The organism is Aeromonas sp. R6-2 (assembly GCF_040908155.1).
GTDB lineage: Bacteria > Pseudomonadota > Gammaproteobacteria > Enterobacterales > Aeromonadaceae > Aeromonas > Aeromonas schubertii.
This window is the reverse complement of the sequence record NZ_JBFODE010000056.1, coordinates 1-109,358: the sequence shown is the minus strand read 5'-3', so window position 1 is coordinate 109,358 and position 109,358 is coordinate 1. Positions and strand designations below refer to the sequence as shown.

Genomic DNA, 109,358 nt, shown 5'->3' with positions numbered 1-109,358 from the left:
GGTGGTGAACAAGTGGGACGGCCTGGATCAGAAGGTCAAAGACGACGTGAAGAGCGAGCTGGACCGCCGTCTGGGCTTTATCGACTTCGCCCGCGCCATTGCGGTAGGTCGCCCAGACGGACTGACGCTGGATCACCCCGTCGCTGGCCACGCTGAGCTCACCGGTCAGACCGGGCATGCTCATGGTGGGCATGGCCCTCAACTGTTGCAACTTGCCGGTCAACGAGAAGGCGTCGTAGCCCATGGCAAACAGGCGCAGGGCATCCCCCTGCAGCTGCGGCCACAGTTGTTGAACCTGTGCCTTCAGCTCATCGTGATAGCCGAGCATGATGGGCATGTCCGAGATATGCAGCCCGTTGAGCTCCGGCAGTACTTCGCGCGACTGGCTGTCGTAGCCCCGTGCCGCGGTGAAGGTGGCCAGCCCGCCATTGGCCTGGCTCACATTGAAGTCGATATAAGGTTTGATAGTGCGGGTCTCGGTGGGGTTCCCCACGATATAGGCCGCATCGATGCCGTTGAAGGTATTGTGCTGGGGCTCAGCCGTACCATCCAGGGGGGCCACCTGCTGTACACGGCCTGCGGCACTGCCACTCAGGGCGTTGCGCACCATGCCCTGGATCTCCTGCCGGCCGCCATAGGTGGCGACGATGGCACGTCCCTGGCTGGCCTCTTGCCACGCCTTCTCGAAGCTCTGAACGCTGGCATAACCGATGCGGTCCTGCGCCGCCAACACCAGGGGCTGACGATATCCTTGCTGGTGCAGGTAGCGGGCGGCCTGCGCCGCATCGGCGCTGGCCGAGAGGGAGAAGAAGTAGAGTCGCTCGCCGGTGACCGGTTTGTCGAGTTCGTTGAGCGCCAGTACAGGCACTGTGGGTTTGAGGGCCAGCAGCTCCTGGACTCTCTCTTTGAGCAGTGGGCCGATGATCATATCGGCCCCTTCGGCTACGGCTTGCTGATAGAGGGGGGCGATTCCCTTGCTCTGGGTGTCGTAGAACTTCACCTTGAGCTCGCTGCCGCTTTGCTTGTAAGACATCAGAATGCCGTACTGGATAGCCTGCCCTTGCGAGGCGAGATTACCCGAGAGGGGCAGCAGTACGGCGGCCTGCAAGGGGACGCTCAACTCTGTGCTCAGCAGTTGCCCGAGCCCGGCCGGCATGTCGGTCAGTGCCGGGTGTTGCGGGAAACTGCGCTTCCAGATGTGAAGCTGACGGGTGAGCTGATCGGGCTGGGCGCCGTATTGATTGACCAGGGCAGCCAGTTGCAACCAGCCTGTGGTTGCGTCGGGGGCCGGGGCCTCTTGCAGGGATTGCAGAGTGGCCGGAGTCATGCCTTGCAGCAGGGTCCAGATCTGGCGGTGATTCTCGCTCAGGGCCGCACCCTGCAGCACCGGGTCCATGGCAATGAGGCTCTTGGCGGCGCCAAAGCGATCGTTGTTGTCGAGCTGGAGGTTGGCCCGCTGCAGGTACCACTGCTTGTCGGTCTCCTGGTCGAGGACGGTGGCGGGTTTCTGCTCCAGCAGTGCCAGTGCGCCCTTGCTGTTGCCCTGAGCCAGCACGATCTGGGCCTCCAGCAGTTGCAGCTCAGCCAACTGCTCGGCACTCTTGGCCTGTTTGCGCAACTGTTGCAGCAAGGCTGCGGCAGGACCTGTCTTACCGACGGCCAGATAGCTGCGAGCCGCCAGGATCTGCCAGCTGAAGGCCTCGGCAGGCTTATTCTCGTCGACCCGATCCAGATACCAATCCGCTTCCTGGGTGATCTTGGCAAAGGGAGAGGGGGGGCCTTGGTGGGCGCCATCCTGACCCGGGCCAGAGGCGCAGGAAGCAAGCAGCAGAGCGGCAACCAGGATGCCGGCGAGTCGTGATACACTTAGCTGTTTTGTAAACCGGTTCAAGTTCATTCCCCGACCAGTGTTGAAAATTCCCCATAGTGTAAACGGGGCATAATGGCGACACAATTGTGTCGGGGCGCGCGGAGACTTCATGAACGTAATCCCCACTCTATATATTGTTCCCACTCCCATCGGAAACCTGGCGGACATCACCCAGCGTGCCCTCGACACCCTGCGCAGCGTCGATCTGGTGGCGGCCGAAGATACCCGCCACACCGGCATTCTGCTCAGCCACTACCAGATTTCGGTGCCTACCTTTGCCCTTCACGATCACAACGAGCAGCAGAAGGCCGAGGTGTTGATTGCGCGCATCAAGGAGGGCAAGAGCGTGGCCCTGGTCTCCGACGCCGGCACGCCGCTCATCAGCGACCCCGGTTATCACCTGGTGACCCGCTGTCGTGAGGCAGGAGTCAAGGTCGTGCCCTTGCCCGGCCCCTGCGCCGCCATCACGGCCCTCTCTGCCGCCGGCTTGCCGACCGATCGCTTCACCTTCGAAGGCTTCTTGCCGGCCAAGGCCAAAGGGCGGGACGACAAGTTGCAGGATCTGGCCGATGAGACAAGGACCATGGTCTTTTACGAGTCTCCACGACGGGTGCTGGAGACTATCGAGGCGATCGCCCGCATTCTGGGTGAGCGTCAGGTGGTGCTGGCACGGGAGTTGACCAAGACTTTCGAAACCATCCATGGTTTGCCCGCTTCCGAGCTGCTCGCCTGGCTGGGTGAAGATGAGCATCGTACCCGTGGCGAGATGGTATTGATGGTCGCCGGGGCACGCAAGGATCCCGAGGATCTGCCTGCCGAGGCGATTCGCACCCTGGGGTTGCTGGTGGCCGAGCTTCCGCTCAAGAAGGCGGCGGCCCTGTGTGCCGAGATTCATGGGGTGAAGAAAAATGCCCTCTACAAATACGGCCTCGAACACCTCAGCGGTGAATAATCGGGATTTAACGGTTTACCCGCCCTCTTCCCTGAGGCTATAATCCGCGCCCGGAGTTGGCCGGGCAATCGCTGCTTCGTCGTTGTGTCCCTCGGGACAGACGGGCGGAGGGGAGGAAAGTCCGGGCTTCACAGGGCAGGGTGCCAGGTAACGCCTGGGAGGCGCGAGCCTACGACCAGTGCAACAGAGAGCAGACCGCCGATGGCCCGCAAGGGATCAGGTAAGGGTGAAAGGGTGCGGTAAGAGCGCACCGCGCGACTGGCAACAGTTCGTGGCACGGTAAACTCCACCCGAAGCAAGACCAAATAGGCCCCCTTTGGCGCGGCCCGCGTTGGGGGCGGGTAGGTTGCTGGAGCCTGCGAGTGATTGCAGGCCTAGAGGAATGGTTGCCACCGGGGAAACCCGGTACAGAACCCGGCTTACAGGCCAACTCCGACCCTATTTCAGAACCCCGCACCCGGTGCGGGGTTCTCCGTTTTACCGCCCCGCAAGACAGAGAGTCGGGCTGATGGCTTGCGGATCGGAGTGACTCGGCAATCAGTGACGCGCACTTTTCATCCAGTGGCCTGGCAATATCTTCTGTAAAATCAGCGCTCTTTATTTATTTCCTCGAATTACCCCCTCTTTTGGCTCCTATTGTGGCCCCTGCTTGCTTGAAAAGGATCTGTCCCCTCCTTAAACTTTACAGTGGAGAAAAGTGGATCAAAGTGGTTTTTCGATCCAGGGATAGGGCAAGCAAGGGATAATATAAGCGGGTGTTGCGTGGTGCTCATGCCATCAGCCTCGATACCAAGGGGCGGCTGGCTATACCGACCAGATTTCGTGATTGGCTTCGTGATGAGTGCGAGGGCCAGCTGGTTTGCACCATCGATCTGACCCATCCCTGCCTGCTGCTCTATCCACTGCCCGAGTGGGAAGAGATTGAACGCAAGTTGCGCACTCTCTCCAACATGAATCCCATGGAGCGGCGGGTGCAGCGCCTTCTGCTCGGCCATGCCAGCGAGTGTGAGCTGGATGGCAATGGACGTTTGCTGCTGAGTGCACCTTTGCGTACCCATGCCGGGCTGGACAAGCGGGTGATGCTGATAGGGCAGCTCAACAAGTTCGAGTTATGGGACGAAGAGCGCTGGCTCAAGCAAGTGGACGATGACATTCGGGACCTGCCGCAGGATGACTGGTCTGGCTCCGATCGACTACAGGACTTCTCTTTATAAATGACGCAAGGCTTTGAACACATCACGGTACTGCTCGACGAAGCGGTGGAAGGGCTGGCCATCAAGCCGGATGGCATCTACGTGGACGGCACCTTCGGTCGCGGCGGTCACTCCCGCCTGATCCTGCAGCAACTGGGTCCCGATGGGCGTCTTATCGCCATCGACAGGGATCCCCAGGCCATTGCCGAGGCGTCTACTATCGATGATCCCCGCTTCGAGATCGTCCACGGCCCCTTCTCCGGGGTGGCTGGCTATATTGCCGAGCGTGGGCTGACCGGCAAGATCGATGGTTTCTTGATGGATCTTGGGGTGTCATCACCCCAGCTGGATGATGCGGATCGCGGTTTCAGCTTTATGAAAGACGGTCCTCTCGACATGCGGATGGACCCGACCAGCGGTCAGAGTGCGGCCGAGTGGCTGGCCCACGCGGATATTGACGACATCGCCTGGGTCCTCAAGACCTTCGGAGAGGAGCGCTTTGCCAAGAAGATAGCGCGCGCCATCGTCCACGATCGGGACGAGACGCCCTTCACCCGTACCCGCCAGCTGGCCGAGATGATTGCCCGGGTCAATCCGAGCAAGGAGAAGGGCAAGCATGCCGCCACCCGCAGCTTCCAGGCGATCCGCATCTATATCAACAGCGAACTCGACGAGATCGAGTGCGCCCTCAATGCCTCCCTCTCCATTCTCAAACCGGGCGGGCGTTTGTCTGTGATAAGCTTCCACTCCCTCGAGGACCGCCTGGTCAAGCACTTCATTCGCAAGCATGAGAAGGGGCCCGAGATCCCCCGTGGTCTGCCCCTGACCGAGGCCCAGCTCAAGGGCGATCGTAAATTAAGAGGGGTCGGCAAGGCGCTCAAGCCCTCCGATGACGAGGTCAACCAAAACAGTCGCTCCCGCAGCTCGGTGCTGCGAGTAGCCGAGCGGTTGCCGGAGTAGCCATGGCCGAGGAGCGCATCAACCTCTCTCGCGAGATCCTCTCCGACCTGGGGCGCCACAAGATCCAGCTCTTCCTGATCCTGGCGGTCCTGGTGACCGCCTTTGCCAGCATTTTGGTCACCAACATGACCCGTAGTACCACCTCCCGTTACAACGAGCTGATGGCCGAGCGTGACTCCCTCGAGATCGAGTGGCGTCACCTGCTCCTCGAGCAGAGCACCCTGGCAGAACACTCGCGGGTGGCGGCCCTGGCGATGGAGAAGCTGCAGATGGCGCGTCCCATCGTCACCACCGAGAAGGTGATCATAGAGCCATGAGCCGCAAACCGACCCCCAAGGCGGCCAAAAACGCCAAGCAGACGACCACGGTCCATCCGTGGCGCTTCCGTACCCTGATCGTCTTCATCGGCATCGCGTTTGTTGGCCTGGTGCTGCGCCTGGCCTGGATCCAGGTCATCGATCCGGATCGCCTGCGTCAGGAGGGGGACATGCGCTCCCTGCGTACCACAGAGACCCAGGCCGTGCGTGGCATGATCACCGATCGCAACGGGGAACAACTGGCGGTTTCTGTGCCGGTAGAGGCGGTGTGGGCCGACCCCAAGACGGTTCACGAATCCGGTGCCGTCAACAATGAACGCGCCTGGCAGGCGCTCTCCGAAGTGCTCAAAGTGGATCTCAAGAGTCTCAAGCACAAGGTGGCCAATCCCAAGAAGCGCTTCGTCTATCTGCAGCGTCAGGTAACGCCGGCGGTGGCCGAGTACATCAAGGGGCTCAAGCTCGGGGGCGTCTATCTTCGTCCCGAGTCGCGCCGCTTCTACCCGACCGGTGAGATCAGCGCCCACCTGGTGGGGGTGACCAACATCGACGGCCGCGGGATCGAAGGGATCGAGCGCAGCTATGACGACTGGTTGACCGCCACCCCGGGGGAGATGCGGGTACGCAAGGACCGGCATGGTCGGGTCATCGAGCATCTGGGGGTGGTCAAAGAGGGCAAAGATGCCAACGATCTGCACCTGAGCATCGATCAGCGGGTACAGTCCATCGCCTATCGGGCTCTCAAGAAGGCGACCGACGAGAATATGGCGACCTCCGGCTCCATGGTGATGCTGGATATCAAGACCGGTGAGGTGCTCGCCATGGTCAACACCCCCTCCTACAACCCCAACAACCGGGGTCAGTATCAGAGCTTCCGGGTGCGCAACCGGGTGGTGACCGATACCTATGAGCCGGGCTCCACCGTCAAGCCGTTGATCCTGCTCAGTGCCCTTCACGCCGGAGTGACCAGCTGGGATGACTTCATCGATTCCAAGCCTCTGTTTATCGGTGCCAAGCAGATCAAGGACGTGAGTATCCATCACGCCAACAACCTCCACGATATCCTGCGCTACTCCTCCAACATCGGCATGTCGCGTATCGCCCTGCGCATGCAGGCCCAGGACATGATCAACACCCTCAGTCTGCTTGGCTTCGGCATCGAGTCCGGTAGCGGCCTCATGGGAGAGAGCGGTGGCATGCTGCCCCAGCGTCGCCGCTGGTCCGATATCGAGCGTGCCACCCTGTCGTTTGGCTATGGCCTGCGAGTGACCCCGATGCAGCTGGTCTCGGCCTACTCCACCCTGGCCAACGGCGGCTGCCGGGTGCCCATCTCGGTCACCCGCCTCGACAAGGCTCCCACCTGCGAGCAGGTGATCAATCCCAAGGATGCCAAGGCGATGCTCGGTGCCCTCGAGTACGTGGTTGACAGCGCGATCCCCAAGGCCAAGGTTCCTGGCTATCGCATCGGTGGCAAGAGTGGTACCGCCAAGGTGGCGGTGGCCGGAGGCTACGGCAAGGATTACATGGCCTGGTTTGCCGGCTTTGCACCGGCCAGCGATCCCCGCTTCGCCATGGTCGTGGTCATCAACGAACCCAAGGGCAAGGCCTATTACGGGGGTGCCGTCGCGACGCCGCCGTTCGCCGAGGCCATGGGCGGTGTGCTGCAACTGTTCAACATCAGACCGGACGCCAACACGGCGCCCCAGGTCGGCAAACTCGCCCGTCAGGAGGCTCCCCTTGTTCCCCGCACTTGATCAACTGCTGCAACCCTTCGGCGTGAGTGCCCCTGCGCTCGCGCTGACCGGCCTAACCCTCGACAGCCGCGAAGCCGCTGAGGGGTGCCTGTTTGTGGCGGTCAAGGGTCATCAGGTGGATGGACGGCGCTTCATCGAACAGGCGGTGGCCAAGGGAGCCGCTGCCGTGTTGTTTGAGGCCGACGGGAGCTATGTTGCCCCCGATGTGGGCGTGCCCTGCGTGGGGCTTCACGACCTCCCGCTTCATCTTTCTGCATTGGCCGGTCGCTTCTATGGTGAGCCGGCGAGCCAGCTGCAACTGGTGGGGGTGACCGGGACCAACGGCAAGAGCACCACGGCGCTGCTGGTGGCCAATTGGCGCACCCTGCTGGGGGGGCGTGCCGGCGTCATGGGCACCGTGGGTAATGGTCTGTTTGGGGAGCTGGTCGAGGCGGCCAATACCACCGGCAGCGCCATCGAGGTACAGGGTTCCCTGCGCGTCTTGCGTGAGCAGGGCGCCGATCTCGTCGCCATGGAGGTCTCCAGCCATGGTCTGGTGCAACACAGGGTGGCGGGTCTGCGCTTCGCCGCGGCCGCCTACACCAACCTGAGCCGGGATCATCTGGACTACCACGGCACCATGGACGCCTATGGGGCGGCCAAAGAACGGCTGCTGGATCGGGTCGATGAGTCCTGTTCCGTCATCAATGGGGACGACGAGGTGGGGCGCCAGTGGCTGGCGCGTCGACCCGCCGCCGTCGCTTACAGCCTGGAGGGTGGGGTGGCCGGCCATCCGGGGCCGCAGATCATTGCCTCGGACCTCGAATTTCATCAGCAGGGTTTTCGTGCCCGGATTAACTCCCCGTGGGGGAATGGTGTATTATCCGCCCCCTTGCTGGGCCGCTTCAACGTGGCCAATGCGCTGGCTGCCATGGGAGTCATGCTGGTGCTGGGTTATGAGTTCCATGCCCTGCTCGAGAGTGCACCCCGTCTACAGCCTGTCACCGGCCGCATGGAGTGCTTTGGCGGCCAGGGTAAACCCCTCGCCGTGGTCGACTATGCCCACACGCCGGATGCCCTGGAGAAGGCGCTGGCGGCCCTGCGAGTGCACTGTCATGGACGTCTCTGGTGCCTGATTGGCTGTGGCGGGGACAGGGACCGGGGCAAGCGGCCCATGATGGCGGCCATGGCCGAGCGTCATGCGGACCGGGTGATCCTGACCGACGATAACCCCCGCACCGAGGATCCGCGTCAGATCATGGCAGACATGGTTGCCGGTTTGCAGCAGCCCGACGCGGTTCAAGTGGAGCACGATCGGGTGGCCGCCATTCGCTTGGCCCTGACTCAGGCGGGTCCGCAAGATATCGTCCTGGTGGCCGGAAAGGGGCACGAGGATTACCAGATCATTGGCAAGGACAAGCGCCACTACAGCGATCGTGAGACGGTCGCTGCCGTGCTGCAAACACTACCGGAGTCATTCAGATGATGACCCTTCAACTCACCGACATCGCCAACGCCATCGAGGCGCGCCTGGTCGGGGAGGATTGCACCATTACCGCCGTCAGCACCGATACCCGTCAGCTGGCGCCCGGTTCCCTGTTCGTCGCCCTGCGTGGCGAGCGTTTCGATGCCCACGACTTCTGTGACCAGGCCCTCGCCGCCGGCGCCAGCGCCTTGCTGGTGGAGCGCGAGCTGCCCCTGGCCATTCCGCAACTTATTGTGAGCGATACCCTGCGTGGCCTCGGTCGTCTCGGTCGTCTGGTGCGCCAGCGAGTCAATCCCAAGGTACTCGCCATCACCGGCAGCTGTGGCAAGACCACGGTCAAGGAGATGGCCTCGGCCATCCTCTCCCACGAAGGGAGGGTGCTGGCCACCGCCGGCAACTTCAATAACGAGGTGGGCGTTCCCCTGACCCTGCTGCGTCTTGAACCCGAGCACAATTTCGCCGTGATGGAGCTTGGCGCCAATCACAAGGGGGAGATCGCCTGGACCACCTCCCTGGCCCTGCCCGATGCCGCCATCATCAACAACGTGGCGGCGGCCCATCTGGAGGGATTTGGCTCCCTCGAGGGGATCTACCACGCCAAGAGCGAGATCTTCGAGGGACTGGGCGAGGGGGGCACCGCCATCGTCAACGCCGACAACGAATTCTGGCCCAAGTGGCGGGAGCGGGGGATCCGCTGCGCCTTCTCCATCGAAGACCAGACCCAACCGTTCCACGCCCGCGATATCCGTATCAACGCAGCCGGCTGCGCCGAGTTTGTCATGGTCACCCCCGAGGGCGAAGTGGCGCTGACGCTGGCCATTCCGGGTCGTCACAATATCGCCAATGCCCTCTCGGCGGCGGCAGGATGTCAGGCGCTCGGCGCCTCTCTGGCCTCCATCAAGGCGGGACTGGAGAGGATGGCGCCGGTCAAGGGACGCTTCTGCGTCCAACGCTGGGGTGGCCTCACCCTGATCGACGACACCTACAACGCCAGCGTGGAGTCTGTACTGGCGGGGATCGATGCCCTGCGCGAGATGGCCGGTTACCGGGTACTGGTGTTTGGCGACATGCGGGAGCTGGGCGCCGAGTCGGCCGAGCAGCACGCTCGCGTCGGCCGTCATGCTCGCGAGTGCAGTCTCGACGCCGTGCTCACGGTCGGAGAAGAGAGTCGCCATACCGCAGATGCCGCGGGTGGTCGTCATTTTGATAACAAGGCATCACTCTATGAAGTGCTGGCAACCATGATTGAAACCCATACAGAGATAGCGGTACTGGTGAAGGGGGCCCGTGGCTCCCGGATGGAAGAGATCGTCGAGATGGTCAAGCACCATCAGGAGCAGGCATCATGCTAGTCTGGCTGGCGGAACTGCTCACCCCGCATTTCACCTTCTTCAACGTCTTCTCCTACCTGACGTTTCGTTCCATCCTGTCGATCCTGACCGGACTGTTCGTCGCTCTCTGGATGGGACCGCGCCTGATCCGTCGCCTGCAGATCCTCAAGTTTGGCCAGGTGATCCGCAACGATGGCCCCGAATCCCACCTGAGCAAGCGGGGCACCCCCACCATGGGCGGGCTGATGATCCTCGCCTCCATCTTTATCTCCGTGCTGCTCTGGTGCCGCCTCGACAACCCCTATGTCTGGCTGGTGCTGTTCGTGCTTGGTGCCTATGGCGCCATCGGTTTCGCCGATGACTACCTCAAGGTGGTGCGCAAGAACACCGATGGCCTCATCGCCCGCTGGAAGTATTTCTGGCAGTCGGCCGTGGCCCTGGTGGTCGCCTTCTACCTCTATGGAACCGCTACCCACGACGGTCAGACCCAGCTGGTGGTGCCCTTCCTCAAGGAGGTGATGCCCCAGCTCGGGCTGCTGTTCATCGTGCTGGCTTACTTCGTCATCGTCGGCACCTCCAATGCGGTCAACCTGACCGATGGTCTCGACGGGCTCGCCATCATGCCCACCGTCATGGTCGCCGCCGGCTTCGCCCTGATCGCCTGGGCCACCGGCAACGTCAACTTCGCCAGCTATCTGCACATTCCCTACGTGCCCTACACCTCCGAGCTGGTGGTGGTGTGCACCGCCATCATAGGCGCAGGTCTGGGATTCCTCTGGTTTAACACCTACCCGGCCCAGGTCTTTATGGGAGACGTTGGCTCCCTGGCGCTCGGCGGCGCGCTCGGCACCATTGCCGTGCTGGTGCGTCAGGAGTTTCTGCTGGTCATCATGGGCGGCGTCTTCGTGATGGAGACCCTGTCGGTGATCCTGCAGGTGGGCTCCTACAAGCTGCGCGGTGTGCGAATCTTCCGGATGGCTCCTATTCACCACCACTACGAGAAGAAGGGCTGGCCGGAGCCGCGCGTCATCGTGCGCTTCTGGATCATCACCCTCGTACTGGTACTGCTGGGTCTGGCGACCCTGAAGGTGAGGTAAGCCCATGGTCATCATCATCGGACTCGGCAAGACGGGCCTCTCCTGTGTGGAGTACTTCCTCGCCAAGGGCGTGACCCCTCTGGTGATGGATACCCGGGCCAATCCGCCCGGCCGTGATCAACTGCCTCCCGAGGTGGAGTTGGTTCAGGGACTGGATGGGGAGCGCCTGAACCAGGCGCACCTCATCGTCGCGAGCCCCGGCATCGCCCTGGCGACTCCCGAGCTCAAGGCCGCCGCCGAACGCGGCGTCGAGATCGTCGGCGACATCGAGCTGTTCGTGCGCGAGGCCAAGGCCCCCATCGTGGCCATCACTGGCTCCAACGGCAAGAGTACTGTTACCACCCTGGTCGGTGAGATGATCCAGGAAGCAGGCCTTCGGGTTGGCGTGGGGGGCAACATCGGGGTTCCTGCACTGGCGCTCCTCAACGCGCCCGCCGATCTCTATGTGCTGGAGCTCTCCAGCTTCCAGCTCGAGACCACTCACAGCCTGCAAGCGGCCGCTTCGGTGGTGCTCAACCTCTCGGAAGATCACATGGATCGCTACGAGGGGATGGCCGATTACCGCGCCGCCAAACAGAAGATCCATCAGCACTCTCGCCACATCCTGGTCAATCGGGACGATCCCCAGACCCTGCCCGATGTGGGGAGCGTCTGGAGCAGCTTTGGCCTTGACTGTAACGCCTACGGTCGCTGCGAGATCGACGGCAGTCCCTGGCTTACCCTGCACGGGGAGCCGCTGCTGGCGGTCGATGAGATGAAGATAGTGGGTGCCCATAACCAGGCCAATGCCCTGGCCGCCATGGCCCTGTGCGATGCGGTCGGCATCCCGCGTGAACCCCAGCTCACCGTGTTGCGTCGCTTCGAGGGCCTGGCCCATCGCGCCCGCTTCGTGCGCGAGGTGGGGGGCGTGCGCTGGATCAACGACTCCAAGGCGACCAATGTGGGCGCCACCCTGGCTGCCGTGGCCGGGGTGCGCGAGGCAGTGAAGGGGCGCTTGATCCTGTTGGCCGGTGGTCAGGGCAAGGGGCAGGACTTTAGTCCGCTGCAGGCCCTGCTCGGCAGCCAGATCGACAAGATGTACTGCTTCGGTCAGGATGGCGCCCTGCTGGCAGCCCTCGGTGAGCCGACCGAGCAGGTGGCTGACATGGGGCAGGCCGTTACCCGTGCCGCCGCCGAGGCTCGCCCCGGTGACTGGGTACTGCTGGCGCCAGCCTGTGCCAGCCAGGATCAGTTCAAATCCTTCGAGGAGCGGGGTGACCGCTTCACCGCACAGGTGATGAGCCTATGAAGGGGATGCTGCGATCGGTCGCCGTCTGGGTGTGGGGGGTGTTGATGCCCCAGCGTCCCGGTGCGCTTTATGATCGCCAGTTGGTGACCCTTGCCTTCTCCCTGATGATGGTGGGGCTGGTGATCGTCGCCTCTGCCTCTATTCCCGAGGGGATCTCCCTGGCGGGGGATCCCTTCCTGTTTGTGAAGCGTCATGGCACCTTCCTGGTGATGGCCGTCGGTATCGCCTGGTTTGTGCTGCAGGTGCCCATGATGCGCTGGCAGCAGTACAACGGCTCCATGCTGTTGCTCGCCATCATCATGCTGGTTCTGGTGCTGGTTGCCGGTCGCAGCGTCAACGGTTCGGTACGCTGGCTGCCGCTGGGTCCCTTCAACCTGCAGCCGGCCGAGTTTGCCAAGCTGGCCCTGTTTGTCTACTTGGCCGGCTATCTGGTGCGCCGCCAGCACGAGGTGCGCGAGCGGCTGATCGGCTTTATGAAGCCCCTGGCGGTGCTCTTCGTGCTCGCTATCTTGTTGTTGCTGCAGCCCGACCTGGGCTCTGTGGTGGTGATGTTTGTCACGACCCTCGGCATGTTGTTCCTGGCCGGGGCTCGTCTGATGCAGTTTATTGGCCTGATCCTGGCCGGTGTGGGGGCCGTGGTGACCCTGATCATCGCCGAGCCCTACCGGATGCGACGGGTCACCTCCTTCCTCGACCCCTGGGCCGATCCCTTTGGCAGCGGTTATCAGTTGACCCAGTCCCTGATGGCATTCGGCCGTGGCAGCTGGCTGGGGGAGGGGCTCGGTAACTCGATCCAGAAGCTTGAGTACCTGCCCGAGGCACATACCGACTTCGTCTTCGCCATCCTGGGTGAGGAGCTTGGCTATCTCGGTGTGCTGGCGGTGCTGGCCCTGCAGTTTTTCATGGCGGCCAAGGCGTTGCGTCTCGGTCACGCCTGCCTCCAGGCCCAGCGCCTCTACGAGGGCTACCTCGCTATCGGCATCGGCATCTGGTTCAGTTTTCAAACCTTCGTCAACGTGGGGGCAGCCAGCGGCATGATGCCCACCAAGGGATTGACCCTGCCCCTGGTGAGCTATGGCGGCTCCAGTCTCATCATCATGTCGGTGGCGGTGAGTATGTTGATTCGTATCGATTTTGAGTTGCGCCAGGCGAGTGCCCAGGCGCGCGTGCGGGAGGCGTAGTGAGCAAGACTCTGTTGGTGATGGCAGGTGGTACCGGGGGCCATGTGTTTCCCGGTCTGGCCGTGGCCGATCGGTTGAAGGCGCAGGGCTGGACCATCCACTGGCTCGGCACCGCCGACCGGATGGAGGCGGAGTTGGTGCCGGCCCACGGCTATCCCATCTCCTTTATCGATATCCAGGGGGTGCGCGGCAATGGCCTCAAGCGCCTGCTCGAGGCCCCCTATCGTATCGTCAAGTCGATCCTGCAGGCTCGCCAGGTGCTCAAGACCATCCGCCCCGATGTGGTGCTGGGCATGGGAGGCTTTGCCTCCGGCCCCGGTGGCGTGGCGGCCTGGCTCTCCGGCATTCCGCTGCTGCTGCACGAGCAGAATGCCTCTGCCGGCATGACCAACAAGCTGCTGGCACGCATCGCCAAGCGGGTATTGATGGCCTTTCCCGGCGCCTTTGCCCCGAGCCGCCGTACCGCCGTGGTGGGTAACCCGGTGCGTCCCGAGGTGGTTGCTCTGCCCGCTCCCGATGAGAGAATGGGGGGCGGTGAGCGCCCGCTTCGCCTGCTGATCATAGGTGGCAGCCTGGGAGCCCGGGTCCTGAATGAACAGGTCCCCCTGGCGGTGGCCGCGGCAGGCATCCCTGTCGAGGTGCGCCATCAGACCGGCAAGGGCAACCAGGAGGCCGTGGCCATGGCCTATGGCAAGCTGGGTCTCGAGGCCGAGGTGAGTGACTTTATCAAGGAGATGGCCGGGGCCTATGCCTGGGCCGATCTGGTGGTGTGCCGTGCCGGCGCACTGACCGTTTCCGAGGTGGCTGCCGCCGGCGTGGCCGCCATTTTTGTGCCGCTACCCCATGCGGTAGACGATCACCAGACCCGCAACGCCCTGACCCTGGTCGACGGCGGTGCGGCCGAGTTCCTGCCCCAGTCCGATCTGACACCGGCCTCTCTGGCTGCCCGTCTGGTCTGGCTGGCCGGTCGCAGGGATACATTGTTGAAGATGGCCCAGGCGGCTCGTCGCATCGCGATCACCGATGCGGCCGAGCGTGTTGCGGATGAATGCAAACGTCTGGCCGAGTGAGAGAGAGCTATGACCAAGGTTGAACTGGCAAAACTGCGTACCATGATTCCCCAGATGCGCCGCGTGCGTCGCATCCACTTTATCGGCATCGGTGGTGCCGGCATGGGGGGGATCGCCGAGGTCCTGGCCAACGAAGGATATCAGGTGAGCGGCTCGGATCTGGCACGTAACGCCGTGACCGAGCGTCTCGAGGCCCTGGGGGCCGAGATCTGCCTCGGCCACAGTGCCGAGCATGTGCAAGGGGCGAGCGTGGTCGTGGTCTCCACCGCCATCCGCCAGGATAACCCTGAGCTGCTGGCCGCCCGCGAGCTGCGCATCCCTGTGGTGCGCCGTGCCGAGATGCTGGCCGAGCTGATGCGTTTTCGTCACGGCATCGCCATCGCAGGCACCCATGGCAAGACCACCACCACCAGTCTGGTGGCGAGTATCTATGCCGAGGCTGAGCGGGATCCGACCTTTGTCATCGGTGGTCTGCTCAACAGTGCCGGCACCAATGCGCGTCTGGGCAGCAGCCGTTACCTTATCGCCGAGGCGGACGAGAGCGATGCCTCCTTCCTGCATCTGCAGCCGATGGTCTCTATCGTGACCAATATCGAGGCGGATCATATGGATACCTATGGCGGTGACTTCTCCCGCCTCAAGGCCACCTTCATCGAGTTTCTGCACAACCTCCCCTTCTATGGGTTGGCAGTGGTTTGCGTGGACGATCCTGTGATCCGTGGTCTGTTGTCCGACATTGGGCGCCCCACCATCACCTATGGCCTCTCTGATGATGCCGATGTGCAGGTGCTCGACTTCGTCCAGACCACCCACCACAGCTGCTTCAAGGTCCGCCGCAAGGAAGGGGGAGAGCTGGCGGTGAAGCTCAACCTGCCGGGTATTCACAATGCCCTGAATGCCGCCGCCGCCATCGCGGTCGCGACCGAAGATGGCATCGCCGATGAGGCTATCGTTCGTGCCCTCGAGAAGTTTGAAGGGGTAGGCCGCCGTTTCCAGCAGTTTGGCGAGTTTGAGACCGGCCGTGGCAAGGCGATGCTGGTGGATGACTACGGCCATCATCCGAGCGAGGTGAAGGTGACCATCAACGCCGCCCGTGCCGGTTGGCCCGAGAAGCGCCTGGTGATGGTGTTCCAACCTCACCGCTACACCCGGACCCGTGATCTCTACGAGGATTTTGCCGAGGTGCTCTCCAAGGTGGATGTGCTGGTGATGCTCGAAGTGTATGCTGCCGGTGAAGATCCCATTCCCGGTGCCGATGGGCGGGCACTGTGCCGCTCTATCCGCTCCCGTGGCAATCTCGAACCCATCTTCGTGGCGACGCCGGATGACGTGCCGGCGGTGCTGGCAGACATAGTGGGTGAGGGGGATCTGGTGCTGACCCAGGGGGCCGGCAACGTTGGCGCCCTCAGCCGACGCCTCGCCGAGATGAAATTGGACATAAACCGCATGAAATCGGACGTTTGAGTCCCTCATGGGGGTTTTGCCCCCCATGTCGGGGCCTATATAATGGCGAGTCCGGCGCTGGCGCCGGCGAGACAAGGGGTTGAACGGGGAGCGCAGGTTGGAGGCAAGGGCACAGCCGCGCACCAAAGGAGGCTTCCTCGCAGGGATCATCTTCTTCCTGCTGGTGATATGGGGCCTCTACCGGTGTGCATTGAATGTCAGCGACTGGCTGACGGATGCGAATCGGTTGCCCATGAGTGAGCTGTTGCTGCAGGGGCAACACGACTATGTGAAGCCCGAAGAGGTGCGAATCGCCGTGCTTGACGGTGCCGAGTCACGCAACTTCTTCGAGCTGGATGTGAATGCGGTCCAGGCGCGCCTGAATGCCCTGCCATGGGTGGCTCAGGTGTCGGTCCGCAAGAAGTGGCCGAACAAGATCAAGGTGTTCCTGACCGAGCAGACGGTGGCATCGCGCTGGAATGGCAACCGCTTCCTGAGCAAGGACGGGGTGATCTTCAAGGCGCCCGACCGGGTCAAGTTTCCTCTGGTTTCCCTGTCGGGGCCGGATGATCAGGCCAAGCGGGTGCTCGAGGCCTACTACGGGTATCAGGCGGTGTTGACACCGAAAGGGTTCAGGATCGCCAAGGTCAATCTCACGGCTCGTCATGCCTGGGAGTTGACCCTGGAAGGGGGCATCCAGCTGTTTCTCGGGCGCTCGGATGAGCTCTCGCGACTGCAGCGGTTTGTCGATGTCTTTCCGGATATCCAGCCCCGTGAGCTGATCGCTTACGTGGACCTGAGATACGACACCGGATTGGCGGTTGGATGGAAGAAGAACGAAGAGAAAGTGAATGACCAAAGCCGCAGATAGAAACCTGATTGTCGGACTGGACATCGGCACCAACAAGGTGGCGGTTCTGGTGGGTGAGGTATTGCCGGACGGTGAACTGAACGTCATCGGCATGGGCAGCCACACCTCGCGCGGCATGGACAAGGGGGGCGTCAATGACCTCGACTCCGTGGTCAAGTCGTTGCGTCGTGCCGTCGAAGAGGCCGAAATGATGGCCGACTGCCAGATCAGCTCCGTCTATCTGGGGCTCTCGGGCAAGCATATCGACTGTCGCAACGAGACCGGCATGGTGCCCATCTCCGACGAGGAGGTGACCCAGGAGGATGTGGACAACGTGATCCACACCGCCAAGTCGGTGCGTCTCTCCGACGAGCTGCGCGTGCTGCACGTGTTGCCCCAGGAGTTCGCCATCGACTACCAGGAGGGGATCAAGAATCCGGTTGGCCTCTCCGGCGTGCGGATGGCGGCCAAGGTGCATATCGTCACCTGCCATAACGACATGGCGCGCAATATCGAGAAATGTGTGGAGAAGGTGGGTCTGCGGGTTGATCAGCTGATCTTCTCTGCCCTGGCGTCCAGCTACGCCGTCCTCACCGAGGACGAGAAGGAGCTCGGCGTCTGCGTGGTGGATATCGGCGGTGGCACCATGGACATGTCGCTGTTTACCGGCGGAGCCCTGCGTCACACCAAGGTGATTCCTTACGCCGGCAGCACGGTCACCAGCGATATCGCCTACGCCTTTGGCACGCCGCCGCTGGATGCCGAGGCGATCAAGGTGCGTTATGGCTGCGCCCTGGGGCGTCTGGTCAGCAAGGAGGACACCATAGAGGTGCCGAGCGTGGGGGGACGTCCCGCCCGCAGCCTGCAGCGTCAGACCCTGGCCGAGGTGATCGAGCCGCGCTACACCGAACTGCTCTCCATGGTCCATGACGAGCTGGTGAAGGTGCAAAACGAATTGAAGCAGCAGGGGGTCAAGCATCAGCTGGCCGCCGGCGTGGTGCTCACCGGCGGTGCCGCCCAGATCGAGGGCATCGTCGAGTGTGCAGAACAGGTATTTCAGTGCCAGGTGCGAGTGGGGGAACCCCTCAACGTGCGTGGCCTGAGTGATTACGTGCAGGCGCCGGTCTATTCCACGGCCGTGGGCCTGCTGCAGTATGGCCGCACGCATCAGAGCAGCGGTCCGAGCAAGGAATATGCCGCCAAGGCGAGTGTCGGTGGGCTGGTCAAACGGGTCAGCAACTGGTTGCGTGGCGAGTTTTAAGAATTTTGCTGAAGTCAGCAAATAAAGCGGAGAGACATTATGTTTGAATTCATGGATAGCCATACGGACGAAGCCGTCATCAAGGTGGTGGGGGTAGGTGGTGGCGGTGGCAACGCCGTCGAGCACATGGTCCGTCAAAACATCGAGGGCGTGGAGTTCATCACGGTGAATACCGATGCCCAGGCCCTGCGCAACTCCAGCGCCAACACCACCCTGCAGATCGGTGGTGGCATCACCAAGGGTCTCGGCGCCGGCGCCAACCCGGAAGTGGGCCGTGACGCCGCCATGGAGGATCGTGAGAGCCTGCGTGAACTGCTGGCTGGTTCCGACATGGTCTTCATCGCCGCCGGTATGGGCGGTGGTACCGGTACCGGTGCCGCCCCGATCGTGGCCGAAGTGGCTCGCGAGATGGGTATCCTGACCGTGGCCGTGGTGACCAAGCCCTTCTCCTTCGAAGGGAAGAAGCGCATGGGCTTCGCCCAGCACGGTATCGAGGAGCTCTCCAAGAATGTGGACTCCCTGATCACCATCCCCAATGACAAGCTGCTCAAGGTGCTGGGTCGTGGCATCTCTCTGCTGGACGCCTTCAAGGCGGCCAACGATGTGCTGCTGGGGGCCGTGCAGGGCATTGCCGAGCTGATTACCCGTCCCGGCCTCATCAACGTCGACTTTGCGGACGTACGTACCGTAATGCGCGAGATGGGCACCGCCATGATGGGAACCGGCTCTGCCTCCGGTGACGACCGTGCCGAAGAGGCGGCCGAGAAGGCTATCTCCAGCCCGCTGCTGGAAGACGTGGATCTGGCCGGTGCCCGTGGCATCCTGGTCAACATCACCGCCGGCCTCGACATGACCATCGAAGAGTTCGAAACCGTGGGTAACGCGGTCAAGGCTTTCGCCTCCGAGAATGCCACCGTGGTGGTGGGTACCGTTATCGACCCGGAGATGCAGGACGAACTGCGTGTGACCGTGGTGGCCACCGGTATCGGTGCCGAGCGCAAGCCGGACATCACTCTGGTCAAGAACAACCAGGTTCAGGAGCGTCCGGTTCGTCAGCCGTTGGGTGAGATGATGCCCGGCCGTGTGATGGAAGAGGCCCCGGCCAAGGTGGTGAATGCCGAGCCTCAGGCCCGTCGCGAGCCCGATTATCTGGACATCCCGGCCTTCCTGCGCAAGCAAGCGGACTGAGGTCATCCGACCTCGGTTTGTTTGTTGTTTAAGGATTGTGCTAAGATGGGCAGCCACGGCTTTTTAGCCATGAATTTTGCTGTTGAGCGGATGCACCCATGATTAGACAAAGAACCTTGAAAACGAGTGTCCAGGCCACAGGCGTTGGTCTGCATTCTGGCCGGAAAGTCACCATGACGTTCCGTCCGGCTCCTGTTAACACAGGGATCGTTTACTTGCGTACCGATCTCAATCCTGTGGTGGAGTTGCCTGCCAACGCGGATCAGGTGCGTGACACCCTGCTCTGTACCGCCCTGGTCAACGACCAGGGGGTGCGTGTTTCGACCATCGAGCATCTCTCTGCCGCCTTGGCAGGTATGGGGATCGATAACCTCTATGTCGAGGTGGATGCACCGGAAGTGCCGGTGATGGATGGCAGTGCCCATCCCTTCATCTACCTGCTGCAGGAGGTCGGGGTTCGGGAACAGAATGCGCCCAAGCAGTTTGTGCGTATAAAGCAGAGCGTTCGGGTCGAAGACGGTGACAAGTGGGCGGAATTCCACCCCTATCACAACGGCTTCAAGATGGATCTCGAGATCGATTTCCAGCACCCCGTGTTTGCCGGCCGCAACCAGCGTTGCGTACTGGACTTCTCCGGTGCCTCCTTCGTCAAGGAGATCAGCCGCGCTCGTACCTTCGGTTTCATGCGCGACATCGAGTATCTGCGTTCCCAGAATCTGGCCCTCGGTGGCAGTCTGGAGAATGCGGTGGTACTCGATGACTACCGGGTCCTGAACGAAGAGGGGTTGCGTTACGAAGATGAGTTCGTCAAGCACAAGATGCTCGATGCCATCGGTGATCTCTACATGTGCAACCGCAGCATCATCGGCGAGTTCCGGGCCTTCAAGACCGGCCACGCGCTGAACAACAAGTTGCTGCGTGCCCTGCTCGCCAACCAGGAAGCCTGGGAACTGGTGACCTTCGAGGATGAGCAGGCCAAGGCCCCTATCGCCTACTACGACCACTCGCTGGTCCTGGCCTGATAGGATGAATGACAGGGCGTCGGTCTCCTCTCCGCACCGACGCCCCGTTTTTCTTACCCCCCTGATTAACACCGCCTCTCCCGGCCTGTTTTTCCAACGACCGAGCAGACAGTGATTATCCTATGAGTCTTACCCTGATCCTCAACGGCAAGCGGCGTCGCCGGCTTCATATCCCGCGTTGGCACCTGCTGGGTATCGGAACCCTGCTCCTCTGCCTGACGGGCAGTGGCGGATGGCTGACCTGGAGTCACTGGCAGAGCAAGATCGCCTCCCTCGAGATGGCCCTGGATCTGGCCCAGCAACAGAGCGAAGCCACGGCCGAAGAGGCCTCCCGGCAGCAGCTAGCCATGCTGGCTGCCCAGGTGGGCACCATGCAGGCCCAACTGGGTCGTCTTAATGCCCTCGGCGAGCGGCTTACCGAAGAGGCCGAGCTCGATCCCGACGAATTCAATTTCAGTGAGGCTCCCCCCATGGGAGGGCCTTCTTATGATCCCGATCTGGAAGTGGGACTCAATGAGCTGCAAGAATCCATGAAAAACCTCAGTTATCAGCTGGGAAATCGCGAAGAGCAGCTCGCAGTCCTTGAATCCTTCGTGATGAATCACAATATAGTGGACAAGGGACTCATCGACGGAACGCCGGTGGCGGGTCGCCGTGCATGGGTCTCTTCCGGTTTTGGCGGCCGGGTCGACCCGTTCAACGGCCGCGCCAAGATGCACAAGGGGATCGATTTTCGCGGCAAGACCGGCACGCCGATCCTCGCCTCTGGCCCCGGTGTGGTGAGCTGGTCGGGTCGTCACCCCGAGTTTGGCATCATGATCGAGATCAGCCACGGCAATGGCCTGGTTACCCGCTATGCGCACAACTCCAAGGCCCTGGTGCAAGTGGGCACCCTGGTCGACAAGGGGCAGAAGATTGCCCTGATGGGACGTACCGGGCGTGCCACCGGTGTGCACCTGCATTATGAAGTCTTGAAAGATGGTCGTCAGGTCAACCCCTCCCGTTATATGACGGTCAAACGGGGTTAATGGTTTTCTTTTTTGTTCCCCTCCGGGGCGCGTTTATCATCAGAAACAGTTGGTACACATGATCAGCACACTGCTTACCAAGATTATCGGCAGCCGTAACGACAGAACTCTCAAGGCGTTACGCAAGATCGTCAAACAAATCAATGCGATGGAGCCGCAGTTTGAGGCTCTCTCCGATGCCGAACTGCAGGCCAAGACCGCCGAGTATCGTCAGCGTCTCGAGCAGGGTGAGACCCTGGAGCAGTTGTTGCCCGAGGCCTTTGCTACCGTGCGTGAGGCCTCCAAGCGGGTATTTGGCATGCGTCACTTCGACGTGCAGCTGATCGGTGGCATGGTGCTCGACTCCAACCGTATCGCCGAGATGAAGACGGGTGAAGGTAAGACCCTGACCGCTACCCTGCCGGCCTACTTGAATGCCCTGACCGGTCGCGGTGTTCACGTGGTGACCGTGAACGACTACCTGGCCAAGCGTGACGCCGAGGCCAACCGCCCCCTGTTTGCCTTCCTCGGCATGACGGTCGACTGTAACGTGCCTGGTATGGGCCCGGCCGAGAAGCGCGCCGCCTATGCTGCCGACATCACTTACGGTACCAACAACGAATTCGGTTTCGATTACCTGCGTGACAACATGGCTTTCTCGCCGGATCAGCGGGTTCAGCGTCCCCTCCACTACGCCCTGGTGGATGAGGTGGATTCGGTGCTCATCGATGAGGCACGTACTCCGCTTATCATCTCCGGTCCGGCCGAAGACAGCTCCGAGCTCTATATCCGTGTCAACACGCTGATCCCGAATCTGGTCAAGCAGGATAAAGAGGATACCGAGGAGTACACGGGTGACGGCCACTACACGGTAGATGAGAAGAATCGTCAGGCTCTGCTGACCGAGAACGGTCAGATCTTTGTCGAAGAGTTGCTCAAGAAAGAGGGGCTCCTCGATGAGCACGATTCGCTCTTCTCCGCCAGCAACATCAGCCTGTTGCACCATGTTAACGCGGCCCTGCGTGCTCACACCCTGTTCGAGCGCAACGTGGACTACATAGTGCAAAATGGCGAGATCATCATAGTCGACGAGCACACCGGTCGTACCATGCCGGGTCGCCGTTGGTCCGATGGTCTGCACCAGGCGGTGGAAGCCAAGGAAGGGGTCAAGATCCAGAACGAAAACCAGACCCTGGCCTCTATCACCTTCCAGAACTACTTCCGTATTTATGACAAGCTGGCGGGCATGACGGGTACCGCCGATACTGAGGCGTTTGAATTTCGCCAGATTTATGGCCTGGATACTGTGGTTATCCCGACCAATCGCCCCATGGTGCGTAAAGACATGGGTGATCTGGTCTATCTCACGGCCAAGGAGAAATACGCCGCCATCGTGCAGGATATCCGCGAGTGTGTGCAGCGCGGTCAGCCGGTGCTGGTGGGTACTGTCTCTATCGAAAACTCAGAGCTTATCTCCAACATTCTGAAAAATGAGGGGATCGCTCACCAGGTGCTGAACGCCAAGTTCCACGCCATGGAAGCCGAAATTGTGGCCCAGGCAGGCAAGCCGGGTGCTGTCACCATCGCCACCAACATGGCCGGTCGTGGTACCGATATCGTACTGGGCGGTAACTGGCAATCTGAGCTGGCCAAACTGGAAAACCCGAGCGATGAACAGGTTGCTGCGCTCAAGGCCGAGTGGCAGCAGAGCCATGATGCGGTGATCGCCTCCGGTGGCCTGCATATCATAGGTACCGAGCGTCACGAGTCCCGTCGTATCGACAACCAGCTGCGTGGTCGTTCCGGCCGTCAGGGGGATCCGGGCTCTTCCCGTTTCTACCTCTCCATGGAAGACAGCCTGATGCGCATCTTCGCCTCCGATCGGGTGAGCGGGATGATGAAGAAGCTGGGGATGGAAGAGGGCGAGGCTATCGAGCACCCCTGGGTCACCAAGGCCATCGAAAATGCCCAACGCAAGGTGGAAGGACGCAACTTCGATATCCGCAAGAGCCTGCTCGAGTTTGACGACGTGGCCAACGACCAGCGTAAGGTGGTCTATGAGCAGCGTAACGAGTTGCTCGATACCGACGATATCTCCGAGACCATTCATGTTATCCGCGACGATGTCTACAGCAGCGTGATCGACGAGTACATCCCGCCCCAGTCCCTCGAGGAGATGTGGGATGTGCCGGGTCTGGAGGCCCGTCTCAAGGGTGACTTCTCCCTCGACCTGCCGATTGCCAAGTGGCTGGAAGAGGACGACAAGCTCTATGAAGAGAAGCTGCGCGAGCGGATCCTGGCCGAGGCAGCCCAGATCTATGCCCACAAGGAGGAGCGTGTCGGCAAGGAGGTGCTGCGCAACTTCGAGAAGGCGGTGATGATGCAAACGCTGGATGGTCTCTGGAAGGAGCATCTGGCGGCGATGGACTACCTGCGTCAGGGAATCCACCTGCGTGGCTACGCCCAGAAGAACCCCAAGCAGGAGTACAAGCGCGAGTCCTTCGAGCTCTTCACCCAGATGCTCGAGACCTTGAAGCGTGACGTCATCAGCATCCTGAGCCGGGTGCAGGTGCAGGAGCGGGATGTGGAGACCATGGAGGAGCAGCAGCGTCAGCGTGCCGAGTCTGCCCCCCGTACATACTCCCACGCCGATGCCGAGAATCCGTTGGCCGAACCGCAGCAGGAAGGGAGCACCACCTTCGTGCGCGATGAGCAGAAGGTGGGGCGTAACGACCCCTGCCCCTGCGGTTCAGGGAAGAAGTTCAAGCATTGCCACGGTCAGCTGAGCTGAGCCCTGGCCGAGTGAAACGAGGCGGGCCCGGGGCCCGCCTCGTTGCGTTGAGGAGATAGGCAATGGAAGAGAAAAAACGGGTCTGGGTGGCAGTCGGTGTCATCGAGAACGAACGGGGCGATATTCTGCTGGCCAAGCGCTCTGCCGATCGCCATCAGGGGGATCGCTGGGAATTTCCCGGTGGCAAGGTGGAGAGTGGGGAAGATCTGCTGACGGCCCTGGATCGGGAGCTGTGGGAAGAGATCGGCATTAGGGTGCTCGACTGTATCCCTTTTATGGAGCTCTGCCACGACTACCCGGAGAAGTCGGTGCTGCTCGACATCTGGAAGGTAACCCGCTTTGAAGGCGAGCCTTATGGTCGGGAAGGGCAGGAGTGCTGCTGGGTGCCTCTTGCCCGGTTACACGAGTATCACTTCCCCGATGCCAATGCGCCCATCGTCTCCAGGCTACAACAGGGGCTACACCGGCGATAAGAGAAAGGGTCCGTAAGGACCCTTTCTTCATTCAGTGCCACTCATCGTCGCCGAAGTCTGGCTGAGGATCCTCAGGCTCGGCTGGAATCCGTTTCTCTTCGTTGGCCCATTCGCCCAGATCGATCAGCTGACAGCGTTTGCTGCAAAAGGGGCGATAGGGGCTTTCGGGAGTCCACTCAACATCGGCCTGGCAGGTGGGGCATTTAACCTTGGTCACCATGATGGCTCCTTAGCAGCAGGCAAGCTGGAAGGTGACATCGCCGATAGCACTGTCGCTGGCCGGCAGGAAGCGGAGCGCAAAGCGGTTCTTGTGGCCGCTCAGGGTCGGGTAGCACTCCTGGCTGTGCTCGAGTCGAATACGGATCAGTTCGGCCCCTTCGGCCACATCCTGATAGAAGCCGTTGATGGCTACCTTGTCGGTAAAGGCGCCGGATTCACGCCACAGACGCAGCAGCATGCGAATGGCGTCGATCATCAGGGTGATATCGGCCAGCCACCCCCTCATCTGCGGAAGACGCCGGGCGTGAGGCTGTGCCAGCCAGTGGTGCAACTGGGGGACGTCGAAGGCGCACAGACCACCCGGGATGGAAAAGCGCTGGCGAATGGAGCCGAGTAGTCGATCCTCTTTCAGCCTGGCGCCCGGGCGAGGGGAGCTGAGCAGTTGACGGGAGAGGCTCACGATGTCGGTCTGCATATGGTCGATCTGCTCGAGATCGGCCTCTGGCAGGGCCGCCCATCGGTTCAGTCGTTGCCCGAGGCGCTCCAGATCCTTGATGAGATCGGCGCGCAGGTCCCCCCGTTCCAGCAGCTCTTGCAGGTCAAAGATGGCCTTGAAACAGGCGATGTGGCCCCAGGGAAGCTCTTGCTCCAGGTTGTCACCGATCTGGGAAAACAGGGACTCCAGACGCAGGTAGGTCCGGCTTTTTTCATTGAGAGGAAAATCGTAAATCATGCCTGCTCCTGGCCTCTTCTAAAACCGCGCTAGTGTACCTATTGAGTGTGGCCTTGTTGAGTGGCAAATGTCAGATATTGCTGGTGTAACCCTAAAATCTCGCTCTCCAGCTCAGCCTCTGAGCGATCCTGATTGACGATCACATCGTCGGCAACGGCAAGGCGTTCGTTGCGAGTCGCCTGGGAGGCGATGATGGCCTGTGCTTGCTCCGGGGTGACTCGGTCACGTCGACAAGTCCGCTCAACCTGGACCTCTTCGTCCACGTCGATGACCAGTACCCGCTGACCCAGGCCGGTGAGGCGGTTTTCTACCAAGAGGGGAACCACCAGCAGGCAGTAGGGGGAGTCGGCTTGCTGGCATTGACGTACCATCTCTTCACGGATGAGGGGATGAAGCAGGGCATTCAGCCATGCCTTTTCTGCCGGATGTGCGAAGATGCGCTCGCGCAGGGCTCGCCGATCCAGTGCCCCCCGGGGATCCAGAATGTGTGACCCGAAGTGTTCCCGAATCCGGGTGAGGGCCGGGCTCCCGGGCTCGACGACCTGACGGGCGATGAGATCAGCATCGACAATCCGAATACCGAGAGCGGCGAAGCGGTTGGCTACCGTGGTCTTGCCACTGCCGATCCCGCCGGTGAGGGTGACGATATACATAGTGGCCTCGTTACAGCACGGTGGAGAGGTACCAGCGGGTGATCCCGTCACCCCAGAGCAGGGCTATCCACCCGGCCATGGCGAGGTAGGGGCCAAAGGGGATGGGATTACCCTGCTGGTGGCGGCGAAGCAGAATCAGCGTGATACCAACCATGGCTCCGACCAGTGCCGAGAGCAGCAGGATCAGGGGCAGTGCCTGCCAGCCGAGCCAGGCGCCAAGGGCGGCAAGCAGTTTGAAGTCCCCATACCCCATCCCCTCTTTGCCGGTCAGCAGCTTGAAGGCCCAATAGAGGCTCCACAGGGTCAGGTATCCGACCATGGCGCCGATCACCGCATCGGAGAGGGGGACAAAGCCATCGACAAGGCTGACCAGCACTCCTCCCCAGAGCAGGGGCAGGGTGATCTGGTCGGGCAGTAGCATGCGATCCAGATCGATCAGGGTCAGGGGGATAAGCGACCAGGTGAGCAGAAGCCCTGCCAGGGTGGGCCAACCGGCGGGAAGTTGCCAGGCCACCACCAGGGAGAGCAGAGCCGTGACCAACTCAACCAGCGGGTAGCGAGCCGAAATAGGTGCCTTACAGGCACTGCAACGGCCGCGTAACCAGAGCCAGCTCAGCAGGGGAATATTCTCGGCGGCCGTGATGCCGTGACCGCAGGCAGGGCAGCGGGAGCGCGGGACCATCAGATTGAAGGGGGCGGTCTCCGTTGCTTCATCCGGGGTGAAGTAGTCCCGATACTCCTCGCGCCACTGGCGCTCCAGCATGATGGGAAGGCGATGGATCACCACATTGAGGAAGCTGCCGACACAGAGGGCAAAGAGCGCCACCAGAAGATAGTAGAGCCAGGGCATGGCCTGGCTGAGTTGAAGCAACAGGGTCATAGGATTCGATAGCAGATGGTCGGGATCAGCCCACCACATCCCCCAGCTTGAAGATGGGCAGGTACATGGCGATGACCATGCCCCCTACCAGTACCCCCAATACCACCATGATGAGGGGTTCGAGCAGGCTGGTCAGGCCATCGACGAGGTCATCCACCTCCTGTTCGAAGATGGTGGCGACCTTGGAGAGCATATCATCGATGGCCCCCGATTCCTCGCCGATCATCACCATCTGGATCACCATATCGGGGAAGAGATCGACCGTGCGCATGGCGACGTTGACCTGCATGCCGGCGATCACTTCGTTGCGAATGGCCATGATGGCGGTGCGATAGACATAGTTGCCCGAGGCCCCGGCCGAGGAGATCAGTGCGTCAACCAGCGGAATACCGGCGGCAAAGGTGGTGGCCAGGGTGCGGGCAAAACGGGCCATGGCCGCCTTGTGCAGTATCATGCCGACCACGGGGAGCTCGAGCACAAACTTGTCGGTTCGGTCTCGTACCTTCTCGGAGGCACGCCATGCCCGCACATAGAGGAAAATAACCAGGGCGGTACCGCCGAAGAAGACATACCACCAGTCTTGCATGAAGCGTGAGATGCCGATGACAAACTGGGTGAAGGCGGGGAGTTCGGCCCCGAAGCTCTTGAAGATATCCTCGAACTGGGGGATGACGAACAACAACAGGATAGAGGTCACGACGATGGCCACTATGATGACCATGGTGGGGTAGAACATGGCCTTCTTGATCTTCGACTTGAGTGCTTCGGTCTTCTCCCGATAGGTGGCGATGCGATCGAAAATGGTCTCGAGAGCTCCCGATTGTTCGCCGGCTTCCACCAGGTCGCAGTAGAGCTGATCGAACTGGCGCGGGTGTTGGCGCAGGGCTTCGGAGAGGGGGGTGCCCGTCTCCACATTGGCGGCGATCTCGCCGACGAGCTCGCGCATGGTTGCCTTCTCGTGGCTGCGGGCGATGACCTGAAGGGTCTGTACCAGAGGCACGCCGGCCGAGAGCATGGTGGTGATCTGGCGGGTGATGACGGCGATATCCATGGTATTGATCTTGGCCGCGCCCTTGGAGAAGAGCCCCTGGGACTTCTTGCTCACCTTGGAGACGGTCACCCCCTGCTTGCGCAGCTCAGCCTTGACGGTATTGACCGAGTCGGCCTGCATCTCGCCGGAGACTTTCTGTCCCTTGCGGTTCACGCCACTCCAGCGAAAGGCGGAGATCTTGGGCGATTTATTTTTCTGAGCCAGCGTTGCCATCCTTGCACTCCGTCTCTCGATCAGTTGGTGGTGACCCGATTCACCTCGGCCAGGCTGGTGACCCCAAGGCGCGCCTTCTCAAGCCCGGATTGACGCAGGGTGCGCATCCCCTCCTTCTGGGCCTGGGCGGAAATCAGCAAGGAGTTGCCTCCCTGCATGATGATGCGGGCGATATGTTCCGACATGGACATCATCTCATAGAGGCCGACACGCCCCTTATAGCCCCCCGAACACTCCTTGCACCCCACCGCATGGTAGAGCTGGATCCCCGCCTCGACCTGTTGTTGGCTGTAGCCGAGTTTGAGCAGCTCCGCCTCGGGGATCGCCTCGGGCGTCTTGCAGTGAGGGCAGAGTTTGCGTGCCAGCCGTTGGGCCATGATGAGGGTCACCGAGGAGGCGATGTTAAACGCCGGCACTCCCATGTTCATCATCCGGGTGAGGGTCTCGGCGGCGGAGTTGGTGTGCAGGGTGGAGAGAACCAGGTGGCCGGTCTGGGCCGCCTTGATGGCGATCTCGGCGGTTTCCAGATCCCGGATCTCGCCGACCATCACCACATCCGGGTCTTGGCGCAGGAAGGCGCGCAGGGCGCTGGCAAAGGTCAGCCCCGCCTTGGGGTTAACCTGTACCTGATTGACGCCGGGCAAGTTAATCTCGACCGGGTCTTCGGCGGTAGAGATATTGCGCTCTATGGTGTTGAGAATGTTGAGGCCCGTATAGAGGGAGACCGTCTTGCCCGAGCCGGTGGGGCCGGTCACCAGTATCATCCCCTGAGGCTTGGAGAGGGCATCCAGATAGAGGGCCTTCTGTTTGTCGTCAAAGCCGAGCTGCTCTATGTTGAGGCGTGCCGCCGAGGAGTCGAGCAGGCGGATAACTACCTTCTCTCCCCACATGGTGGGCAGGGTGTTGACCCGCATGTCCATCGCCTTGTTGCGCGACAGCTTGAGCTTGATGCGTCCATCCTGGGGCAGGCGGCGCTCGGCGATGTCGAGGCGGGCCATCACCTTGAGACGGGCCGAGAAGCGGTTGGCCAGGTTGACCGGCGGTGTGGCCACCTCATGGAGTATGCCGTCGATACGAAAACGGATGCGGTACTTGGTCTCGTAGGGCTCGAAGTGCAGGTCGGATGCTCCCCGCTTGATGGCGTCCATCATGATCTTGTTGATGTATTTGACGATGGGGGCATCATCGTCGGCGGTGCTGACCGTCTCATCGAGCCGACTCTGCTCGTCGGCCACCTCGAGATCCGAGATCTCCGCCTCGTCGATGTTCTCCATGCCGAGGGCATCGCTGTCGCTCTCCAGCAGCTTGCCGATGGCGTGGACCAGCTTCTCCTCTTCGACCAGCAACGCCTCGGTGTGGAGTCCGAAGTTAAAGCCAAACTCCTCCAGTGCCGACACATTGGTCGGGTCTGACATGGCGATATAGAGGGTATGGCCCTGAGTGTAGATGGGGAGGGCGTGATGCTTTTCGATCAGCTTCTGGTTGATGTATTTCTGCGGGATCTCGGCTACATCGAAGGCATCCAGATCCAGCAGAGGTACACCATACTCCTGCTCACAAAAATCGGCGAGTTCCTTGCTGCCGAGAATCTCGTTTTCAATGAGGAAGGTGACAAACGGTTTGCGCTGGGCCTTGGCCTGACTCACGAAGCGTTGTGAGTCCTGCTCACTGATAAGGGAGGAAGCGGCCAGGCTAATGGCCAGGCCGCTATGGGGGCTAGAGGTCATGCGTTAGCAAAAGCCTGCGCTGGTGCAAGTTGAACCGGAAGCTGGGGCGGTCCATATGATCTGCCCATTCGCTCCAGCACCAGTCATTATGTAAGTATTTGACGTTGAACCAAATGTAGTTGCATCTCCAACTGCTGTAATTGTCGCTGCTGAGGCAGTATTACCCGACACGTTAACTGAAGTCACAAGGCCTGTTGCTCCAGCAGCGGGCGGTACTCCATTGGCGCCATTTGTACATGTTTGTAACGAGCCAAGAGTTTGAAAGCAAACCTCTAGAGCAGTTTTAAAAGCGCCAGTTGCAGAGACGACTTCTGTAAATTTAGCCTTTTTGGTGTAGGTTTGATACGCAGGCAGCGCAATGGCAGCCAATATGGCGACGATCGCAACCACGATCATCAGTTCGATAAGGGTAAAACCCGTCTGTTTCTTCATAGCAAAGTTCCTTTCTGCGTTGTACCCGAGAAGCTGGGAGCACTGATGAGTGCTCAATCACTATCCTGTCCGACTCCTTATCCCTAGACAACACCTCCCGTCACATATTTTAACAAGAATGTATCGAAAGCCTCTTTTGAAACAATAGGCTAGCTCTGATCCCCGGTCCAAGGCTCCGGCTACTCAGGGGGTCGACATCTGGAGCTTCACCTAATAGAAAAGGCGCCAGAGGCGCCTTTTGCAAGTTCGGCAAGGGGGGCTCATGCAATAAAACGCATGGAGAGGTCGAGGGCCCGCACGTGCTTGGTCAGTGCGCCGACCGAGATAAAATCGACGCCAGTGGCAGCGTAGTCGGCCAGGGTCTCCAGGGTGACGTTGCCGGAGACCTCCAGTTTGGCACGACCTGCGTTGAGGGCGACGGCATCACGCATCATGGGCACGTCGAAGTTGTCGAGCATCACGATATCGGCAGCGGCGTCCAGCGCCTGCTCCAGCTCAGCCAGACTCTCCACCTCCACCTCCACCGGCTTGCCGGGGTTGAGGCGACGCGCCTCGGTAATGGCCTCGGCGATACCACCACAGGCCAGGATATGATTCTCCTTGATAAGGTAGGCGTCATAGAGACCGATACGGTGGTTCTTGCCGCCACCACAGGTGACCGCATATTTCTGGGCGGTGCGTAGTCCCGGAATCGTCTTGCGGGTATCGAGCAGACGACAGTGAGTGCCGGCGAGTTCTGCCACATAGCGGGCGGTGAGGGTAGCGACGCCGGAGAGAGTCTGCACAAAGTTAAGGGCGTTGCGCTCACCGGTGAGCAGCACGCGGGCCGGGCCGGTCAGGCGAAACAACTCCTGATTGGGGGCCAGGCGGTCGCCATCGGCCACAGACCAGACGATCTCTACCTCACCGCCTAGTTGGGCAAACACCTCCTCCACCCAGGCTTTACCGCAGAAAATCCCCGCCTCACGGGTGATGATACGCGCGGTAGCGTGTCGGTCGGTCGGGATGAGCTGAGCCGTGATATCGGCACCGGCATCCGGTTGACCATCGGTAGTGAGGGCACCGCCGAGATCTTCGAGCAGTGCGGTGCGTACGGCGCGGGTGATGTCCTGTTGTAGCATGCCTTCTATTCCTGCAGGGGGCGAAGCAGCAGTTGCCGCTCCTTCTGTATGAGTTCGAGCCTGGCCAGCGCATTCATGCCGACCAGCACCTGCTGGCCGTCTTGCGCCGGGTTGATAAAGACCGCCAGATCGTACAGGGTCAGGGGGCCCATCTCCAGTGAATCGATGTGCCCCGTGCCGACCAGCACGGTACCGGCAGCGGTTGAGACCCTGGTTTGCCCGGTGGGGTGTATGCCGAGGCGATCGGCCACCGACTGAGGCAGGCTGATCAGGGTCGCGCCGGTGTCGAGCAGCAGTTGCACCGGTTGGCCGTTAATGGCACCCTCCAGCCGATAGTGGCCGCTGGCGTCCCGGGGCAGGAGCAGTGCACCATCGGCGCTGACGCCGGGACGGCTGCGCTCGCTGAAATAGAGGGTGAGCAGGCCCAGTAGGGCCAGCCAGGCCAGCAACCAGAACCAGCGGGCCGTCTTGGGGGCGATGCTGCTCATAGGCGGGTTCGCGACAGGAAAATGATGACTCAGCCTAACACATTTTTTTCCATCGATTCAGATGGTTGGTGCGAACAAGCCCGGCCGGTCCCGTCACCACATCACAATGTGCGCCCGGTGGCAGAGGATATCTCCCTGTTGGTGGTGCACAACATCAGCCTGCCTCCCGGTGAGTTTGGGGGGCCCTGGATCGATGATCTCTTCCTCGGTCGGCTCGACCCTGACGCTCACCCTTATTTTGCTACCATCCACCATCTGAAGGTGTCGGCCCACTGTCTGATCCGCCGTGATGGCGAGCTGGTGCAATATGTTCCGTTTCATCTGCGGGCCTGGCATGCCGGCGTCTCCTCCTTTGCGGGGAGAGAGGGGTGCAATGACTTTTCCATCGGCATCGAGTTGGAGGGGACGGATGAGGTGCCATACACCAGGGTTCAATATGAAACCCTGGCAGAGCTGACCCGGGCCCTGATGGCCCGTTATCCGGCCATTACCCAGGAGCGCTTGACCGGCCACTGCGATATCGCTCCCGGGCGCAAGAGCGATCCCGGATCTGCCTTTGACTGGGTCCGTTATCGTCTCGGGGTTAATGGCGATTAAACTAAATTTTAATATTTCAAATCAAAGACTTGTCGCGTATGGCAGGCCTTTTTTGTTTGTTGCAATAATGTGTTTTGTGAGCGAGCTCATGATTATTGGTCTTACCAATTTCTTTGATGCACATCATGAAGAGGCCTAAATACCTCCCCTTGGGTACTCCGCTTTCTTGATGTGGATCATCATTTCGTTGGACTTTCCTCGCCTCCTCTGCTAATTTTCGCCCCATCCATGAAATTGGTAATACCAATTTAACAAAGTCTCTCCCATGCCCTATCGCAAGATTACCCAGCCCAAGTTGGCCGATGCCATCGTGGCCGAGCTGGAAAACATGATTCTGGAAGGCAGCCTGCAGCCGGGTCAGAAGTTGCCCCCCGAGCGCGAGCTGGCCATCCAGTTTCAGGTATCGCGCCCCTCATTGCGGGAGGCGATTCAGCGCCTGGAGGCGCGCGGGCTGCTCTATCGGCGCCAGGGTGGGGGAACCTATGTGCAAAATGCCCTGAGCAAGGGGATGGCCGATCCCCTGTTTGAGCTGCTCTCCAGTCATCCGGAGGCCCAGTATGATTTGCTGGAATTCCGTCACGCGCTGGAGGGGATCTGCGCCTACTATGCCGCACTGCGTGGCACTGAGGGCGACTTCGAGCGGATTCGAGCCGCCCAGGCCGCCATCGAGGAGGCCGGCAAGCTCGGTCTGGCCGAAGAGTCGGTGGCCGTGACCGGCTTCTACCTGGCGGTGGCCGAGGCCTCTCACAACGTGGTGCTGCTGCACCTGTTGCGCGCCATGGGGTCGATGCTTGAACAAAACATTCTGCAAAATAATGAGATTTTGAATCGCCGTCCGGGAGTGGTAGTCAAGATCCGTCGCCATCGTGCGAATCTGATCGAGGCTATTCTTTCGGGGGCTCCGGAGCGGGCCAGGAGTGCTTGTCATGAGCACCTGGCCTTTATCGAGGACACCTTGTTGGACATGCAGCGGGAAGAGAGCAGGATCCAGCGCTCCATGCGCCGGATCCGTCAGCAGTAATCCCCATCCAACAAGGCTTAATTGTCGAATTTTCGCGCATCTTAATCGCCGTGCAATAACAATAGGAACCAGCCATGTCTGATATCCTGAAGAACGATGTGGACCCGATAGAAACGCTGGAGTGGCTCGCCTCTCTGGAATCCCTGCTGCGTGAAGAGGGTCCGGAACGCGCCCAATTCATCCTGGAACAGCTGGCCGAGAAGGCCCGCGCCAGCGGTGTGGACGTGGCTGCCAAGGCCAATCGCGACTACATCAACACCATTCCGTCCAGCGACGAGCCGGACTACCCGGGTGACCTGGAGATGGAGCGCCGCATTCGCGCCATCATCCGCTGGAACGCCATGATGATCGTGCTGCGCGCTTCCAAGAAAGATCTGGACCTGGGTGGGCACATGTCCTCCTTCGCTTCTTCTGCGACCATCTACGATGTCTGCTTCAACCACTTCTTCCGTGCTCGCAACGAGAAGGATGGCGGCGATCTGGTCTACTTCCAGGGGCACATCTCCCCGGGCATCTATGCCCGCGCCTTCGCCGAAGGTCGTCTGACCGAAGAGCAGCTGGACAACTTCCGTCAGGAAGTGGATGGCAAGGGCCTGCCCTCCTACCCGCACCCGAAATTGATGCCGGACTTCTGGCAGTTCCCGACCGTTTCCATGGGCCTGGGCCCCATCGCCGCCATCTATCAGGCTCGCTTCCTGAAGTACCTGACCGATCGTGGTATCAAGGATTGCTCCGAGCAGACCGTTTACGCCTTCCTGGGTGACGGCGAGATGGACGAGCCGGAAGCCAAGGGTGCCCTGACCGTCGCAGTGCGTGAAAAACTCGACAACCTGGTGTTCGTGGTCAACTGCAACCTGCAGCGTCTGGATGGCCCGGTGGTCGGCAACGGCAAGGTCATCAACGAGCTGGAAGGCCTGTTCGCCGGCGCTGGCTGGGACGTCACCAAGGTCATCTGGGGTCGCAAGTGGGATGAGCTGCTGAAGAAAGACACTTCCGGCAAGCTGATCCAGCTGATGAACGAGACCGTGGACGGTGACTACCAGACCATGAAGTCCCGCGACGGTGGCTACATCCGCGAGCACTTCTTCAACCGTTACCCGGAAACTGCCGCGCTGGTCAAAGACATGACCGATGAGGAGATCTTCTCCCTGAACCGCGGTGGTCACGATCCTCGTAAGCTGTTTGCCGCCTTCAACAAGGCGACCCAGACCAAGGGCAAGCCGACCGTTATCCTGGCCAAGACCATCAAGGGTTATGGCATGGGCGAAGCGGCCGAAGGCAAGAACATCGCTCACCAGGTCAAGAAGATGGAGCTGGACTCCGTGCGTCACCTGCGTGACCGCTTCAACCTGCCGGTGGCCGACGAGCAGCTGGCCGATCTGCCTTATCTGAAGATCGAAGCCGGTTCTGCCGAGCACAAATACCTGCACGACCGTCGCACCGCTCTGAAAGGCTATGTGCCGACCCGTCTGCGCGAAAGCACCACCAAGCTGGAAATTCCCGCGCTGGATGCCTTCGGCCCGCTGCTGGGTGAACAGGCGCGCGAAATCTCTACCACCATGGCGTTCGTGCGTTCCCTGAACGTGATGTTGAAAGACAAGTCGATCGGCAAGCGCATTGTCCCGATCCTGGCTGACGAAGCCCGTACCTTCGGTATGGAAGGCCTGTTCCGTCAGATCGGTATCTACAGCCCGCACGGTCAGCAGTACACCCCGCAAGACCGTGACATCGTCTCCTACTACAAGGAAGACAAGCAGGGTCAGGTTCTGCAAGACGGTATCAACGAGCTGGGCGCCATGTCCTCCTGGCTGGCTGCTGCCACCTCTTACAGCACCAACGACTGCCCGATGATCCCGTTCTACATCTACTACTCCATGTTCGGCTTCCAGCGGATCGGCGACATGGCGTGGGCAGCCGGTGATCAACAAGCCCGTGGCTTCCTGCTGGGCGCGACCTCCGGTCGTACTACCCTGAACGGCGAAGGTCTGCAGCACGAAGATGGTCACAGCCACATCCTGGCCAACACCATCCCGAACTGCATCTCCTACGACCCGTCTTACGCCTATGAAGTGGCGGTGATCGTACAGGACGGCCTGCGCCGCATGTACGGTGAGAACCCGGAGAACGTGTTCTACTACATCACCACTCTCAATGAAAATTATGCGATGCCGGCCATGCCGGAAGGCGCTGAAGAGGGTATCCGCAAGGGTATCTACAAGCTGGAAACCGTGGCCGGCACCAAGGCCAAGGTACAGCTGCTGGGTTGTGGCTCCATCCTGGGGCACGTTCGCAAGGCGGCCCAGATCCTGGCGAGCGAATACGGCATCGGTTCCGATGTGTTCAGCGTGACCTCCTTCAACGAACTGGCCCGTGACGGTCAGGACGCAGACCGCTGGAACATGCTGCACCCGACAGCCGACGCTCGCGTGCCTTACATCGCTCAGGTGCTGGGTACCGAGGCCACCATCGCCGCGACCGACTACATGAAGTCCTTCGCCGATCAGGTGCGTGCCTTCGTGCCGACCGAGCACTACCGCGTGCTGGGCACCGATGGTTACGGCCGTTCCGACAGCCGTGCCAACCTGCGCCGTCACTTCGAAGTGAACGAGTTCTATGTGGTAGTTGCTGCCCTGACCGAACTGGCCAAGCGCGGCGAGGTGGACAAGCAGGTTGTGGCCGAGGCCATTGCCAAGTACGGCATCGACGCCGACAAGGTCAACCCGCTGTACGCCTAAGAGGGTCAAGAGCCGCGCCAGAGATGGCGCGGCCTTGCAAAGGTTAACGCGAGATACGCATGACTGTGATTGTCATGCGGGTCTGCGCAAGAGGATAAAGCACAATGTCCAAACAGATTATGGTTCCGGATATCGGCGCCGATGAAGTTGAAGTCACGGAAATCATGGTGGCCGTGGGTGACAAGGTCGAACTCGACCAGTCCATCATCGCGGTAGAGGGTGACAAGGCCTCCATGGAAGTGCCGGCTCCGGCCGCTGGTATCGTCAAAGAGATCCTGATCAAGGTGGGTGACAAGGTTGCCACCGGTTCCCAGATCATGATCTTCGAAGCCGAGGGTGCTGCCGCGCCGGCACCGGCCCAGGCCGCTGCACCGGTTGCCGCCGCGCCGGCTGCTGCTCCGACCGCTGCCGCTCGCCAGGACGTCAACGTACCGGACATCGGCGGTGACGAAGTCGAAGTCACCGAGATCATGGTAGCCGTGGGTGACATGGTCGAGGCCGATCAGTCCATCATCGCCGTAGAGGGTGACAAGGCTTCCATGGAAGTACCGGCTCCGTTCGCGGGCCGTGTGGTCGAGATCAAGGTTGCTGCTGGCGCCAAGGTCTCTACCGGCTCCCTGGTGATGGTCTTCGAAGTGGCGGGCGCTGCACCTGCCGCTGCTGCCGCGCCGGCTCCGGTTGCTGCACCTGCTGCCCCGGTTGTTGCCGCCGCCAAGGATGTCAACGTGCCGGATATCGGTGGCGATGAAGTCAGCGTGACCGAGATCATGGTGGCCGTGGGTGACAAGGTCGAGGCCGAGCAGTCCCTGATCACGGTGGAAGGCGACAAGGCCTCCATGGAAGTGCCGGCCCCGTTCGCCGGTGTGGTCAAGGAGATCAAGGTGAAGGCGGGTGACAAGGTCTCCACCGGATCGCTCATCATGGTGTTCGAAGTGGCTGGTGCTGCTCCGGTTGCCGCCCCGGTTGTTGCTGCCGCAGCTCCTGTTGCTGCTGCTCCGGTTGCTGCCGCCCCTGCGCCGGTTGCCCAGGCTGCTGCCGCCTCCGACTTCGTAGCCAACGACGCCTACGTGCACGCCTCCCCGGCGGTACGCCGCCTGGCGCGCGAGTTCGGCGTTAACCTTGCCAAGGTCAAGGGTTCCGGTCGCAAGGGCCGCATCGTCAAAGAAGACGTGCAGGCTTATGTGAAGGACGCCATCAAGCGTGCCGAGTCTGCACCGGCTGCAGGCCAAGGCACTGGTAACGGCATGAGCGTGCTGCCGTGGCCGAAGGTTGACTTTGCCAAGTTCGGTGACGTGGAAGAGGTCGAACTGACCCGCATCCAGAAGATCTCCGGTCCGAACCTGCATCGCAACTGGGCCATGATCCCCCATGTCACCCAGTTCGACGAGGCCGACACCACCGAGCTGGAAGCGTTCCGTAAAGAGCAGAACATTCTGGCCGAGAAGCAGAAGCTGGACGTGAAGATCACCCCGTTGGTGTTCATCCTGAAAGCCGCCGCCAAGGCCCTGGAAGCCCATCCGCGCTTCTGCAGCTCCCTGTCCGAAGACGGCAGCAAGCTCATCATGAAGAAGTACATCCACATCGGTGTGGCGGTGGATACCCCTAACGGTCTGGTGGTTCCGGTCGTGCGCGACGTCAACAAGAAGGGCATCATCGAGCTGTCTCGCGATCTGGCCGAGATCTCCAAGAAGGCTCGTGCCGGCAAGCTGACCGCAGCCGACATGCAGGGCGGTTGCTTCACCATCTCCAGCCTGGGTGGCATCGGTGGTACCAGCTTTACCCCGATCGTCAACGCGCCGGAAGTGGCCATCCTCGGCGTCTCCAAGTCAGACTTCAAACCGAAGTGGAACGGCAAGGAGTTCGTGCCGCGCCTGATGCTGCCGCTGGCCCTGAGCTATGACCACCGTGTCATCGACGGCGCCGACGGTGCTCGCTTCATCACCACCATGAATGGTGTCCTGTCCGACATTCGTCGACTGGTCCTGTAAGTGAGAGGGCGGGCCCATAGCCCGCCCTTTTTGCTTCTCAATTCGTTAACAGGATTGTAAACTTGCCCCGGTTTTTTTAAGCGCTGACAGCCCACCAATATGGCATTTCATACTGCGCTGTCCGGGGATATAAGAACGACAAAGAGGTCATGATGAGTAAAGAAATCAAAACCCAGGTCGTGGTTCTGGGTGCTGGCCCTGCCGGTTATTCTGCTGCCTTCCGTGCAGCCGACCTGGGCCTCGATACCATTATCGTCGAGCGTTACTCCACCCTGGGTGGCGTCTGCCTGAACGTGGGTTGCATCCCCTCCAAGGCCCTGCTGCACGTGGCCAAGGTGATCGAAGAGGCCAAGGCCCTGGCCGAGCACGGCATCGTCTTCGGCGAACCGAAGACCGACATCACCAAGATCCGCCTGTGGAAAGAGAAGGTGATCAACCAGCTGACCGGCGGTCTGGCCGGCATGGCCAAGATGCGTAAGGTTCAGGTGGTGAATGGTCTGGGCAAGTTCACCGGTCCGAACACCCTCGAGGTAGAAGGCGCGGACGGCAAGACCACCGTCACCTTCGACAACGCCATCATCGCCGCCGGCTCCCGTCCGGTGAAGCTGCCCTTCATCCCGCACGACGATCCGCGCGTATGGGACTCCACCGACGCGCTGGAGCTGACCACTGTACCGGGCAAGCTGCTGGTGCTGGGTGGCGGCATCATCGGTCTGGAGATGGGTACCGTGTACTCCTCCCTGGGCTCCGAGATCGACGTGGTCGAGTTCGCCGATCAGCTGGTTCCGGCCGCTGACAAGGACATCGTCCGTGTCTACACCAAGCGTGTGGCCAAGAAGTTCAACATCATGCTGGAGACCAAGGTCACCGCCGTTGAAGCCCGCGAAGACGGTCTGTATGTCTCCTTCGAAGGCAAGCAGGCTCCGGCCGAGCCGGTTCGCTACGACAACGTGCTGGTCGCCGTTGGCCGTGTGCCGAATGGCAAGCTGCTGGATGCCGAGAAGGCCGGTGTCGCCGTCAACGAGCGTGGCTTCATCGAAGTGGACAAGCAGCTGCGTACCAACGTGCCGCACATCCACGCCATCGGTGACATCGTGGGTCAGCCCATGCTGGCGCACAAGGGTGTGCACGAAGGTCACGTGGCCGCCGAAGTCATCGCCGGCAAGAAGCACTACTTCGATCCGAAAGTGATCCCGTCCATCGCCTACACCGAGCCGGAGATGGCCTGGGTCGGTCTGACCGAGAAGGAAGCCAAGGAGAAGGGGATCACCTTCGAAGTGGCCAGTTTCCCGTGGGCTGCCTCCGGTCGCGCCATTGCCTCCGACTGCTCCGACGGCATGACCAAGCTGATCTTCGAGAAAGAGACCGGCCGCGTCATCGGTGGTGCCATCGTGGGCACCAACGGCGGCGAGCTGCTGGGTGAAATCGGTCTGGCCATCGAGATGGGTGCCGACGCCGAAGACATCGCCCTGACCATCCACGCTCACCCGACTCTGCACGAGTCCGTGGGCCTGGCTGCCGAAGTGTTCGAAGGCTCCATCACCGACCTGCCGAACGCCAAGGCCAAGAAGAAAAAATAAGTATAGTGAAGTGAGAAGGCGCCTTGGGGCGCCTTTTTGTTTGCAGGTGCGGGTGGGAGGGTGAGGATCTGACATACTAGAGGGTATCACCTATACACAGGAGTCTTGCCGATGAAGTGTCCCTCCCTGCCGGTCAACGAGGTGCTGCGCCTCGAGACCCTGCGTTCCCTGGCGATTCTCGATACCGCCTCCGAAGAGCGTTTCGATCGCCTGACCCGCATGGCGCGTCGCATGTTCGGCGTCCCCATCGCTCTGGTCAGCCTGGTGGATGCCGAGCGGCAGTGGTTCAAGTCTTGCCAGGGGCTTGATGCCAGTGAAACGGGACGGGATATCTCCTTCTGTGGTCATGCCATTCTGGGAACCGAGACCTTTGTGGTTCGCGATGCGGCGCTCGACGCCCGGTTCGCGGACAATCCCCTGGTGACCGGCGAGCCCCATATCCGTTTCTATGCAGGCTGTCCGCTTCGGATTTCCAATGGCTGTGCGCTGGGTACCCTCTGCATCATCGATCGTGAACCCAGGCATATGGACGATGAGGAGCTGACTCTGTTTGAGGATCTGGCTGCCATGGTCGTGCGTGAGCTGGAGGCCCTGCAGCTGTCGACCCTGGATGAGCTGACCCAGATCTCCAACCGCCGTGGCTTCACCATGTTGGCCGGGAAAAGCCTGCAGCAGGCTCACCGGCTTGGGCAGACGGTCAGTCTGGTCTATCTGGATATGGATGGCTTCAAGCAGATCAACGACACCTTTGGGCACGATGAGGGAGATCAGGCTTTGCGAGATTTTTCCAACCTGATCAATCACTCATTTCGGGATGCCGATGTTTACGCCCGCCTGGGAGGGGACGAGTTTGCGGTCTTGTTGGCCGGTGCCAATCAGGCTCAGGCGGCCGCTGCGATCGCCCGTTTCCACAAGGATCTTGCCCGTCACAATGGTTCCGGAAAACGAGGCTATCAACTCGCCTGCAGTGAGGGGATTGTCACTTATGATCCTTCGACTCCCCCTGATCTGGATGGGCTTCTCAAACAGGCGGACAGCCTGATGTATGAGCGCAAGGTGGCGAAGCGTGCGGCGAAGGAGCCGGTGCGCTAGGCCCAGAGAGCCAGGGAGGAGAGAGATGGAAGAGCCCGCCATGTCACCCGATGAACCACTGCGGCTGGAGACCCTGCGGCGCATCGGATTGCTCGATACCCCAGCAGAAGAGCGATTCGATCGCTTTACCCGTCTGGCTCGACGCATCTTTGGTGTGCCCATCGCCCTTATCTCGCTGATCGATCGGGAGCGCCAATGGTTCAAGTCAGCCTGGGGTATCAATATTGCGGAGACCCCGCGACGGGTCTCTTTCTGCGCTCATGCCATCCTGCAGTCAGAGCTGATGGTGGTGGAGGATACCCATCAGGATGTTCGTTTTTGGGATAATCCACTGGTGGTGGGCTCGCCCCACATCCGTTTCTATGCCGCCTATCCACTGAAAGCCAGCAATGGTTGCCGGCTGGGGACTATTTGCATTCTTGACCGCCAGCCCCGCCAATTCCACGAGCCTGAGAGGGCCTTGCTCAGGGAGCTGGGGCAGATCGTGGTCCATGAGATGGAGGCAGGGCAGTGGGCGACCCTGGACGAGCTGACCCAGATCTCCAATCGCAGGGGATTCATGATGTTGGCCGAGAAGAGCTTCCGTCTGGCGCAGCGTCAAGGGTATCCGGTGACTCTGCTCTATTTCGATCTGGACGGGTTCAAGCAGATCAATGATCACCTTGGACACAGGGTCGGTGACAGGGCGCTGCGCCGCTTTGCCGCCCTGATGGTTGAGACCTTTCGCGACGCCGACGTGTGCGCCAGGCTGGGGGGAGATGAGTTCGTTGCCTTGCTACCCTATACCGATAGTGCTCAGGCAGAGCTGGCCCTGCAGCGTTTTCGGCAGGTAATCGACGAGGAGAACCGCGAGCAGTCCGACTATCGACTCGACTTCTCTGTCGGAGCCGTCACCCATACGCCACAGGCGCCACTGGGCGATCTCGAGTCACTGCTGCATCATGCCGATACCCTGATGTATCGGCAGAAAAGGAGCCACTAGCAGCGCCCCTTCTTCGCCTGCCCTGGGGGGCAAAACGAGCCACCACTGTTGCCATCGCTGATGCGGATGTGGGTATCATCGAGCCGGATGTCGGCATCACGGATGCGCACCGCTCCTTGCTGGCTACAGGCCGATAGCAGCAGCGCCAGCATTATTACACCAAGACTCTTTCTCATCGTTCCTCCTGACAGAGGCGACGAGTATGGCTGCTTCGTGGCGGCTTTCCAGATGTTGTGGGTGACCCAGCGCCAGGAGTTGACCGGAGAAGGGGGGGTCGGCACAAGAAGGGGAGCGCGTGGCTCCCCTTTTCACATCACAGACGAAAGTGTCCGACCAATTGGTCCAATTGCTGCGACAACCGCTGCAGTCCCTGGCTGGAACGGGTCAACTGCTCTGCCAGATCGGCGGTCTCCATGGTCAGGTGATTGATCTCCTCGACGTTGCGATTGAGCTCGCCCACCACGCTCGATTGCTCTTCCGTTGCGGTGGCAACCTGAATGTTCATGTCGCTGATCTGGGCGATATGGGTTGTGATGAGGCCCAGGGCGCCGTTGGCCTCGTCAGCCTGGGTGACCACACCAAGGCTCTGCTCGCGGCCGCCACGCATCGCCTCGACGGCGCGACTCGATTGCTGTTGCAGGCGATTGATCATCCCCTGGATCTCCTCGGTCGAGGCGGCCGATCGACTGGCGAGATTGCGCACCTCGTCGGCCACGACGGCAAAACCGCGTCCCTGCTCGCCGGCCCGGGCGGCTTCGATGGCGGCATTGAGCGCCAGCAGGTTGGTCTGCTCCGAGATGCCGCGGATGGTATCGAGGATGCTACCGATGGAGTCGGTCTGGTTGGCCAGAGACTCAATCACCTCACTCACCTGTTCGATCTCCCCAGAGAGGGAGACGATGCTGGCCCGGGCGGTACCCACCAGTTGGGCCCCGATACCGGATTGGTCGTTGGCCAGGCGAGCCACCTCGGCGGCCTGGGAAGCATTGCCGGCAATCTCGTTGACCGTCGCACCCATCTCGTGGATGGCGGTGGCGACCTGCACGGTGCGATCCCGCTGGGCGGTGCAGTTGCTCTGGGTCAGGTGTGCCTTGCTTGCGACCTCGTTGGCGGTGAGGGCAAGCTGCCGTGAGTTTTCGGCGACCTCTGTGATGGAGGCATGGATCTTGGCCACGAAGTTGTTAAAGCCCTTGGCCACTTCGGCCAGCTCGTCGCCGCCATCGACCCTGAGCCTGTGGGTCAGATCCCCATCCCCGCTGCCCAGTTCACGGAACAGCCGAGCCAGCTGGTTGAGTGGGCGGCTTACCGAGCCGGCCAGCAACATGCCAAGCAGCCCCATACCGGCGGCGATGGCGAGAGTGATGAGCAGGATCCGGGTGCGAGCCTGATTCAGGCCGGCAAAGATCTCCTCCTTGGGTACCTGGGCGACCAGATACCAGTCGAGCAGGGGAATATAGCTGGAGGCCAAAACCCGCTCTTCCCCCTGGGCGCTGGATTCGATCAGTGCGAACTCTTGCTTGCCAAGAAGACGCTGTGCATCAGCTCCCGCCAGCTGAGTCAGGGTATCCCGATCGATACGGGCAGCATCCGGATGAAGTTTCACCTTGCCCTGACCATCGACCATGAAGACAAACCCGCTCTGCCCGATGCGAAAGCCCGAGAGCATCGCGGCCATGCTGTCGAGAGACTTGGCCAGTCCTGCCAGCCCGCGACCATTGAGCTGCTGATAGTTCACAAACAGTTTCACTTCACCGGTGGACTCGCGGAAGATGCTGAGCATCAGATCCTGTGAGCCTCGGGTATAGGCATAGAACCAGCCGTCCTGCTCCGGGGTGAGGTTACGCAAGAAGCCATCCTGGTTGTAGTAGGCCGCGCTCTGGCGATCGGCGAAGGAGGCGGTCACCAGGCCATACTGATTGGCCACGTCCCTGAGCTGATCGATCACGATAGGCTCCTGCTCCTTGGGCATACCGCGAGAGACCCAGTCGAGCAGGAAGCGGTCGCTGGCGAGTTGCCGTGCCGCTCCGGCGACAGGATTGAGCTCGGCCTCTATCGACTTGCCGATACGTTGGGTCAGGTTGGGCAGCTCGTGGGCAAAGAGCTGCTCTTCAATGAGCTGCTGTGCCGAGCGTTGGCTGAAGTAACCCACCAGCATGCAGGAGAGCACGACGGCCAATAACAGGGTTGAAACAATTTTTTGCTTCAGGGTGAGATGGTTAAACATGCTTAGATCCAATGGAGCGGAATCGCCGACGAAGAGTGTAGCGGCAGGGATTTTTATTACCTAAGGCCGAGCGAGTCGATATTGCAGCGATACGTTTGCGTTCACACTCCGGTTTGCGTCAGGGGGGTCTCCCTTTATAGTATTCCTCGCCCCTTTTCTGCTCTGGATGGATGTCTCTATGAGTCTCTTTTGGCGAGGGTTTGCCCTGGTCGCCCTCACACTTGCTTCATTTGTCTCCCACGCCGCCGATCGCCCCAAGATTGCATTGGTGCTCAGTGGTGGCGGTGCCAAAGGATCGGCTCATATCGGCGTGCTCAAGGTGCTCGAAGAGAAACGCATACCGGTCGATATCGTGGTCGGCACCAGCATGGGCTCCTACGTGGCAGGACTCTATGCCATGGGGCTATCGGCCGAGGAGGTGGAGCAGACCACCCTCAATATCGACTGGAACAAGGGCTATAACGACAGGGTCAGCCGGGATGCTCTCTCCCTGCGCCAGAAGCAGCAGGACGAACTCTATCAGTTGCGCACTGACATAGGGATCAGTGGAGGCTCGCTCAAATCGCCGGATGGCTTCTTTCAGGGCCAATCCATGGCTGCCCTGTTGCGCGATGCCACCTCCAACCTGCCGGTACAGAAGAGCTTCAACGATCTCCCCATTCCTTACCGTGCCGTCGCTACCGACATGGAGACGGTGACCCCCTTCGTGCTGGACCACGGCAGCCTGGCCAAGGCGATGCAGGCCTCCATGTCGATCCAGGGGATCCTCAAGCCGGTGGAGTGGGAGGGGCGGATCCTGGCCGACGGGGGGGCGGTCAACAATATGCCGGTGGATGTGGCCAAGAGTATGGGGGCCGATATTGTTATTGCCGTAGACATAGGAGCCAGGCTAAGGGACAAGAGCGAGTTGACCTCGGGTCTGGCCATGCTGGATCAGATGACCACCTACATGACCCAGGTTGGAACAGAGCGGCAGAAGGCACTCCTCGGGGAACGCGATATCCTGATTACCCCCGCATTCGGCAATATGGGGATTGCCGATTTCGCCCGCATGCCGGATGGCATCCACTATGGGGAAGAGGCGGCAAAACGGGTTGCGCTGCGCCTCGATGCGCTCTCTTTGTCCCCTGCCCGCTACAAGGCCTATCGGGATCAGAAGCTGAGCCGGCGCGCGCAAAACAGCGCCCTGCCCGCCTACTACATCGACAGGGTCGATATCGTCAACCAATCCTCCCTGGCCGATGAGACCATTCGTGCGGCGATGCAGGTCAAGCCTCACAAGGTGCAGACTCGTGAGAGCCTTGAGGCTGGGGTACGCCGTCTCTATGCCCTCGAGTCCTTCGATCGGGTTACCTATCAGATCGAGGAACGGGGAAATGAAAATGTGCTGGTGGTCGACGCCCATGAGAAGAACTGGGGACCGGGCTACCTCAACTTCCAGTTCGGTTTCACCGACGATTTTGAGAGTACCTCCAACTACAACGTGGGGGCGGCCTATACCCGCACCAATATCAACGAGTGGGGCGGGGAGTGGCACAGTGAGGCATCGCTCGGCACCTGGAAGCACCTCAAGACCGAGTTCTACAGCCCGCTTGAACCCTCTCAGACTTACTTCGGTCAGGTGAGCCTGGCCTATGACAAGGAGACCCGTCGCCTCTATTTGACCGACGAGGGGGGGCTGCGCCGTGGCCGCGAAGGCGGCAGCAGCCAGACCTACTATTTCGATAGCCAGTACGCCTTCTGGTCCGCTGAGGGGGCGGTCGGCTGGAATATTCACCCCTGGCAACGGGTCAGTCTCGGTGTCGCGGCCATGAAGGGCGATATCGGCATTGACAGCATAGGGATAAGCGATCTCTCGTCCAGCGCCTGGGGTCCCTTCCTGCGCCTCGAACACGACACCCTGGACAGCCGTTACTTCCCATACAATGGCCTCCTCTTCCAGGGGCAGATCGGCTATATGCACATCAATCAGGACGATGGTGAGGGGGGGCAGAGCCACTCCCGTGGCAGCAGCTATGACGTCACCCTGATTAAACCCTGGTCCTGGGAGAGGCACAGTCTCAACCTGATGCTGGGTGCCGGTGGTACCCAAAGTGGCGAGGATTTGCCCCTGTTTGCCCAGGATCTCGGAGGCATGTTCACTCTGTCGGGCTTCAAGCCCCACGAGCTGTCGGGACGATATAGCCTGTTTGGCGGCCTGCGATATATCTATCGACTGGCGGACAACGACTTCGGCCCCTTCCGCCTGCCGCTCTATGTGGGGGGCTCACTCGAGCAGGGCGGAGTATGGGATCAGGGGCACGACATTCGCTTCGAGACCTCCTACACGGCGGGCTCGCTCTATATTGGCAGCGAGACCTTCCTCGGCCCCATCTTCTTCGGTGTGGGGGCCGCAGAGGGGGGGAGTCAGTCCATCTATCTGCAGCTGGGGAGCACCTTCCGTTGATGACAACTTATTAACGTTTCCGGCTATGGACACAGCGATGCTTTTATAACTGGCTGTTAATTAAATAAATGTGATTTTTTGACCGGCCAGCCGGTTCTGAGTGGATTTTAATTAGTCGTTAAAACTTATATAGTGGGGGGCACCCTACGGGTGTCCCGCAAGGACGATCGCCGCCGCGGCGACCCATAAGACCAAAGAGGAATTAGTCGTGCTTGAAACCTACCGTAAACACGTCGAAGAACGTGCTGCCGAGGGAGTGGTTCCCAAACCTCTGGACGCTGAGCAAGTCGCCGCCCTGGTCGAGCTGCTCAAGAATCCTCCCGCCGGTGAAGAGAGCTTTCTGAAAGAGTTATTGTCCGATCGCGTTCCCCCCGGTGTTGATGAAGCGGCCTATGTGAAGGCCGGTTTCCTCACCGCCGTGGCCAAGGGTGAGGCCAGCTCCCCCATCCTGAGCCGCGAAGAGGCGGTCACCCTGCTTGGCACCATGCAAGGTGGCTACAACATCCAGCCGCTCATCGACCTGCTGGACGACGCCGCCCTGGCCCCGCTGGCTGCCAAGGCCCTCTCCCACACTCTGCTGATGTTCGACTCCTTCCACGATGTGGAAGAGAAGGCCAAGGCTGGCAACGCCTTCGCCAGGCAGGTGATGCAATCCTGGGCCGATGCCGAGTGGTTCCTCTCCCGCCCGGCTCTGGCCGAGAAGCTGACCGTCACCGTGTTCAAGGTGCCGGGCGAAACCAACACCGACGACCTGTCGCCGGCCCCGGACGCCTGGTCCCGTCCCGATATTCCGCTGCACGCCCTGGCCATGCTGAAGATGGCCCGCCCCGGTATCACCCCGGACAAGGACGGCACCATAGGCCCCATCAAGACCATCGAGACGCTGAAAGAGAAGGGTTTCCCGCTGGCCTATGTGGGCGACGTGGTGGGTACCGGCTCCTCCCGTAAATCCGCCACCAACTCGGTGCTGTGGTTCATGGGCGACGACATCCCCAACGTGCCCAACAAGCGTGCCGGCGGCATCTGTCTCGGTGGCAAGATCGCCCCCATCTTCTTCAACACCATGGAAGATGCCGGTGCCCTGCCCATCGAGGTGGATGTCTCTGCACTTGCGATGGGCGATGTCATCGACATCTACCCGTTCGCCGGCAAGATCTGCAAGCACGGCACCGACGAGGTGCTGGCCCGGTTCGAACTGAAAACCGACGTGCTGATCGACGAAGTGCGCGCCGGTGGCCGGATTCCGCTGATCATCGGCCGCGGCCTGACCGACAAGGCCCGTGAGGCGCTTGGTCTGCCCCATTCCGAGGTGTTCCGCCGTCCGCAGCCGGTGGCCGACACCGGCAAGGGCTTCACCCTGGCCCAGAAGATGGTGGGCAAGGCCTGTGGCGTGCAGGGCATCCGCCCGGGCACCTACTGCGAGCCCAAGATGACCACGGTCGGCTCCCAGGACACCACTGGCCCCATGACCCGCGACGAGCTCAAAGATCTGGCCTGCCTCGGCTTCTCCGCCGACCTGACCATGCAGTCCTTCTGCCACACCGCCGCCTATCCCAAGCCGGTCGATGTGCAGACCCACCACACCCTGCCGGACTTCATCATGAACCGCGGCGGTGTGAGCTTGCGTCCGGGTGACGGCGTCATCCACTCCTGGCTGAACCGCATGCTGCTGCCGGATACCGTGGGTACCGGTGGTGACTCTCACACTCGCTTCCCCATCGGGATCTCCTTCCCGGCGGGCTCCGGTCTGGTGGCCTTCGCCGCCGCCACCGGCGTGATGCCGCTGGACATGCCGGAATCCGTGCTGGTGCGCTTCAAGGGCGAACTGCAACCGGGCATCACCTTGCGTGATCTGGTTCATGCCATTCCCTACGCCGCCATCCAGAAGGGGCTGCTGACCGTCGAGAAGGCGGGCAAGAAGAACATCTTCTCCGGCCGCATTCTCGAGATCGAAGGTCTGCCAACCCTCAAGGTGGAGCAGGCCTTCGAGCTGGCCGACGCCAGCGCCGAGCGCTCCGCCGCCGGTTGCACCATCAAGCTGGATAAAGAGCCGATCATCGAGTATCTGAAGTCCAATATTGTGATGCTCAAGTGGATGCTCAGTGAAGGCTACGGCGACGTGCGCACCATCACCCGTCGTATCAAGGGGATGGAAGAGTGGCTGGCCAACCCGACCCTGATGGAGGCGGACCAGGATGCCGAGTACGCCGAGATCATCGAAATCGATCTGGCCACCATCAAGGAGCCTATCCTGTGCGCGCCGAACGATCCGGACGATGCCCGTCTGCTGAGCAGTGTGGCTGGCGACAAGATCGACGAGGTGTTCATCGGCTCCTGCATGACCAACATCGGCCACTTCCGTGCCGCCGGCAAGCTGCTGGGCAAGTTCAGTGGCCAGCTGCCGACCCGTATGTGGATCGCCCCGCCGACCAAGATGGACAAGGACCAGCTGACCGAAGAGGGCTACTACGGCATCTTCGGCCGAGTCGGTGCCCGCATCGAGATCCCGGGCTGTTCCCTGTGCATGGGTAACCAGGCACGTGTGGCTGACGAGGCAACCGTAGTCTCCACCTCTACCCGCAACTTCCCGAACCGTCTGGGCAAGGGGGCCAACGTCTACCTGGCCTCTGCCGAACTGGCTGCGGTTGCCGCCATCCTCGGCAAGATCCCGACCGTGGAAGAGTACCTGCACTACGCCAAGGAGCTGGACGCCACCGCGGCCGACACCTACCGCTACCTGAATTTCAACGAGATCGCCACCTACACCAAGAAGGCGGACTCTGTGATTCTGCAGCAGGCGGTATAAGCATCCGAGTAATGAGAGAGCGGCCCGCGGGCCGCTCTTTTCGTTGAGGGTGATAGATCATCAGAAAGGGGAGCCATTGGCTCCCCTTGTCATGGTGAAGATCATCAGATGCGGAACATGCCGACCTGGCTGTTGAGCTCCCCGGAGATGTTCTTGAGCTGGTTGGCAATCTGGTTGGAGCTCTCGGCCTGCTCGGCCAGCTCGTCCGACACATCCTTGACCGCCTGGATATTGCGGCTCACCTCGTCGGTGACGGCCCGCTGCTCCTCTGCGGCGCTGGAGATCTGAGTGGCCATGTCGGAGATCTGACCGATGGATTCGACGATCTGCTCCAGAGCCTGGGTGGCATTGCTGGCGTCGTCCACGCTGTTTTGGGCCAGCAGCTTGCTCTCCTGCATGGTGCCCACGGCCCCCTGGGTGTTGCGTTGCAGGGTCTCGATCATGCTGCGGATCTCGACGGTCGAGCTGTGGGTCCGCTGGGAGAGAACCCGCACCTCGTCGGCCACCACCGCAAAGCCACGGCCCTGCTCGCCGGCCCGGGCCGCCTCGATGGCGGCATTGAGGGCCAGCAGGTTGGTCTGCTCGGCGATACCCTGAATAGTCGAGAGAATGGTGTTGATCTCCTGCGCGTTCTTCTCGAGCTCCTGGATGATGCCTGAGGCGTGCTCTACCTGAGAGGCCAGGTCTGTGATGGAGCGCTGGTTGCGGGCGATCACCTGCTTGCCCTCTTCACAGCTGCCGGCAGAGGCGCGTGCCGCCTCGGCGGTCTGCTCCGCATTGCTGGCCACCTCGACGGCGGTGGCTGACATCTCGTGCACTGCGGTGGCGATCTGGGAGATCTCGTTTTGCTGGCGTGAGAGACCCTGGTTGCTCTGCTGCGCCATCTGGTGGGAGGAGATGGCCTGTTGGTTGAGCTGCACCGAGGAGTTGGAGATGTCTTTGACCATCTCGTGGATACGGGTGATGAAGGTGTTGACGTGACGAGCCACCACACCGACCTCGTCGTCTCGCTCGATCTTGACGCGACGGGTCAGATCTCCGTTGCCACGGGAGAGATCGGCGATGGCCTCACCCAGGGTCTTGAGAGGCATCAGGGAGCCGCTGATGGCCAGGTAAGAGATGCCGGCGACGATGAGGATGGTGAGCAGTCCCTGCCAGATGGCGGAGGTGATCATCCGGGTGACCGCCTGATAGGCGATATCCTGATCGATGACGATGCCGTAGTACCAGGTGGTGTTGGGAATGGCGGTGAGGTCGAACACGCTCGGCTTGCCGGCCACCTCCAGCTCTGAGATGGTGCCGTCATGGCCCAGCTCCTTGATCTTGGCGGCGGTCAGCTCAGGAAAGATATCGGTGCTCGGCTTCATGCTGAGACTCTTGTCCGGATGGGCGATGATGGTGCCGTTGCTGTCGAGCAGCATGACATAGGTGCCTTCCAGATCGATGGCGAGGATATCGCGGATCAGGGAGTCGATGGCGATGTCCCCGGCGATGACGCCCTTGGTATTACCCCGTTGGAAAGGTTCGGCGATGGTGATGACCAGGTTGCCGGTTGAGGCATCGGCATAGGGAGAGGTAATAGCCAGCTTGCCGGCGGCCATGGCGTCCTTGTACCAGGGGCGCTGACGGGGATCATAGCCGGGGGGGAGATCCGTGGCCTTACTCTGGATCATCTTGCCATCTTCGGTGCCTGCATAGACCAGGTCGAACCCGCCTGCCTTCTCGGCCTGGGAGAGGTAGGTGATAGGCTCATCCTGCTGGGTGAAGGCCTCCTTGACGGAGGTGACCATGCCGATGCGGGCATCGAGCCAGCGAGAGATGCCCTGAACGTTGGAGATGGACGCGATATCGACCGAGTTCCAGACCAGTTTGCGGGTCTCTTCGCGCAGCTGCGAGGTGTTGTACCACACCTGCAACCCTGTGATAACCAGGATGATGAGGCCTATGGCCAGCACCAGTTTGTTCTTGATGGAAAGGTTCATGGTGTATGTCCTTATAACCTTACGAGCATGTCGATGATTATTATGGTGTAGAGCCGGCTGTCGGGCTTCTCCAATAATATCGACTGATCCCTCATATTCCTGATAGTTCAGGCACTCTTAACCTATAGCTTAATTAGCGCTGGGCAGGGTGGCGCGTTCCGGGTGGTTGGTAAAGATTCCATCGACCCCTATTTCTGCCAGCCATTGCCACTCTTCCGGCCTGTCCACCGTGTAGACCAACACCTTGAGTCCTCTGGTGTGGGCATCGTTCACCAGCTCACCATCGATGAAGTCCACATCACAGTTGATAGACCAGCACCCCATCTCGGCGGCGAAGCGGGCCAGATGGCGGGGCACGCCGGCAATGAGCGCCCCGAGGCGCACCTCGGGGCGCAGACGCTGGAAATGTAGCAGCTCCCTGTGGTCGAAGGAGGAGACCAGCCACCGTTGCGGGCTCACCTTCAATTCGATCTCGGCCCGTCGCATCAGCTCGGCGACCGGCTGGGCCGTGTCAGGGCCCTTGAGTTCGATATGGAGATCGCAGCGGCCCGCCACCAGAGTCATCACCTGCCACAGGGTGGGGATGGGCTCCCCATCGCCTGCATCGAGCCCCGCCAGGTACTCCCGGCTCTGCCGGGTGAGTACCCCGTGGCCATTGGTGCAGCGTTCCAGCCGGCGATCGTGAAAGACCCAGAGCTCTCCGTCGGCGTATTGCACGTCGAGCTCGATGGCGGCGACCCCTTGCTCCAGCGCCAGGTGGAATGCCTTGAGGGTATTTTCCGGTGCCAGGCCACTGGCACCGCGGTGGGCAATCAACAGCATCTTGTTACTCCTTACGCCCTGGAGAGGCGGATGTCGATCTGCTGGTGGGGCAGGGCCAGCCCCAGCTCCTTGAGCCTGCCCAGCACCCGGTTGTGCAGCTCGTGGGTGATGGGCATACGGTGATCCATGTTGTTGACGTAGACCCGCAGCTCATAGATAAGGGCCGAGTCGGTCAGCTCTACCAGAAAGGCTTCCGGTGTCGGGGTATCGAGCACCAGACTGCACTGGAGGATGGACTCCTCCAGCAGCCGCTGGATCTGGACTGGATCGGCATGCAGGGCGATACGGATGCGGATCTTGACCCGGGTGATGGCGTCCGACAGGGACCAGTTGATGAACTGCTCCGTGATGAAGGCCTTGTTGGGCATGATGATCTCCTTGCGGTCCCAGTCGACGATGGTGGTTGCCCGGGTCTTGATGCGGGATACGGTGCCGGTGAGATCGCGAATGGTGACCGTATCGCCAATACGGATCGGCTTTTCGAACAGGATGATGAGACCCGAGACGAAGTTGGCGAAGATCTCCTGCAACCCGAAGCCGAGGCCGACCGAGAGGGCCGCCACCAGCCACTGGGTCTTGGACCAGTCGATGCCGAGCAGGGAGAAACAGGAGAGGGCCCCCACCACGATCACCATATATTTGGCCATGGTGGTGATGGCAAAACCGGTTCCCGGTGTCAGGTTCAGATGCTGAAGCAAAGAGAGCTCCAGCAGGCTGGGCAGGTTGCGTGCGGTGACGACCGTGATGATGAGGACGAACAGGGTCAGGGCGAGATCCTTGATCGTGACCCCCTCCAGTTGGGCAATGCCTCCGACCGTGCTGCTTACCTGCCACAGCTCTATGTTGCCCAGGAAGCTGAAGGCCCCCATCAGATCAGACCACAAGAACATCAGCAGGGCCGTGTAACCCAGCATCAACAGGGTGCGAATGAGGCGCAGGGAGTGGGCACTCAGGGTATCGAGGTCCAGCTCCATCTCTTCGTTCGGCTCGCTGCTCTCCAGCAGCCCCTCCTCTTGCTCCCGCTGGGCCAGGATCTCGGCCCGGCGAGCCTTGGCCCGCTCAAACTGGAGGCGGCGCCGCTGGATCAGCATCCAGCGCCTGGCCAGATAATAGATGAGCATGAAGAGCAGGGCGCAGAGCAAGGAGACTTCCAGCTGGCGCAGCAGGGTGCGGGCGGTAAAGAAGTAGCCGAACAGGGCCCCACCCACCGCCAGCAGGGGGGCCAGCATCAGGCTGTTCCAGACGAAGTGGTGCAGCAGGTGCGGCTTGCTCATGTCACTCTGACCCCAGGTGAGGGGGAGTCGCTCCCGATTGAGGCGATAGAAGAAGAGCAGCAGCCACAGAGAACCGATGATAAAGGCGAGACGGCCCAGAGTGTCATAGAGGGCATGCCCCTGATAGGCATCTCCTATACCCTGAATAAAGAAGCTGGGGATGAGGATCAGCATCAGCACCCTGAAGTGCCCCCAGATCCGGGCCACCCGGTCGGGCTGCCAGCCGAAGTGCAGTGCCAGCAGCCCCCGATCCAGACAGAGATGCCGGGTGAAGAGGAGGGCAAACAGCAGGAACCAGAGCTCCCCCAGGCTGCTTATCACCGCATTGGCAAAGGGATACTCCCAGGCGCCCTGATAGAGGTAACGCAGCAAGAACACCATGGCTGGCAGAGGAAGGGAGGCGAGCAGGGCACGCAGCAGCAAGCGGCTGCTGAGGCTGAACTTGTCCTGGGTCACCTTGCCGATCCGCGGTGCTATGGCCTGGTTGACACGGAGCAGAGCCCGGCCGAGACGCCACCAGAGATAGGCCAGGATCAGCAGGGCACTGAAGACGGTGACCCGGGTCGAAAGAGGGGGGACCTGCAGGGCTTCTATCAACTGCCGCCACTGGCCCGGTTTGAGGGCCAGCCCCAGAGCCGCAGGGGTGTCCAGCAGTAACTCACCGCTCACGGGGCGGGTATCGGGCAGCCAAAACAGATGGTTGCTGCCCTGATCCCGTATCTCGGCAATCTTGCTGTTTTGCCGGCTATAGAGCAGCTTGAGCCGGGTCTGATCTTGCAGCAGGCTGTCGCTGGCATCGAGCAGTCGGGTCAGGAGCTGTCGACGGGCCTTGAGCAGGCTGTCGAGTACCAGCTGCTGGGGACGATCCAGGGTCTCTCCCTGCTCGACCCGGCTGCGGGCCTGGGCCAGATCCCCCAGTTCGGCCAGCTCGTTGTCATACTGACGCTTGGCGACCCGGGTCTTGACGATCAGGCTCTCCAGCTTCGGCAGGGGGTAAGGGGCCGGTAGCTCGGAGAGCTTGCCGCGCAGATCTTCCCCATAGGCATCACTGACCTGCAGCCACTCCATCTGTTCGCGCAGGGCACTGCCGAGTTCGCTCAGCTCCTGCAGGCGCTTGTCGACCCGGCTCTGCTCCTGGCGGACCCTGTCGATGGACTCCTCGATAGTCTCGAGCTGCAGGGAGAGAGAGCTGTTGTACTGCTGCTGCTCCTGCAAGAGGGGCTGATCCCCCTTGAGCTGTTTGCGCAGCCGTTCGCTCTCGGCCAGGATGCGCTCGCTCTTCTCCCGTCGCAGCTGATCCTGGCGGCTGACCAGGGTACTTTGCCACTCATCCTCATCGGTGATGGCGAGATTGACCTCCTGCAGTCTCAACTTGGCGAGGTCGATGCGCTGGGGGGCGGAGAGCTGGTCCAGCTCCAGCATGGCGATGCGCTCTCCGAGGCTCTGTTCGCGCACCTGCAACAGCAGGCGATTGGCCTCTGCGAGGCGGCCCGATTCGCCACCCAGTTGCAGCTTGTCGGCCTGCTGGCGGACCTGGATGAGCTGGCGACGCAGGGCGTCGACCCGCTGGTGATAGTCAAGACCGCCACTCTCTATCTGGGAGAGCTCATCGAGCAGACCCTGACGCTGGCGTCTTAGCTCCAGCTGACGGCGTGCCGTCTTGCTCATCTCCAGACCCAGATTCGAGTCATTCAACTGCTCGGTGGGGAGGCGCCGTGGTGGCTGCCAGCCCTGCACCTGAGCCTTGAGCTGCGAAGAGGTCTGGTGGTAGTTGATGAGCTCGGTCTGGTATTTCTCGGCCAGCTCCCGGTAGTGACTCGCCTCCCGCGCCGCCTGCAGCGCCTGTTGCAGCGGCTCGCGCAGTTTTTGGTTCTCCGGGGTGTCGGCCGAAGGGATGGCGGCCAGTTGTTGCTCTATCTGGATGAGCTGCTCCTCCCCATGTACAAGAGGCGCAAGGAAGAGGGCGAGCAACAGCAGGAGTCTTCTCATGGGGCGAGATCCGGGGGAGAACAGGATCCCTAGCCTAAGGCAGCCAGCGAGGTGGGTAAAGGCGCGAGCGGGCAGATGCGCGACTAAAAATCGTTTATGATTCAGCCCCCTGCCTTTTTGAGTCTTGGTTGATGAGCCTATCAGATCTGGGAACGGCCCCCCTCACGCGCCTCTTCTGGCGCTATGTGACACCGACGGTCGCGGCCATGCTGGTTACCGGCATCTATGTGACCATAGACGGCATCTTCGTCGGCCATATTCTGGGTGAAGAGGGGTTGGCGGGGATCATGCTGGCCTATCCCATCTGCGCCGTGCTCTATGCCGCCGGCGCCCTCATCGGCATGGGGGCCTCATCCCTCGCCTCCTTCCACCTGGGCAAGGGGGAGGGGGGCGTGGCCCGCCATATAGTGGGCAACGCCCTCCTGATGGTTGTGCTGGCCTCCGTGCTGCTCGGCGGCATCGGTCTTATCCAGGGGGAGGTGCTGCTGCGCTGGATGGGCGCCGAGGGGGTCATCTTCGAGGCGGGTATCGACTATCTGCACTGGTATGCCGGTCTCGGCTTCTTCGCCGTGCTCTCCATGGCCTTTACCTCCCTGCTGCGCAACGATGGCCGACCGGGTCTCACTACCCTGATCCTGGTGACGGGAGGCGTGCTCAATGTGTTTCTGGACTGGCTCTTCATGGTGGTGCTGCCCTGGGGACTGGCCGGCGCCGCCATCGCTACCATGCTCTCCCAGGCGGTGACCGGTGTCTGGGCCCTGAGCCACTTCTTTACGTCCCGCAGTGGTCTGCGGATCGGGCGGGATACCCTGAAACCCGATGGGCGATTGATGCTGCAGACCCTGCGTCTCGGTTTCTCCAGCTTCCTGATGTACCTCTATCTCTCTGTGGTACTGACACTGCACAACAAGGCGCTGCTCTGGGTAGGGAGCGCATTGCATGTGGCCGCCTATGGGGTCATCAGTTACACAGAGGCATTTTTCTATCTCATCTTCGAGGGGATCGCCATGGGGATCCAGCCCATCGCCAGCTTCAATGCCGGTGCCGGACACAGGGAGCGGGTGCTGCGCATCCGTAATCTGGCGCTCGCGGTGACCCTGCTGGTGGCGCTGGCCGGAGTGGTGCCGCTCTATCTCTGGCCTGAGGGGGCGGTCTGGCTCTTTGCCGGGGATAACGGAGCCCTGCTGCCGGTGGCGGTCTCCGGCATCTGGCTCTATTTCTGGGGGCTTCCCATGGAGGGGGTGTTGCTGGTGGGGGCCACCTACTTTCAGGCCATCAACCGGCCACGGGTAGCGACCCTGTTGACCGGTGGAAAGTTACTGCTCATCGGCGGCCTGCTGTTCGGCCTTGGTGCCCTCTTCGGTGTCTCCGGTGTCTGGCTGGCGCTCCCCTCCTGCAGCGTCTTGCTGACCCTGGTCATGGTGCTGGCCATGAGACGGGAGCGCCGGGGGGACTACTCCTGAGGCTCGACGCTGCGGTAGATCCGCTCCATCTGGGCGCTGACCTCCTGGCGTAGCAGCTCCAGCTCCAGCATCTCGCGCAGTACCTGATATTGGGTCGGATTGAGGAGCTGGTGTCCCTGCTCCAGCACCTCCTGGGTATAGACGCGCTGGCTCTCGAGCCAGCTGGCCGCATCCCCCGGCTCACTCTGATTGAGGTGGCGGTGAGCCTCCATCATCAGTCGGGTCATGGCATGCCGCTGAGTGGGCTCGAGAGGGGTGCTGCGCTCGGCGAGGCGCCCCTGCAGCTCCATCAGACGATAGGGATCGCCGCTGTAGAGCTCCTGCTCAAGCTGCTCACGGGCCTCGGTACCGGTCAGGGCGGCGATCTCCTGCCAGATCTGCTGGCTGCGCACCTCATATTGCTGAGGGGTGTCGAAGCCGAGGCGATAGAGCTCCTTGAGCAGATCGCTCACCTGGGGCCGTATTCCTTGTGCCAGATTGAGTCGCTCGAACAGTCGGGGTAACTGGCTACCTTGCTCGGCCTCGTAGAGCTTCTCCAGCAGCAGGCTGCCATCACTGCTCTGACTCCACTCGCTGACCGCCTGCTCCAGTTCTGCCGTCGGCGGCTCTGGCTGGGTCGCCGCGGGTTCGCTGCGCAGTGGCGGTGATGGGCGCCCGGAGGCGACCTGCTGTGGTGGGCAGGAGGGGGCCGGGGTTGCCTCGAACGATGAGGGAGGGGCACTCTGCTTGGCTTGGGGGCGCATCAGGAGCCATCCGTTGGTCCCCAGAGAGAGCAGTAACAGGAGAGTGAGTAGACGGCGGGACATGGCGGCTCCGTGATGAGGGGGATCGGGCCATCTTAACGGGAATCGGCCATCAACGGGGCCCCTTTTTGTTACCGCCTGTTGCCGTGGTCCGCGCCGCTCATGGCATGTTCACGCTTTTTATATAGAATCGACGGGTTATCTATTTCAGGAGTCAGTCTATGCAGGATATGCCCGCCCTGGTGGCGCCGCGCCAGTTTGGTATGGGTCGTGGTTGGTATTGGACCCGCCACGGTTTCGATCTCTTCAACCGGGGGCGCGGCGTCAGCGTGGCCATGGTGCTCTGCTGGCTGGTGGCCGGCGTCTTGCTGGAGAGCTTGCCGGCCGGCGGACTCATCTCCAATCTGCTCTATATGGTCTGGATGGCGGGGTGGATGGTGGCGGCGCACCACGCCCAGGTGCGGCAACAGATCGACTTTGGCGATCTCTTCGCCGGATTCCGTCGCCAGCTGACCCCGCTGGTGCTGGGGGGGCTGGTGATGAGTACTCTGGTGCTGTTGATCGTCCAGCTGGTGATGACCCTGCTCTCCCACTGGGGGGTTGCCGACCTGTTGGGACAGGATCCTGCCACCCTGGCGGCGACCCCGGAAGAGGCCAGGGCCGTGCTGCTTGCGATGCTGGCCGGACTGGTGCTGGTGGTGCCCGTGCTGATGGCGGTTACCTTTGCCCCGGCACTCATCTTCTTTCACCGGGTGCCCGTCTTGCTGGCCCTGCGCCTGAGCTTCCTCGGCTGTCTGCGCAACATGTGGCCCTTCCTCACCTGGAGTGTGCTGGCCTTCCTGTTGCTTCTGCTGGGGGGCATGCTCCTGCTGGTGGGGCTCTTGGTGGTGATGCCGGCCCTGAACTACTCCATCTATGTGGCCTATCGGGATATCTACCTCTCCGGGGAGGAGACGGAGCCCGAGATAGCCGCCGTGACAACCAACCATTTCGATGCATAAGAGAGCAAGCCACCCCAGGGTGGCTTTCTTGTTATTCGGCCTCCTGCCAGAGGGGATCCTCCCTCATTCGCGCGACCAGAAAGTCGAGGAAGCTGCGCAGCAGGGGAGACATCTGCTTGCGGGTGGCGTAGACCCCATAGACACCAAGTTGCCGCGGCTCGTACCCGGTGAGCAGAGGGATCAACTCGCCCCGTTCGATCAGCGGGGTGGCAGAGGCGAGGGGCTGCATGCTGATGCCGGTGCCGAGCCGGGTGGCGCGTAGCAACAGGTTGGAGATGTTACCGCTCAGGTTGCCGCTGACGGGGACCGATTCGGGGCCCTCGGGCCCCTCGAAGTGCCACAGACTCTTGCCGAAATAGGCATAGGTGAGGCAGTTGTGCAGGGCGAGATCCTGCACCTTCTGTGGGGTGCCGTGGGCGGCGAGATAGGCGGGGCTGGCGCAGATCACCGAGCGACAGCCACCGAGGCGACGCGCCACCAGGTTGGGATCGAGATCATTGGTGATACGCAAGGCCAGATCGATGCGCTCCTCCACCAGGTTGACGGTACGATCCACCAGCAGGATGTCGATGGCAGTCCCCGGCCAGCGGGCGAGATAGTCGTGGCTGGCGGGAATGAGAAAGGCGTCGGCCAGGGAGTAACTGCAGGTGACCCTCAGCTGTCCCTTGGGGGCGGCATCCTGGCGTATCGCCAGCTGGGCCATCTCGTCGCCGATGGCCAGCATGGCCCGCGCGTGGGAGAGGGCCTCTTCACCCGCACTGGTGAGACTCTGACGACGGGTGGTGCGATGCAGCAGTCGAGCCCCCATCCACTGCTCCAGCTCGGCCAGATAGCGGGAGACCATGGCGCGGGAGATGTCGAGTCGCTCGGCGGCAGCGCTGAGACTGCCTCTCTCGACGACGGTCACGAAGACCCTGAGTGCGGTGAGTCGATCCATTTATTTGCTCGATATGTGCAACAGTGATGTCGCTATTATGCGGTATTTTTAACCATTTTAATGAAATAGAGTGCTCTCCATCGCAACAACACTGCTTTTGAGGAGCACAATATGAAAACAGGTATCACCCCTCTGGCTTTGGCCACCGCATTGACCGCCACCGCTGCCGGTGCCGCCCCCCTGTCGATTGAAGTCTACAACCCGGGTGAAAATGCCATCTTTCCGGTCTCTTCCGAGCTGGTGCTTGGCGAGAAGGAAGCCATTCTGATCGACGCCCAGTTCGACGTGAAGAACGGCCAGGCGCTGGTCGACATGATCAAGCGCAGTGGCAAGACCCTCACCACCATCTACATCAGTGGCGGGGATCCTGACTTCTACTTCGGCCTCGAACCCATCGTTGCAGCCTTCCCCAACGCCAGGGTGGTCGCCAGCCAGCATGTGGTCGACCACATCAAGCAGACCAAGGATGCCAAGCTCGCCTATTGGGGTCCCATTCTGGGTGAAGGTGCTCCCAAGAGTCTGACCGTGCCCCAGGTGATGAATGCCTCTCATCTGACCCTCGAGGGAGAGACCATAGAGGTGAAGGGAATGAATACCCCGAGCGCCTTCCTCTGGGCCCCCTCGGTCAAGACCGCCTTCGGCGGGGTGGCCATCTACAGCGGCGTACATGTGTGGATGGCCGACAGTCAGACCCAGGCTGCGCGCGGTCAGTGGGTAGAGACCCTGAACCAGTTGGTGGCGCTCCAGCCCGAGCGTGTCATTCCTGGCCACTATCTGGGCGAGATGCCCAAGGGCGTCGACGCCGTCACCTTCACCCGCGACTACGTCCAGCGTTTCGAGGCCGAGCTTGCCAGGAGCAAGGACTCCGCCACCCTGATCGAGGCGATGAAACAGGCCTACCCGGCATTGCCGGTGGACGATGGCCTGGCCATCGGTGCCAAGGTCGCGACCGGCGAGATGAAGTGGTAAGGCAGAGCGGGGGCCGGGCGATCGGCCCCGCGAGGTAATGTAATGATTCAAGACACCCTGCATTATGTTTATGACCCTCTGTGCGGCTGGTGCTATGGCGCGGCCCCGCTGCTGAAGGTGGCCGCGACCCTGCCGGGTTTGCGTCTGCAATTGCACGGGGGCGGACTCTGGCTGGAGGAGCGTCGCCGGCCCATGGGGCGGGCCTTGCACGATTATGTGCGTCCCCATGACGAGCGGATCGCCGCCCTCACCGGTCAATCCTTCGGGGCTCGCTATTTCGACGAGCTACTGCTCGATGAGCAGGGCGTACTCGACTCGGAGCCTCCCCTGCGTGCCATCCTGGCGGTGACTGCGCTGGGGGGGCATCCCCTGACCCTGCTACGGCGCATTCAGGAGTGCCATTACCGGGACGGCCTCAGGGTTGGGCAGTTTTCCCTGTTGGCGAGCCTGGCGGCCGAGCAGGGCATCGAGTCCGGGGCATTTCGGGCGGCGTTTGATGCGGCCCCTCTGGTCGAGCATCTGCGAGATAGCCAGTGGTGGCTACGACGCATCGGTGGACAGGGGTATCCCACCCTGGCGCTGCAGCAGGGGGAGCGGTTGGAGCGGATCCAGATCGCCGGCATGCTGGGACACCCCGAAGCCCTGCTCGAATGGCTGGTGGTTGAGAGAAAGAAGAGACCCTGGCACGAGTGATAGCACTGTTATTAGTGCCACTTGAATCAAGGGGTTGGCCTTGGGGGTCGATATGAGATCGGAGGTGGGGAGTTCCTTGCGTTTTTACCCATCCAGCTATGCTCAATATGACCCCCTCCGGGTCCCCCTGTGGCGACCGGAGAGCCGATCAATTTCAAGGATGCTCCTTTATGTTTACAAACATGTCCATCGGTCAGAAGCTGAGTGCCGGGTTTACTTTTTTGGCCGTGTTGGTGCTTGGATTGGCCTGGTTTTCGACACTGCAGCTCTCCCGTTTTAACGATCAGACCACAGAGATCACCGACAACCTGATCCCCTCGATTCGTTTGGCCAGTCAGATGCAGCTGGCGCTGACCGATGCGCGCCGCGCCGAGTTGAGTCAGGCGGTGGCCGTGCTGAATCAGGATAGTGAAGAGTTTGACCGTTACACCCAGAGCTTTGCCAAGGCCAGATCCTCATTCGATGAGGCTTCCCAGAGCTATGGGCGACTTCCCTTCGACCCTTCAGGTCAGGAGGAGCAGACCTTTAATGCCCTTAATGAGACGGCCAAGCGCTACTTTGGCTATCACGAAACCTTGGTGGATGCCTTGCAGCGAAAAGATCTCGAGAAGGCCAGAAGCCTGCGCAAGAACGAAACATTGACAACGTTGGCCGAAGCCGCCACTCACGCCACGCGACTGCGGGAGATCAACGATCAACGTGCCAGTGTCATGAATCAGGAGATCGATCATTCCTATAGTAGTTCGCGCAATATCAACATCGTCATCGGCTTGCTGACGGTTGCCTTTGTGGTCGTGATCGCCTGGTTGCTGACGGCCCAGATCCGTAACCCCGTTATGGCGCTGCTGGAGCAGACACGCAAGGTGGCGGCCGGGGACCTCACTGTGCGGGTCGACAGTAGCCAGTTCAATAACGACGAGCTTGGCAAACTGGCGAAAGGGTTTGGCGAGATGCAGCAGAACCTGCGTCAGCTGGTCAGTGAAGTGTCCGGGGCCGTGGTGCAGATGAGCTCGGCCGTAGAGGAGATGAGCGCCGTCTCCAGCCAGTCAGCGGGCAATATGAATACCCAGCAGCACGAGCTCAATTCGCTGGCTACCGCCATGAACGAGATGCAGGCCACGGTGCAGGAGGTGTCCCGCAATACCAGCGAGGCAGCCAGTGCTGCCGGTCAGGCGAGCAAGCGCGCCGAACAGGGAGCCAAGACGGTGCAGGAGTCGATTCGTCGCATCGAGCAGGTGGCGGGGGCCATCGAGAGCACGGCCGCCGTCATTCGTCAGTTGGGTGATGACAGCCGCAATATCGGCGTGGTGCTCGAGGTGATCCGTGGCATTGCCGAGCAGACCAATCTGCTGGCCCTCAATGCCGCCATCGAGGCAGCCCGGGCCGGTGAGCAGGGACGTGGTTTCGCCGTGGTAGCCGACGAGGTGCGAACCCTGGCCAAGCGAACCCAGGATTCGACCACCCAGATCAACAGCATCATCGCCGAGTTGCAGCAGCGTGCCGAGCAGGCGGGAGCCACCATGCAGCAGAGTCAGGAGATGATGAGCTCGACTGTCGAGACGGCGCGGGATGCGGGGAGCTCCATCTCGGAGATAAGCGGTGCGGTGAGCAGTATCTCCAGTATGAATATTCAGATCGCCACGGCGACCGAGGAGCAGGGGGCCGTGACCGAAGAGCTCAACCGCAACGTGGTTAACATCAGCCACGCCTCGGAGGAGGTGACCGCCGGGGCCAATCAGATGGCGCAGGCATGCGGCGAGCTCAACCATCTGGCCACCCAGTTGCAGGAGATGGTGCGACGCTTTCGCACCTGAACATGACAGAGGGCGCCGTTGGCGCCCTCTTCACACTACAGCTTGAACTGGATAACGGTGGGTGGATTGCGCAGGCGCCAGATCTCCTGCTCGATGGAGGTGGCCCGCCGGTTGGCGCGATCCAGCTGGCTGCGGTAGTAGCTGCGATCCGAGCTCTCCTTGCTGTTGCGCAGCTGCATCTCCAGGGTACCTATGCTGGTGTTGAGAGTGCTCAGCTCCTGCTGCAGTTCACCGATGCGCTTCTCTACCAGGTATTCGTCCCGGCCACGCTGGTACTGCTTCATAAAGCTGGCGTCATTGGGACAAACCCCCTGATACTCATCACCATTACGCCCCTTGCGGTAGGCCAGCTCGGGAATGCAGTAGAGCTCCAGTCCCTTCTGATAACCCTTCTCCCACTCGGCCCTGTCTGGCTGGATCCCGTATTCGGCACAGCTTTGACCATACTGGCTTACCACATCGCGAGGACGCCCCCGCTCTCCATCCTGATAACCGAGGTGATGCCAGTTGACGGTTCGGCACTCCTCTTCGGAGAGGGCGCTACAACCACCGAGGATCAGGGGAAGAGAGAGCAGCAGCAGGCGTGCATTCATAAGAGAGTCTCGTCAGGAAAGAGAGGCCGATTCTATGCCGAAGCGAAGGCGCACTCAATTATCGGGACTTTGCAGCCGGGCCGCCAGGATCTAGAATGTCGCCTCCTTTAACATGAGCGAAACATAATAATGAAAGTTCTGACTGTCGACTACCGCGCCCCGGATGCGGCGGCCCGTTTCACCGAATCCCTGCGCACCACGGGTTTTGGTGTGCTGACCAACCATCCCATCCCCCGTGAGCTGGTTCAGGCAATCTATGACAACTGGCAGCAATTTTTTAACAGCGAGCGCAAGCACGACTTCCACTTCAACCGTGAGACTCAGGATGGTTACTTCCCCCCTTCCGTCTCCGAGGTGGCCAAGGGTCATACCAAGAAAGATATCAAGGAGTACTTCCATATCTATCCCTGGGGACAGATCCCGGAGGAGCTGAGCGCCCAGGCAATGGAGTACTACCGACTCGCCAACGAGCTGGCGGCCGAGCTGCTCTCCTGGGTCGAGCAACACACTCCCGCCGATATCGCGGCGCACTACAGTTGCCCCCTCTCCTCCATGATCGAGGGTAGCCAGAAGACCTTGCTGCGGGTGCTCCACTACCCGCCCCTGAATGGTACCGAAGAGGCCGGGGCCATTCGTGCCGCCGCCCACGAGGACATCAACCTGCTCACCATACTGCCGGCAGCCAGCGAGCCGGGCCTGCAGGTGATGGGGGCCGACGGAGAGTGGATGGATGTGCCCTGTGACTTTGGCACCCTTATCATCAACATAGGTGACATGTTGCAAGAGGCCTCTCAGGGCTATTACCCCTCAACCACCCACAGGGTGATCAACCCCACCGGTGGCAGCCTTAACAAGGCGCGAATCTCCCTGCCGCTGTTCCTCCATCCCCGTCCCGATGTGGTGCTCTCCGAGCGTCACACCGCCGACTCCTACCTGATGGAGCGACTGCGCGAGCTCGGGGTGATCTGAGGTCTGCGATCGGCCTGATAGCACAACCAATTTAGTTTCAGCCACCGGTTGGTGAGTCGTGCTAAAAATGGCGCGAATTGGTGGAATATCGTGGTAGTGATTGCCGGTTGTCACCGGTAACGTATGAACCGTGTGCGGGCCATCAGGGCCCGCCTTCTTTTTGACCGGAGTTCATACGATGCAGTCTCAATGGTCCTCTCGCCTCGGCCATATCCTCGCCTCTGTCGGCACCGCCGTCGGTCTCGGCGCCATCTGGAAGTTTCCCTATGTGACCGCGGCCAACGGTGGTGGTGCCTTTTTGCTGGTGTTTCTGCTCTTTAGCCTGACGCTGGGGGTCGCGGTACTGATGGCCGAGACCCTGCTCGGCAGCCTGACCCGCCAGGGGGTGGTGGGCGCCTTCGCCCGGCTGGCCGGAGGTCACTGGCGGCTGCTGGGCTGGATGGGGATCCTCTGCGGCTTTCTCATCTACAGCTTCTACAGCGTGGTGGGGGGCTGGACCCTGGGCTATGTGGCCATGGCGGCGAGCGGCAAGCTGGCCCATGGGGATGGCACGGCCTTAACGGCCCTGTTTAACGGTTATGTGAGCCACCCCTGGTGGCCCCTGGTGACCCATATGCTGTTTGCCGGCATCACCTGGTGGCTGTTGCGCGGTGATATCCAAAAGGGAGTGGAGCGTTCCCTGCGCTGGATGATGCCAGCCCTGTTTGTGATGATGTTGCTGCTGGTGGGCGTTGGTCTGAGTCTGCCTGGCGCCTCTGCCGGTGTGCGTCACTTCCTCGAGCCCGACTTCTCCAAACTCGGGGTGGATGGCGTGTTGGACGCCATGGGGCTCGCCTTCTTCTCGCTCTCCATCGGTCTTGGCATCCACACCACCTACGGGGCCTATCTGCCGGATACCGCCGGGGTGGGGCGCTCCAGCCTCTGGGTCGTGATACTGGCGAGCCTCATCGCCGTGCTGGCGGGTCTGATGATCTTCCCGGCCCTGGCGGCCACGGGTATCGATCCCGCGGCGGGCCCCGGCCTTACCTTCATGACCATGCCTGCCATGTTCCAGCATATTCCACTGGGACAACCCCTGGCCGTCATCTTCTTCGTCCTGCTGGCCATGGCAGCTCTCTCCTCTTCCATCTCGCTGCTCGAGCACCTGGTGCGCTTCTGTTGTGAGCAGTGGGGGATGGCGCGGGGACGGGCCTCGGCCCTGGTCACCCTGGCCATCATGGGAACCGGCATTCCGGTGAGCCTCTCGTTCGGGCCCCTCTCGGGCGTTACCCTGTTTGGCAAGGGGATCTTCGATCTGCTGGACTTCGTCACCTCCAACCTGATGATGCCTCTGTTCGGGTTGGGTCTGACCCTGCTGCTGGGGTGGCGACTCGGGCGTCAGGCTCTGCCCGGCCAGTTAGCCCCCCACTGGCGGGTGGCCCTGCTCGGCTGCTGGCGCTGGCTCGCCCCCTTGCTCATCGGTGGCATCCTGGTGCGCGGCGTAGTCTGAGTCGGCGGGCCAGCGGCAGTCAGACTGACGCTGGCTCTGCGCTCCCCGCAGCTCGCCCCCTTGCCACTCGAGGTGCAGGGTGCCGAGGCGGCCGAGGCGGCGCAACTCAAACTCGTAGTCGTGGCAGGGAGCGGCGCTGAGTCTGCCGCCGGCTGGTGGTGTATCGAGCCGGTACTCATAGGTCAGCTCAGGGCCGTCGCTTAAGCGAACCCGAACGCCCTGGCTCTCCAGCTCGGTCAGATGCCGGCGCAGGGAGAGGGGGGCATCGATGGCCTTCTGGTAGTGGAGGGCGTTGAGGCTCGCCAACTGCTCCTCCAGGCGCTGCAGCTCCCCCTCCAGCGTGGTGAGAGCCGAGCCCAGCTGGTGCTGATGCGGGGTGGCACAGGCGCTCAGCAGTAGCGCCAGCAGGGAGATGGCAAGAGGGCGAAGGCCTGACATGGCGGGGCTCCTGAGTGGGGGAGTTCCATTGTACCGACCCGCCTGATGAAGAGAAGCCGGGTCTCAGGGGGAGAGATGTTCGTCCAGATGGCGATGGATCTGTCCCAGCAGTGCGCCGTAACGCTCACCGTAGTGAGTCTGGAATCCGGCATCGCGATCCAGGCGCTGAGTGAGGCTCTCAACCAGCGATGCCACCTGGCTGGCCGGGGCATTACCGGGCCAGGCCCGGCTCAGCAAGTTGAGGGTGGCCCAGGCCTCTGCGGGGTAGGCGGGAAAATCGGTACAGAGGGTGATACTCAGTTGCAGGGCCCGTTGCCACTGATGATGACGGATAGCGTCGTTACGCGCGCTGCGAAGTTGCTCCAGCCGGTCGTCCTCCTCCTGCACAAACTGTCCGAGGCTCTCCAGCGTGCGATGCACCAGGGTGCCGAGCAGCGGCGAGAGAGGCGTGGGGGGCTGCAGGCTCCCCAGCTTCTCCAGACACTGGAGTGCTCTCTGGGTCAGGGTGCAGTGGTGGCTGAGGGCGAACTCAAGCAGGAGTGCGCCGGGTGCCGGATTCTCCTCGTCAGCCAGCGTGGTCAAGCGGGTCATGGCGCCATCGAAGTCGTTATCGAGTAAAGACCAGAGCGCCTGCACTACCCCGGCTTCGCGTTCGGACAGCTGCGGAGGGGAGAGAGGGCCCAGCTCTTGAAACTTCAGCGACAGGGTGTGGTCCCTTGGCAGGGTTGAGCGCTGCCAGAGTAACTTCAACGCCACTTCCAGCATGAATTGCTCGACACTGAGGCGCAGCCGCCCTTCGGGGAAGAAGGCCAGCTTTAGCTGTGCGATGTGATGGCACCCCATGTCGACATCATGCAGCAAGATGGCCAGTAGAATCGCTGCGTGCCGAAAGTCTGGATGATGTTGTTGATGGAGCAGCTTCTCGAGGTTCAGTTTGGCGGCAAACCAGCGCCCCTCCTGAACATCGAGGATCACGGTTAACTTGAGCAGACTGATCTCGCTCAACGATGAGGCCCTTAATTCCAGATCCCGCTGGGCCACATCGAGGCGCCCCAAGCCAATCATGGCGAGAAAGAGGCCGCAGCGGGGCCAGCTGGCCGGGTATTCGGTGGCACACAGGGCGTAGTGTTGGCTCGCATCCAGATAGGCCCGTTGCTGCAAGAGCAGCATCCCCTTGAGGCGATCGAGGTGAAGCCTGACCAAGGGGGATTTAAACAGGCGAAATTGAATGTCTTCACACTGATGCAGGGTGAGAGCCCACTCTTGCTGCCGGATTGACGGGCACAAGGGCCGAGTGATGCGGGTAAGGTTGATGAGCTCTTGTGCACTGTCGTCCAGCGACTGGCTGGTGAATGGAATGGGGAGCTGCAACTCGAAGTGAATGGTCGAGAGACCCAGCGTCAGCGGCTCAGGATCCTCGTTGAGCAGCAAGAGGACCACTCCGGGCGGCAGTTGTGCTTGATAGTCGGCCTCTTGTAACAGCCTGATGCCCTCATGCCCCTGATAGTGACTCTGACGGCAGATGATGGCATCGAAGTGGTAATGATGAAGGAGAGAAGAGATGGCATGCAGGTCTTTACACTGCATCATCTCTTCCACGCCCAGGCCATGCTTGCGCAAGGTCAGGCAGATGGCGGTGCTGAGCAGGGGGGTTTCTTCGACGATGAGAAATTGCATACCCGGAGATCTCCCCGCACAGGTATATAAAAAGTGGCGGATTCGATTGAGGTATGAATATAGCAAGGTCGGCGGAGCATTGCGTAACCGGATGATTTTTCTGATGAGATATCGCCCCCATGCCACCCGCTGAGTGGGAAAAGGGGGCGTTATTTCCGGTGCGCTCTTCAGGCGCGAGTGAAATGTCCCTACAGGATAGGGACGATCGGAGGCGAGCCGGCCAGCAGATCGCGCAGCCGGGTCAGCCCTTCGGCGAGCAGAGCGTCACTGGAGGGTTGGCTCAGGCTAAGACGCACTCCTTGGGGGGCGGCATACTGGCCGGCGGCAAACAGCTCGCCGCTGGTGATGCCAACCCCGACCGCGTCGGCTGCTGCCACGAACTCCTGGCTGCGCCAGGGGGCAGGCAGGGGCAGCCAGGCGTGCATGGCGCCGCTGTGCCAGCGGGCCTCCGGCAGCAACTGGCGCAGCAGCTCGCCACGTCGACCCAGCACCCTGCGCTGCTCCTCGAGCAGGGGGGCCAGCCCTTGGCGTAACAGGCGGGAGGCGACCTCGAGCAGCAGCGGGCTCACCATCCAGCTCGACAGGCGCATCGCCTGGGCCAACGCGCTGTGCAGGCCTGGCGGGCAGAGCAGAAAGCCTACCCGCAGGCCACCGCAGGCAATCTTGGCCAGGCTGCCGAGGTGAATGACCCGCTCCGGTGCCAGCTCCACCATAGGAGTGGGGCGATCCAGAGGCAGCAGGCCGTTCACGTCATCTTCCACTACCCAGACTCCGTGCCGTTCGCACACGGCCAGCAGGGCGCGGCGGCGCGCCTCGCCCATCATGGCGGTGGTGGGGTTTTGCAGGGTCGGGGTGAGGTAGACCAGACGCGGTCGACGCTGGCGGCAGAGGGTGTCGAGCGCCTCAGGTAGCATACCCTCGTCGTCCATGGCCACCGCCGTTACCTGGCAGCGCAGCTGGCGCGCCGCGCCAAGCAGGCCGGGGTAGGTCAGTCCCTCGCAGGCGATGCTCTCGCCGACGCAGCCGGTGGCCAGCAGGGTCAGCAGGATGCCGTGCTGGGCGCCGTTGCAAAACAAGAAGCGATCGTGCCCGGCCTGAATACCGAGGCTTCCCAGCCAGTCGAGGAAGGCCTGGCGCTGGTGCGGCCGGCCCGCCTCCTGGTCGTAACCGAGCAGGCGGTTGAGATGGGGGTCGTCAGCCAGCTGACGCAGCAGAGGTCCCACCAGGGAAGCCCGGTCGAGAGGCACCGGCAGGTTCTGCCACAGCTCGATGCGCCCCTCCAGCTCTTCGCGCACCGGCCAGTCGGCTCCGCTGGTTTCCCCCTTCTCCCGCACCCAGGTACCGTTACCGACCCGAGCCGCGAGCAGGCCGCGCCGCTCCGCCTCGGCGTAGGCCCGGGTGATGGTGCCTACGGTCACCCCGAGCCGGTCGGCCAGGGCGCGTTGGGTCGGCAGTCGCGAGCCGGGGGGCAGTGTGCCCTCGGCGATGGCGTGCTCAATGGCCTGAGCCAGTCTCAGATAGAGGGGGCCGTCGTGGGCGGCGAGCTCCGGGGTCCAAATTGTCATGGTGACAATAAATCCATTGATCGAGAAATTAACTCAATATAGCGTTGCTTACAGGCAGTGCACAAGCAAAGTATCGGCATTGTATCGATACAATATGGTGAAACAGGAGCAACGCAGATGACACTCGAATGGTACGCCACCCTCTTTGGCTTTGCGGTACTGATGTGCGGTACCCCGGGCCCCAACAACCTGATGTTGACTGCCTCGGGTGCCAATTTCGGGGTGCGCCGCACCCTGCCACACCTTATCGGGGTGAGCGCTGGCCAACCTGTGCTGCAACTGGTGTTGGCCCTCGGTCTCTATCCCCTGTTCGAGGGGGGAGCCTGGCTGAGAACCGGGTTGCAGATCGTCGGTAGCCTCTACCTGCTCTGGCTGGCGTGGCGTATCACCCTGGCTGGCTCGCCGGGGGACCCGGCCGGTCGTGCCCGTCCCATGACCCTGCTCGAGGGACTGGGCTTTCAGTTTCTCAATCCCAAGGCCTGGATGATGGGGATCTCGGCCATCAGCCTGTTTAGTCAGAATGGCGCCGGTTACTGGCCTAGCCAGCTCATCATCATGGCCAGCTTTGCCCTGGTAGCCCTGCCGGTCTGCTTCATCTGGGTGGTATTTGGTCGGCAGCTGGGCAACTGGATAAGCTCGGATCAGGGGTGGCGCCGTCTCAACGGTACCCTGGGGGGGCTGACGGCGCTGTGCGTGGTGACCCTCTGGATGTAAGAAAATGCATGCAAACAACCGGCATACAGGCGGCTTGTTATGCATGAAACCCCTGCGGCATAGTAGGGCCTTTCGCCCGAAAAGGATGATGTGACGATGGATCTCAACTGGTTACTGCCCCTGGCGGGGTTTGCCCTGGTCACCTGCGGAACGCCGGGCCCCAACAACATGCTGTTGACCAGCAGCGGGGCAGCCCAGGGTTTTCGCCGCAGTCTGCCCCTGTTGGTGGGGGTGGTGGGGGGCATCAACCTGATGATCCTGGCGATGGCTCTGGGGCTTGGGATCATCTTCGAGCAGCTGCCCCTGCTGCATGACTTGCTCAAGGTGGCGGGTTCGCTCTATCTGTTGTGGCTGGCCTGGAAGGTGGCCACTGCCTCGGGTCCGGCGGAGGGTAACCGCTCTCTGATCCCGGCCCACCAGGGGGCGCTGCTACAGTTGCTCAACCCCAAGGCGTGGATGATGGCCCTGTCGGCCATCGGTGGCTTCACCCTGGCCGGCGAGGCCTATTGGCCCTCCGCCCTCTGGGTGCTCGCCATCTTCTTCTGCACCGGCCTCTACACCGGCGCCTTCTGGGTGGTGTTTGGTGCCCAGGTGCGGCGCCTCATCCGCACGCCGCTTGGCTGGCGGCGCTTCAACCTCGGCATGGGCGTCGCCACGGCGGCCTGCGTGCTGATGATCTGGATCTAGACGTCTGTCTTGTTGGCCCTGCGGGGCCTTTTTTACGAAAGGAGTGAGCCATGCGCTGTATCGGTCTCTTGGGTGGCATGAGTTGGGAGTCGACCGTGAGCTATTACCAGGCCATCAACCGGGGCGTGCGTGGCGAGCTGGGAGGATTGCACTCGGCGCGTATCCTGTTGCACAGCGTGGACTTTGCCGTCATCGAGCGGCTACAGGCGCAAGGGCGGTGGGAAGAAGCGGGGCGCGAGCTGGCCGCAGCCGCCCGCTCTCTGGAGGCCGGCGGCGCCGATTTTCTGCTGATCGCCACCAACACCATGCACAAGGTGGCGCACGATGTGGTCGCTGCGGTGTCGATCCCGCTGCTGCACATCGCCGACGCCACCGGTGAGCGGTTGGTGGCCGACGGGGTGCGCCGGGTCGGACTGCTCGGCACCCGTTTCACCATGGAGCAGGCGTTTTATCGCGCCCGCCTCGAGGAGCAGTTTGGCCTGGAGGTGGTAGTGCCCGGCGAGGCAGACAGGGAGCTGGTGCACAGGATCATCTACGATGAGCTCTGCCTCGGCGAGATCCGTGAGGCGTCACGCCAGGCCTATCTCGAGGTGATCGCGCGGCTGGCTGAAGAGGGGGCCGGTGCCGTGATCCTCGGTTGTACCGAGATTGCCCTGCTGGTGGGGGAGTGCGCGGCCGCCGTGCCGCTGTATGACACCACGGCTCTTCATGCCGAGGCTGCCGTGCGGTGGGCGCTGGCACCGGATACCTGATATTTTACTGGTCAGATCTCAGATCTCTTGGTGTTGCGTATCCCACAGTGGAAAAGCGTGTAAAATTGCGCCCTGAAATTTGAGGGTGCAGGGCACCTCTTTCCCCGAAGATAAAGGCACATACAGTGGCAGAAGTAGACAGATTTGCGGAGATCCGCCCCTACAACGACGACGAAGTGGCAGGGGCAATTGAACGCCTTGTTCAGGATGACGAGTTCATCGGCGCCATCGCCCGCTACCGCTTTGGCAACCTGGTCGGCTGGCTGGGCTGGGCCATTCGTCCCCTCATCCGTCTGGTGCTGCGTCGCAAGTGGGCCGGCGTCAATACGGTGCGCCAGGTTCAGCTCGGGGTGACCCGCTATATGGAGCGGATGATTGCCGGCTCCACCCGCGGCGTCACCTTCTCCGGCCTCGAGCACCTCGAGCCGGGCAAGGGTTATCTCTTCATCTCCAACCATCGCGACATCGCCATGGATCCTGCCTTCGTCAACTGGGGTCTGTTCAAGAACGGCTTCGATACCGTGCGCATCGCCATCGGTGACAACCTGCTGCGCAAGCCCTGCGCCACCGAGCTGATGCGATTGAACAAGAGCTTTATCGTCAAACGCTCCGCCAAGGGGCCGCGGGAGATGATGAAGACCTTTGGCGATCTCTCTGCCTATATCGGTGAATCCCTGGCGAGTGGTCACTCCATCTGGATCGCCCAGAAGGAGGGGCGGGCCAAGGATGGGGATGACAGAACCGATCCGGCCATCCTCAAGATGTTCTACATGGACGGCAAGAAGCAGAAGATCGAGTTTACCGACTACATGCGCCGTCTCAACATAGTGCCGGTCAGTATCTCCTACGAGTGTGATCCCACCGACATGGCCAAGGCGCGCGAGCTCTATGAGAAGGCACACACAGGGCGCTACGAGAAGGGGGAGTTCGAGGATATCGAGAGCATAGTCGCCGGTATCGTCGGTCAGAAGGGGCGGGTGCATGTGACCTTTGGGGCACCACTGCAGGAGGGATTCTCCGATCCCGACGAGCTGGCCGAGGTGATTGACCGGGTCATCTGGCGCAACTATCGCCTCTTTCCCAACAACTATCTGGCGGCCGGTGAGGCGGATCAGGTGGAGCAGGCCGAGCGACAGGCATTTGAGGCGCGACTGGCTCAGGTACCCGAGGCACACAGGGATATCTGGCGGGCCATGTATGCACGTCCCGTTGAGAACCTAAAGAAAATTTGAATCATTTAAATATTGTTTATAAAACAGGAGCAGATGCTCCTGTTTTTGTTTCTGGTCAATATCAGGCGAAATTAGTTGGGTAATAATGTTGTTTCAACTGGTACGATGTTGATGACACTATCAGGGCCGTTTGGCCCTTTTTGTTGCGTTGAGCGAGGTCTTGCATGATCACAGGTAACCTGATGGCCCTTGACCAGGCCCTGCTCCCCCCGTCTCTGGCGGCGATTCTGCGCGATCTGGTCATCTCCGTCGAACACTGGGAGGGGCACCCCATTGGACGGGTGACGATCGATGGGGATCGCCTCTTCTGCCTGGTGCAAGAAGATCTCACCCAGCCGGCCGATGAGCGCCTGGGGGAGTTTCATCAGGAGTATCTCGACATCCAGTTGCTGCTTTCGGGACGCGAGTGGATCGGCGTCGGCCCCCAGCAATATCGGCTGGAGGGGCTCACTCATCCTCACCCCGACCTCTGGTTTGTGGAGGTGGAGCAGGAGAGTTGGTTGGCCATGCGACCCGGCGACTTCGCTATCTTCTATCCGGGTGAGCTACACCGTCCCCTCTGCACCCAGGGCCTGCCCGCGCCGGTACGCAAGCTGGTGGTCAAGGTACACAAGAGCCTGCTGGACTGAGCCGGCAACGAATTGAAAGATTGGCTGCCGAGGCGGCCATACAGCCCCACTGCGGGGATCCTGTCCCATGTGGATGTAACGACGCGGCGACAGCCGTATCACAGGAAGATTCTGAAGATGAGCAAGTTGGTATTGATCCTGAACTGCGGTAGCTCTTCCCTCAAATTCGCAGTCATGGATGCCGAGACCGGTGAGGCCAGCCTCTCCGGCCTGGCCGAGTGCTTCAACCTGGACGATGCCCGTATCAAGTGGAAACTGCACGGGGTCAAGGGCGAAGCCGAACTGGGAGCCGGTGCGGCTCACCAGGAGGCCCTCGACTTTATCGTGAACCATATCCTGAGCCAGGATCCCGCCCTGGCGGCCCAACTGGTCGCCATTGGTCACCGCATCGTGCACGGCGGTGAGCGGTTCTCCAGCTCGGTGCGCGTGGATGACGAGGTGATCGCCGGCATCGAGGCCGCCATCCCGTTCGCCCCCCTGCACAACCCGGCACACCTCATCGGTATCCGGGCCGCTCTCAAGGTGTTCCCGCAGCTGGCCGACAAGAACGTGGTCGTCTTCGACACCGCCTTCCATCAGAGCCTGCCACAGGAAGCCTATCTCTACGCGCTGCCCTACAAGCTCTACGAAGAGCACGCCATCCGTCGCTACGGCGCCCACGGCACCTCCCACCGCTTCATCGCCGAAGAGGCCGCCAAGGCCCTGAACCTGCCGATTGATGAGCTCAATATCATCAACTGCCACCTGGGCAACGGCGCCTCTGTCTGTGCCATCAAGGGGGGCAAGTCGGTGGATACCTCCATGGGGCTGACCCCGTTGGAAGGGCTGGCCATGGGCACTCGCTCCGGTGACATCGATCCGGCCGTGGTCTTCTTCCTGCACGACAAGCTGGGTTACTCGGTCGACGAGATCAACACCCTGCTGACCAAGCACTCTGGCCTGCTCGGCCTGACCGAGGCGAGCAGCGACTGCCGCTATGCCACCACGAACTACGATACCGATGCCGGTGCCAAGCGTGCCGTGGATGTCTTCACCTACCGGGTGGCCAAGTACGTGGGGGCTTACGCCGCCGCCATGGAGGGTCGCCTCGACGCCCTGGTCTTCACCGGTGGTATCGGTGAGAACGCCGCCATCATCCGCGAGATGATCCTTGCTCGCCTGGCCCTGATGGGCTTCAAGGTCGATCAGGAGGCCAACAAGGCTGCCGTGCTCGGTGGCGAGGGGCTGATCACCACGGCCGACAGCCGTCCGGCACTGGTCATCCCGACCAACGAGGAGCTGGTCATCGCTCGCGATGCGCTTGCCCTGGTGGGCTAAGAGAGCCAGGACGCCCGCCACAGTGCGGGCGTTTTTTATGGCTGACAGAAAAGAGAGAGGGCGCCGATGGCGCCCTCTCTTTATGGCATGGGAGGCTTATTTCACCTCTTCGCCCTTGGCCTGCAGGTCGGCGTGGTAGGAGGAACGCACGAAGGGGCCACAGGCGGCATGACTGAAGCCAAGCCCCATCGCCACCTCTTTGAGTTCATCGAACTCGGCGGGCGGCACATAGCGCTTCACCGGCAGGTGGTGGCGGCTCGGTTGCAGATACTGCCCCAGGGTCAGCATGTTGACCCCGTGCTCACGCAAGTCCTTGAGCACCTGGACAATCTCTTCGTTGGTTTCACCCAGTCCCATCATCAGACCGGACTTGGTGGGCAGGTCCGGGTGCATCTCCTTGATGCGACGCAGCAGCTCCAGAGACCAGTGGTAGTCGGCGCCCGGGCGAGCGACCCGATACATGCGCGGGGCTGTCTCCAGATTGTGGTTGAACACATCCGGCGGGGTGTCGCGGAATACCTCGAGGGCCTGCTCCATACGACCGCGAAAGTCCGGGGTCAGGATCTCGATGCGGGTCTGGGGGCTGTGCTCGCGAATTTCGCGGATGCAGTCGGCAAAATGCTGGGCACCGCCGTCGCGCAGGTCGTCCCGGTCTACCGAGGTGATCACCACATAGCGCAGTCCCATCTCCTTGATGGTGAGGGCCAGCTTCTTAGGCTCTTCCGGATCCAGGGGCAGCGGACGGCCGTGGGCCACGTCGCAGAAGGGGCAACGGCGAGTACAGATGGCGCCCATGATCATGAAGGTGGCCGTGCCGTGGTTGAAGCACTCCGCCAGGTTGGGGCAAGAGGCCTCTTCACAGACCGAGTGCAGCTTGTTCTTGCGCAGGGTGCTTTTGATGTGATCGATCTTCTGGCTGCTGGGGGGGAGCTTGATCCGCATCCAGTCCGGCTTGCGCAGCAGCTCCTCGTTGGGATCCGGCATGAATTTCACCGGGATCAGGGCCATCTTGTCGGCATCGCGCAGTTTGACGCCCGGCTCCATACGAATGGGTTTGCTCATGATTCACTCTCGGAATTCGTTATTGTGTCGTAGCCGATAAGGCGGGCCAGTTCGGTGACCAGTGGGGCCGTCGCCTCGCTCACACTCTGGGGTCCACCCAGGCTGCTGGCCTGTGTCATCACCATGCCGGCGTAGCCGCACGGGTTGATGCGCTGGAACGGCGCCAGATCCATCTTGATGTTGAGGGCCAATCCGTGGAAGGAGCAGCCCTTGCGGATCCGAAGGCCCAGAGAGGCTATCTTGGCCCCATCCACATAGACACCCGGCGCATCCGGTTTGGCCGAGGAGGTGATGCCCCATTGTTGCAGGGTGGCAATGATGGCGTTTTCCAGCGCACTCACCAGATCCCGCACCGTCAGATGGCTGCGGCGCACATCTACCAGCACATAGAGCACCAGCTGTCCCGGCCCATGATAGGTGATCTGGCCACCCCGATCGCTCTGCACCACAGGAATATCGCCAGGATTGAGCAGGTGCTCTGCCTTGCCGGCCTGTCCCTGGGTGAAGACGGGATCGTGCTCCACCACCCAGAACTCGTCCGGGGTCTGTGGCGTGCGGTTATCGGTGAAGGCCTTCATGGCATCCCATACCGCCTGGTAGGGGCGGCGGCCGAGGTGGCGCACTATGAGAGGGGGGAGCGATGGCTCAGACATGGGACTCCTCGATGGCTGAAAAACAGAGCCCCGCCAGGCGGGGCCGGCGATCACAGGACGTAGCGGACCTGCTCGATCTCACCGAGGGCGGTGTACATGGCCTCGATGTGCTCCTTGCTTTGGGCGATCACGGTCACGGTGACCGAGTGGTAGTTACCCTTGCTGCTGGGGCGGACGACCGGGCTATAGGTACCGGGAGCGTGAAGCTGCAGCACCTCTACCACCCGCTCTGGCAGGACGGGATCGGCCACGCCCAGCACCTTGAAGGGGAACTTGCAGGGAAATTCGAGCAGCTCGTCAAACTTGGTATTCATCGCATTACCTACTCTGTGGCCGAGGGGATCGGCCGGTTGTTCGTCTCTCGGCTGAGTATGGGGGCAGGGTAGTCCCCCTTCAAGGGGAGGTCCCGGCAGCCCCAACACCGGGGTGCTGCTTTTTACCACAAATCGGTGATGGGCGGAACTGGCAAAGCGTACGGTTATTACAGTAGAAACAAAACGGCGCCCATTGGGCGCCGTCGCGGAGACTTACTTGAAGAGGCTCTGTACCAGCATCATCAGGTAATCCCAGATGCGGCTCAGCAGGTTGCCCTCTTGTACCTCCTCCAGTGCCACCAGCGGCACCTGGGCAATCTCTTTGTCACCCAGCTTGAGGAAGACGGTGCCCACACGCTGCCCCTTGCTCAGGGGCGCCTTCAGCTCGCTGTCGAGCTGGAAATCGGCCTTGAGTTTGTCGGACTGGCCACGGGTGATGGTCACCGCCACATCCTTGTCGACACCGAGTTTGACGGTGGACTTGTCACCCATCCAGATCTTCTGGGTCACCAGCTCGGTACCGGCCTTGTAGGGGGTCAGGGTCTGGAAGAAGCGAAAGCCGTAGGTCAGCAGCTTCTTGCTCTCTTCGGCACGCACGCGCTCGCTGGCGGTCCCCATCACCACGGAAATGAGGCGCATCCCTTCCTTGTTGGTGGCCGAGGCGACCAGGTTGTAGCCGATCTCGCTCACGTGACCTGTCTTGATGCCGTCGACGTTGAGGGAGGCGTCCCACAGCAGCTTGTTGCGGTTGTGCTGGGTGATGCCGTTGAACTGGAACGACTTCTGGGAGTAGATCTTGTACTCCTCGGGCACGTCACGCACCAGGGCCTGACCCAGCAGAGCCATGTCGCGGGCGGTGGAGTAGTGCTCGGCTTCGTGCAGGCCGTGGGGGTTCATGAAGTGGCTGTTGGTCATGCCAAGCTTGGCCGCCCAGGTGTTCATCAGGCTGGCGAAGGAGTCGGTGCTGCCGGCGATGTGCTCGGCCATGGCGACGCAGGCATCGTTGCCCGACTGGATGATGATGCCCTTGTTGAGATCGTCCACCGAGACCTGCTTGCCCACCTCGATAAACATCTTGGAGGAGTCGGAGTAGTTCTTGGACCAGGCGTTCTGACTGATGGTCACCATGTCTTCGCGCTTGATGTTCCCCTTGGCCAGCTCCTGGCCGACGATGTAGGAGGTCATCATCTTGGTCAGGCTGGCGGGGGGCAGACGCTCGTCGGCGTTCTGCTCCACCAGGGTCTGCCCTGTGTAGTAGTCCATCAGTATGTAGGACTTGGCGGCAATGGCGGGGGCGGAGGGCACCACGACCGGATCGGTACTGGCAGAGGCAGCGGTGCTGACCAGGGTGGTGAGGAGCAGCGATTTAACAAGTTTGGACATCTTCGACTTCCTGGGTGCCTGGCGGGAGCATGCGCGCCCCCATGAAACGGAAACGGCGACAACTATACCAGATGTGTCCCTTCGTCACAGGGGGAAGGGCACATGGATAGGGGTCAATTAATTAAAAATGCCTGGGGATAACCGGCGTTTTTGACATGCTTGAGCTCTCGTTGCTGGGCCTGGCTCGCTACCGGACCCAGGATCAGACGATAGAGGCGGCCCTGCCCCCTGACCTGATAGGGAAGGCCCAGCCTGGCCTGCAGGCGTTTCCCCTCGGCCACCAGCTTCTCCTTGTTGGCGCCACTCGCGACCTGGATACGTTTGCCCTTGATCGGGGCCGTGTGCTGCGGGGGCTGGGTGGCCTGCGCCGACTGGCTGAGCGGTTTGGCTTCGGCACGGGCCGTCGCCCTGCTTACCGATTCGATTCGGACTCGGGCCTTGCCGCTACGTACCATACCCAGCTCGCTGGCGGCGGCATGGGTCACGTCGATCAGCAGGTGGCGGTTGAAGGGGCCCCGATCGTTGATCTTGACGATCACCTGACGCCCGTTGCCCAGATTGGTCACCCGGACGTAGCTGCCAAGGGGCAGGGTGCGATGGGCGGCGGTGAAGCGGTGGCTGTTCATCACCTCACCGCTGGCGGTGCGTCGCCCGTCGAGGGAGCGCGAGAGCCAGGAGGCGGTGCCCGTGGTGCGATAGTGACCGCTGCCACTCCAGCCGCTCAGGGGCTCGGGTTGCTCGTCTCGCTCCGGCGCTTTCTGCGGTGTGGCGGCCCGGGCCAGCAGTTCATGCAAGGGGGGCTCGCTCGCTTCGCGAGAGGGGGAGGTGCTCACAGGCGGGGCCGCAGGGGTGGCACAGGCGGTCAGCAACAGGGCGAGCAGGCCACAGAGCAGAGGGCGAAGGATCATCGGATGAGGTTTCCAAGGGTCGATGTATCGGCCCCTGCCCTCGGTGAAATAATCGGCAGGGAGGGGCGCATCCTAGCATGGCCCGAAAGAAAATGCCTCCCCTGAGCGGGGAGGCATGCGACAGCTTATGCCAGCAGGCGCCGGTGGGTGTGGATTGACATCAGGATGCCGAATCCGGCCATCAGGGTCACCATGGAGGTGCCGCCGTAACTGACCAGAGGCAGGGGGACCCCCACCACCGGCAGTATGCCGCTCACCATGCCCATGTTGACGAACACATAGACGAAGAAGGTGAGGGTCAGGGCGCCCCCCAGCAGTCGCTCGAAGCTGTTTTGCGCCTGCATCGAGATATAGAGGCTGCGGCTGATGACATAGAGGTAGAGCACCAGCAGCAGGGCCACCCCGATGAGGCCGAACTCCTCGCTGTAGACGGCGAAAATAAAGTCGGTGTGGCGCTCGGGCAAGAACTCGAGCTGGGATTGGGTCCCCTCCAGCCACCCCTTGCCGAAGATGCCGCCGGAGCCGATGGCGATCTTGGACTGGATGATGTGGTAGCCACGGCCGAGGGGATCCTTCTCCGGATCGATCAGCATCAAGACCCGCTGGCGCTGGTAGTCGTGCATCAGGAAGAACCAGAGCACCGGCAGGAAGGCAGCCACCAGCAGTACGGCCAGGCCGATCAACCACCAGCTGATGCCGGCCAGGAAGATAACGAAGAAGCCCGATGCCGCCACCAGGATGGAGGTGCCGAGATCGGGTTGGGCCGCGATAAGCAGGGTGGGGAAGAGCACCAGCACTATGCTGATCACCAGATGACCCAGCTTGGGAGGCAGGGGGTGCCGGCTGAGCCAGACCGCGATCATGATGGGCATGGAGAGCTTCATCAATTCCGAAGGCTGGAACTTCATAAAGCCGAGATCGAGCCAGCGTTGGGCCCCCTTGCCGATATGGCCGAAGACATCCACGGCGATCAGCATCAGCACCACCACCACAAACAGGGGCACGGCCCAGCGGGCGTAGAAGCTGGGGCTGAACTGGGCCATCACCAGCATGATGGCCAGGGAGAGGCCACCGCGAATGGCCTGCTTGAGCAGGTCGTCCATGCTCTGGCCCGAGGCGGAGTAGAGCACCACCATGGAGAGGGCCATCACGGCCAGCAGGCCGAGCAGCAGGGGGAGATCGATATGCATCCGGTACCAGATGCTGGTGCGGCGCTCGGAATTACTCATGACTCTGGGTCTCCGGCTGAGGAACGGCCTTGCTGGGAGCCGGTGGCAATGGGGGGGAAGGAGGCAGCAACAGGGCGTCCAGCATGGCACGGGCCACCGGAGCCGCATTGCTACTGCCTCCCCCGGCGTTTTCCAGCACCAGGGCGACCACAGCTTCCGGTTTCTCATAGGGGGCAAAGGCGACGAACAGGGCGTTGTCCCTGTGCTCCACCTTCATCTTGCTGGCGTTGTAGACTTCGTTCTCCTTGAGGCTCACCACCTGGGCGGTACCCGACTTGCCGGCCGCCACATAAGGGGTGTTGGCAAAGGCCTTGCGACCGGTTCCCTCATGGCCGTTGATCACCCGCCACATCCCCTCCCGAGCCACACTCCAGTAGCTGTTGTCACGTACGGTGAGCGCCATATTGGGATTGACGGGGGCATCCTCGCTGCTGGTCGCCGTGGTGGTGCGCTTGAGCAGGTGCGGGGTCACATCGTGGCCATTCTGGGTCAGTATGCTGATGGCCTTGGCCAGTTGTATGGGCGTCGAGCTCCAGTAGCCCTGGCCGATGCCGATGGAGATGGTATCACCCTGGAACCAGGGCTGGCGCCAACGCTTGCGTTTCCACTCCCGGGACGGCATGACCCCACGGGTCTCCTCGTAGATATCGACCCCGCTGTACTGACCGAAACCGAACTTGGTCATGTACTCGTTGATACGGTCGATGCCGACCCGATAGGCGAGATCATAGAAGTAGGTATCCGCCGACACCTCGATGGCGCGGTAGACGTCGAGCCAGCCGTGCCCCCACTTCTTCCAGTCGCGAAACTTCTTGGTGGTGCCCGGGATAGAGTAGGTGGGACCGCCGAAGTAGCGGTAACCCGGCGTGATAGCCCCCTCGTTGAGCCCCATCACCGACATCAGCGGTTTGACCGTCGAGGCGGGGGAATAGATGCCCTGGGTGGTGCGGTTGACCAGGGGACGGGCCGGGTCATTGAGCAGGCCCGAATAGTTGGCGTTGGAGATGCCGGTCACAAACAGGTTGGGGTCATAGCTCGGGCTCGACTCCATGGCCAGAATGGCTCCGCTCCTGGGATCCATCATGACGATGGCGCCGCGCCGGCCGGCCAACTGCTGCTGGGCATAGAGCTGCAGGCGGATATCGATATTGAGATAGATATCCTTGCCCGGGATCGGCGGCTGGAACTTGAGGGTGCGCACGATCCGGCCACGGTTGTTCACCTCGACCTCCTGGTAACCGGCGGTGCCGTGCAGCTCATCCTCGTAGTACTTCTCTACCCCCTGCTTGCCAATGTCCTTGGTGGCTGCGTAGTTGGCGAGCTTCTCCTCCTTGTCGAGGCGCTCCACGTCGCGGGTATTGATCTTGGCCACATAACCGAGGGCGTGGGTGAGGGTGTCCCCAAACGGATAGTAACGTTTGAGATAGGCCTCGATGCTGGCGCCCGGGTAGTTGTGCTGGTTGACCGAGAAGAGGGCTACCTGCTTCTCGGTGAGCTTCTCGTACAGGGGCACCGGCTTGAAGCGGCGCTGGCGCTTGGTCTCGGCGAGGAACTTCTCTTTGGTACCCTCCGGCAGACCGAGCAGGGCGATGAGATCGTCCGCCATCTTGTCCACATTCTTTGCCTCTTCCGGCACGATTTCCAGGCTGTAGACGGGGCGGTTCTCCGCCAGCAGCACTCCGTTGGTGTCGTAGATGAGACCACGGGTCGGTGCCACCGGCACCACCCGGATGCGGTTGTCGTTGGAGCGGGTCTGATAGGTGTCGTAGGAGAGCACCTGCAGATAGTAAAGGTTGCCAAAGAGCACCAGCATCAGCGCCACCATGCCGATGTAGGCGACCAGGGTCCGGCGGAAGAAGAGGCTGCCTTCGGCGCTGTGATCGCGCATCTCTACCCGTTGTTTCAGCATCGGGGCTCCCAAGCGGCGTGACTCATGGACTGACTATTCCCTGTGGTAGGGGTGATTGGTGGTGATACTCCAGGCCCGATAGAGACTCTCGGCCACCAGTACCCGCACCAGAGGGTGGGGCAGGGTGAGCGGCGAGAGGGACCAGCTCTGCTCGGCGGCCTGCTTGCACTCGGGGGAGAGTCCCTCGGGCCCGCCGACCAGCAGGGCAACGTCGCGGCCATCCAGCTTCCAGGCCTCGAGTTGGCCGGCAAGCTGTTCCGTGGTCCAGGGTTTACCGGGGATATCGAGGGTGACGATGCGCGAGCGGCCGGCGGCGGCCAGCATGGATTCCCCCTCTTTTTGCAGTATGCGGGGGATGTCGGCATTCTTGCCGCGCTTGCCGGCCGGGATCTCCTGCAGCTCGAAGGGCATATCCTTCGGAAAGCGGCGACGGTACTCCTCAAAGCCGTGCTCAACCCAGGCGGGCATCTTGGTACCCACCGCAATCAACTGTATCTTCATCAACTAGGCCGCTTCGACCGGGGCGCCGCCCCAGAGCTTTTCCAGTTGGTAGAAGTCGCGATATTCATCCTGCATCACGTGGACGATCACCTCGCCCAGATCCACCAGTACCCATTCACCCGTGTCTTCTCCCTCGACACTCAGCGGATCCTGACCCGCATGACGCATCTCGCTGGCCACATGGTCGGCGATGGAGCGAACATGACGGTTGGAGTTGCCGGAGCAGATGATAAGGGTATCCGTGATGGTGGACTTGCCGCGTACGTCCAGGGTGACGATGTCGCGGCCCTTCATGTCATCGATCTTGTCGATGATAAAGGCGTGAAGTGCGTTGCCTTGCAATGACCTTCTCCTGTATTGCGTCGCGTCGGGGGCGGCGGATTATAGCACGGGGCCACTCTTTCCCACATAGAGCCCGTTGTTGCGAATATAGTCCGCTACCGATTCAGGCAACAAATCCCGTGGATCGTTCCCCGCAGCGAGTCTGGCCCGGATTTCGGTAGAGGAGAGGGCGAGCGGCTCGTTATGGGCCAGCCAGATATGGCCGGCGCGGCGCTGGTGCAGGTCATCGACCCGCAGGGTGCCGTGATGCGCCAGCAGCGCCTGCACCGGTGTGGTGGCCTCGGCGGCGTCCCAGCCCGGACGCACGCTCACCACCAGATGAGCGAGGGTGAGCAACTCGTCCCAGCGGTGCCAGCTGGGCAGGGAGAGCAGGGAGTCCATCCCCATCAAAAAACAGAGAGGGGTCTCGGGCAGCTCGTGACGCAGCTCCTCAAGGGTATCGATAGTCCAGGAGGGGCGATCCCGCCGCAGCTCCCGCTCATCCACGCAGAGGCCAAATTCGTTGGCGGCCAGATGCACCATGGCCAGACGCTGTTCGGCGCTGCAGTGGGGGCTGGCTCTGTGCGGAGGGACCCGATTTGGCAGCAGGCGCAGCTCGCCAAGGCCCAGCGCATCGCGGGCCGCCAGGGCCGGCTTGATATGGCCCAGATGGATTGGGTCGAAAGTCCCCCCCAGCAAGCCGATGGGGGGGGTCAGCATGGAGAGTCTTCCGGCAGGGGGAGGAGGGCGGCGTCACGAAAGCCGAGGCAGAGGGTGGCCAATTGTAGCCAGGCCCCTTCACCGTCGAAGCGGCGCAGGCACTCGTCGAGGCGGGCCATCAGCGACCAAAGCTGACGTATCTTGGTTACCGGGAGGCGGTTAAGGGCCTGATTGATGAGCTGCTGGCGGCTCTGCCAGATGCGCAGCCGGCTGAAGTGCTCGGCCAGTGGCTGGCCGGCCTGACGGACCAGGGCCAGGGCTTCCAGCTGCTCCAGTTCGCGGGCCAGGGTCCAGGCCAGCTGGCCCGGCTCCGTGCCCTCGGCGCGCAGGGCGGCCAGGATGCGCTGGGCTCGATTGATCTTCCCCTCCAACAGGGTGTCGATAAGCTGAAAGGGGGTGAAGTGAGCGTGACGGGTGATGGTCTCCTGCAGGTAGGCAACCGTCACCGGCTGAGGGGGAGAGAGCAGGGTCAACTTCTCTATCTCCTGGCTGGCGGCCAGCAGATTCCCCTCATAGCTATGACACATGAAGTTGATGGCATCTGGCTGGGCCTTGAGGCCGAAGCGCTGGAAGCGTGCCCCCATCCAGCGGGGGAAGAAGCGGGGCTCAGGGTGGTTGACGGGAACCCAGGTGCCCTGTTTCTCCAGCTTGTCGAACCAGGCCGCCTTGGTCTGGGCCGAGGTGAGGCGCCCTCCGGAGAGGATAAGCAGAAGATCGGGATGCAGTTGCTGGCCTATCTCTGTGATGCGGGCGGCGAGATCCTTGTCCACCTTGGCCGGCAGCTCCAGCTCGATGATCTGGCGGCTGGAGAAGAGTGAGAGGGCCTGGCAGGCGTCGTAGACCTGGCTCCACTCCAGTCCGGGCTCGACGGTGAAGCTGTGGCGCTCGTCGAAACCGCGCTCGCGAGCCACCCGACGCACCGTGTCGATGGCCTCGATCTTGAGCAGTGGCTCGTCGCCAAAAACGAGATAGCAGGGCCTAAGCCCTGCTCTCACATGGTCATCGAGCTGTTCGGGAAACACTCGCATCAGAAGCTGACCTGACTGAGCTGCCGGATCACCTGATCAGCTGCCTGCTCCTGCATCTCCCGGTTGAGTTGCTCCTGCTCCCGGGAGGAGGCCAGGGCCGCATCGGGCTTGTTGAGGAAGCTGCGGTTGAAGGTGATGGGGAAGACCTGGGTCGGTTTGCCCGGTGCCGAGACGGTGAACTGGGTGCTAAAGCCCATCACATACTCTATCTCGGTACCCTGCACGTTGACCGAGGCCACCTGGTTGGAGCTCCCCACACCGCCCAGGGTGAGGACGGGGATCCCCTCCTTGTCGGCCAGGGTGACGCCAGACGCCCGTAACCGGGTGGTGACCATACGATAGAAATCGCTCTTGTTGTCACCGACCACCTTCATGGTCATCAGTTCGGGGGGAATAGCCATGCCACGCAGGTGGAAGCCACAGGCCTGCACTAGCAGGCCTGCAACCAGAACCACCAACCAGCGACGCATCAAGCGACTCATGGTGTCCTCTCTCTGATCAGTTGGCGACGATGTTGAGCAGCTTGCCCGCGACATAGATCACCTTGCGGATGGTCTTGCCCTCGGTGTGCTTCTGCACACCGGCATCGGTCATGGCCAGCTCCTCGACCTGTTGCTGGTTGATGTCGGCCGGCACCGTGATCTTGCCACGTACCTTGCCGTTCACCTGCAGCACCACCAGCTTCTCATTTTCGACCAGCGCGGCCTCGTCGGCGACCGGCCAGCTGGCGTCGTCGATCTCGCCACCCTGGCCAAGGGCACGCCACAACTCGCAGCAGATGTGCGGAGTGATGGGGTAGAGCATGACGGCGATAGCCTCCAGCGCCTCCTGCATCAGGGCGCGATCCTGCTCCTCGTTGCCAAGCTTGGCCAGATGGTTCATCAGCTCCATGATGGCGGCGATGGCGGTGTTGAAGGTCTGACGGCGACCCACGTCGTCACTTACCTTCTTGATGGTCTTGTGCAGCTCGCGGCGCAGGGCCTGCTGGTCACCGCTCAGGGCGGCCACATTCAGGGCCGGTGCAGCACCGGCACCCACATGCTCGAAGGTCATCCGCCACAGGCGGCGCAGGAAGCGCTGGGCACCTTCCACGCCGGAGTCAGACCACTCCAGGGTCATCTCGGCCGGGGAGGCGAACATCATAAACAGGCGCACGGTATCGGCGCCGTAACGCTCCACCATCAGCTGGGGATCGATGCCGTTGTTCTTGGACTTGGACATCTTGGTCATGCCGGAGTGGATCACCTCACGACCCTCGTTATCCACCGCCTTGGTGATGCGCCCCTTCTCGTCGCGCTCGACGGTCACGTCCAGCGGGCTGACCCAGACCCGGCCACCCTTCTCGTCGTGGTAGTAGAAGGCGTCGGCCAGCACCATGCCCTGGCAGAGCAGGCGCTTGAACGGCTCGTCGCTGTTTACGAGTCCGGTGTCACGCAGCAGCTTGTGGAAGAAGCGGGCGTAGAGGAGGTGCATACAGGCGTGCTCGATACCGCCGATGTACTGATCCACCGGCAGCCAGTGGTTGGCGGCGGCCGGGTCCAGCATGCCCTTGTCGTAGTCCGGGGAGCAGTAGCGCGCGTAGTACCAGGAGGACTCCATAAAGGTGTCGAAGGTATCGGTCTCGCGCAGCGCTTCCTGACCGTTATAAGTGGTCTTGGCCCACTCGGCGTCGGCCTTGATCGGACTCTGGATGCCGTCCATCACCACATCTTCCGGCAGTAGCACCGGCAGCTGATCGTCCGGGGTCGGCACCACGGTGCCGTCAGCCAGGGTCAGCATCGGGATGGGGGCGCCCCAGTAGCGCTGACGGGAGACACCCCAGTCACGCAGACGGAAGTTGACGGTGCGCTTGCCGCAGCCAAGGCTCTCCAGCTTGTTGGCGATGGCATCGAAGGCACCCTGGAAGTCGAGACCGTCAAACTCGCCGGAGTTGAACAGCACGCCCTTCTCGGTGTAAGCGGCCTCGCTCACGTCGACGTCGCCATCGGCGGGCTTGATGACCGCCTTGATGTCGAGGCCGTACTTGGTGGCGAATTCGAAGTCACGCTGATCGTGGCCCGGCACTGCCATCACGGCGCCGGTGCCATAGTTCATCAGCACGAAGTTGGCGACCCAGACCGGGACCTTGCGGCCATCCAGCGGGTGAATGGCATAGAGGCCGGTGGCCATGCCCTTCTTCTCCATGGTGGCGAGCTCGGCTTCGGCCACCTTGGTGTTCTTGCACTCTTCGATAAAGGCGGCGAGCTCGGGGTTACCCTCGGCGGCCTGTTGAGCCAGGGGGTGGCCTGCGGCGATGCCCACATAGGTCACGCCCATGAAGGTGTCCGGACGAGTGGTGTAGACCTCCAGATGATCAGCCTGGCCTTCGATATTGAAGCTGATGTTGACCCCTTCGGAGCGGCCAATCCAGTTGCGCTGCATGGTCTTGACCATCTCCGGCCAGCCTTCCAGATTGTCGATGTCGCTCAGCAGCTCGTCGGCATAGTCGGTGATCTTGATAAACCACTGGGGGATCTCTTTTTGCTCCACCGGGGTGTCACAGCGCCAGCAGCAGTTGTCGACCACCTGCTCGTTGGCCAGCACCGTCATGTCGTTCGGGCACCAGTTGACCGAGGAGGTTTTCTTGTAGACCAGACCCTTCTCGTAGAGCTTGGTGAAGAACCACTGCTCCCAGCGGTAGTAGTCCGGCTTGCAGGTGGCCAGCTCGCGGTCCCAGTCATAGCCCAGACCCAGCATCTTGAGCTGGTTCTTCATATACTCGATGTTTTCGTAGGTCCAGGGGGCTGGCGCCGTCTTGTTCTTGATGGCGGCGTTTTCGGCCGGCAGGCCGAAGGCGTCCCAGCCGATGGGCTGCAGCACGTTCTTGCCATTCAGTCGTTGATAGCGGGATACCACGTCACCTATGGTGTAGTTACGAACGTGCCCCATGTGTAGACGACCCGACGGATAGGGGAACATGGAGAGGCAGTAGAACTTCTCCTTGTCGACCTTCTCCACGGCCTTGAAGGTTTTCTGGGTGTCCCAGCGCTGCTGCACTGAGGGCTCGATCGTCTGGGGAACGTACTGTTCTTGCATTGGTGGCATCCGGATCTGTGAATTGGATTGGAACATCCAGCTGGAAAATCGCCATAGAATACCCAGTAACGGCGGCCGCAACAACCGGCCAGGACTGGCAAGGAGGGGGGAGAGACCATGGACAAGCAGAAAAAGGGCTACGAGGCCTTTATCGAGGAGCTGCGGGCCCAGTGGGAGGCCACCGGGCAGTATCAGGAGGAGCGCCTCAACCGGCTCATCGCCCGGGTGCAGGCCTATCTGGAGGCGGCCGGCGATCTGACCCGGGACGAGTGGGCCCTCATCGCCGAATACGTCAAGCGGGATCTGGGCAACTTCGATGAGGGGCGTCAGGATACTCCGGAGTCTGAATTCACACTCCTGATCAAGGACTCCATCTGGTCCTGGTTGGTGGAGGCGACCGATCGCACCCAGGTGGAGTGGGCCGAGCTGGCGGCCGATCTCGAGCACAAGGGGGAGTATCGGTCCGGTGACTGGGTCGGGCTCGGGGTCATGGTGTGCCGCCTGTGCGGCCACCGTCATACTGTGCTGAGGCCGGAGCGGCTCGGTGAGTGCATCCAGTGCGGGGCCACCGCCTTCGTGCGCGAGCCCCTCTCACCGTGATGGGACGTCAAGAGAGGAAGAGGCGCCTGCGGGCGCCTCTTCTTATTGGGCGTCTCAGTCGTTTCGCTCGCTCCAGGGGTGAGCGCGCGGACGCAGCCAGAGGGCCAGCCCCAGCATCAGGGCCGAGAGGCCATAGAGGGGCCAACTGCCAACGCGCTGGTAGGGGGTCGCGCCGGTGGCGGGGCGAACCTCGACCCGCAACACCCCGTCCTCGAACTGGGGCAACTGGCCAAGGATATGGCCATCGCTCTCGGTGGCGACCGTGATCCCGGTGTTGGTGGCGCGCAGCAGGGGGCGAGAGAACTCCAGCGCCCGCATCCTGGCTATCTCCATGTGTTGCCAGGGGCCGATACTCTTGCCAAACCAGGCGTCGTTGGAGACGGTGAGCAGGAAGTCGGTCTGCTCGGTCACGTTACGGCGCAACTCCTCGGGGAAGATGATCTCGTAGCAGATGGCGGTGGCCAGACGCAGCCCCTTGGCCAGCAGGTTCTCCTGCACCGGCGCCCCTTCACTGAAGGAGGACATGGGCAGGTTGAAGAAGGGGGCGATGGGGCGCAGCAGATCGCCGAAGGGCACGTACTCGCCGATGGGCAGCAGGTGGACCTTGTTGTAGCGGTTGCCCTGCTCGTAGTGGTAGCTCTGCTTGCCGTCGAGATCCGTCATTCCCATGCCGAGCACCACGTTGTAGAAGCGGCGCTGGTCCATGTCGAAGTTGATGATGCCGGCGATGAGGGCGGTGTCGTTGACCTTCATCGCCTTGTCCAGGTTCTCCAGGTAGGGAACCATCTCCTTCTCGAGGGCCGGGATGGCGGACTCGGGCCAGACGATGATGTCGGCGTCCTGGTTCTGACGGCTCAAATCCTGATACTTGCGCACCGTGGGGACCAGCGTCTCCGGATCCCACTTCATGGACTGCTCGATATTGCCCTGTACCAGGGCCACCTTGACCGGCTCGCCGCGGGTCACCCAGCTGTGCTGCATGGAGAGCATGGCCAGGGCCACCAGGGCCGCCGGCACCGCCAGCCAGAGGAGGCGGCGGCTCTGCCACAACAGCCAGAGGCTGGAGGCGGTGAGCAGCAGGGCCAGGGTAATGGCCTGAACCCCGAGCAGGGGAGCCAGCCCCTTGAGAGGACCGTCGATCTGGGTGTAGCCAAACCAGAGCCATGGGAAGCCGGTCAGCACCACGCCACGCAGCCAGTCCGCTACCAGCCAGAGGGCCGGGAAGGCGAGCAGCCAGCGACTCCAGTGGCGCTGGCGAAAGAAGCGGGCAAAGGCCCAGCAGGCCAGCATCGGGTAGAGGGCCAGGTAGGCCGACAGGCCTGCCAGCAGCACGAAGGCCACCGGCAGGGGTATGCCGCCAAACTCGGTCATGCTGACGTGGATCCACCACAACCCCGGCAGAAACATCCCCATGGCGTAGCCAAAGCCACGCCAGGCGGCCTGCCTGGGGCTGGCCCTGTCGATCAGGGCATAGAGGCCGAGCAGGGAGGGAATGACCAGAGGCCAGTAGTTAAACGGTGAGAAGGCCATAACGGCGAGCGCCCCGAACAACAGGGCGCTAAGAGTGATCAGGAGTCTCGATTTCACGGATTATTGGGGCTCTGATTGGGCGGCAACATGGTCTTCCGGTATCTTAACCTGCAACTGCTGCAGACGGCGACGGTCGGCGTGCATCACCTTGAACTGATAGCCGTCGAGCACCACCTCTTCCCCCTTCTCGGGCAGGTGGCCAAAGGCATGCATCACCAGGCCGCCCACCGTGTCCACCTCTTCGTCGCTGAACTCGCTGCCGAAGAAGTCGTTGAAGTCCTCGATCTCGGTGAGGGCGCTGACCGAGAAGACCCGCTTGCTGATGCGGCGGATCTCGTCGGGCTCGTTGTCATCGTCATCAAACTCGTCATCGATCTCGCCAACGATGAGCTCGAGGATATCCTCTATGGTCACCAGACCGGAGACACCGCCAAACTCGTCCACCACCATGGCCATGTGATAGCGCTCGGCCTGGAACTCCTTGAGCAGCCGGTCGACCCGCTTGCTCTCGGGGACGATGACCGCAGGGCGCAGGAAACGCTCGATGGAGAAGGGCTCCTCCTCCTGCGCCAGTCCCACCTTGAGCAGGTCTTTGGCGAGCAGGATCCCCTCCACGTGGTCCTTGTCTTCGTTGATCACCGGGAAGCGGGAGTGACCCGATTCGATGATGACGGGGAGGAAGGCCTCGATGGGTTGGGACTTCTCGATAGTCACCATCTGGGAGCGGGGGATCATGATGTCCCTGACCCTCAGTTCGGCGATCTCGAGCACGCCCTCTATCATGTCCTTGGTATCCTGGTCGATCAGATCGCGCTCTTCGGCGTCCTGAATCACTTCTACCAGGTCGTTACGGTCCTTGGGCTCGCCCTGGAACAGTTGGCTGAGTTTGTCGAGCCAGCTCTTCTTCGGCGAGCCGCTACTAGGGTGATCGTCGGTCATCTTGTCTCTTGATGGTTCACTTAAGGGGTGATGCGGCAGATATGAGGCTAAGCCCCAAGGGTTTCAAGGGGATTACTGCTCGTCATCGGCATAGGGGTCGGCGTAGCCCAGTTCGTGCATGATGTCGCGCTCAAGCTGCTCCATCTCTTCGGCTTCGTCGTCCTCAATATGGTCATAACCTAGCAGATGCAGGCAGCCGTGGACAACCATGTGTGCCCAGTGGGCCTCCAGGGGTTTGTCCTGTTCGATGGCCTCGCGCTCCACCACCTGGCGACAGATCACCAGATCCCCGAGCAGGGGCAGGTCGATGCCGGGCGGAGCCTCGAACGGGAAGGAGAGCACGTTGGTCGGCTTGTCCTTGCCCCGGTAGGTGAGGTTGAGATCCTGGCTCTCTGCCTCGTCTACCAGGCGCACGGTCACCTCGGCCTCCGGCTGAAAGCCCAGCACAGTGCCGTCCAGCCAGCGCTGGAAGTCGGCTTCGCTCGGCAGCCCTTGTTCATTTTCGCAGGCGAGCTGCAGATCCAGCATGACCTTCATGCCTGATTCTCCTTGTTGGCCTGACGCTCGGCGTCGGCACTGGCCTTCTGACGGGCCAGCTCGGCATCGAATGCCTCGTAGGCCTGGACGATGCGGGCGACCACCGGGTGGCGCACCACATCCTGGGACTGGAAGAAGTTAAACGAGAGTCCATCGACCCCCTGCAGCACCTCAAGGGCATGGCGTAGCCCCGATCTGGCGCCCCGTGGCAGGTCGATCTGGGTGATGTCCCCGGTGATCACCGCCTTGGAGTTGAAGCCGATACGGGTCAGGAACATCTTCATCTGTTCTGTGGTGGTGTTTTGCGCCTCGTCGAGGATGATGAAGGCGTCGTTGAGGGTGCGGCCACGCATATAGGCGAGGGGGGCGACCTCGATGACGTTGCGCTCGATGAGTTTCTCCACCCGCTCGAAGCCCAGCATCTCGAACAGGGCGTCATAGAGAGGGCGCAGGTAGGGGTCCACCTTCTGGGAGAGATCCCCGGGCAGGAAGCCGAGCTTCTCGCCCGCTTCCACCGCCGGGCGGGTCAGCAGGATGCGGCGGATCTCCTGGCGCTCCAGGGCATCCACCGCGGCCGCTACCGCCAGATAGGTCTTGCCGGTGCCGGCCGGCCCTATGCCGAAGGTGATGTCGTGGCGCACTATGTTGGCGATGTACTGGGACTGGTTTTGGCTGCGGGCCTTGATCATGCCGCGCTTGGTCTTGATGTTGACCTCCTTGCCCCAGCTCATGCCCGGCTCCGGGCTCCCCTCATCCTGCTCCATGGCCTGGCTGCCGAGAATGGCCAGGTGCACCTGATCCGGCTCGATATCCGGGATCTGGTTGCCGCGCACCGGGGCCGTCTCCACGTAGAGCTGCTTGAGCAGCGCGGCGACAGCCTCTGCCTGGGCCGGCTTGCCCAGGATCTGGAAGTGGTTGTTGCGATAGCTGATCTCGACGCCCATGCGGCGCTCGAGTTGCTTGAGGTTGTCATCGAACGGGCCGCACAGGCTGGCCAGCCGGGCATTGTCGGCGGGTTCCAGGTGCAGGTTGATGGTAGAAATGTGTCGACTCAAGGGATCCTCGCAAGACGAAGCCGCCCGCCCGAAGGGCAGGCGGCTGATGGAATCAGTGGGGGGTAAAGCCGGCGACGCCCAGCTCGTCCGGCACGTTGTCCGGGCGGCGGGCCAGGATCTCGCCCGGTGCCGTGGCGACCCGCAGACCCATCGCCTCTTCCCCGTGCAGGAAGCGGCCGCGCAGGGAGTGGGGCATCACCTCGGTGATCTCCACGTCGGCGAAGTGACCGATGAGGCTGTGGGGACCCTCGAAGTTGACCACCCGGTTGTTCTCGGTGCGGCCACGCAGCTCCATGGGATTGAGCTTGGAGGGCCCCTCTACCAGGATGCGTTGGGTCGACCCCTGCATGGCGCGGCTCAGCTGCATCGCCTGGTTGTTGATGACGTGTTGCAGTCGATAGAGGCGCTCTTTCTTCACCTCCATATCCACATCATCCGGCAGGTCGGCGGCCGGGGTGCCCGGGCGCGGGCTGAAGATGAAGCTGAAGCTCATGTCGAAACCCACCTCCTCGATGAGCCTCATGGTGGCCTCGAAGTCCTCCTCGCTCTCGCCGGGGAAGCCGACGATAAAGTCGGAGCTGACGGTGATGTCCGGGCGGGAGGCTCGCAGGCGGCGGATCTTCGACTTGTACTCGAGGGCCGTGTGGGGGCGCTTCATCAGGGTCAGGATGCGGTCCGAGCCGCTTTGCACCGGCAGGTGCAGGAAGCTCACCAGCTCGGGGGTATCCTTGTACACCTCGATGATGTCGTCGGTGAACTCGATGGGGTGGCTGGTGGTGTAGCGAATGCGGTCGATGCCGTCGATGGCGGCCACCAGGCGCAGCAGCTCGGCGAAGGTGCAGATGCCGTCGTCATGGGTGGCGCCACGCCAGGCGTTGACGTTCTGGCCCAGCAGGTTGACCTCGCGCACCCCCTGCTCGGCGAGTTGGGCGATCTCGTAGAGCACATCGTCCAGGGGACGGCTCACCTCTTCGCCACGGGTGTAGGGCACCACGCAGTAGGTGCAGTACTTGGAGCACCCCTCCATGATGGAGACATAGGCGGTGGGGCCTTCGGCACGGGGTTCGGGCAGCCGATCAAACTTCTCGATCTCGGGGAAGCTCACGTCCACCTGGGCGCCGCGGCCCTCCTGGACGCTCTTGATCATGGTCGGCAGGCGGTGCAGGGTCTGGGGGCCAAAGACGATGTCCACATAGGGGGCACGGCTGCGGATGGCGTCTCCCTCCTGGGAGGCGACACAGCCACCTACCCCGATCACCAGGGCGGGATTCTTCTCCTTGAGCAGCTTCCAGCGCCCCAGCTGGTGGAATACCTTCTCCTGCGCCTTCTCACGGATGGAGCAGGTATTCAGCAACAGCACATCGGCCTCTTCGGGCTCTTCGGTGAGCTGGTAACCGTTGCTGGCGTCGAGCAGGTCGGCCATCTTGGACGAGTCGTACTCGTTCATCTGGCAGCCCCAGGTCTTGATATGAAGTTTCTTGCTCATTGCTACTCTTGCGGGTGTTGATGTCGGCATGATCAAAGGACCGGGCATTTTACTCCGCAAAGGTGGCTCTGACCAGTTAATATCCAGAGGGGCAAATCCCTGCCTGGCATGCGGTTTTTGCGACTCCCCCACGCTGCCACGAGCCTCCAAAGCAGGCTACAATGGCCCCACTTTCCGCCAATGGAACCGTCCACGGAACAATCAATGATGCAATCTTGCGATATCGCCATCGTCGGCGGTGGCATGGTCGGCGCCGCGGCCGCCTGCCTGCTGGCGCGCCAGGGACTCGAGGTGAGTGTCATCGAGGCCGAGCTGCCCGCCCCCTTCGACCCGGCCCAGCCCATGGACCTGCGGGTCTCGGCCATCAGCGCCGCCTCGGTTTCTCTGCTCGAGCGAGCCGGCGCCTGGGAGGCTACCCGTGCCATGCGCGCCTGCCCCTATCGCCGCCTCGAGACCTGGGAGTGGGAGGGCTTTGCCACCCGCTTTTGTGCCGACGATCTGGGCTTGCCCCAGCTCGGCTATATCGTCGAGAACCGCCTGATCCAGCTGGGGCTGCTGGCGGCCATGGAAGCGTGGCCCAATGTGCACACCCTGACCCCGGCCCGTATCACGGCACTGACCCAGACGCCTGAGTGCGCCACCCTGACGCTCGATGATGGCAGCCAGCTGCGGGCCCGCTGGGTGCTGGCCTGCGACGGGGCCGAGTCCCTCACCCGCCGGCTGGCCGGCATCGGGGTGTCGCGTTTCGAGTACCGTCAGCACTGCATGCTCATCAACATCGACACCGATGAGGGACAGCAGGATATGACCTGGCAGCAGTTTACCCCGAGCGGTCCGCGCGCCTTCCTGCCGCTTTGTGGAGCGCATGGCTCCCTGGTCTGGTATGACTGCCCGGCGCGCATCCGCGAGCTGATGGGGCTCACCCTGCCCGAGCTGGAACAGGCCGTTCGGGCCGCCTTCCCACACCGCCTCGGCGGTTTTCGGATCACCGGGCGCGGCAGCTTTCCTCTGGTGCGGCGCCATGCCAACCGCTATCACGCCGGTCGTGTGGTGCTGCTGGGGGACGCCGCCCATACCATCAATCCGTTGGCGGGGCAGGGGGTCAACCTCGGCTTCAAGGACGTGGCCTGCTGGTGCGACCTGCTGGCCAGGGCCGGGGAGCTGTGGCACGAGGCCTCGCTGGCCGGCCGTTATGAGCGTCGCCGCCGCCCCGACAACCAGCTGATGCAGTCGGGGATGGATCTCTTCTACGCCGCCTTTAGTAACCGGCTCGGGCCTCTGTCCGTGGTGCGCAACCTGGGGCTCAATCTGGCGGACAAGGCGGGGCCGCTCAAGGCGCTGGCCCTGCGTTATGCCCTCGGCTTGCAGTAGGGAAGCGGGATGACTCCTTGCCGATTTTTGAATGTGGATCTGGATCTGGCCTCTTGCGAGGATCTCACTCCCCTGGCCAGGGAGTTTGAGCTGGCGGGTATGTCGCGGCTGGCGTTGCACCGGGAGGGCGGCTCGTGGCTGGCCCGTTTCGAACTGGGTGAAGAGGGGGAAGGGCTCGAGGAGCCCGGTCCGGTGATCGAGAGGCTGGTGGCCCATATTGAGGCCCTGTCCACCGCCTCGGCGGCAATCTGGCGGCGCTGCGAGATGCGCCGCCTCGACATGGGCTACGAGAGCGGGGAGGGGGAGACCCTCATCCACACCCTGCCACCCCTGTTGCTGGCCAGGCTGGCCGCCCTCTCTGTGGCGTTGGGGATGACCCTCTATCCGGGCGGGCGCGGCTAGGTAAAGCGCCGGCAGGATCACACTTATCGCCACGCGCCATGGGTAGTTGTCTCCCCTTTCGGGTAGCATGGCCCCCCCTGTTTTGGCAACTGACGACGGAATTGACGATGCGCAGCACCACACGCGAAATGGCGGCCCACAAGCGGGTTGCCCTGGTGGCCCACGACAACATGAAAGAGTCTCTTCAGCGCTGGGTACTACGGCGCAAGGAGGAGCTCAAGCTGCACCACCTCTATGCTACCGGTACCACGGGTACCCGGCTCGGCAAGGCGGCCTCGCTCCCCATTACCTGCCTCTTCTCCGGCCCCATGGGGGGGGATCAGCAGTTGGGTGCCCTCATCGCCGAGGGCAAAATCGATGTGCTCATCTTCTTCTGGGATCCCCTCAACGCCGTGCCCCACGATCCGGATGTGAAGGCCCTGTTGCGCCTGGCGGCGGTCTGGAACATTCCGGTTGCGACCAACGAGGCGACCGCCGATTTCCTGATGGACTGTCCCCACATGAACCGCGCTTTTACCGTCGAGATCCCCGACTATGCGGGGTATCTCAAGGAGCGCACCGAGTAAGTGCGGCGTCGTTGATGCGGCGACTCGGACCCGATTGCAAAGAGAGAGGCCAGCCGGTGAACCGGCTGGCCTCTTCTGCGTTCAGTGGGCGGCGAACTGGTAGTGAAAGGTCGGAAGGCCCCACTTGTAGCGTACCGCCAGCAGGCGCAACACGAAGCCGATGCCGATGGCACCGAAGGCGGCCCATTCATTGGGTACCTGATGGGCCAGGGCCAGGCAGTAGAGGGCGGCCGTGACGAGGGAAACGGCGGCGTAGAGCTCCCGACGAAACACCAGGGGGATGCGTTGACAGAGGAGATCCCGCAGCACGCCGCCGAAGACGCCGGTCACCACCGCCATGATGCAGGCGATGGCGGGGCCGTGGCCCATCTCGATAGCCCGGGCCGCACCGAAGATGGAGAAGACCACCAGCCCCATTGCGTCGAGGGCGAGAAAGAGTTTGCCGAGATAACGCATCAGGGGCGCCGAGACGACGCCAGCCATGGCCGAGGCGGCCACCAGCAGCACGTATTCCGGGTGCTCCACCCAGAGCAAAGGATAGTGACCGAGCAGCACATCACGGATGGTGCCGCCCCCGATGGCCGTGGCCGAGGCGATGATGATGACGCCAAAGAGATCCATTCGGCGGCGACCGGCGGCCAGGGCGCCGGTCATCCCCTCGGCGATGAGGCCGATGATGAAGAGCAGGTGCAGCATGAGAAATCCCAGGGTATTCGAAAGCTGGGGATCCTACTCATGCAAGGAGCGTGGGGCAAATGCAAAAAATTAATGTTAGTTTTTCTAATGATGAGGGGCGCCACGGGCCCCTCTTGTTTACCCTGCCCGTCGTGGCAGGTGTTGTGTCCGGTATTGATCGACCCACATGGCGGTGGCGCCACAGATGGCGACCGGCATGACGAAGAGATTGACCACGGGGATAGAGGAGAAGAGGGTCACCAGGGCGCCGAAACTCAGGCACTTGCCCCGCCGCGCCTTGAGTGCCTCGCGCATGGTGACGAAATCGATCTTGTGGTTATCGAAGGGATAGTCCACGTACTGGATCGCCATCATCCAGGCGCTGAAGAGGAACCAGAGCAGGGGGGCCAGAGTTTGCCCCACCACGGGGATGAGGAACAGCAGCAGGCAGCCGATGGCCTTGGGCAGGTAGTACTTGAGCTTGATCCATTCGCGACCGAAGGTGCGGGGGATATCCTTGACCACGTCCATCACGCCACTGTCGCTCGGGGTCTCGCCGGTCAGGGCCTGCTCCACCTTTTCGGCCAACAGGCCGTTGAAGGGGGCCGCTATCCAGTTGGCCACCGAGCTGAAGATGAAGGAGAAGAGCACCAGTATGGTGATGAGGGCCAGGGGCCAGAGCAGGTAGTCGAGCCAGGAGAGCCACTCGGGGATCTGCCGGTGCAGCCAGGCAAACAGACCATCGAGCTGCAGCAGCAGGGCATAGAAGGCGGCGGCAAACAGCACCACGTTGACCAACAGGGGGATCAGCACGAAGGTGCGGATGCCCGGTTGGCGGATGAGGGAGAAGCCGCGCAGGAAGTAGTCTGCGCCGCTGACCGAATCTTTCACCAGGGGTTGCTTCATCAGGAGTCCATCTGTGGGTCGGAAGATGCCCGCATATTACAAACAAGCCGTCGATTTGGTAAAGTTGCCAGCCATTTCCCTCGACGATTGCCCCTCTCCATGCGTCTGAAATCGATCAAGCTTGCCGGCTTCAAGTCGTTTGTGGAGCCCACCCGGATCAGTCTGTCGGCGGACATGACGGCGGTCGTGGGGCCCAACGGCTGCGGCAAGTCCAACGTCATCGACGCGGTGCGCTGGGTATTGGGGGAGAGCTCGGCGCGCCATCTGCGTGGCGAGAACATGACAGACGTCATCTTCAATGGCTCCACCAACCGACCCCCCCACTCCCGCGCCTCGGTCGAGCTGGTCTTCGACAATCCCCATCACCGGGTACCCGGCGAGTTTGGCCGCTTCAGCGAGATAGCGGTGCGCCGCGAGGTCTACCGGGATGGCAATAACCTCTACTTTATCAACGGCCAGAAGTGCCGGCGCAAGGATGTCACCGACCTCTTTCTCGGCACCGGGCTGGGCCCGCGCAGCTACGCCATCATAGAGCAGGGCACCGTCAGCCGGCTGGTGGAGTCCCGTCCGGCCGATCTCAAGCTGTTCCTCGAGGAGGCCGCCGGGGTATCGCGCTACAAGGAGCGCCGGCGCGAGACCGAGCAGCGCATCCGTCACACCCGGGACAACCTGGAACGCCTCGGCGACATTCGGGGCGAGCTGGGGGAGCGGCTCTTGCACCTCAAGGCCCAGGCCGAGACGGCCGAGCGCTATCGTCAGCTCAAGGGACGCAGCCGGGCGGCACGCAGCGAACTGATCGGCTCCGAGCTGTGGAGTATCGAAAACCGGCTGGTCGAGATCAAAGGGGCCCTCGCCGAACATGAGCAGGCCCTGGCGGCCCTCGATGCCCGCCGCACCCACGACGAGGCCCAAGCCCTGACTCTTGCCACCGCCCGCCAGGAGCGCCAGGCCGAGCAGGCCGAACGTCAGCAGCAGATCTTCCTCGGTGGTCAGGCCATCGCCCGTCTCGAGCAGCAGACCCTGCACCGGGCCGAGCAGGGCAGGGAGTGGCAGCGTCGGCGTGCCGCCCTGGCCGAGCGTATGCACCACCTGGGGCAGCAGTTGGCCCGGGAAGAGGCGCGGCTGGGCGAGCTGCAGCTGGAGGGAGAGAGGGCCGAGCTGCTCCTCGAGGAGGCCCAGGCCCGCCAGGAGGAGGCCCAAGGGCGTCAGCAGGCAGGTCAGGAGCGGGTCGTGCAGCTGCGCGGGTTGCGCGAGCAGTGGCAACTGCGCCTCGGGGAGCTGCAAGGGGAGCTGACTCGCCTCAACGCCGAGGTCAGCCACCGGCAAGAGCTGTTGGCCCGCATCCGTCTCGCCCGCCTCAAGCTCGAAGACGAGCGGGGCGAACCCGTCATGGGGGTCTCCCCGAGTCCTCTTCCCCCTCTCGAGGCGGCGCTCGCTGCAGCCCAGGCGAACCACGCCGGCGCCGCCGTCAGGCAGAGCCAGTGTCAGAGCGGGCTGCGGGAGGCTCAGACCCGCTGGCAGGGTGCCCTGGGTGCCCTGCGCGAGCACAGGGCGCGCCTGCAGACCCTGGAGGCCCTGCTCGGCGAGGAGCCGCAGGAGGGGCTTGGGGATCACCTCACTCTGGACCAGGCCTGGGCCCAGGCCCTCGACAAGGTACTCGGTCACTGGCTGGGCGCCACCACGGGCGAGTCCGACCATGAGATCGTGCAGGGGCGCTTTGTGGGTCGGGCCGTCCCTCCCGCCGCCGGCTCGCTGGCTGAGCGGGTCAGGGGCGACTATCTGCCGGATTTTATCAATACCATTCGCACCGCGCCGGACAGGGCGGCTGCCCTTGCCCTGCGACCCACGCTGGCGCAGGGCGAGTCGGTGATCACCCCGCTCGGGGAGTGGTTTGGCCGTAACTGGGCCGATCTTGGACAGAGCCAGCGTTTGGGGCGCTTGTCCTTGCAGGCCGAGAGTGAACGACTGGCCGGCGAGGCGGTGCATCTGGAGGCCGAGTCACTGCGCCTCGAAGCCCTGCACGAGCAGGCCGGGGTGATGGCGGCGAGTGCTGACGAGGCGCTGGCGCAGACGACGGCGCGGCTGCGCGAAGCCGAGCTGGGTCTGCAGCAGGCGCGGGAGCTGTGGCGACTCGAGGAGGGGCGCCAGAGCGAGCGTGGCGAGCGTCATCGGCGTATCGCCGGTGAGCTCGCTCGTCTGGATGAAGAGCTCGTGACCGAGCAGGCGCGTCAGGAGGCGGCCAGTGAGGCCAAGTTGCTGGCCGAGGAGCGCCTCGAGGAGTGGCAGAGCCGGGGAGAGGATGAGGCGCTGCAGCGGGCGCAGCGGGAGCAGCAGGGGCTCGACGAGAGTCTGGAGCAGGCCAGGCAGGCCAGGGAGCGCGCCCACTCCGATGCCCAGCGTCTGCAGCAGGAGCGGGAGAGCTGCCGCCATCTGTGCGAGCTCCATCGCACCGAGCTGGTCCGGGTACGCGAAGAGCACGCGCAGTTGGCCCTGCCCGAGCGCGATGAGGCGGTGGATCTGGCCCCCCTGCTCGAGACCCAGCGCCGGCTGGAGGCGGAGCAACTGACCACCCACCAGGCGCTGGCCCACCTCGAAAGTGAGCTGACGGCCCTCGACAAACGTCGCCAGGAGGATCACAAGTCTCTGGTGGGGCTGCAAGAGAAGTTGGCACAGCTAAGGCTGGAGCGAGAGCGACTGCTCACTCGCCGGCAGGCGCTGCACGAGCAGTTCGAGGAGCTGGGGGTGCGCTTTGCCGATCTCGATCAGGCCGCCCTGCTACAGGCGGATCGCGGCAAGCTGCGTCAGGAGATCCAGGCTCTGGAGGAGCAGGTGACGGCACTGGGCGCTATCAACCTGGCGGCGCTCGAGGAGTATGAAGAGGCGCGCACCCGCGCCGAATACATGGAAAACCAGTGCCAGGACCTCGAACAGGCCCTCGAAACCCTGGAGCAGGCCATCAAAAGAATCGACCGGGAGACACAAATCCGCTTCCGAGACACTTTCGATAAGGTCAACGAAGATTTAAAATCGCTGTTTCCAAAGGTATTTGGGGGGGGGAGCGCCTGGCTCGAACTCACTTCCGACGATCTGCTGGAGGCCGGGGTCACCATCATGGCGAGACCACCGGGGAAAAAGAATGCTACCATCGCCCTGTTGTCTGGAGGGGAGAAGGCACTGACCGCGCTTGCGCTGGTTTTTGCCATCTTCAGACTCAATCCAGCACCTTTTTGTATGCTGGATGAGGTGGATGCACCGCTCGATGAAGTGAACGTGGGTCGCTTCTGTTCTCTTGTCAAAGAGATGTCGAGCACAGTACAGTTCGTTTACATCAGTCATAATAAGGTCTCCATGGAGATGGCCGAGCAGCTGGTCGGCGTGACGATGCAAGAGCCCGGGGTATCCCGCATCGTCTCGGTTGATATTGGTGAAGCCGTCGCTCTGGCTGAGCAAAACTAGAAAGAGAAGCAGCTAATGCAGGAATTGCGCTACATCTTGGTTGCCTTGGGCGGGATTGCCATCGCGGCATTGCTCATTCACGGGTTGTGGACTAACAGAAAGAATCGCAAGTCGCCCATCAAGGAGAAGCCTCTCGGCCGGGTCGAGACCCGCTCCCGCGATGACGACAGTTTCGATGATGATGGCATCGGTCAGGTGCGGGTGGTCAGCAGCCGTCGCGCCGAGCCCAAGATGCAGCCGGAGGAGCCCAAGCCGGCTCGCCGTGCCCCCCCCATCTATCGCCGCGAGGAAGAGGACGACGAAGACGAGCTGCCGCCTCTCGAGCCTCAGCCTCGTGTCGAGCCTGCCTATGCCCGTCAGCCGCGTCCGGCTGAACCGGCCTATGCCGAGCCGGCTCCGCGCATGAGCCCCCCCGCCTATGAGCCCGAGCCGGAGGAGGACGATGAGGTTCAACCAGAGCCTGCGCCGGTGCGCAAGCCCTCGCCCGTGATTCGCCGCACACCGGTACAGCCCCGCAGCCGTCCCCAGCGCGAGCCCGTGATGAGTGCGCCCCTCGACGAGGAGCCGCAACCGCCGGCCTATGAGCCCGAACCCGAGCTGCGCGCCGAGCCCCGTTATGAGCCCGAGCCCGCACTGCGTGCCGAGCCCCCCTATGAGCCCGAACCGGTACGTGCGCCGGTCGAGAAGACCTGGCAGGACGTCTACGTGATGAACCTGATGGCTCGTCCCGGCCGCGAGCTGGAAGGGGGCACCCTGCTCTCCTCCCTGCTGGCGACCGGCTTCAAGTTCGGCGAGATGGAGATCTTCCACCGCCACGAGGATGCCGACGGTCACGGCGAGGTGCTCTTCTCCATCATCAACATGGTCAAGCCGGGTACCTTCAACCCCTACCGGATGGAGCAGTTCACCACTCCGGGGGTGTCGCTGTTTATGCAACTGCCCCTGCGCAGCAACGCCGCTCTGGCGTTTGAAGAGATGCTGCGCACCGCCGATCAGCTGGCCAGCGATCTCGACGCCATGCTGACCGACATGGAGCGCAGCCCCCTCAGCGACGAGACCATCGATCGTTGCCGCCGTGAGCTGGCCGCCTACGAGGCAAGCCGCGACTGAGGCAAGCGTTGAACCCATGACCCTTCCCGATGCGGTACTTTGGTGCCGCATCGTCATTTCTGGACCCCGGAAAGAAGACGATGAGCGATTATCAGACCCGTCACCGCCAACTAAGCCAACAGCTGACCGAGTATGGCCATCAGTACTATGTGCTGGACACCCCGACCGTCACCGACGCTGAGTATGACCGCCTGATGCGCGAGCTGCTGGCCCTCGAGGCCGAGCATCCCGAGCTGCGCACTCCCGATTCCCCCAGCCAGCGTGTCGGTGCGGCTCCCCTGTCGGCCTTTGCCCAGGTGACCCACGAGATCCCCATGCTGAGTCTCGACAACGTCTTCAGTGACGAGGAGCTGCTGGCCTTCGAACAACGGATGCAGGACAGGCTCAAGCGCTCCCACACCTTCACCTTCTGCTGCGAGCCCAAGCTCGATGGTCTGGCGGTGAGCCTGCTCTATGTGGATGGCCTGCTGCTGCGCGCCGCCACCCGGGGCGATGGCAGCACGGGGGAGGAGATCACCGAGAACGTGCGCACCATCCGCACCATTCCCCTGCGCCTCAGCGGCGCTGGCTGGCCGGCACGCCTCGAGGTGCGCGGCGAGGTGTTTATGCCCAGGGCCGGGTTTGAGGCGATGAACGCCAGGGCCCTGGCCGCCGGCGAGAAGGTGTTCGTCAACCCGCGCAACGCCGCCGCCGGCAGCCTGCGCCAGCTCGATTCCCGCATCACCGCCTCCCGTCCCCTCGACTTCTACGCCTATGGGGTGGGGGTCGGTGGCGACGAGCTGGGAGGCTCTCACTTTGGTCGCTTGCAACAGCTACAGGCATGGGGGCTGCCCCTTAGCCCCGAGGTGAAACTGAAAGAGGGCGCCGCCGGCTGCCAGGCGTTTCACGACGACATCCTGGCCCGTCGGGACCGGCTTCCCTACGAGATCGACGGGGTGGTCTACAAGGTGGACGACATTGCCCTGCAGCAGGAGCTGGGTTTTGTGGCGCGCGCGCCCCGTTGGGCCACCGCCCACAAGTTCCCCGCCCAGGAGGAGATGACCGAGCTTGAGAACGTGGAGTTCCAGGTCGGCCGCACCGGCGCCATCACCCCGGTCGCCAAGCTCAAGCCCGTCTTCGTCGGCGGCGTTACCGTCTCCAACGCCACCTTGCACAACGGCGACGAGATAGCGCGCCTCGGCGTCATGATCGGCGACACCGTGATCGTGCGCCGCGCCGGCGACGTGATCCCCCAGGTGGTCTCTGTGGTCGAGGCCAAGCGTCCTGCGGATGCCCGCACCATCTTGTTCCCGGACGCCTGCCCTGTGTGTGGCTCGGCCATCGAGCGTATCGAGGGGGAGGCGGTGGCTCGCTGCTCCGGCGGTCTCTTCTGCGGCGCCCAGCGGGCGGCGGCTCTCAAGCACTTCGCGGCGCGCCGCGCCATGGACATCGAGGGGCTGGGCGACAAGATCGTCGATCAGCTGGTTGAGCGGGAGCTGGTGAAGACCCCGGCCGACCTGTTTGGGCTTAACGCCATCGTGTTGGCCCGCCTGGAGCGAATGGGGCCCAAGTCGGCCCAGAATCTGGTGGCCGCCATCGACAAGGCGCGCAGCACCACCCTGCCGCGCTTCCTGTTTGCCCTGGGAATTCGTGAGGTGGGGGAAGCCACGGCCCTCAATCTGGCCAACCACTTCCTCACCCTGGAGGCCCTGCGTGCCGCCTCGGTCGAGCAACTGCTCGAGGTGGCCGACGTGGGTGAGGTGGTGGCCAAACACGTCTGGTTCTTCCTGCGACAACCTCACAACATCGAGGTGCTCGAGGCCCTGCTGGCTGCAGGCATTCACTGGCCGGCCATCGAGAAGAAGGAGGTCAGCGAGCAGCCGTTTGCCGGCAAGACCTTCGTGCTGACCGGCACCCTCACCGCCCTGTCGCGCAATGACGCCAAGGCGGCCCTGCAGGCACTCGGCGCCAAGGTGGCAGGCTCGGTCTCGGCCAAGACCAACGTGCTGGTGGCGGGGGAGGCGGCGGGCTCCAAGCTTGCCAAGGCCCAGGAGCTTGGCATCACCATCTGGACCGAGGCCGAGTTGCAGCAGGCCCTGGCAGAGCAGGCATGATGCGAGAGGGCCCCTTGACGGGGCCCTCTGTTATTCCAGCCACTCCACCTTGTGGGCCCATCGCTCCGGTGGTGTCAGCTTCCAGCGCGCCAATTCACTGCGGCTGAAAACATACTTGCCCCGCTGTGCGGCCCGGGGGGAGATGCTCTCTGGCCGGGCACCGTCCATGATGGCATTGAGCAGACCGGCTGCCATCATGCCCTGCTCTCGCCCGTCCAGCACCAGCCCCCCGGCCGCCTTGCCCTGGCCAACGGTAAACTCCCAGAAGCAGAACAGGGGGAGGGGGGCGTGGTGATTGCTCCAGTCCAGTACCTCCTTCTCACTGACGTGTCTCCCCTGCGCGTCAGTCAGGGTGTGATAGAGGCCGATAAAGATGGCCTGATACCCCTGCTCTTTGGATTCCTGCAGCCGCTTCTGCCAGAGCGGGTAGTTGCCGATCAACTCTATGGTGACCTGGGTTTGCCCTATGTTCAGGTTGGTCTGGGTTCGAAACTCGTCATCCACCGAGGCCAGTGACACGTCACTGGAGTCGAATAAGACAAGCACCTTGTCGAGCCCCCCCATCATGCGCGACATCTCCTGAATATTGCGCTTGAGCAGGGGGCGCTCCAGCACGCCCGTGACGTTTTTTCGTCCCAGCAGCTCCTTGTGGCGCGGGTTCTCGTTCATGCCGAGAAAGACCACGGGAGTACCTGCATCGGCGATGGGGTGGGCCAGATAGTTGATGGCGTTATCATCCGAGAGCAAGACCCAGTCTGGCCTGACCTTGTGATAGAAGGCCAGGGCATCGGCCGCCTGCTGATCGAAGCGCTCGCGGGGAAGGCGCTTGGTGTCGAGATAGAAGCGGCTTATCTCGTGGTGACCCTTGAGCTGGCTCAGCACACCCTGGTTGTAACTGATGTCCCAGGCATAGTCGGGGTGGTAGCTGCTGATGATAAGCAGCTTGCCGGCTTGCACACTCTGAACCGTGATGAGCAACAGCAGAAGTAGCATGGGTTTCATGAGGTGATCTCCCTAAGCGTCTGTTGAGCATAAACGCCCTTGTCGCCCTTTACCGACGGGCGAGTTTTTTTTCATTTCCTCTTGCAATCCATGCAGCCCAAGCGGGCTCTGCCCTGCTGTTGCGTGGGGTTCTTATGGCGCTGGTTGCGCCCTGGCCAGGGTTTCAAAAACCTGTTCTGGATCAATATTCCCGGCGATCGTTTCGGGCCTAATACACCCAACATATAGTTGCGCCATTTTGTTTTTCACCTATATGTTGTGTTTATAAGTTGTGCATAAGCTGTTCTCGTCTGCACTGTGTCCGGGTTTTCTCTAGCCGGGATACGGTCTGCTGCGTCCAGGGCCGGGCGCTGACGTGAACCATTCAAGGGCGACACCGGCTGGCAGGCCGGTTTTTTACGGGGAATGAATCATGAAACCGGTTGTGATCAAGCGCGATGGCTGCCGAGCACCATTTGATGCCAATCTGATTGTCGAGGCGGTCGCCCGGGCTGCCGAGGCCGTCGCTCATCCCCAGCGTGAGTTGGCCGAAGAGATTGCTGCCCAGGTCTGCCTGGAGCTTGAAGGGCGCGGTGAGGTGGACATTCACGAGATCCAGACTCTGGTGGAAAACCGCCTGATGGCCTCGGATCACAAGGAGATCGCCCGCGTCTACATCGAATACCGTCACGACCGGGATCGCGAGCGCGAGACCCGTGGCCGCCTGGCCCGCGAGATCCGCGGCCTGGTGGAGCAGACCAATGCCGCCCTGCTCAACGAGAACGCCAACAAGGATTCCAAGGTGATCCCGACCCAGCGCGACCTGCTGGCAGGGATCGTGGCCAAGCACTATGCCACCACCTACATGCTGCCGCGCGATGTGGTACAGGCCCACGAGAGCGGGGCGCTGCACTTCCACGATCTCGATTACTCCCCCTTCTTTCCCATGTTCAACTGCATGTTGATCGATCTGAAGGGAATGTTGACCCACGGCTTCAAGATGGGCAACGCCGAGATCGACACCCCCAAATCCATCAGCACCGCCACCGCGGTCACTGCCCAGATCATCGCCCAGGTGGCGAGCCACATCTATGGCGGCACCACCATCAACCGTATCGATGAGGTGCTGGCCCCCTACGTGACCATCAGCTGGGAGAAGCACCGCGAGGTGGCACAGGAGTGGGGCATTGCGGACGCCGAAGGCTATGCCATGGCCCGTACCGAGAAGGAGTGCTATGACGCCTTCCAGTCCCTCGAGTACGAGGTGAATACCCTGCACACCGCCAACGGCCAGACCCCGTTTGTTACCTTCGGCTTTGGCCTTGGCGAGAGCTGGGAGTCGCGGATGATCCAGCGCGCCATCTTGCAAAACCGCATCGCCGGCCTTGGCAAGAACAAAAAGACCGCGGTCTTCCCGAAACTGGTGTTTGCCATCAGGGATGGTCTCAACCATCGGCCGGGCGATCCCAACTACGACATCAAGCAGCTGGCCCTGGAGTGCGCCTCCAAGCGCATGTACCCGGACATCCTCAACTACGACCAGGTGGTCAAGGTGACCGGCTCCTTCAAGACTCCCATGGGATGTCGCTCCTTCCTCGGTGCCTACGAGGAGAATGGCGAGCTCATTCACGAGGGGCGCAACAACCTGGGGGTAGTGAGCCTCAACCTGCCGCGCATCGCCCTGCAGGCTCGCGACGAGGCAGACTTCTTTGATCGTCTCGATGCCGCCCTGCGGGTTGCCAAAAAGGCACTGATGTACCGCATCGAGCGCCTCGACGGGGTCAAGGCCCGGGTCGCCCCCATCCTCTATATGGAAGGGGCCTGCGGTGTGCGCCTCAAGGCCGATGACAACATCAGCGAGATCTTCAAAAACGGTCGTGCCTCCATTTCGCTGGGCTATATCGGCCTTCACGAGACCATCAACGCCCTGTTTGGCAACCAGGTTCACGTCTTTGACGACGAGACCCTGCGCCAGAAGGCGGTGGCCATCGTGCAGCGCCTGCGCGATGCGGTCGACGGATGGAAGCGTGAGACCGGCTATGGCTTTAGCCTCTACTCCACCCCGAGCGAGAACCTCTGCACCCGTTTCTGCCGCGTCGATGCCAAGGAGTTCGGTGTGGTGCCGGGGGTGACCGACAAGGGTTACTACACCAACAGCTTCCACCTCGATGTGGAGAAGCAGGTCAACCCCTACGACAAGATCGACTTCGAGGCCCCCTATCCGCCCATCGCCAGCGGTGGCTTCATCTGTTACGGGGAGTATCCCAACATCCAGCACAATCTGGAGGCGCTGGAGAACGTATGGGACTACAGCTACGACAAGGTGCCCTACTATGGCACCAACACCCCCATCGACGAGTGCTACGACTGTGGTTTCACCGGCGAGTTCGAGTGCACCTCCAAGGGCTTCACCTGTCCGCGCTGCGGTAACCACGATCCCGCCAAGGTGTCGGTGACCCGCCGGGTGTGTGGCTACCTCGGTAGCCCGGATGCCCGTCCCTTCAATGCGGGCAAGCAGGAAGAGGTCAAGCGCCGGGTTAAACACATGTAAGCGGCCTTTGATGGCAATGAGGCCCCGACCGAGAGGGGCCTTTTTCATGGGCAAGAGCGAGGAGCACGCCGTGCATTACCACCAGTACTACCCGGTCGATGTGATCAATGGCCCGGGCACCCGGGCTACCCTGTTTGTATCGGGCTGCGAGCACCAGTGTCGGGGCTGTTACAACCAGTCCACCTGGCGCCTCGACAGCGGTCATCCCTTCGATCGGGCCATGAGCGATCGGGTGATCGCCGATTTAAGCGATACCCGCATCAAGCGCCGTGGCCTCTCGCTCTCCGGTGGCGACCCGCTTCACCCGGCCAACCTGGCCGACGTGCTGGCCCTGGTGAAACGGGTGCGCGCCGAGTGCCCGGACAAGGACATCTGGTGTTGGACCGGTTATCGCCTCGACGAGCTCACGGCGGCCCAGCAGGAGGTAGTGAGCCTCATCGACACCCTGGTCGATGGCCGCTTCGAGCAAGCGTTGGCCGATCCGGGCCTGGTGTGGCGTGGTAGTAGCAACCAGATCATTCATCGCTTTCGGCTCGGGGACGAGAGCGACGGCGAGCAATAAAAAAACCGGGCGTTCGCCCTAATGCCAGTCAGTTAAGACTGACTGGCATTGTTTTTATTGGATTTTTTTACGCTGTACTTCTGCGGTCTTGGCTTCACGCAGCGGGGGTAACTTCGCTCCATCCTATCGGGTAACACAAACTGCCCCGCTTGTTTCTCCAACTCCGCCACCCGCTTAGGGATATTCCC

At 61.9% G+C, this 109,358-nt stretch carries 91 protein-coding genes, 1 other RNA gene and 2 pseudogenes; 51 read left to right on the top strand and 43 right to left on the bottom strand.

Going from position 1 to position 109,358, the window contains the following annotated elements; all coding sequences use genetic code 11:
* Window positions 1–154: 154 nt before the first annotated feature.
* Window positions 155–1,897: pseudogene (locus AB5Y48_RS15290) on the bottom strand (penicillin-binding protein activator); the annotation flags it as partial.
* An 82-nt stretch (window positions 1,898–1,979) separates the two neighbouring features.
* On the opposite strand from AB5Y48_RS15290, the gene rsmI reads away from it, so the two are divergent.
* The 20 genes from rsmI to mutT all read left to right on the top strand — a co-directional run bounded on the left by rsmI (window position 1,980) and on the right by mutT (window position 24,510).
* The gene (gene rsmI, locus AB5Y48_RS15285; RefSeq protein WP_050666576.1) at window positions 1,980–2,822 is read left to right on the top strand and encodes a 16S rRNA (cytidine(1402)-2'-O)-methyltransferase; all 843 of its coding nucleotides are present in this window, start codon (window positions 1,980–1,982) and stop codon (window positions 2,820–2,822) included.
* A 52-nt stretch (window positions 2,823–2,874) separates the two neighbouring features.
* Window positions 2,875–3,260, top strand: an RNA gene (rnpB, locus tag AB5Y48_RS15280) — RNase P RNA component class A.
* A 317-nt stretch (window positions 3,261–3,577) separates the two neighbouring features.
* Window positions 3,578–4,036, top strand: coding sequence for a division/cell wall cluster transcriptional repressor MraZ (gene mraZ, locus AB5Y48_RS15275; protein WP_050666577.1), 459 nt, complete (start codon window positions 3,578–3,580; stop codon window positions 4,034–4,036).
* Window positions 4,037–4,975: a 16S rRNA (cytosine(1402)-N(4))-methyltransferase RsmH gene (gene rsmH / locus AB5Y48_RS15270; RefSeq protein WP_060587266.1), complete on the top strand. Its 939-nt coding sequence runs from the start codon at window positions 4,037–4,039 to the stop codon at window positions 4,973–4,975.
* 2 nt (window positions 4,976–4,977) lie between these two features.
* The gene (ftsL, locus tag AB5Y48_RS15265) at window positions 4,978–5,292 is read left to right on the top strand and encodes a cell division protein FtsL (RefSeq protein WP_050666579.1); all 315 of its coding nucleotides are present in this window, start codon (window positions 4,978–4,980) and stop codon (window positions 5,290–5,292) included.
* Window positions 5,289–7,043 (top strand): penicillin-binding transpeptidase domain-containing protein, encoded by a 1,755-nt coding sequence (locus AB5Y48_RS15260; protein WP_136614174.1) that lies wholly within the window; start codon window positions 5,289–5,291, stop codon window positions 7,041–7,043. Before ftsL ends, AB5Y48_RS15260 begins: the two co-directional genes overlap by 4 nt.
* The gene (gene murE / locus AB5Y48_RS15255) at window positions 7,027–8,508 is read left to right on the top strand and encodes a UDP-N-acetylmuramoyl-L-alanyl-D-glutamate--2,6-diaminopimelate ligase (protein ID WP_224160233.1); all 1,482 of its coding nucleotides are present in this window, start codon (window positions 7,027–7,029) and stop codon (window positions 8,506–8,508) included. Before AB5Y48_RS15260 ends, murE begins: the two co-directional genes overlap by 17 nt.
* Window positions 8,505–9,860 carry a UDP-N-acetylmuramoyl-tripeptide--D-alanyl-D-alanine ligase gene (gene murF / locus AB5Y48_RS15250; RefSeq protein WP_368164990.1) on the top strand — a complete coding sequence of 452 codons (1,356 nt, stop codon included), beginning with the start codon at window positions 8,505–8,507 and terminating at the stop codon, window positions 9,858–9,860. Before murE ends, murF begins: the two co-directional genes overlap by 4 nt.
* On the top strand, window positions 9,854–10,936 hold the full coding sequence (gene mraY, locus AB5Y48_RS15245) for a phospho-N-acetylmuramoyl-pentapeptide-transferase (RefSeq protein WP_050666583.1): 1,083 nt from the start codon (window positions 9,854–9,856) through the stop codon (window positions 10,934–10,936). The genes murF and mraY overlap by 7 nt, the downstream gene beginning before the upstream one ends.
* 4 nt (window positions 10,937–10,940) lie before the next feature.
* Entirely contained in the window at window positions 10,941–12,224 is a 1,284-nt protein-coding gene (gene murD / locus AB5Y48_RS15240; protein WP_368164989.1) for a UDP-N-acetylmuramoyl-L-alanine--D-glutamate ligase, read from the top strand.
* Window positions 12,221–13,405 carry a cell division protein FtsW gene (gene ftsW / locus AB5Y48_RS15235; RefSeq protein WP_050666585.1) on the top strand — a complete coding sequence of 395 codons (1,185 nt, stop codon included), beginning with the start codon at window positions 12,221–12,223 and terminating at the stop codon, window positions 13,403–13,405. Before murD ends, ftsW begins: the two co-directional genes overlap by 4 nt.
* Complete coding sequence (murG, locus tag AB5Y48_RS15230) at window positions 13,405–14,475, top strand: undecaprenyldiphospho-muramoylpentapeptide beta-N-acetylglucosaminyltransferase (protein ID WP_050666586.1); 1,071 nt, start codon at window positions 13,405–13,407, stop codon at window positions 14,473–14,475. The genes ftsW and murG overlap by 1 nt, the downstream gene beginning before the upstream one ends.
* A gap of 9 nt (window positions 14,476–14,484) precedes the next feature.
* Window positions 14,485–15,939 carry a UDP-N-acetylmuramate--L-alanine ligase gene (gene murC / locus AB5Y48_RS15225; protein ID WP_050666587.1) on the top strand — a complete coding sequence of 485 codons (1,455 nt, stop codon included), beginning with the start codon at window positions 14,485–14,487 and terminating at the stop codon, window positions 15,937–15,939.
* A 97-nt stretch (window positions 15,940–16,036) separates the two neighbouring features.
* A complete protein-coding gene (locus AB5Y48_RS15220; protein WP_050666588.1) occupies window positions 16,037–16,789 on the top strand; it encodes a cell division protein FtsQ/DivIB in 753 nt (250 codons plus the stop codon).
* On the top strand, window positions 16,770–18,029 hold the full coding sequence (gene ftsA, locus AB5Y48_RS15215; RefSeq protein WP_050666589.1) for a cell division protein FtsA: 1,260 nt from the start codon (window positions 16,770–16,772) through the stop codon (window positions 18,027–18,029). The genes AB5Y48_RS15220 and ftsA overlap by 20 nt, the downstream gene beginning before the upstream one ends.
* A 39-nt stretch (window positions 18,030–18,068) precedes the next feature.
* Window positions 18,069–19,217 (top strand): cell division protein FtsZ, encoded by a 1,149-nt coding sequence (gene ftsZ, locus AB5Y48_RS15210; protein ID WP_050666590.1) that lies wholly within the window; start codon window positions 18,069–18,071, stop codon window positions 19,215–19,217.
* 98 nt (window positions 19,218–19,315) lie between these two features.
* On the top strand, window positions 19,316–20,239 hold the full coding sequence (gene lpxC / locus AB5Y48_RS15205; protein WP_050666591.1) for a UDP-3-O-acyl-N-acetylglucosamine deacetylase: 924 nt from the start codon (window positions 19,316–19,318) through the stop codon (window positions 20,237–20,239).
* A 122-nt stretch (window positions 20,240–20,361) separates the two neighbouring features.
* Window positions 20,362–21,267, top strand: a complete 906-nt coding sequence (locus AB5Y48_RS15200) for a M23 family metallopeptidase (RefSeq protein WP_050666592.1) — start codon at window positions 20,362–20,364, stop codon at window positions 21,265–21,267.
* Window positions 21,268–21,325: 58 nt separating this feature from the next.
* Entirely contained in the window at window positions 21,326–24,037 is a 2,712-nt protein-coding gene (gene secA, locus AB5Y48_RS15195; RefSeq protein ID WP_224160231.1) for a preprotein translocase subunit SecA, read from the top strand.
* A gap of 62 nt (window positions 24,038–24,099) precedes the next feature.
* Window positions 24,100–24,510: an 8-oxo-dGTP diphosphatase MutT gene (gene mutT / locus AB5Y48_RS15190; protein ID WP_050666594.1), complete on the top strand. Its 411-nt coding sequence runs from the start codon at window positions 24,100–24,102 to the stop codon at window positions 24,508–24,510.
* Window positions 24,511–24,541: 31 nt separating this feature from the next.
* On the opposite strand, the gene yacG is transcribed toward mutT, so the two are convergent.
* The 9 genes from yacG to AB5Y48_RS15145 all read right to left on the bottom strand — a co-directional run bounded on the left by yacG (window position 24,542) and on the right by AB5Y48_RS15145 (window position 32,027).
* Complete coding sequence (gene yacG / locus AB5Y48_RS15185) at window positions 24,542–24,730, bottom strand: DNA gyrase inhibitor YacG (protein ID WP_050666595.1); 189 nt, start codon at window positions 24,728–24,730, stop codon at window positions 24,542–24,544.
* 9 nt (window positions 24,731–24,739) lie between these two features.
* Complete coding sequence (zapD, locus tag AB5Y48_RS15180) at window positions 24,740–25,462, bottom strand: cell division protein ZapD (protein ID WP_050666596.1); 723 nt, start codon at window positions 25,460–25,462, stop codon at window positions 24,740–24,742.
* Window positions 25,463–25,500: 38 nt separating this feature from the next.
* Window positions 25,501–26,115 carry a dephospho-CoA kinase gene (coaE, locus tag AB5Y48_RS15175; RefSeq protein WP_050666597.1) on the bottom strand — a complete coding sequence of 205 codons (615 nt, stop codon included), beginning with the start codon at window positions 26,113–26,115 and terminating at the stop codon, window positions 25,501–25,503.
* 10 nt (window positions 26,116–26,125) lie between these two features.
* Entirely contained in the window at window positions 26,126–26,995 is an 870-nt protein-coding gene (locus AB5Y48_RS15170; protein WP_136614168.1) for an A24 family peptidase, read from the bottom strand.
* A 25-nt stretch (window positions 26,996–27,020) separates the two neighbouring features.
* The gene (locus AB5Y48_RS15165) at window positions 27,021–28,259 is read right to left on the bottom strand and encodes a type II secretion system F family protein (protein WP_050666599.1); all 1,239 of its coding nucleotides are present in this window, start codon (window positions 28,257–28,259) and stop codon (window positions 27,021–27,023) included.
* 20 nt (window positions 28,260–28,279) lie between these two features.
* A complete protein-coding gene (gene tapB, locus AB5Y48_RS15160; protein ID WP_050666600.1) occupies window positions 28,280–29,986 on the bottom strand; it encodes a PilB family type IVa pilus assembly ATPase TapB in 1,707 nt (568 codons plus the stop codon).
* 3 nt (window positions 29,987–29,989) lie between these two features.
* Window positions 29,990–30,418 (bottom strand): type IVa pilus major pilin TapA, encoded by a 429-nt coding sequence (tapA, locus tag AB5Y48_RS15155; protein ID WP_224160229.1) that lies wholly within the window; start codon window positions 30,416–30,418, stop codon window positions 29,990–29,992.
* Window positions 30,419–30,678: 260 nt separating this feature from the next.
* Window positions 30,679–31,539, bottom strand: coding sequence for a carboxylating nicotinate-nucleotide diphosphorylase (nadC, locus tag AB5Y48_RS15150; RefSeq protein WP_368164986.1), 861 nt, complete (start codon window positions 31,537–31,539; stop codon window positions 30,679–30,681).
* 5 nt (window positions 31,540–31,544) lie between these two features.
* Window positions 31,545–32,027 carry a TIGR02281 family clan AA aspartic protease gene (locus tag AB5Y48_RS15145; protein WP_050666602.1) on the bottom strand — a complete coding sequence of 161 codons (483 nt, stop codon included), beginning with the start codon at window positions 32,025–32,027 and terminating at the stop codon, window positions 31,545–31,547.
* 24 nt (window positions 32,028–32,051) lie between these two features.
* Here AB5Y48_RS15145 and ampD point away from each other — a divergent pair, with 24 nt between their 5' ends.
* The 7 genes from ampD (at window position 32,052) to AB5Y48_RS15110 (ending at window position 42,022) form a co-directional block, all read left to right on the top strand.
* Window positions 32,052–32,624, top strand: a complete 573-nt coding sequence (ampD, locus tag AB5Y48_RS15140) for a 1,6-anhydro-N-acetylmuramyl-L-alanine amidase AmpD (protein WP_368164984.1) — start codon at window positions 32,052–32,054, stop codon at window positions 32,622–32,624.
* A gap of 265 nt (window positions 32,625–32,889) precedes the next feature.
* Window positions 32,890–33,645 carry a pyruvate dehydrogenase complex transcriptional repressor PdhR gene (pdhR, locus tag AB5Y48_RS15135; RefSeq protein WP_050666604.1) on the top strand — a complete coding sequence of 252 codons (756 nt, stop codon included), beginning with the start codon at window positions 32,890–32,892 and terminating at the stop codon, window positions 33,643–33,645.
* 74 nt (window positions 33,646–33,719) lie between these two features.
* Entirely contained in the window at window positions 33,720–36,380 is a 2,661-nt protein-coding gene (aceE, locus tag AB5Y48_RS15130) for a pyruvate dehydrogenase (acetyl-transferring), homodimeric type (RefSeq protein ID WP_050666605.1), read from the top strand.
* Between the two features lie 104 nt (window positions 36,381–36,484).
* Window positions 36,485–38,368, top strand: coding sequence for a pyruvate dehydrogenase complex dihydrolipoyllysine-residue acetyltransferase (gene aceF / locus AB5Y48_RS15125; protein ID WP_368164982.1), 1,884 nt, complete (start codon window positions 36,485–36,487; stop codon window positions 38,366–38,368).
* Between the two features lie 152 nt (window positions 38,369–38,520).
* Window positions 38,521–39,948: a dihydrolipoyl dehydrogenase gene (gene lpdA / locus AB5Y48_RS15120; RefSeq protein ID WP_050666607.1), complete on the top strand. Its 1,428-nt coding sequence runs from the start codon at window positions 38,521–38,523 to the stop codon at window positions 39,946–39,948.
* A 111-nt stretch (window positions 39,949–40,059) separates the two neighbouring features.
* Window positions 40,060–41,040 (top strand): sensor domain-containing diguanylate cyclase, encoded by a 981-nt coding sequence (locus tag AB5Y48_RS15115; RefSeq protein ID WP_050666608.1) that lies wholly within the window; start codon window positions 40,060–40,062, stop codon window positions 41,038–41,040.
* A gap of 25 nt (window positions 41,041–41,065) precedes the next feature.
* Complete coding sequence (locus AB5Y48_RS15110; RefSeq protein ID WP_368164981.1) at window positions 41,066–42,022, top strand: diguanylate cyclase; 957 nt, start codon at window positions 41,066–41,068, stop codon at window positions 42,020–42,022.
* Here the strand turns inward: AB5Y48_RS15110 and AB5Y48_RS15105 are convergent.
* Both AB5Y48_RS15105 and AB5Y48_RS15100 read right to left on the bottom strand, forming a co-directional pair.
* Entirely contained in the window at window positions 42,019–42,198 is a 180-nt protein-coding gene (locus AB5Y48_RS15105) for a hypothetical protein (RefSeq protein WP_050666610.1), read from the bottom strand. The genes AB5Y48_RS15110 and AB5Y48_RS15105 overlap by 4 nt on opposite strands.
* Before the next feature lie 137 nt (window positions 42,199–42,335).
* Window positions 42,336–44,246, bottom strand: a complete 1,911-nt coding sequence (locus tag AB5Y48_RS15100; protein ID WP_368164980.1) for a methyl-accepting chemotaxis protein — start codon at window positions 44,244–44,246, stop codon at window positions 42,336–42,338.
* 178 nt (window positions 44,247–44,424) lie between these two features.
* Between AB5Y48_RS15100 and AB5Y48_RS15095 the strand changes: the two genes are divergently transcribed.
* Together AB5Y48_RS15095 and acnB are read left to right on the top strand one after the other, a co-directional pair.
* Window positions 44,425–46,692, top strand: a complete 2,268-nt coding sequence (locus AB5Y48_RS15095; protein WP_368164978.1) for a patatin-like phospholipase family protein — start codon at window positions 44,425–44,427, stop codon at window positions 46,690–46,692.
* 208 nt (window positions 46,693–46,900) lie between these two features.
* Window positions 46,901–49,498 (top strand): bifunctional aconitate hydratase 2/2-methylisocitrate dehydratase, encoded by a 2,598-nt coding sequence (acnB, locus tag AB5Y48_RS15090; RefSeq protein WP_136614157.1) that lies wholly within the window; start codon window positions 46,901–46,903, stop codon window positions 49,496–49,498.
* A 104-nt stretch (window positions 49,499–49,602) separates the two neighbouring features.
* On the opposite strand, the gene AB5Y48_RS15085 is transcribed toward acnB, so the two are convergent.
* The 3 genes from AB5Y48_RS15085 to mscM all read right to left on the bottom strand — a co-directional run bounded on the left by AB5Y48_RS15085 (window position 49,603) and on the right by mscM (window position 55,565).
* Window positions 49,603–51,480 carry a methyl-accepting chemotaxis protein gene (locus AB5Y48_RS15085; RefSeq protein WP_368164976.1) on the bottom strand — a complete coding sequence of 626 codons (1,878 nt, stop codon included), beginning with the start codon at window positions 51,478–51,480 and terminating at the stop codon, window positions 49,603–49,605.
* A gap of 129 nt (window positions 51,481–51,609) precedes the next feature.
* Window positions 51,610–52,302 carry a glycerophosphodiester phosphodiesterase gene (locus AB5Y48_RS15080; protein WP_368164974.1) on the bottom strand — a complete coding sequence of 231 codons (693 nt, stop codon included), beginning with the start codon at window positions 52,300–52,302 and terminating at the stop codon, window positions 51,610–51,612.
* Between the two features lie 11 nt (window positions 52,303–52,313).
* Window positions 52,314–55,565, bottom strand: a complete 3,252-nt coding sequence (mscM, locus tag AB5Y48_RS15075; protein ID WP_368164972.1) for a miniconductance mechanosensitive channel MscM — start codon at window positions 55,563–55,565, stop codon at window positions 52,314–52,316.
* Between the two features lie 131 nt (window positions 55,566–55,696).
* Here mscM and AB5Y48_RS15070 point away from each other — a divergent pair, with 131 nt between their 5' ends.
* Window positions 55,697–57,028, top strand: a complete 1,332-nt coding sequence (locus AB5Y48_RS15070; RefSeq protein ID WP_368164971.1) for an MATE family efflux transporter — start codon at window positions 55,697–55,699, stop codon at window positions 57,026–57,028.
* Here the strand turns inward: AB5Y48_RS15070 and AB5Y48_RS15065 are convergent.
* Window positions 57,019–57,834 (bottom strand): hypothetical protein, encoded by an 816-nt coding sequence (locus tag AB5Y48_RS15065; RefSeq protein ID WP_050666618.1) that lies wholly within the window; start codon window positions 57,832–57,834, stop codon window positions 57,019–57,021. The two genes, AB5Y48_RS15070 and AB5Y48_RS15065, sit on opposite strands and share 10 nt — an antisense overlap.
* Before the next feature lie 158 nt (window positions 57,835–57,992).
* On the opposite strand from AB5Y48_RS15065, the gene AB5Y48_RS15060 reads away from it, so the two are divergent.
* Entirely contained in the window at window positions 57,993–58,772 is a 780-nt protein-coding gene (locus AB5Y48_RS15060; RefSeq protein ID WP_050666619.1) for a BPSS1780 family membrane protein, read from the top strand.
* A 31-nt stretch (window positions 58,773–58,803) separates the two neighbouring features.
* Here AB5Y48_RS15060 and AB5Y48_RS15055 read toward each other — a convergent pair whose 3' ends face one another.
* Window positions 58,804–59,709 (bottom strand): LysR family transcriptional regulator, encoded by a 906-nt coding sequence (locus tag AB5Y48_RS15055; RefSeq protein ID WP_224162272.1) that lies wholly within the window; start codon window positions 59,707–59,709, stop codon window positions 58,804–58,806.
* Between the two features lie 111 nt (window positions 59,710–59,820).
* Between AB5Y48_RS15055 and AB5Y48_RS15050 the strand changes: the two genes are divergently transcribed.
* From AB5Y48_RS15050 to AB5Y48_RS15040, 3 genes are all read left to right on the top strand, one after another.
* Window positions 59,821–60,678 carry a Vmh family MBL fold metallo-hydrolase gene (locus AB5Y48_RS15050; RefSeq protein WP_368164969.1) on the top strand — a complete coding sequence of 286 codons (858 nt, stop codon included), beginning with the start codon at window positions 59,821–59,823 and terminating at the stop codon, window positions 60,676–60,678.
* Window positions 60,679–60,720: 42 nt separating this feature from the next.
* Window positions 60,721–61,371, top strand: a complete 651-nt coding sequence (locus AB5Y48_RS15045) for a DsbA family protein (protein WP_050666622.1) — start codon at window positions 60,721–60,723, stop codon at window positions 61,369–61,371.
* 170 nt (window positions 61,372–61,541) lie between these two features.
* Window positions 61,542–63,185 carry a methyl-accepting chemotaxis protein gene (locus tag AB5Y48_RS15040; RefSeq protein ID WP_368164967.1) on the top strand — a complete coding sequence of 548 codons (1,644 nt, stop codon included), beginning with the start codon at window positions 61,542–61,544 and terminating at the stop codon, window positions 63,183–63,185.
* A 35-nt stretch (window positions 63,186–63,220) separates the two neighbouring features.
* Here AB5Y48_RS15040 and AB5Y48_RS15035 read toward each other — a convergent pair whose 3' ends face one another.
* A complete protein-coding gene (locus tag AB5Y48_RS15035) occupies window positions 63,221–63,778 on the bottom strand; it encodes a DUF2799 domain-containing protein (RefSeq protein WP_368164965.1) in 558 nt (185 codons plus the stop codon).
* A 129-nt stretch (window positions 63,779–63,907) separates the two neighbouring features.
* On the opposite strand from AB5Y48_RS15035, the gene AB5Y48_RS15030 reads away from it, so the two are divergent.
* Together AB5Y48_RS15030 and AB5Y48_RS15025 are read left to right on the top strand one after the other, a co-directional pair.
* Window positions 63,908–64,747: an isopenicillin N synthase family oxygenase gene (locus AB5Y48_RS15030; protein ID WP_050666625.1), complete on the top strand. Its 840-nt coding sequence runs from the start codon at window positions 63,908–63,910 to the stop codon at window positions 64,745–64,747.
* Between the two features lie 178 nt (window positions 64,748–64,925).
* Window positions 64,926–66,236 carry a sodium-dependent transporter gene (locus AB5Y48_RS15025; RefSeq protein ID WP_368164963.1) on the top strand — a complete coding sequence of 437 codons (1,311 nt, stop codon included), beginning with the start codon at window positions 64,926–64,928 and terminating at the stop codon, window positions 66,234–66,236.
* On the opposite strand, the gene AB5Y48_RS15020 is transcribed toward AB5Y48_RS15025, so the two are convergent.
* The 3 genes from AB5Y48_RS15020 to AB5Y48_RS15010 all read right to left on the bottom strand — a co-directional run bounded on the left by AB5Y48_RS15020 (window position 66,144) and on the right by AB5Y48_RS15010 (window position 69,916).
* On the bottom strand, window positions 66,144–66,674 hold the full coding sequence (locus tag AB5Y48_RS15020) for a hypothetical protein (RefSeq protein ID WP_368164962.1): 531 nt from the start codon (window positions 66,672–66,674) through the stop codon (window positions 66,144–66,146). The two genes, AB5Y48_RS15025 and AB5Y48_RS15020, sit on opposite strands and share 93 nt — an antisense overlap.
* A gap of 63 nt (window positions 66,675–66,737) precedes the next feature.
* The gene (locus tag AB5Y48_RS15015) at window positions 66,738–68,351 is read right to left on the bottom strand and encodes a hypothetical protein (RefSeq protein WP_368164960.1); all 1,614 of its coding nucleotides are present in this window, start codon (window positions 68,349–68,351) and stop codon (window positions 66,738–66,740) included.
* Window positions 68,352–68,539: 188 nt separating this feature from the next.
* Entirely contained in the window at window positions 68,540–69,916 is a 1,377-nt protein-coding gene (locus tag AB5Y48_RS15010; RefSeq protein ID WP_050666628.1) for a PLP-dependent aminotransferase family protein, read from the bottom strand.
* 117 nt (window positions 69,917–70,033) lie between these two features.
* Here AB5Y48_RS15010 and AB5Y48_RS15005 point away from each other — a divergent pair, with 117 nt between their 5' ends.
* From AB5Y48_RS15005 to AB5Y48_RS14980, 6 genes are all read left to right on the top strand, one after another.
* Complete coding sequence (locus AB5Y48_RS15005; protein WP_050666629.1) at window positions 70,034–70,630, top strand: LysE family translocator; 597 nt, start codon at window positions 70,034–70,036, stop codon at window positions 70,628–70,630.
* Window positions 70,631–70,726: 96 nt separating this feature from the next.
* Complete coding sequence (locus AB5Y48_RS15000) at window positions 70,727–71,317, top strand: LysE family translocator (protein ID WP_050666630.1); 591 nt, start codon at window positions 70,727–70,729, stop codon at window positions 71,315–71,317.
* Window positions 71,318–71,367: 50 nt separating this feature from the next.
* Window positions 71,368–72,069 (top strand): aspartate/glutamate racemase family protein, encoded by a 702-nt coding sequence (locus AB5Y48_RS14995; protein WP_368164959.1) that lies wholly within the window; start codon window positions 71,368–71,370, stop codon window positions 72,067–72,069.
* A 125-nt stretch (window positions 72,070–72,194) separates the two neighbouring features.
* A complete protein-coding gene (locus AB5Y48_RS14990; RefSeq protein WP_060587231.1) occupies window positions 72,195–73,301 on the top strand; it encodes a 1-acyl-sn-glycerol-3-phosphate acyltransferase in 1,107 nt (368 codons plus the stop codon).
* 164 nt (window positions 73,302–73,465) lie between these two features.
* A complete protein-coding gene (locus tag AB5Y48_RS14985) occupies window positions 73,466–73,930 on the top strand; it encodes a YhcH/YjgK/YiaL family protein (RefSeq protein WP_060587230.1) in 465 nt (154 codons plus the stop codon).
* A 117-nt stretch (window positions 73,931–74,047) separates the two neighbouring features.
* Complete coding sequence (locus AB5Y48_RS14980; RefSeq protein WP_050666634.1) at window positions 74,048–75,247, top strand: acetate kinase; 1,200 nt, start codon at window positions 74,048–74,050, stop codon at window positions 75,245–75,247.
* 96 nt (window positions 75,248–75,343) lie between these two features.
* Here AB5Y48_RS14980 and lipA read toward each other — a convergent pair whose 3' ends face one another.
* The 13 genes from lipA to leuS form a co-directional block, all read right to left on the bottom strand.
* Window positions 75,344–76,309 (bottom strand): lipoyl synthase, encoded by a 966-nt coding sequence (lipA, locus tag AB5Y48_RS14975; RefSeq protein ID WP_050666635.1) that lies wholly within the window; start codon window positions 76,307–76,309, stop codon window positions 75,344–75,346.
* Window positions 76,306–76,962 (bottom strand): lipoyl(octanoyl) transferase LipB, encoded by a 657-nt coding sequence (gene lipB, locus AB5Y48_RS14970; RefSeq protein ID WP_050666636.1) that lies wholly within the window; start codon window positions 76,960–76,962, stop codon window positions 76,306–76,308. The genes lipA and lipB overlap by 4 nt, the downstream gene beginning before the upstream one ends.
* A 50-nt stretch (window positions 76,963–77,012) precedes the next feature.
* Window positions 77,013–77,276 carry a DUF493 family protein YbeD gene (gene ybeD / locus AB5Y48_RS14965; protein ID WP_050666637.1) on the bottom strand — a complete coding sequence of 88 codons (264 nt, stop codon included), beginning with the start codon at window positions 77,274–77,276 and terminating at the stop codon, window positions 77,013–77,015.
* Between the two features lie 213 nt (window positions 77,277–77,489).
* On the bottom strand, window positions 77,490–78,659 hold the full coding sequence (locus tag AB5Y48_RS14960) for a D-alanyl-D-alanine carboxypeptidase family protein (protein WP_050666638.1): 1,170 nt from the start codon (window positions 78,657–78,659) through the stop codon (window positions 77,490–77,492).
* A gap of 113 nt (window positions 78,660–78,772) precedes the next feature.
* A complete protein-coding gene (locus AB5Y48_RS14955; protein ID WP_368164956.1) occupies window positions 78,773–79,567 on the bottom strand; it encodes a septal ring lytic transglycosylase RlpA family protein in 795 nt (264 codons plus the stop codon).
* 125 nt (window positions 79,568–79,692) lie between these two features.
* A complete protein-coding gene (gene rodA / locus AB5Y48_RS14950) occupies window positions 79,693–80,796 on the bottom strand; it encodes a rod shape-determining protein RodA (RefSeq protein WP_136614142.1) in 1,104 nt (367 codons plus the stop codon).
* Entirely contained in the window at window positions 80,789–82,705 is a 1,917-nt protein-coding gene (gene mrdA / locus AB5Y48_RS14945; RefSeq protein ID WP_050666641.1) for a penicillin-binding protein 2, read from the bottom strand. The genes rodA and mrdA overlap by 8 nt, the downstream gene beginning before the upstream one ends.
* 33 nt (window positions 82,706–82,738) lie before the next feature.
* Complete coding sequence (gene rlmH / locus AB5Y48_RS14940) at window positions 82,739–83,206, bottom strand: 23S rRNA (pseudouridine(1915)-N(3))-methyltransferase RlmH (RefSeq protein ID WP_368164955.1); 468 nt, start codon at window positions 83,204–83,206, stop codon at window positions 82,739–82,741.
* Window positions 83,207–83,209: 3 nt separating this feature from the next.
* Window positions 83,210–83,548, bottom strand: coding sequence for a ribosome silencing factor (gene rsfS, locus AB5Y48_RS14935; protein ID WP_050666643.1), 339 nt, complete (start codon window positions 83,546–83,548; stop codon window positions 83,210–83,212).
* A 39-nt stretch (window positions 83,549–83,587) separates the two neighbouring features.
* Complete coding sequence (gene nadD / locus AB5Y48_RS14930) at window positions 83,588–84,247, bottom strand: nicotinate-nucleotide adenylyltransferase (RefSeq protein WP_060587225.1); 660 nt, start codon at window positions 84,245–84,247, stop codon at window positions 83,588–83,590.
* The gene (gene holA / locus AB5Y48_RS14925) at window positions 84,241–85,275 is read right to left on the bottom strand and encodes a DNA polymerase III subunit delta (protein WP_224160204.1); all 1,035 of its coding nucleotides are present in this window, start codon (window positions 85,273–85,275) and stop codon (window positions 84,241–84,243) included. Before holA ends, nadD begins: the two co-directional genes overlap by 7 nt.
* Window positions 85,275–85,757: an LPS assembly lipoprotein LptE gene (gene lptE, locus AB5Y48_RS14920; protein WP_050666646.1), complete on the bottom strand. Its 483-nt coding sequence runs from the start codon at window positions 85,755–85,757 to the stop codon at window positions 85,275–85,277. The genes holA and lptE overlap by 1 nt, the downstream gene beginning before the upstream one ends.
* Before the next feature lie 16 nt (window positions 85,758–85,773).
* Window positions 85,774–88,350 (bottom strand): leucine--tRNA ligase, encoded by a 2,577-nt coding sequence (gene leuS, locus AB5Y48_RS14915; RefSeq protein WP_050666647.1) that lies wholly within the window; start codon window positions 88,348–88,350, stop codon window positions 85,774–85,776.
* 117 nt (window positions 88,351–88,467) lie between these two features.
* Between leuS and AB5Y48_RS14910 the strand changes: the two genes are divergently transcribed.
* On the top strand, window positions 88,468–88,950 hold the full coding sequence (locus tag AB5Y48_RS14910; RefSeq protein ID WP_050666648.1) for a zinc ribbon-containing protein: 483 nt from the start codon (window positions 88,468–88,470) through the stop codon (window positions 88,948–88,950).
* A 54-nt stretch (window positions 88,951–89,004) separates the two neighbouring features.
* Here AB5Y48_RS14910 and lnt read toward each other — a convergent pair whose 3' ends face one another.
* The 5 genes from lnt to miaB form a co-directional block, all read right to left on the bottom strand.
* The gene (gene lnt / locus AB5Y48_RS14905; RefSeq protein WP_050666649.1) at window positions 89,005–90,537 is read right to left on the bottom strand and encodes an apolipoprotein N-acyltransferase; all 1,533 of its coding nucleotides are present in this window, start codon (window positions 90,535–90,537) and stop codon (window positions 89,005–89,007) included.
* Window positions 90,538–90,540: 3 nt separating this feature from the next.
* The gene (corC, locus tag AB5Y48_RS14900) at window positions 90,541–91,419 is read right to left on the bottom strand and encodes a CNNM family magnesium/cobalt transport protein CorC (protein WP_050666650.1); all 879 of its coding nucleotides are present in this window, start codon (window positions 91,417–91,419) and stop codon (window positions 90,541–90,543) included.
* A gap of 72 nt (window positions 91,420–91,491) precedes the next feature.
* Window positions 91,492–91,956 carry an rRNA maturation RNase YbeY gene (gene ybeY / locus AB5Y48_RS14895; RefSeq protein ID WP_050666651.1) on the bottom strand — a complete coding sequence of 155 codons (465 nt, stop codon included), beginning with the start codon at window positions 91,954–91,956 and terminating at the stop codon, window positions 91,492–91,494.
* Window positions 91,953–93,011: a PhoH family protein gene (locus tag AB5Y48_RS14890; RefSeq protein WP_050666652.1), complete on the bottom strand. Its 1,059-nt coding sequence runs from the start codon at window positions 93,009–93,011 to the stop codon at window positions 91,953–91,955. The genes ybeY and AB5Y48_RS14890 overlap by 4 nt, the downstream gene beginning before the upstream one ends.
* A gap of 52 nt (window positions 93,012–93,063) precedes the next feature.
* A complete protein-coding gene (miaB, locus tag AB5Y48_RS14885; RefSeq protein WP_368164951.1) occupies window positions 93,064–94,497 on the bottom strand; it encodes a tRNA (N6-isopentenyl adenosine(37)-C2)-methylthiotransferase MiaB in 1,434 nt (477 codons plus the stop codon).
* 207 nt (window positions 94,498–94,704) lie between these two features.
* Between miaB and AB5Y48_RS14880 the strand changes: the two genes are divergently transcribed.
* The 3 genes from AB5Y48_RS14880 to AB5Y48_RS14870 all read left to right on the top strand — a co-directional run bounded on the left by AB5Y48_RS14880 (window position 94,705) and on the right by AB5Y48_RS14870 (window position 96,836).
* Window positions 94,705–95,868: an FAD-dependent oxidoreductase gene (locus tag AB5Y48_RS14880; protein ID WP_368164994.1), complete on the top strand. Its 1,164-nt coding sequence runs from the start codon at window positions 94,705–94,707 to the stop codon at window positions 95,866–95,868.
* Between the two features lie 9 nt (window positions 95,869–95,877).
* Window positions 95,878–96,270: a hypothetical protein gene (locus AB5Y48_RS14875; protein ID WP_224160202.1), complete on the top strand. Its 393-nt coding sequence runs from the start codon at window positions 95,878–95,880 to the stop codon at window positions 96,268–96,270.
* A gap of 107 nt (window positions 96,271–96,377) precedes the next feature.
* Window positions 96,378–96,836 carry a methylglyoxal synthase gene (locus tag AB5Y48_RS14870; protein ID WP_050666655.1) on the top strand — a complete coding sequence of 153 codons (459 nt, stop codon included), beginning with the start codon at window positions 96,378–96,380 and terminating at the stop codon, window positions 96,834–96,836.
* Window positions 96,837–96,917: 81 nt separating this feature from the next.
* Here the strand turns inward: AB5Y48_RS14870 and AB5Y48_RS14865 are convergent, their stop codons facing one another.
* Window positions 96,918–97,532, bottom strand: a complete 615-nt coding sequence (locus AB5Y48_RS14865) for a trimeric intracellular cation channel family protein (protein WP_050666656.1) — start codon at window positions 97,530–97,532, stop codon at window positions 96,918–96,920.
* A gap of 117 nt (window positions 97,533–97,649) precedes the next feature.
* Complete coding sequence (gene cysZ, locus AB5Y48_RS14860; protein ID WP_136614133.1) at window positions 97,650–98,417, bottom strand: sulfate transporter CysZ; 768 nt, start codon at window positions 98,415–98,417, stop codon at window positions 97,650–97,652.
* Window positions 98,418–98,516: 99 nt separating this feature from the next.
* Here cysZ and AB5Y48_RS14855 point away from each other — a divergent pair, with 99 nt between their 5' ends.
* From AB5Y48_RS14855 to ligA, 3 genes are all read left to right on the top strand, one after another.
* The gene (locus tag AB5Y48_RS14855; protein ID WP_368164949.1) at window positions 98,517–101,873 is read left to right on the top strand and encodes an AAA family ATPase; all 3,357 of its coding nucleotides are present in this window, start codon (window positions 98,517–98,519) and stop codon (window positions 101,871–101,873) included.
* Between the two features lie 15 nt (window positions 101,874–101,888).
* Window positions 101,889–102,983: a cell division protein ZipA gene (gene zipA / locus AB5Y48_RS14850; protein ID WP_368164948.1), complete on the top strand. Its 1,095-nt coding sequence runs from the start codon at window positions 101,889–101,891 to the stop codon at window positions 102,981–102,983.
* 80 nt (window positions 102,984–103,063) lie between these two features.
* Window positions 103,064–105,076: an NAD-dependent DNA ligase LigA gene (gene ligA, locus AB5Y48_RS14845; protein WP_136614132.1), complete on the top strand. Its 2,013-nt coding sequence runs from the start codon at window positions 103,064–103,066 to the stop codon at window positions 105,074–105,076.
* A gap of 30 nt (window positions 105,077–105,106) precedes the next feature.
* Here the strand turns inward: ligA and AB5Y48_RS14840 are convergent, their stop codons facing one another.
* Entirely contained in the window at window positions 105,107–106,078 is a 972-nt protein-coding gene (locus tag AB5Y48_RS14840) for an ABC transporter substrate-binding protein (RefSeq protein ID WP_368164946.1), read from the bottom strand.
* Window positions 106,079–106,490: 412 nt separating this feature from the next.
* On the opposite strand from AB5Y48_RS14840, the gene nrdD reads away from it, so the two are divergent.
* Window positions 106,491–108,608, top strand: a complete 2,118-nt coding sequence (gene nrdD / locus AB5Y48_RS14835; protein WP_050666662.1) for an anaerobic ribonucleoside-triphosphate reductase — start codon at window positions 106,491–106,493, stop codon at window positions 108,606–108,608.
* A gap of 70 nt (window positions 108,609–108,678) precedes the next feature.
* Window positions 108,679–109,170 carry an anaerobic ribonucleoside-triphosphate reductase-activating protein gene (gene nrdG / locus AB5Y48_RS14830; RefSeq protein WP_060588319.1) on the top strand — a complete coding sequence of 164 codons (492 nt, stop codon included), beginning with the start codon at window positions 108,679–108,681 and terminating at the stop codon, window positions 109,168–109,170.
* A 32-nt stretch (window positions 109,171–109,202) separates the two neighbouring features.
* Here nrdG and AB5Y48_RS14825 read toward each other — a convergent pair.
* A pseudogene (locus tag AB5Y48_RS14825) lies at window positions 109,203–109,358 on the bottom strand (IS4 family transposase); the annotation flags it as partial.

What these genes read in the sequence shown, in the direction of transcription:
- rsmI (WP_050666576.1), top strand. Translation starts at nt 1,980, where the DNA reads ATGAACGTAATCCCCACTCTATATATTGTTCCCACTCCCATCGGAAAC.
- rsmH (WP_060587266.1), top strand. Translation starts at nt 4,037, where the DNA reads ATGACGCAAGGCTTTGAACACATCACGGTACTGCTCGACGAAGCGGTG.
- ftsL (WP_050666579.1), top strand. Translation starts at nt 4,978, where the DNA reads ATGGCCGAGGAGCGCATCAACCTCTCTCGCGAGATCCTCTCCGACCTG.
- AB5Y48_RS15260 (WP_136614174.1), top strand. Translation starts at nt 5,289, where the DNA reads ATGAGCCGCAAACCGACCCCCAAGGCGGCCAAAAACGCCAAGCAGACG.
- murF (WP_368164990.1), top strand. Translation starts at nt 8,505, where the DNA reads ATGATGACCCTTCAACTCACCGACATCGCCAACGCCATCGAGGCGCGC.
- mraY (WP_050666583.1), top strand. Translation starts at nt 9,854, where the DNA reads ATGCTAGTCTGGCTGGCGGAACTGCTCACCCCGCATTTCACCTTCTTC.
- murD (WP_368164989.1), top strand. Translation starts at nt 10,941, where the DNA reads ATGGTCATCATCATCGGACTCGGCAAGACGGGCCTCTCCTGTGTGGAG.
- ftsW (WP_050666585.1), top strand. Translation starts at nt 12,221, where the DNA reads ATGAAGGGGATGCTGCGATCGGTCGCCGTCTGGGTGTGGGGGGTGTTG.
- murC (WP_050666587.1), top strand. Translation starts at nt 14,485, where the DNA reads ATGACCAAGGTTGAACTGGCAAAACTGCGTACCATGATTCCCCAGATG.
- ftsA (WP_050666589.1), top strand. Translation starts at nt 16,770, where the DNA reads ATGACCAAAGCCGCAGATAGAAACCTGATTGTCGGACTGGACATCGGC.
- ftsZ (WP_050666590.1), top strand. Translation starts at nt 18,069, where the DNA reads ATGTTTGAATTCATGGATAGCCATACGGACGAAGCCGTCATCAAGGTG.
- lpxC (WP_050666591.1), top strand. Translation starts at nt 19,316, where the DNA reads ATGATTAGACAAAGAACCTTGAAAACGAGTGTCCAGGCCACAGGCGTT.
- AB5Y48_RS15200 (WP_050666592.1), top strand. Translation starts at nt 20,362, where the DNA reads ATGAGTCTTACCCTGATCCTCAACGGCAAGCGGCGTCGCCGGCTTCAT.
- secA (WP_224160231.1), top strand. Translation starts at nt 21,326, where the DNA reads ATGATCAGCACACTGCTTACCAAGATTATCGGCAGCCGTAACGACAGA.
- mutT (WP_050666594.1), top strand. Translation starts at nt 24,100, where the DNA reads ATGGAAGAGAAAAAACGGGTCTGGGTGGCAGTCGGTGTCATCGAGAAC.
- yacG (WP_050666595.1), bottom strand. Translation starts at nt 24,730, where the DNA reads ATGGTGACCAAGGTTAAATGCCCCACCTGCCAGGCCGATGTTGAGTGG.
- zapD (WP_050666596.1), bottom strand. Translation starts at nt 25,462, where the DNA reads ATGATTTACGATTTTCCTCTCAATGAAAAAAGCCGGACCTACCTGCGT.
- coaE (WP_050666597.1), bottom strand. Translation starts at nt 26,115, where the DNA reads ATGTATATCGTCACCCTCACCGGCGGGATCGGCAGTGGCAAGACCACG.
- AB5Y48_RS15170 (WP_136614168.1), bottom strand. Translation starts at nt 26,995, where the DNA reads ATGACCCTGTTGCTTCAACTCAGCCAGGCCATGCCCTGGCTCTACTAT.
- AB5Y48_RS15165 (WP_050666599.1), bottom strand. Translation starts at nt 28,259, where the DNA reads ATGGCAACGCTGGCTCAGAAAAATAAATCGCCCAAGATCTCCGCCTTT.
- tapB (WP_050666600.1), bottom strand. Translation starts at nt 29,986, where the DNA reads ATGACCTCTAGCCCCCATAGCGGCCTGGCCATTAGCCTGGCCGCTTCC.
- tapA (WP_224160229.1), bottom strand. Translation starts at nt 30,418, where the DNA reads ATGAAGAAACAGACGGGTTTTACCCTTATCGAACTGATGATCGTGGTT.
- nadC (WP_368164986.1), bottom strand. Translation starts at nt 31,539, where the DNA reads ATGCTACAACAGGACATCACCCGCGCCGTACGCACCGCACTGCTCGAA.
- AB5Y48_RS15145 (WP_050666602.1), bottom strand. Translation starts at nt 32,027, where the DNA reads ATGAGCAGCATCGCCCCCAAGACGGCCCGCTGGTTCTGGTTGCTGGCC.
- ampD (WP_368164984.1), top strand. Translation starts at nt 32,052, where the DNA reads ATGACTCAGCCTAACACATTTTTTTCCATCGATTCAGATGGTTGGTGC.
- pdhR (WP_050666604.1), top strand. Translation starts at nt 32,890, where the DNA reads ATGCCCTATCGCAAGATTACCCAGCCCAAGTTGGCCGATGCCATCGTG.
- aceE (WP_050666605.1), top strand. Translation starts at nt 33,720, where the DNA reads ATGTCTGATATCCTGAAGAACGATGTGGACCCGATAGAAACGCTGGAG.
- aceF (WP_368164982.1), top strand. Translation starts at nt 36,485, where the DNA reads ATGTCCAAACAGATTATGGTTCCGGATATCGGCGCCGATGAAGTTGAA.
- lpdA (WP_050666607.1), top strand. Translation starts at nt 38,521, where the DNA reads ATGAGTAAAGAAATCAAAACCCAGGTCGTGGTTCTGGGTGCTGGCCCT.
- AB5Y48_RS15115 (WP_050666608.1), top strand. Translation starts at nt 40,060, where the DNA reads ATGAAGTGTCCCTCCCTGCCGGTCAACGAGGTGCTGCGCCTCGAGACC.
- AB5Y48_RS15110 (WP_368164981.1), top strand. Translation starts at nt 41,066, where the DNA reads ATGGAAGAGCCCGCCATGTCACCCGATGAACCACTGCGGCTGGAGACC.
- AB5Y48_RS15105 (WP_050666610.1), bottom strand. Translation starts at nt 42,198, where the DNA reads ATGAGAAAGAGTCTTGGTGTAATAATGCTGGCGCTGCTGCTATCGGCC.
- AB5Y48_RS15100 (WP_368164980.1), bottom strand. Translation starts at nt 44,246, where the DNA reads ATGTTTAACCATCTCACCCTGAAGCAAAAAATTGTTTCAACCCTGTTA.
- AB5Y48_RS15095 (WP_368164978.1), top strand. Translation starts at nt 44,425, where the DNA reads ATGAGTCTCTTTTGGCGAGGGTTTGCCCTGGTCGCCCTCACACTTGCT.
- AB5Y48_RS15085 (WP_368164976.1), bottom strand. Translation starts at nt 51,480, where the DNA reads ATGAACCTTTCCATCAAGAACAAACTGGTGCTGGCCATAGGCCTCATC.
- AB5Y48_RS15080 (WP_368164974.1), bottom strand. Translation starts at nt 52,302, where the DNA reads ATGCTGTTGATTGCCCACCGCGGTGCCAGTGGCCTGGCACCGGAAAAT.
- mscM (WP_368164972.1), bottom strand. Translation starts at nt 55,565, where the DNA reads ATGAGAAGACTCCTGCTGTTGCTCGCCCTCTTCCTTGCGCCTCTTGTA.
- AB5Y48_RS15070 (WP_368164971.1), top strand. Translation starts at nt 55,697, where the DNA reads ATGAGCCTATCAGATCTGGGAACGGCCCCCCTCACGCGCCTCTTCTGG.
- AB5Y48_RS15065 (WP_050666618.1), bottom strand. Translation starts at nt 57,834, where the DNA reads ATGTCCCGCCGTCTACTCACTCTCCTGTTACTGCTCTCTCTGGGGACC.
- AB5Y48_RS15060 (WP_050666619.1), top strand. Translation starts at nt 57,993, where the DNA reads ATGCAGGATATGCCCGCCCTGGTGGCGCCGCGCCAGTTTGGTATGGGT.
- AB5Y48_RS15055 (WP_224162272.1), bottom strand. Translation starts at nt 59,709, where the DNA reads ATGGATCGACTCACCGCACTCAGGGTCTTCGTGACCGTCGTCGAGAGA.
- AB5Y48_RS15050 (WP_368164969.1), top strand. Translation starts at nt 59,821, where the DNA reads ATGAAAACAGGTATCACCCCTCTGGCTTTGGCCACCGCATTGACCGCC.
- AB5Y48_RS15045 (WP_050666622.1), top strand. Translation starts at nt 60,721, where the DNA reads ATGATTCAAGACACCCTGCATTATGTTTATGACCCTCTGTGCGGCTGG.
- AB5Y48_RS15040 (WP_368164967.1), top strand. Translation starts at nt 61,542, where the DNA reads ATGTTTACAAACATGTCCATCGGTCAGAAGCTGAGTGCCGGGTTTACT.
- AB5Y48_RS15035 (WP_368164965.1), bottom strand. Translation starts at nt 63,778, where the DNA reads ATGAATGCACGCCTGCTGCTGCTCTCTCTTCCCCTGATCCTCGGTGGT.
- AB5Y48_RS15030 (WP_050666625.1), top strand. Translation starts at nt 63,908, where the DNA reads ATGAAAGTTCTGACTGTCGACTACCGCGCCCCGGATGCGGCGGCCCGT.
- AB5Y48_RS15025 (WP_368164963.1), top strand. Translation starts at nt 64,926, where the DNA reads ATGCAGTCTCAATGGTCCTCTCGCCTCGGCCATATCCTCGCCTCTGTC.
- AB5Y48_RS15020 (WP_368164962.1), bottom strand. Translation starts at nt 66,674, where the DNA reads ATGTCAGGCCTTCGCCCTCTTGCCATCTCCCTGCTGGCGCTACTGCTG.
- AB5Y48_RS15015 (WP_368164960.1), bottom strand. Translation starts at nt 68,351, where the DNA reads ATGCAATTTCTCATCGTCGAAGAAACCCCCCTGCTCAGCACCGCCATC.
- AB5Y48_RS15010 (WP_050666628.1), bottom strand. Translation starts at nt 69,916, where the DNA reads ATGACAATTTGGACCCCGGAGCTCGCCGCCCACGACGGCCCCCTCTAT.
- AB5Y48_RS15005 (WP_050666629.1), top strand. Translation starts at nt 70,034, where the DNA reads ATGACACTCGAATGGTACGCCACCCTCTTTGGCTTTGCGGTACTGATG.
- AB5Y48_RS15000 (WP_050666630.1), top strand. Translation starts at nt 70,727, where the DNA reads ATGGATCTCAACTGGTTACTGCCCCTGGCGGGGTTTGCCCTGGTCACC.
- AB5Y48_RS14995 (WP_368164959.1), top strand. Translation starts at nt 71,368, where the DNA reads ATGCGCTGTATCGGTCTCTTGGGTGGCATGAGTTGGGAGTCGACCGTG.
- AB5Y48_RS14985 (WP_060587230.1), top strand. Translation starts at nt 73,466, where the DNA reads ATGATCACAGGTAACCTGATGGCCCTTGACCAGGCCCTGCTCCCCCCG.
- AB5Y48_RS14980 (WP_050666634.1), top strand. Translation starts at nt 74,048, where the DNA reads ATGAGCAAGTTGGTATTGATCCTGAACTGCGGTAGCTCTTCCCTCAAA.
- lipA (WP_050666635.1), bottom strand. Translation starts at nt 76,309, where the DNA reads ATGAGCAAACCCATTCGTATGGAGCCGGGCGTCAAACTGCGCGATGCC.
- lipB (WP_050666636.1), bottom strand. Translation starts at nt 76,962, where the DNA reads ATGTCTGAGCCATCGCTCCCCCCTCTCATAGTGCGCCACCTCGGCCGC.
- ybeD (WP_050666637.1), bottom strand. Translation starts at nt 77,276, where the DNA reads ATGAATACCAAGTTTGACGAGCTGCTCGAATTTCCCTGCAAGTTCCCC.
- AB5Y48_RS14960 (WP_050666638.1), bottom strand. Translation starts at nt 78,659, where the DNA reads ATGTCCAAACTTGTTAAATCGCTGCTCCTCACCACCCTGGTCAGCACC.
- AB5Y48_RS14955 (WP_368164956.1), bottom strand. Translation starts at nt 79,567, where the DNA reads ATGATCCTTCGCCCTCTGCTCTGTGGCCTGCTCGCCCTGTTGCTGACC.
- rodA (WP_136614142.1), bottom strand. Translation starts at nt 80,796, where the DNA reads ATGAGTAATTCCGAGCGCCGCACCAGCATCTGGTACCGGATGCATATC.
- mrdA (WP_050666641.1), bottom strand. Translation starts at nt 82,705, where the DNA reads ATGCTGAAACAACGGGTAGAGATGCGCGATCACAGCGCCGAAGGCAGC.
- rlmH (WP_368164955.1), bottom strand. Translation starts at nt 83,206, where the DNA reads ATGAAGATACAGTTGATTGCGGTGGGTACCAAGATGCCCGCCTGGGTT.
- nadD (WP_060587225.1), bottom strand. Translation starts at nt 84,247, where the DNA reads ATGCTGACCCCCCCCATCGGCTTGCTGGGGGGGACTTTCGACCCAATC.
- holA (WP_224160204.1), bottom strand. Translation starts at nt 85,275, where the DNA reads ATGCGAGTGTTTCCCGAACAGCTCGATGACCATGTGAGAGCAGGGCTT.
- lptE (WP_050666646.1), bottom strand. Translation starts at nt 85,757, where the DNA reads ATGAGTCGCTTGATGCGTCGCTGGTTGGTGGTTCTGGTTGCAGGCCTG.
- leuS (WP_050666647.1), bottom strand. Translation starts at nt 88,350, where the DNA reads ATGCAAGAACAGTACGTTCCCCAGACGATCGAGCCCTCAGTGCAGCAG.
- AB5Y48_RS14910 (WP_050666648.1), top strand. Translation starts at nt 88,468, where the DNA reads ATGGACAAGCAGAAAAAGGGCTACGAGGCCTTTATCGAGGAGCTGCGG.
- corC (WP_050666650.1), bottom strand. Translation starts at nt 91,419, where the DNA reads ATGACCGACGATCACCCTAGTAGCGGCTCGCCGAAGAAGAGCTGGCTC.
- ybeY (WP_050666651.1), bottom strand. Translation starts at nt 91,956, where the DNA reads ATGAAGGTCATGCTGGATCTGCAGCTCGCCTGCGAAAATGAACAAGGG.
- miaB (WP_368164951.1), bottom strand. Translation starts at nt 94,497, where the DNA reads ATGAGCAAGAAACTTCATATCAAGACCTGGGGCTGCCAGATGAACGAG.
- AB5Y48_RS14880 (WP_368164994.1), top strand. Translation starts at nt 94,705, where the DNA reads ATGCAATCTTGCGATATCGCCATCGTCGGCGGTGGCATGGTCGGCGCC.
- AB5Y48_RS14875 (WP_224160202.1), top strand. Translation starts at nt 95,878, where the DNA reads ATGACTCCTTGCCGATTTTTGAATGTGGATCTGGATCTGGCCTCTTGC.
- AB5Y48_RS14870 (WP_050666655.1), top strand. Translation starts at nt 96,378, where the DNA reads ATGCGCAGCACCACACGCGAAATGGCGGCCCACAAGCGGGTTGCCCTG.
- AB5Y48_RS14865 (WP_050666656.1), bottom strand. Translation starts at nt 97,532, where the DNA reads ATGCTGCACCTGCTCTTCATCATCGGCCTCATCGCCGAGGGGATGACC.
- cysZ (WP_136614133.1), bottom strand. Translation starts at nt 98,417, where the DNA reads ATGAAGCAACCCCTGGTGAAAGATTCGGTCAGCGGCGCAGACTACTTC.
- AB5Y48_RS14855 (WP_368164949.1), top strand. Translation starts at nt 98,517, where the DNA reads ATGCGTCTGAAATCGATCAAGCTTGCCGGCTTCAAGTCGTTTGTGGAG.
- zipA (WP_368164948.1), top strand. Translation starts at nt 101,889, where the DNA reads ATGCAGGAATTGCGCTACATCTTGGTTGCCTTGGGCGGGATTGCCATC.
- ligA (WP_136614132.1), top strand. Translation starts at nt 103,064, where the DNA reads ATGAGCGATTATCAGACCCGTCACCGCCAACTAAGCCAACAGCTGACC.
- AB5Y48_RS14840 (WP_368164946.1), bottom strand. Translation starts at nt 106,078, where the DNA reads ATGAAACCCATGCTACTTCTGCTGTTGCTCATCACGGTTCAGAGTGTG.
- nrdD (WP_050666662.1), top strand. Translation starts at nt 106,491, where the DNA reads ATGAAACCGGTTGTGATCAAGCGCGATGGCTGCCGAGCACCATTTGAT.